Raw genomic sequence first — 115,343 nt, forward strand, 5'->3', positions numbered from 1 at the left:
AAGCCGGTACTTCAATACTTGCCCAGGCAAACGCAGCACCACAGGCAGCACTATCACTGCTCGGGTAATTACAAAGATTGATCGAAAAATAGAAAATTGATACTCCAGTAAAGTTGCGGAGCCTGCATTAGGCTCCGCAATATATATAATGAGGTAAAAGTATGGGTATATCTGTAGGTGGACTTGCTTCAGGAATAAATTTTAATGATATTATTAGTCAGCTTCAACAATATGAACAGAAACCTATCACTATACTTAACGAGAGAAAGCAAGGCTATCAGACAAAAATAGATGCTTTAAACACACTCAATACTAATCTTGCATCTTTATTAAGCGAGGGGCAATCTCTTAATAACATATCTCAGTTTAATATTAAGTCTGTATCAGTTAGCGATGCAGATTTACTTACAGCATCAGCATCAAGTACAGCTCAGACCGGAAATTATGCGGTCGAGATTATGCAAACTGCAACATCAAATAAAATTGCATGTCAGGGATGGGAAGATATTAATGTTACTCCTGTTAGTGCAATCTCGGGTAATTTTAGTTTTAAAGTTGGTTCAGGCTCTGTTACAACGATAAGTATTAATGATACTACAACTCTTCAACAGTTAAAAGATTCTATTAACAATAGTAATGCTGGTGTAAGTGCTAGCATAATTAATGATGGATCACCTTCAAAACCATATCGCCTTGTTCTTTCCACAAGTTCAACAGGTGCAGATAACAATATATCTATAACTGCTAATGATACAAATCTTGATTTTTCAAATAAAACAATAGGGAGTGCATATTCTAACCCTAGTAACTCTTTTAATGGAACTATAACATCTTCAGGAACATATACTGGTTCGGAAAGCAAACCATATCTTATTGAAATGACAACTCTTGGGGGAATAGGTACTGCTAAATTTAAAGTATCCACTGACGGTGGATTGACATGGACTGCGGATGATGCTTTTACTACTAGTGCTTCAGCTACCTCAATATATGATGCTTCTGATGAGGGTGTTGATATTTCCTTTGCCGCCGGGTCTTCTGATTTTTCTGTTGGAGACAGATTTGAAATAGATACTTATGATCCAACATTGCAAGAAGCAGCGGATGCCATTATTAAAGTTAATAACATTAACTTTAGAAAATCATCAAATATAATAGATGATATAATTCCAGGTGTAACAATCAACCTAAAGTCTGCGCAACAAAATACATCAGTAAACCTGGCAGTTTCGCAGGATAATGATACGGTTAAGAAAAATATTAATGATTTTATTTCAGCTTATAACAAAGTTGTCACTCTCATTAAAGATCAAACGGCATATGATCCGAGCAATGGGGTGAAGGGCCCTCTTCTTGGGAATTCTTCTGTAAATAATGCACAAACTATGCTTAAGCGAATTATAAGCAATATAGTGCCTGGTATCACTGATACATATACGACACTTTCACAAATCGGAATCTCCACAGGACAAGATGGGACTCTTTCTATAAATGATTCAAAACTGACTGATGCACTTAATGATCATTATGATAATGTTGCCAGGTTGTTTGTTAAATATGGAAGTACAACTAATAGTGAAATAGCTTATTCAATAAGTTCTGATAAAACAGATGGCGGTACATATGATGTAAATATAACTCAGGCTCCATTGCAGGCTATAGTAATTGGTAGCCAAACGATTCAGAGCGAGGGGTTAGCATCTGATGAAACACTTACTTTTGTATATAGCGGGAATAGCTATGATGTAAACCTTTCAGCAGGAGATAAGATCGATCAAGTTGTAAGTAAAATAAACTCTCAGCTTTCAAATCAGAGTGTCCTGATTTCAGCAGTTAATAATAATGGAGCTTTAAAGCTTTTTAGTCAGGATTATGGAACCGGTATTTCATTTTCAGTAAACTCAGATCAAGCTGATTCTGCAGAATCTACAGGCATTGGTATAACAGGAAAATCAGGTACAGGGCAAGATGTAGCTGGAACAATAAATGGACATAGTGCTACGGCAATAGGTAATAGTTTAACGGGTGCAGATGACTATGAAGAAGAAGGACTTCAAATTTTAATATATTCTTCGTCTACTGGAGCGAAAGGAAGTGTAACATTATCTATAGGTGTAGCTGAACAGATGGTAAATCAGTTAGATTTTATGACTGACTCTACAGATGGGACATTGCAGACTGGTATAAATGGATTGGAAGACTCAATTAAGAAAATTGATGAAAGTATAACACGTCAAACTAATAGCATTAATAAATATGTGGAGAGATTACAGGCGCAATTTGCTTCAATGGAAACTCTTATTTCAAGTTTAAACGCTCAAGATGCTGCTTTATCCAGTTTAATTTCAAGCTTTTAATGGAGGAATATTATAATGACTACCTTGGCAAATCAGAACAAATATAAATCAACACAGATTTCGACCGCTAGTAGCGTTAAAATAATCGTATTGTTATATGATGGCGCTATAAACTTTTTAGAACAGGGTAAAATAAAAATTAAAGAACGTGATTTTAAATTAAAGGGTGTGTATTTGTCCAAAGCTTCCAGAATAGTTGCAGAACTGAATAGTGCGTTAGATGAGAAGGTAGATAAAAAATTAGTTGAAAATCTTCAAAGCTTATATGAGTTTGTCAACTATCAGATTCTTCAAGCTAATTTAAAGAATGAAATCGTTTTTATTGATAATGCCATAAATATTTTAAAAACTATTAAAGAATCATGGGATAAGGTAATTGAACTTCAATTCACCGACAAGCAGATCATTGCAGAAAAAAGAGACAGTACAAAAATGATAACCTTAACTGTGTAAGGGTAAAAATATGGCACTTAAATTTAACCTTGTTCAGAATAAATTACAATTATATCAAAAAATTTATGATATTGCCTCAAAGGAAAGAGAAGCTGCTAATAAGAGTAACTACGGACAGATTCTCTTTTTGCAAGATTTAAGACAGAAAATATTTAATCAGATAGAGAAAATAGATGAGAGCATTAAGAATGAAAAGGTTTTTGTATCAAAACAAAATTACTTGGAAGAAAAAAGTCCCAGGGATGATGACTCCCAGACTAAAGTAATTGAAATTATTAAAAATATATTAAAGATAGATGAAGAAACTTTAAAAGTGGTCAATCAACAACGTGATGAAACATTAAGTAAGATTGAACAAGTTGGGAATGCTAAGAGACAGCTAAATGGTTATGGATTAAAAAAAAGTAAGGCATCAGGTTTTTTTGATGATTCGATTTAAAATTTTAAATAGGCAATAATTTCCCTCTATCAATTTGTTCATGGATCGTTCCGAATTTGTTTACCTATTTTCATTTCATATTTGTTTATATAAATCAACGCGTTAGTCAATTAACTCCATAATATTTTAGCAATAAATATTATGGCAGGAATATTGCATTAAGCAATGATGAAAAAAAACAATATGATTTGGAGAATTATGTGAAAATTTCAGTCTCTATTATTACATTAAATGAAATTGACTATATTAGAAATGCGATATCTTCATGTAGTTTTGCTGATGAAATTGTTGTGGTTGATGGTGGTAGTACTGATGGGACTCAAGACTTTTTAAAAAGCTTTGATAAGCGTATTAAATTGATTGAATCGTCGTGGGATAATGATTTTTCTAAACAGCGGCAAAAATCACTAGATGCTTGTACCGGAGATTGGGTTGTTAGAATAGATTCTGACGAAGTTTTTTCAGAAGTATTTGAGACTGAAATAAGAAGTTATCTCGAAAGTACAAACTCTAATGCAATTACGATAAGACAATGTAATCTCGTTGGAAACATTGATTATTATTCAAAGCGTTATGATAATTTTGAGTCTGTCCCAAGGATTTTCAAAAAAACACCTGCCATAAAATGGAAAAATAAAATTCATGAAATAATTACCGGAATAGAAGGAATAATAGATCAGTGGGACGTTTATGTTGTTCATTTTGGTTTTTTAGATAAAAAAAGATATTCTAAAAAAGGAGAATTCTATTCAACTATTCCCGGGAGTGGATTTCAGAAAAAAGAAGATTTGCTATACAGAGAGTATGATATTGTTTCAAGGCCTTTGCAATCTTATGAAAAAGAATCTCTTAGAAAATCATTAAGGAAGCAATTTATATCTCTTGCCAATAAAAAACCATCACTTGCTATAGTAAGAGGTCCAAACCTTAATGAATGGGAAATGAAGAATTATGAACTGTTAATGGACCGCTACGATATAACTGCATATACGACTGAAAAACATAATTTCTCCCTAGATAAAATAAAGATTCCCGTAATAAAACTACCTGCTCATCCTGAATCACCAATCTATATGCTCGGATTGGAATATGAATTATTTGATAAAGACATTATTTATACAGCAGACATTACCTGGCTTTTTTCACTTCAAGGTGCCGTAGCAAGAAAAAAATTTGGGAATAAACTTGTAGTGCTTGAATGGGAAAATATACCTTTAATTTATGATGATAATAAAAATTTATCTAACATAAAGCGTACAGTAACTGATTCAGCTGATGCTTTTATAGCAGTTACCGAGCGTGCTGCCGATGCATTGAGAATAGAAGGTGCTGATAGGGATAAAATCTATAAAATACCTATGGGAATCGATGTAGACTTTTTTACACCTGATAAAACTATAAGAAATAAGGCCAGGTCAGAACTAAAATTTAACAATGACGATCGAATTGTACTTTTTGTAGGAAGGTTTGTATTTGAAAAAGGAATTTACGATATTTTATTTGCTTCAAAATTATTATTCGATAAGAACCCAGATCTAAAAAAGACATTAAAGTTTTTGATGATAGGGAGAGGGCCAGAAAAAGATCGATTCACTGCCATGGTTAAAAGGCTTTCCCTTGAAGATAATTTCATAATTCTTCCACAATCTTCTTATCTTGAAATGAAGAACTATTACAACAGCGCGGATATTTTTATTCTTCCAAGCATACCAAAAGAAAACTGGAAAGAACAATTTGGCATGGCAATAGTTGAAGCTATGGCATGTGGCGTTCCAGTTATATCAACATACTCGGGCTCAATACCAGAAGTTATTGGAGAAGCAGGGTTACTCGTGCAGCCTAACGATCCTCAGTCAATATGCAATGGAATAATGAAACTTTTGAAGAATGAAACACTGAGGCAGGAATTTGGGAAACTCGCCAGGCAAAGGGCAGTTGAAATGTTTAGCTGCAAAGTAGTTTCAGAGCAAATTGATACGTTATTTAAAAAAATATTATTAGATAAATTTAGAACAACAGACTCTAACGAAACAATGCATCAATCCTGTATGTCAGAGAATAAAGGGATTTCTTATTACAGCCAGAAAAGAGAGGAAATAATCTCCTTAGTACCGGAATCAGCCAAGAAGATACTCGATATAGGGTGTGGAACTGGAGAGATGGGTGCAGCCCTGCAAAGTATTGGGAAATTTGTAACTGGTATTGAAAGAGAGGGAGATATTGCTTCTATCGCAAGTGGAAGACTATCAAATGTAATCAAAGGTGATATTGAGCAGATTGATCTGAATTCCATTGACGAGCAATATGATTGTATAGTTTTTGGAGACGTAATTGAACATTTAATTAATCCTGAAGAGACTTTCAATAAAGTTACAAAACTTTTGAGCAACAGCGGTTCTGTCATTGTCAGCGTTCCCAATGTAAGAAATATATCAATTATATCACAGTTAATAGATGGAAATTGGACGTACCAAAAAGCAGGGATATTGGATGAAACTCATTTAAGGTTTTTCACTTTTCGGGAAATAGAGAGGATGCTTTCAAGGAATGGTTTTAGGATAGATAGCATCAAGACTAACTGTGTGCTGCCAAAAGAACTTGCGAATTTAAATTATGATTCAAGGGGGCTGACAAGTATAAGGGTTGGCAGAACTACTATAAATGATCTCACAGAAGAAGATATCAAAGATTTTTTTACGATTCAATATATTGTTAGGGCATCAAAGGTTGCCACTAACGTAGTTCTTGAAGATGATATTAATAATCTTCTTAAGAATGCTTATAAGCTTGAAAATGAAGGTATCTTTGACGCAGCAATTGAAAGTTATGAACAAATCCTTGAGAAATATCCGCGCAACGGAGAATCAATTAATAGAATTGCAAGATGTTTGTTCACAATTGGGGATTACCAAAAGGCTGAAACTAAGCTAAATCAGATCTCCGATAATTACCCTATTAACGCCGCTTACATCAATACAGCCATATGCTACAAAAAACTAAAAAAATATGAAATGGCTCTTAATTATCTGAAAAAGGTAAATGACAAAGATGGGCAAACAATAAGCGAGTCTGATCTTTTTGAAACTTTTATTCAGACAGGAGACTGTCTTGCCAATTTAATGAAAGATGCAGAAGCAAAAGAAAATTACCTTGCAGCAGAAAAGATTAACCCGAAATCTGAAAAGCCACTTATTGGTCTCGGGAGTTTGGCTATTCTTAACGGGAATAATGAAATAGCCAGTAAATATTTCGAGAAGGTTATAGCAATCAACGCTAACAATTGTAGAGCCCTTACCGGGTTAGGCATTGCACTTTGGAACAACGGCAAGAAAAAAGAAGCACTGTCACTGTATTCTAAGACACTTGAGCTTAATATTGAGAATCCACAAGCAATTTACTTAATTGTTCAGGCTGCCTCCGAACTTGGGCAATTAGAAATTGCTGAACAATATCTTGAGAGATACGTCTGCCTGCACCCTGCAAACATAGATATGCTTTTTAGCTTAAGCGTAATTTACTTTAGAGTGGGAAAATATCAGAAGGCAATGGAACTTGCTGACAGGATAATGATATTCGCACCTGGCTATGATGGCATTAACGAGCTCATTGCAGAGATTGAAAAAATAACGAGTCCCTCAGGCAGCTATTGTAATGAAAAAAAGATTTCTAACTATGGTGCCTGAAATAATCCTGCCATATTCCTCAGTGAAACATAACAAATGAATAAAAAAAATAAGACGGCTGTTATTCAGCTTGCACGAATGGGAGATATAATACAGACAATCCCGCTTCTTAATTTATTAAATCAGTATTCTGAAACAATCCTTTTTATTGATACCCGTTTTGAGGAGGTAGCGAAGAGCTTATCTTGTGCGGATGATATAATCGCTATCGATGTCAGGAAGCTGACAACATTTGCCAATAGAGAAGATATTTCTTTGTCTGCTAAATATGAACTGATAATAAAAGAAATTGAATGCTTAAAAGCTATTAACTGCGACCAGGTAATAAATTTAAACTATTCTTTCCTCGCCGCATTAATTGCTGACAATATAGATTGTCGGGACAGAGCAGGATTTTATTTTCGCACTGGCATAAGAGATATCTATAGTGATCCATGGATGTCGTATCTTATTACCTCAACGTCTGCGAGACGTTATAGCCGCATAAATCTTTCTGATATATTTAAATTTGCAGGAATAAACGGTTTTGGCTACCAGGAAAACAAAAAACTCGAATCATCCGTTCCTCAGAACAATGATATTATTAGAATGAATGAGGGGACTGCAATTGCCTTTCAGGTAGGAGCCGGTAATAGTAAAAGGCTTTGGCCGGAAGAATATTTTTCTTCTCTCGCAAAAATGATAGTCAATAATCTCAAATCAGATGTTTTCCTTCTTGGCAATGACGCAGAAAAAGAAAGAGCTTCCAAAATAGAATCAGAGGTAAATTCATCCAGAGTATTTAATCTTGCAGGGGAAACCAATATTCATCAGTTGATAGAAACACTTAAAAAATGTCGCTTGCTGATAACCGGAGATACGGGAACAATGCATCTTGCAGTGCATTTGAAAGTCCCTGTTCTTGGAATTTTTTGGGGCTCTGCAAATTGCTTTGAGACAGGGCCTTATAATGAAGGGCATTATGTGTTGCAGTCGTTTGAAAGTTGCTCTCCATGCATGGAGTTTAAGGAATGCAATGAACGGAAGTGCGTTAGAAAACTTCGTCCGGAGGTTGTGTTTGCCGCTACAAATAACATATTGGGCGGCCTGGATAACGACAAGATAAAAGATGTAATTCCTGATGGGGTTTCCTTTTATAAAAGTACGTTGGATAATTATGGGGTTACGTACTTACCTGTTATTGAATCAGAACGGGAGCATAATAATTATTTTACTGAATCACTTCGCAGGTTTTGGTTTGGACTGTTATCTGGTTGTCAGGGAGGCAAAGAAGAAAACGATGTTTCTGAAAGAAATATAAAATTAAAATGCGAACACGCTACTATTACAGATGCAGCTAAATCAGTTTCCAGGCTCATCAATGCAAGGAAAAATGTAATTCTGTCTCTATCTAATTGGCACCAGGAAGAATTTGAAGTTAACGACATTGATGAGAAGATTAAATGGTTTTACCGTTTCCACCCTTTAAAACACGCATTAGAATTTTTCTTTTTTAATGAGGCATTGATTAAGAAAGCGAATAGAAAAGAAGAGTTGCTAATGATTCATGAAAAAATGGAGTCTTCATTAAATTGTTTTGGACTAATTCACTGTTAAGGAATTTTATATGAGTGTATTTGAAAATAATATTTCCATTCTGAAAGAGAAGAATCCGGTACTTGCGAGTGAAATAAATGCAATCATTTCAGGCGAACATATCGAAATTTTAGAATCGCGAAGACACACGCCAACTTTAAAAATATCAGGACAGCTATACCACAGCATTTACGATCCAAAACAGGAGTCAGCTTCACTGATTGAAAAGTTTTTATTGGAGAAAAATTTAGAATCATACAGCTCCATAGTCATATTTGGCATGGGGATTGGTTACCACGTTGAAGAATTGTTAAAAAGCAATAGTAATCTGCCTGTTATTGTAATTGAGCCTGATAAGGAAATATTGAGAGCCGCATTGGAAGCCAGAGATATAGGGGAACTTCTTTCTTCGATATTTATATTTTCTCCTGATAAGGGGAATGAAGATTTCTTCGTAAAAGACATAAAGGATAACGCAGGCCCGAACCCTTTAATATTCACTCATCCATCTTTTAAAAGGACAGTCCATAATTTTAATTACTCATCAATTTTAAACAAGCTCAGCAGTTTTAATCCTGAAGATTACAAGGGGCTTGGAGTAATGGTGGTTTATCCACTCTATGGCGGATCCTATCCAATAGCAGAATACACAAGTCTTGCTTTTGAAAAACTTGGATGCAGAGTTGAGCGCTTTGACATGAGCAGATTTTATGCCCTTTACAAAGAAATTGATAAAATAACTTACGATAAGACTAATGCTGCAAAGCTAAAAGGTCTTTTCCTTTCTCTCATCGGAGAAATGTTTGTTGCAAGAGTTCTTGAAACAAGACCGTCTATGATATTTGCCCTTGCGCAGTCTCCATTGAGCATGGATATAGTTAAAAGGATAAAGCCGCTGAAGATCCCCCTATGTTACTGGTTTGTCGAAGACTACAGGCTTATGCAGTACTGGAAAGATATAGTCCAGCACTATGACTATTTCTTTACAATACAAAAAGGGGAGTTTCATGAAGAGATTGGGAGGATGGGAATGAAAAATTATTTTTATCTTCCCGCTGCATGCCATCCCGATATTCACAAACCGCTGCCACTTGAGGAAGAAGAAATGGCAACGTTCAAAAGTGACGTATCTTTCATGGGTGCAGGCTATTATAACAGACGTTCCTTCTTTAAGATGCTGAGAGATTATGATTTTAAGATATGGGGAACTGACTGGCCCAATGATGATCCTTTCTTCAAAAATGCTGTGCAGCGTGACAGCGAAAGGATTTCAATTGAAGACACGGTAAAAATATTTAATTCTACAAAAATCAATCTCAATATGCATTCTTCTACCTACCATTCAGGCGTTAACCCCCATGGAGATTTTGTGAACCCCAGGACATTTGAGATAGCAGCATGCGGTGGGTTTCAGCTTGTTGATTACAGAAGTGACCTTGAGGGACTTTTTAAAGTCGGAGAAGAAATAGAAACTTTCAGCGATATTCAGGATCTTCGGAGAAAGATGTCCTATTATCTGGATCATCCTGAAGAGAGAAATAAAATATCAGAAAAAGCCCGCCAAAAAGTTCTTGCAGATCATACATATGAGAAAAGAATGACAGAGGTCCTTCGGGCAGTTACCTGTGGGGAAGGGACCGTAATTTCAAATCCTGTAAAAGACATAAACTCCTATAAAAACCTTATGAAACAAGCTTCCGGGAATAATGAACTGGAGGCGCTATTCTCGAAATTTGAAGGATATGACAGACTGACAATTTCAGAAGTTGCAGACAAAATAAGAAAGGGAGAAGGAACACTCACCCGCTCTGAGATGATTTTTTTAATGATGCGCGAGTTTGTGGCTGCCTGATATGAAGATTCTAGTTATAAATCTCACCCGCATGGGAGATCTCATACAATCTACCCCATTGTTGAAGAGTATCAAACAGGCAAATCCCGGCAGCGAAATAGTGCTGATGGTGAATTCAAGATTTTCAGCTATCTGCAGCAGGATGCCTTTTGTTGACAGGGTAATAAAGTTCGACGTTGAAAAAACCGGGAAGAATATTGTCGATGCACAGAAAAGCCTGATTGAAAGCTATCACGAAATAGAATCACTTGTGTGTTCATTGAACAACGAGAAGTTCAATAAAATATATAACCTGACGCACTCAAAGATGAGCGCGCTTTTAACTACGATGATTACTGTTGATGAGATTAATGGCATCTGCGTTGATTCAAAAGGATTCAGGGTAATAAAAAATCAATGGATGGTCTATTTCTTCAATGCTGCCATCAACCGGTATTTTAACCCTTTCAACCTTGTTGACATGTATCTTCTTTCCGGAAGGTCTGGCAATTCTGAACGGAAGCTTTCACTTGATATAACTGAAGATGACAGAAGAGATGCCCTTCTATTTTATGAGGAATCAGATCTTAAAAAAGATGACATCCTTATAGGAATGCAGCCAGGGGCAAGCAAATCCCATAAACAGTGGCCGGTTGAATTTTTCGCTTCGCTGGCGCGCATGTTTTCAGAAAAGCTTAATGTAAAGATAGCTCTCTTCGGTTCTGAACAGGAAAAACCTATTGGGGAAGAAATAGAGAATATCTCAGGCGTTAAAGTTATAAATACAATGGGTAAGACTACGGTTCAAAACCTTTCAGCCTTTGTTTCACGCTGTTCAGTTTTAATTACTAATGATACGGGAACTATGCATGTAGCAACAGCAGCCGGGGTTAAGGTAATAGAAATTTCTGTTGGTCCTGTAAATTTTTGGGAAACCGGACCATATGGTGATGGTCATGCGGTAATTCAGACCTCGATAGTCTGCGCCCCTTGTGGTTTTAATGTCAGCTGTCTAAATGAAATCTGCAAAAAAACCATTGTTCCTGAAGAAGTGTTTCTCCTGACAGAAGAAATGCTTGGTTTAAAGGGAATAAATGATGTCCGGGATTCAGGGAAGTTTTTAAATTCGAATGTATATAAAACCGTATTTGATGAATGCGGGTTTCTTGATTTTTATCCTCTGATTTACAGAAAAATCGATGAAAATATTTTCTGGCGGCAGATATACAGGGGGTTCTGGAAAAGCATTATAAAGGATGTTGCAGGTGAACAGGAAGGCAGGGAAGTATTTGAAAAAATATCGGGCAGATATGACGTGTCCGGAGTTGGCCACTTTTCCCATTCTTTAAAATCAACGGCTGATGCGATATCTAAAATAGAAATACTTGCCTCAGAAGGTGAGGGGCTCGTTAAAAAAATAGTAGATTTACTCAGTTCATCATCAACGGGAAAACACCATACACATATATCGGAGTTGGCCAGAAAGGTTTCTCTCATAGATGTCTCAATAGAAGAGATTGCAAGCATAACAAGGCAGTTATCACCTGTCTGCGATGTTTACCGCATGAAGAGGGAAAGCATAGATTCTGACGATCCTGCAAAAGTCGCTTGGACATATTTAGCTCTATATCGCGAACTACGGAAATACTGCCTTTCATTAAAAAATATTCTGCGGCCATTTATCGATTATCATGGGTGTATGTCATCAGGATTCAGTTGTTCTGGTTCTAATGGAGTTCTTCAAGATGTCGGAAAAATTTAAAAAAAATATTGAATGCCTGAAGAAATCGCATCCGGAAATATACAGTCATATTTCTGGTAAAACCCTTACTAATGACAGCGGAATTTCATTTAAACGGGAAGTCGCGAAAAACGGGGAAGAATTTATTGCAGTATCTAAAGAGGAAGGCTGCTGGATTAATATTTCAAGTTCCTATGCACCATCGCAGGAGGCGGAGCATCTGAGCAACAGGTTGATATCAGAATCACGTGGGAAAATCCTGATATTCCTGGGTGCAGGCTCAGGATATATTCTGAAAGAAATTTTTAAGAAGATCGAAAAGGAAAGTGAAATAATATGGGTTGAAAGAGAGCCGGCCCTCTTAAGAGAAACTTTATCCCTCATAGATCTTTCAGATGTTTTAAATTCCGGACAGCTCCAGATAATTTTAAATGATTCTCTCTCAAAAATAATTGATAAGATAACAGCGATAAGAGCTAGATCCGGTTTTAAGTCTTTGGCATCTGTGATAAATCCCGCTCAGGACAAAATATGGGATGGTTTTTATTCTTCCCTTCACTCTGCAATAGCCAATGTAAAGAACTCTCTTATACGGGAGAGAGCTGACTACAGGAAGTTCTCATCATCTGACTGCAAGGTAATGGTTTTTGATTCGAAGTATTTTATTGTAAAGGAATGCATAAAGGCATTTAACAATTTGGGACACATAGTCAGGACTGTTCCGCTTTCAGGGAGCGGTGATTTCATATCTCAGCTTTTAAATTCCATAATTGATTTTAAACCGGACTTTATCTTTACCGTAAATCATCTGGGATTTGACGAAGAAGGAAAGCTTTCGAGCCTTCTGTCATCCCTTAAAGTTCCTTTTGCTATATGGTACGTTGACAGTCCGGCGTTCGCATTAAAAGATAACACGTCAAATGTTTCAGAATTCTGCAGGTTATTCATGTGGGAAAAAACCTGTATGGAAAGTATGAGCCAGCGGGGTTACATTGATGTTACATATCTTCCTCTTGCGGCTGATTCTGAGATTTTCAAACCTATGGGTAATTCTGCAAGAGTAATGAAATATCGTACCGATGCCTCCTTTGTCGGAAATTCAATGTTCGATGCAGTTGATAAATGGAAGAAAAAAATCGCAGGGATAGCATCTCTTGATGTTATAGAAGCAGAAGCAGTTGCACGTCAGATGGCTGACCATAAGATCAAGATGTTATCGATAATAGATTCTCTTATTAGCTCAGACAAAATATCAGATGATTTGAGCCTTCAGAAAAAAATAGAGCTGGAGGCCTACCTTACCTGGAAAGCGACCATGCACTACCGTCATAATGTAGTCAAAGAAGGAATAAAAGAGGGAGCTCTGATATACGGAGACAAAGAATGGAGAAAGTTTATTCCCCAGGAATATCTAAAAGGGAATGTTGATTATTATTCAGAACTTCCTTTAGTTTACAATGCCTCTACTGTGAATATCAATTGCACGAGTTTTCAAATGAACACCGCTCTTAACCAAAGGGTTTTTGACTGCGCTGCCTGCGGGGCTTTTCTAATTACCGATTCCCAGCCCGACCTTTTTGAACTTTTTTCTGAGAAGGAGACTGTTTCGTATAAATCCCATGAAGAGATAGTGGAGCTTATCAAATTCTACAGAAAAAATGAGACGCAACGAAAAAGCATATCATCTAAAGCTTATCATCGCGTTATAGAGGAACACACATATGAAAAGCGGATAGAAAAGATTGTAAACCTTATGAGAGAAACATTCAGTGCTTCAGTATTTCGAAATAATAAATATGGAGGAGAAAACAATGAATACAGCACCAGCATATGAGGGAGAAAGTAATTCTGGAACAGAAGTAATAAACATATTAGCAAAGGCGGCCATTTCTTCTGCTAAAGAGTTTTTTATCGGTGTAAAAGACCAGATAGAAGAAATAGCCGGGCACTTCAGGATGGGCGAAGAGGGTCAGGGAAGTGAAAAACTGATTCTATTCATAGATGATTTGCAGACTATATCTCTTCTTCTTTCAGACTTGAAAATATTTGCTGAAGCAAGTCCTTTGCTGATTGATGATAAAAGACAAATAGAAGAAAACGAAAAAGTATTCTTTGATCTGTTGACTCAGATGATGGGTGCTCAAAGCAACAATGACTGGATACTGCTTGCCGACCTTCTTGAGTATGAAATTGTTCCTCTTGCCGGTACATTGAACGATTCACTCACAGAATTATCTGATAAGCTTTAATCCCGCAATATTAGATACAGGGGAGAGAGTTTCTCCTCCCCTGTATTGATCATTCAATAAATCCAAAAACCATTCTCTTTCAGTTTGACTTTTACATGCATTTCTTTTAATCAAAATTCCACTTTATATATTGAGGTCTGAATTTTGAAATTTACATATATCGCACCGCAGAGCATTGATGAAGTGCTTGATATTCTGTCAAAAGAAAAGGGGAAGGCTGCCCTTCTTGCCGGAGGGACCGACCTTCTGCTTTCCGTAAAAGACGGTGATAAACAGCCTGATTACATTGTTGACCTGAAAGCACTTAGACAATTCAATCAAATAAATGATAGCTCGGGCAGGCTGAGGATAGGCGCTTTGACTACGGTGCGCGATATAGAAAAATCATCTTTGATAGGAAATAAATATCCTTTTTTACAACAGGCAGCAGCAAGCTTAGGTTCTGTGCAGATAAGAAATCTTGCCACCATTGGAGGAAATATCTTCAATGCTTCTCCCTGTGCTGACCTAGCACTTCCCTTGCTTGCATTGGATGCAACGCTTACACTTCAGAAAAGCAGAGCATCGCGGAAGGTAAGTATCAATAGTTTCTTTGTTGATAACGGTGTTTCATGCGCCGCAGCAGATGAGGTTTTACTGGATATTGAAACTGAAGAAAAGGCCGGGAAGGGGATATTCATTAAACATTCAAAGCGCCGGGCAATGGATATTTCGGTAGTTGGCGTTTGCATAAGGCTTGAATTTTCATCTGATGGCAAAGTAGCTGACGCAAGAATAGCATTGGGCTCAGTCGCTCCTATTCCAATGCGTGCAATTGAGGCAGAGGAATCATTGACAGGGGAACTTCTCAATGAAAAAACCATAGCCGAATCCGCCAGGATCGCATCAGATGAGGCAAAGCCTATTACAGATGCAAGGGCATCTGCATGGTACAGGAAGGATATGGTTAATGCGCTGGTAAGAAGAGGATTAACAATACTTAAAAACGGCAGCGGCAGATAAATGAAAAAAATTCTTACATTCAATGTCAACGGCGAAGTAAGGGAAGTCCTTGTTGATGGGACAGAGACACTTCTTTTTGTCCTGAGAGAAGGGCTTAATCTAAAAGGGACAAAGGAAGGGTGCGGGAGAGGAGATTGCGGCGCATGCACGGTCTTACTTAACGGCAAACCTGTAAATTCCTGCCTCGTACTTGCAATGACTATTAATGGAATGGATATAACTACAATCGAAGGTCTTGAAAAGGATGGAGAGCTTCATCCAATCCAGAAAGCCTTTATTGATAATGGTGCAGTCCAGTGCGGATATTGTACTCCGGGGATGATATTAACGACGAAGTCTCTTCTTGAAGAGAATAGCAAACCTTCTGATGAAGAGATTAAGCATTATTTTGAGGGGAACCTCTGCCGCTGTACAGGCTATGCAAGTATAATGCGGGCAGTTAAATCGCTGATTTAAACATTGCCAAAAATGGATAAATAAAAGAAATGACTCTTATAGGAAAATCAATCCCGCGGATCGAGTCAAGGGATAAGGTGACCGGTAAAGCCCTTTTCACAGGGGATATAGTTCTTCCAGAGAAAATATTGATAGGAAAGATCTTATATAGTCCGGTTCCTCATGCAAAGATTTTAAGCATTGACTACTCGGAGGCGCTTAAAGTTGAAGGTGTAAAGGCAATAATCACATCCGAAGATTTCCCGCCAAAAAGAACAGGCCTTATGATCGAAGATGAGATGACCATTGCACGTGGCAAGGTAAGGTATATTGGTGACAGGGTTGCCGCAGTTGCCGCAGTAAGCGAAGATGCAGCACGGGAAGCGCTAAGAAAGATAAAGGTTGAATATGATGAGCTTCCTTCGGTTTTTGATCCTATCGAGGCTTTAAAAGAAGGTGCCCCACTTGTTCAGGATGATCTCATATCTGAAGGCACGGCAAAAAAATTGGGAATAGATGGGAATCTCTGTTCATCCATGGAGTTGATACAGGGGGATCTAGATAAAGGTTTTGCGGAAGCGGATGTAGTTCTCGAGGACACATTCAGGACACCAAAGATACACCATGCCTTTATAGAACCGCATGTTACCCTTGCGAACTGGGACCCTGAGAAGGGTGTGATGATCTGGACTTCATCGCAGGGTTATTTTGTAATACAGCAGAAGATTTCTGCCATATTTTCTCTACCCATAAGCAAGGTTAAGGTTTTTGCGATTGAAACAGGAGGCGGCTTCGGCGGAAAAATTCCCCTCTTTGCAGAACATCTGGCCTGCGCGCTTTCTAAAAAGGCCAAGGCTCCTGTGCGAATCTATATAGACAGGGATGAAGAGCTCCGTTTCGGCAAACCCAGATTTTCATCAGTAATAAATGTAAAGATAGGTGTTAAAAAGGACGGCACCATAACTGCACTTCATTCAAAGTTATATTATGAGCTTGGCGCATGGGCTGATTTTGGACCAATCCTCATGTATGCGGCAACCAATAATGGCTGCGGACCATACAAGATAGCGAACGCAAAGCTGGAAGGCAATGCTGTTTATACAAACAAGATAAGCGGAGCATCTTTCAGAGCGCCCGGCGTGCCCCAATACTGTTTTGCACTTGAATCAATGATAAACCGTGCCTCCGCAGCAGCAGGAGTGGATTCTCTTTTATTGAGGAAGAAAAACGCTGTCCGCGATGGAGATGTGAGGATTTCAGGGGAACCTGTACGCGGGGACTCATTTATAAAAGTCCTCGACAAGGCAGAAGAAATAATAAACAGCAAGCCCAACAAAGATGAAATCGGAATTGCCGCATGTATATGGGAAACGCGGGCAGCTCCCTCGTCAATTCTTCTTCGTTTGTGCGATGACGGAAGGGTAGCCGTCTATACCGGGATTTCTGATCTTACCGGTTCGCGGACAATATTTGCACAGATAGTATCAGATGTCTTAGATATTGACATGGAGAGTATAGAGATAATTTCACCTGATACATCTACAGCCCCGGTTACTCCGCCAACCTCAGGAAGCTCAATGGCTTTCAATGTCGGGTATGTTGTAAAGAGTGCGGCAGAAGCTCTAAAGGCTGACATAATTAAGATTGCTGCCGGACGTCTTGAGACTGAAGACGTGAGTAAAATAATTTTCGAAAAGGGGAAAGCTCTCAACCCTGAATCAGGAAAATCCATAAGCATTGCTGAAGTCGCTCAATATTCACGAAGAAAACTCGGGAAGGTCATGTTTGCCCAGAACAGCTCAGTTGCGCAAAACAGCGCTACGCTCTTCGGGCTTCAGCTTGCGGAAGTTGATGTTGACAGTGAAACCGGAAAGTTAGACGTAAAAAAGATTACTTCCATTCATGATATTGGGAAGGTGCTCAACCCGCTTTTACTTTACGGGCAGGTTGAAGGCGCTGTCATTCAGGGATTCGGCTTTGCAGTTTCCGAGGAGATCGTATTTGATGATAAAGGGCGCGTACTTACCGACAATTTTTCAGATTACGGCACTCCGACCATTAAGGATGTGCCCGAGATAGATGTTGTGATGATAGAGGGGGAACTTTCAAAGGACGGACCTTACGGAATAAAAGGTATCGGTGAGCCTCCGGTTGTTCCGACCGCTCCGGCAATAGCAGATGCAGTGCGCAAAAAAACAGGGGCAGTTGTAAACGAACTTCCTCTTTCCCCTGAGAGAGTTTTTAAAGCATTAAAAAATAAATCATACATCTAAAATGGTTTCTATCTGAAAATGGTTTCCGTTGTCCTTCTCTGTGCCGGAAAATCTCAGAGGATGGGAAGCTCAAAACTTCTTCTTCCTTTCAGGGGGAAAACAGTAATAGAGACAATCCTTGATACCCTGCTTTCATCTGATGTGAACAAAATAGTAACCGTCCTGCGCAAAGGTGATGAAGATATTTCAAGGCTTATCCCTCATAATAAAAAAATCATTAAGACATTTAACCCTGAGCCGGAAGGAGATATGTTTTCGTCGATTGTGTGCGGTGTGAAATCCCTTGGCGGTGAACCGGGGGGAGTCATGATATTCCTGGGCGAACATCCTTTAGTTGATTATGAAACAGTAAACAGGCTTGTGGAGACTTTTGACAGCTCAGACAAAAAAATAATAATCCCTGTTTATAATGGAGCTAAAGGGCATCCCGTTATCCTGCACAAATCCTTGAGGGAGGAAATATTGGGGGGTACTTTCAGGAACGGGCTCAAGGGTTTGATTGAAGCACATGAAAATGATATCCTTAAAATTACAGTTGATTGCAAGGGAACGGTCATTGACCTTGATACGCCGGAAGATTATAAAAAACTTTTGGAGGAATCGTAAAATGGATATCTTTGAAGAGATAGTTAAACTTAAAAATGAAGGAATCCCGGCTGCCCTTGTGACCATTATAAAGACTAAGGGCTCTACACCAAGGGAAGTCGGAGCAAAGATGATAGTAGCAGGGGATGGAACGGCACGCGGAACTATCGGAGGCGGCTGCGTTGAAGGACAGGTATGGGACGAGGCAAAGGAAGTGATAAAAAACGGGAAGGTAAAGATATTGGAATTTGACCTTCTCGATGATCCCCTTGAAGGCGAAGGGCAGGCGTGCGGCGGCTGGATGCAGGTTTTGATAGAACCTGTTGCTGTTCCTGATACAGCGATTATTTTAGGTGCAGGACATATCTCGCTTAATCTTGGAATATTACTCAATATGCTGGGTTTCCGTCTTATAATTGCAGACGACCGCGACGAGTATGCTTCGGCAGAAAGATTTCCGGAGGCTGATGAGATTATTGTAAGTGAATTTGAGAATCTCTTTGAAAAGCTCAAGATAACTGATAATACCTATATTGTCATAGTGACGCGGGGACACAAATATGACAGGATGATGCTTGAGAAAAGCCTAAGGACAAATGCCTGTTATGTGGGGATGATAGGGAGCAGGGCAAAGCTTAAGGCATTGTTCGACTCAATGAAATCTCAGGGCTTTGATGATAAGGATATAAAGAGGGTGCACTCTCCCATAGGAATTCCAATACATAGTGAAACTCCGGAGGAGATCGCAGTCAGCATAGCTGCCGAGATAATAAAGTTTAAAAAGGAACTTCATGGGAAAGCAAAGGGATGACATTTTCTGAAACTGATGGAAAAGCCAAGAAATATGCCTTTGAAGGACGCATATTAACAGTCACAACACTTGTAACAGAGACTGCTTTCCTTGTGTGGTTTCTTTTCTCCGGCGCATCCATACTTGTCCGTGATTACTGCTTGTTGTTGACAGCAAATTATTATGCCGCGGTCTTCGGTTATTTTCTTTTATTTTTTGGGATACTTGAAGCGCTTTCACTTCCTTTCAGTTTTGTATCAGGGTTCCTTGTTGAGCACCGTTACGGGCAGTCAAACCGCACTTTTGGAGGATGGTGCTGGGATGAAATTAAGGGCGTCGCTGTTTCCATTATATTGGGCGGAATTTCTGTTGAAGTCCTCTATCTAATAATAAAAAAAAGCTCTTCAGCCTGGTGGATAATCGCGTCATTGGTTTTCACCTTCTTCTCTGTAATACTTGCAAGACTTGCCCCTGTGCTACTTATGCCCCTTTTTTATAAGTTTACTCCCATAGAGGATGAATGTTTGAAAAACCGGCTTCTTGAACTTGCACGAAGAGGCGGCGCTGAAGTTAATGGGATTTTTTCCATGAACCTAAGCAAGACGACTAAAGCCGCAAACGCCGCATTAATGGGGCTTGGGAAAACGCGCAGAATCGTAATATCAGACACCATGCTTTCTTCATACACACCTGATGAAATAGAAGCCGTAATAGCCCATGAACTTGGGCATCAGAAGGGAAGGCATCTTCTAAAAATGCTGCTATGGCAGACAGTGTTGATATTTATAAGTTTCAAACTGATTGACGCAATCTTTGCGTCCGGTTCTTCTAAGTTCGGTTTTACCGGAATGTCCGATATTGCGTCACTGCCGCTTTTCATACTTATAGCGTCATTCGTGAGCCTTGTGACTTTGCCGGCAATCAACAGTTTTTCGCGAAGCCTCGAGAGATATTCAGACCGTTTTGCTTTTTCACTTACAGCGAATGCGGAAGCTTTCAGAATGCTTATGGAAAGGCTTGCAGAGCAGAATCTTGCGGATAAGAATCCTAATGGGCTGATAGAGTTTGCTTTCCACAGCCATCCATCGATTGCAAAAAGAATAGACTATGTTTCTAAGCTTTCAAAAGACAAGAAGGAATAGAATATAATTAATTCCGGCCGGAAACTTTTAAAAGAGGCAGGAGTTTCTTCAGGCTCTTTTTTATCAGGTCGTTTTCTTTGTTTATTGTCAGACCACGTTTCCACTTCTTGAAGGCTTCGTCGAATTTCCCTATTTCATAATAAACGGAACCAAGGTTGTAATAACCGTTATCGAACTTTGGATTAAGCGATATTGCCTTCTCATATTGTTCTATGGCTTTTGTATACAATCCTCTGTTCTTGTAGAAAACTCCGCGATTATTGTAGTGTAGATAGTTAAACTTTGGAGCACTTCCGTTACCACCTTCTTTTTTCATCTCTTGTTATTACCTCCCATAAGCAAAAAAAATTTCTCATAAAGATATTAGCATGTTTCATGCCAGACTCTTTTATTTCTGACATAGGAAAGATAGTGCTTTAAAATTCAATAAATTACTATAACTAATTCATTTTAGTAGAAAATAATTTGTGACATTTTAGTCCAGACTCTTTGACAAATATGGCAAAGGGAGGATGAAATAATAGTATAAGTTTGTTAACCAATTCGGAGGCAGGCAAATGAACGATACGATTTATAATATGAGCTCATATTTTTCAATTCTTCAGGGGAACAGGTGGACTTATTTCAATAAGTCTGACCGCGGAGAAAAAGAAGTAAGTTATAAGATTGAAGGTTCTGAAATATTTCACGGCGTGGAAGTTCCAAAGAAGGTGCAGGTTGATAATGAAGAGGAGTATTTCTGCACCCTTGTTGATCCTGTTTACGGTGTAAGGGATTACAAACATCATCTGGGAATGGCGCCAAACTATCTCATCTACACCCCGCCCACATTGGTTATTCCCGCAAAGATGCGCGCAGGCGATATTCATTACAACACCTGTCATCTTTTTAGGCACAACTCTGACGGGAGCATGCAGGATGAGGGGGAGTTTTATGATATTACAGTATTTGATGGGGTAGAAAATGTGACTGTCCCTGCAGGAAAGTTTGATGATTGCCTAAAGGTAACATTGACAAGGGATGATGTTTTTAGCGAGATAGTTATAAACGTAGTGCTCACAGAGTGGCTTGCAAAGGGAATAGGCATTGTGAAAAGCGATGCCAGGGTCAATATCTACAGCCCGCAGGGTGGAGAGCCATTTATAATGAATTCATCGGATCTGCTTATAAGCGCTGTGATAGGTGGAAAGAAGGTCGGGAAATAAAATAATCTCCATCAAAACAAAAATCCTTTGGCATTGAATTTAAAAAAGTGATTTAATGACAGAATATGGAAACTTATATCACCTCATTTAAGAAATGTCCCCTCTGTGAAGTTGTATGGGACAGCCGTGAAGAGTTCCTTAAAGATCCGCGTGTCAGCGTCATTGGGTATCAGACTAACTTCAAGAAACTTGGCGAAGGCTTTTTCCTCTTTAACCATGATTCCTGCGGCACATCATTAGCTATCATGGTTGATGCTTTTCATGACTTTTATAAAGGTCCTATTTACGAAGATCGTGCAACAGGAAGCGAAGATTGTCCCGGCTACTGTCTGCACCAATCTGAACTGCGCCGATGCCCTGCAAAATGCGAATGCGCTTATGTCCGCGAGATAATCCAGATTGTCAGCAACTGGACAAAGGACTGAAATTGTAATTTCCCTACCCTGTCCTGTTTGACAATGAATCATTAAAAAAATATCATCTCAGAACCTGATATAATAAAGAGGTTTATAAATAGGAATAAAATTTAAAGGGGAATATTTTTGTCTTTTGACTGCATAATTGTCGGCGGGGGACATGCGGGGTGCGAGGCAGCACTTGCAGTGTCCAGGATGGGGCTTAAAACCGCGCTCATCACATTCAGCATTGACCGCATTGCGCTGATGTCATGCAACCCGGCTATCGGCGGAGTTGCCAAGGGTCATATTGTCCGGGAGATTGACGCCCTTGGAGGTGAGATGGGCAAAGCCATTGATGACACCGGCATACAGTTCAGGATGTTGAACACAAAAAAAGGTCCTGCTGTATGGGGACCAAGGGCTCAGGCTGACAAATCTGCCTATTCAGCGAGAATGAAAGAGGTGCTCAGTAATGCTCCTAATCTCTCTCTGATTGAAGATGAAGCGATTTCTATAATAACCAGCCATGGAAAAGCTGCCGGCATAATCACTGCAAAGGGTGAAAGAATTGAAAGCAGGACAGTGATCCTTACAACAGGGACATTCCTTCGCGGTCTCATGCATACAGGGTTTAAAAAAAGCGATGGTGGAAGAGTGGGAGATCCGGCATCTTACGGGATTTCAGCGAGCCTCGAAAGCCTTGGCATAAAGCTTGGCAGATTAAAGACAGGGACTCCGCCCCGATTGCTGAAGAACAGCATTGACTTTAGCATTATGAAAGCTCAGTCCGGAGATGAACCTCCGCTTAACTTTTCGCATTTTACGGATAAAAAAACTGTTAACTTAGTTTCCTGTTATATCAGCCACACCAATGAGAAAGTCCATTCTGTAATCAAAAATAACATCGATAAATCCCCGCTCTATGCTGGGGTTATTATTGGTACTGGTCCACGCTATTGCCCTTCAATCGAGGACAAGATTGTAAAATTTGCGGATAAAACAAGCCATCAGATCTTCTTTGAACCTGAAGGGATTGAAACTGAGCTCATCTATCCCAATGGCGTTTCAACAAGTCTTCCTGAAGAAGTGCAGCTAGAGTTTCTGCACCACATTAAAGGGCTTGAGAAAGTTGAGATTTTAGTTCCGGGCTATGCTGTTGAATATGATTTTGTTTTTCCGACACAGCTTAAGCCCACGCTTGAGACAAAAGAGGTTGATAATTTATTTCATGCCGGGCAGATAAACGGAACATCAGGTTATGAAGAAGCGGCGGCTCAGGGATTGATGGCCGGGATAAATGCAGCACTCAAAATTAAAGGCGAAGAACCATTTGTTTTGAAAAGGTCTGAGGCTTATACTGGAGTTCTCATTGACGACCTCGTAACATTAGGGACAAAAGAACCTTACAGGATGTTTACTTCAAGGGCTGAATACAGGCTCCTTTTAAGACAGGATAATGCGGACATCCGCCTCATGGATTACGGCTTTAGGCTGGGTCTTGTATCTCACGAGATTTACGATATGTTTCAGGAAAAAAGAGAAACTATGAGGAGAAAGATATTCTCTCTCAGGAGTACCGTTGTAAACCCTGACAAGGAAATCAATGAATATTTGAATTCAATCGATTCCACTCCTCTTGCAGCATCGCAGACAGCAGAAGAGATTTTACGCCGTCCGGAAATAAGGTACTGCCATGTTTCGGGATTTATCGGCGACCATGAACCTATTCCGGACGACACGGCCCGTCAGATTGAGATGGAGGTAAAATACTCAGGATACATCAAGAGACAGGCTTCCATGGTGGAGCAGATGGAAAAACTTGAAAAGATAAAGATCCCTCAGGACATTAATTATTCCGAGGTCTCCGGGCTTTCAAGTGAAGTCAGGGAGAAGCTCGAAAAGATAAGGCCCATTACTTTAGGACAGGCTTCAAGGATTTCAGGAACCACTCCAGCGGCTATGTCAATTTTGATGGTTTACATAAAGAACAGAAACAGTGCTGGCAGAACGGCAGGTGTTTAAATGGCAAAAGAGACAGAGGGGATAGGAGAGCTAAGCGAAGAAGTTATTTTAGAGAGAATAAAGTATATCCTCCGCATGGCGCGGTTCATACAGGATGACAAAGCGACTGTAAAATTTGCATCCTATCTGGCGGAACTTTTCAAATGGAACAAAAAAATAAATCTCACTTCTATAGTAAGTCTTGATGAACTTATTGAGAAACAGCTTTTAGATTCCTTGATACCATTAAGGCTTGGCTCAGAGCTTATTCAGAACTATTCTGTACTTCTTGATATTGGCTCAGGAGGAGGGTTTCCTGCCCTGCCGTTAAAGATTGCCAAAGGAAACAACATAAGTGTGCACATGGTTGAAAGCCGTATCAAGAAAGTAAATTTTTTAAAGCATATTGTAAGGAAGCTGGAGCTTAATGATATCAATGCATGGTGCGGCAAGTTTCCTCTTGAATCGCATGAAGAAAATTTCTCCGAGCATTTTGATATAGTAACTACAAAAGCTGTAAAACCTGATGCCAGCATATGCAATGCCATTTGTAAGGTCTTAAAAGAGCAGGGGCAGGCAATCTTTTACAGATTATTTGAAGAGGATGATTATAAAATGATAAAAAGCTGCGGACTTATCGTCGCAGAGGAAATATCCTACATTCTCCCCATTTCAAGAGGGAAAAGGACGTTAACTGTTATTAGAAGAAAATCGTAACCTGTATAGTGTGATTCCGTCTTTCTGCCATTGTATGTCTGAATAATTGTTTGAAAAAATGGCAAAACGTTTTTTCATCTTCTCAAGTTCCTTTGTTCTTTCTTCAGTGTCAAAAGGAGTTGTTGAAAGAAACAGGTTTTCATCTATCAATATATGAGTGATTTGTTTTTCTTTTATGAATGAAAGAAGTTTGTCCAGAGTAGAATCGTCGCTTAATAATGATTCCATGGTAAAAGATTCAAAAATTGAATCACTGTAGTGTTCTCTTTCAAAGTAATATCCCTGGTTCTTCATCCATATGAGCCATACCTTTGAATCAGGAAGCAATTCCCGGTTAATGTATTCAATCGCAGGATAAGTTTCAGGAATTTTTTTCCTGAGATATTCAGCTCGTGTTTGCTTACCTCTAAGATATTCCCAGGACATAGTTTCACTGAAGAACTTTAGATTGTGATAAAGGTTAAACAAGATTGAGCCTGCGATGAATATGGAAAAGATTGTTTGTCGCCATTTTATGTCCCCTTTAAAGTTTTGGACGGCAATCATTATTATAAGAATTGCTGCAGGCAAAGCCGGCAGGAATAGCCGCGTTTGTGTTGAAGAGAAAAACCAGATGAAAAAGAAGAAAGAAAGAAAAATAAGAAAGTGACTTGTCACGGTTCTTGTTTGCCTGTTTGCTGCTAAATAGACTGCAGCAGGAATCATAAGAATAAGAAAAATTCCAGCAATCCCATCAAGCCCGAAATAGCCGGCTTCCTGAGGTTTCATCCCTATGGAAAAACTTACCGGGAAGAGCAAATAGTGAATCCAGCCGCTTCCTGTAAAGAAGCGGGATAGTCCTTCTATGTATATTGCTTCTCTGTAAGAATCCCATGCCTTGCCTCCAAATATGGAATAAAAAAAAGGATAAAAGGGATTCCCTGTGAATAAGTAATTCTTAAGGTACCAGGGAGATGCAATTGCAACAGAAGATAATGCGAAAACCCCTGAAGCAGCAAGGGACCTTGAAAATAAAAGTACGATTGTGATCATGATGAGAACTACCCACATCCCTGTATATTTTATTGCCATTGCAGAGCCTGCAAATATACCGGAAAAAATAAGGAGAGATATGTCACTCCTCTCCATCAACCAGAAATTTAAAAAGACAAATGACAAAAGAACATAGAATGCTAATGCCATATCTATATAAGCAGTGCCGGAGATGGAAAATACAACAGGTGATGAAGCAAGAAAGAGTGCCGTAATAAGTGAATATGTCTTTGACAGATATTGTCGTGCAAAAAAATAGAGTGTGATTGATGAGAGAATACAGAAATTTAGATGTAACAGCCTTGCAAGCGCCTCCTCCCCGATGGCAATGGGAATTATATAAAGCATTTCAGTAAACTCAGGGAAGGCTGCAAATACGTTCCCTTCTATATTGAATATCCTGTGATGCTGAAGATAAAGCTTTGGTGCGGCAAGATGATAGACAAGCTCATCACGGACAGTTGGCGGGAGAAGGCAAAGAAGGAACAATGGTATGAATAGAAAAAGAGAAACTATTGCCGGTGTTTTGAATATTGTTAAAGCAAAATTGTCGCGGAGCTCTTTTCCGAACTTAACAAACAGAAAAACAGAGATCAGGAATAAAATAATAAGCTCTGTGGCAATGAATCTGCTGTAAAAAAGTCCGCAAATCCCCTCAAAAAACATGATGAGAGACAGAAATAAAAATCCAACTCCGAAGGCGCTACAGGTTTTGATATTAAGGGGGATGGATTTTACATTTCTTAGTGCAAAGAGCCCGATTGAAAGCGCTATAAAATCTAAAAGTATGAGATAAAAAAGCGGCGGACTTGAGATATAAATAAAATTTAACATTAGCTCTATAAAATAACAGGTTTGCAAATCTGTTTCTACAAATTTGTAGAAGCGATATCTTCCTTTTTTATATGATTGCTGATATTATTTAGCACAATGAATTACCTTAATAATTAATTGACCAGATGCTTTATAAGCTCTACGACTTAACAGAAGAGTAAATCGCCATAGTTGAAGGGAAGAAATGAAATGTCAGTTATAACAACTACTGAATATAAGACATTTTTAAAAGAGATTAAGGAGCGCATATATAAAGCCCAGTATGACGCACTTAAAGCTGTAAACAAAGAGCTTATAAACCTGTATTGGGACATTGGGAAATCAATCGTGGCAAAGCAGGATAAGCTCGGCTGGGGCAAATCTGTAGTAGAAAATCTAGCTAAGGATTTGCAAAAAGAATTTTCTGGGATACAGGGATTTTCTGCTAGAAACCTCTGGAATATGCGGACATTTTATTTGACTTACAAAGAAGATCAAAAACTGCAGCCATTGGTTGCAGAAATTAGCTGGACCAAAAATGTCATTATTATGGAACGGTGCAAGGACGACATCCGGCGGGAATTCTACCTCAAGACAACAAAGAAGTTTGGCTGGACAAAAGATGTTCTGATTAACCAGCTTGAAGCAGGTGCATTTGAACGGTATATGACAAATCAGACAAACTTTGATAAAGCCGTGCCGGAAAAATACCGTCATCAGGCAAAGCTTGCAGTGAAAGATGAATATTCCTTCGACTTTCTGGAACTTGGCGAAGAACATTCGGAAAAAGAACTCGAACTGGCACTTTTAGAAAATGTGAGGAAGTTCCTGATTGAGATGGGTGGCTACTTTACCTTTGTGGGTAATCAGTACCGTTTGGAGATAGACAATCAGGAGTTTTTTATTGATTTGCTGTTATATCACCGGCAACTGAGGTGTCTTGTGGCAATAGAATTAAAGATCGGCGCATTCAAGCCTGAATATGCCGGCAAGATGCAGTTTTATCTTTCTGCCCTGAACGATAGAGCAAAGCTTCCTGATGAGAATCCATCTATAGGCATTATTTTGTGCAAAGACAAAAGCCGGACATTTGTTGAATATGCACTGAAGGATACTAAAAAAGCTATAGGCGTATCTACCTACAAACTGACTGGAAAACTTCCGCGCGAGCTAAAAAAATATCTACCGTCTCCTGAAGAGATGATTGAAAGAATAAAGTATCTGGAATAGCAAAGATACAAGTGATTAAACTAACACGCAAAACAGCTACACTTCATCTTGACACCACCTTAAAAAGAAATATGCTCGTGATGCTATAAGTTGTTAAACTTTTTTCAGGAGTTTTAAATGCTTCGAAACAAAATTTCGCTGGTTAAATCCTGCGCCTGCCTCTTACTGATAGTATTTCTTTCATCAGGCTGTTCTCTTTTCGGGTTGTGGGAGGAGCCGGGTGCAGATTCAAAGCAGTTATGGACATACATCCAAAAAAGGAAACCCTATATAGAATATCCTTTTATCCCCGGGGAAAACGGTTTGTATAAAGGACAAGATCCTCACGGATACTGGCTTCAGACATTTGTCAACGCAACAGCTCTTGAATCACTTGAAGATAAAAAAGGCATGTTTCCCCCGGGCTCGCTGATAGTCACAGAGAACTACTCTGAGGAAAAGGAGTTAAGGGAGCTGACAGTGATGTACAAAGTTGAAGGATACAATCCTAAAGCAGGAGACTGGTACTGGGTGACATATGATGTAAACGGAGAACCGCTCCACGAAGGAAGGGCAAAGGTCTGTATAAATTGCCATAGCGAAATGGTTGACAACGATTACGTTTTCAGCGGTAAAATAAAATAATAATGACAATTTCAGAGCTTCTTTAAACAATGTCTAAAGCCAAAGCCTCCGGAAATTACAGGTATGTAATACTTCTGACGCTCTGGCTCCTTTATTTCATAAACTACTGGGACAGAATAAGCGTCCTCACCCTCCTTCCGCTCATAAGAGAAGACCTTAATCTGACTCATGCTGAAGTGGGGCTTGCAGCATCGATATTTTTCTTTGCCTATGCGGTAGCACAGCTTTTTGCAGGCCACATGGCTGACCGCTTTGGAGCAAAAATAATGATGCGCATTGCCATAACGGTTTTTACTGCCATCACATTTGCTACCGGTCTTATTAAGAATTTTGTGCATTTCTTTATTGTCCGGGTTGCACTTGGTCTCGGCGAGGGACAACACTGGACGCCGAGCATGAAGGTCTGCGCAGACTGGTTTCCGGCAGGCGAGAAAGGAAGGGCAACAGGACTCTATACAACGTCTTTTACGATAGGTCCGGCAGTGGCTCCTATTGCTGCCACTTTTATTGCCGCCGCTCTTGGATGGCGTTCTGTTTTTTTTCTCCTCGTCATCCCCGGAATAATTGGGATCATCTGTCTCAACCGTTATATCATCAACAAGCCTTTCGAAGCTCTTGCTCTGGGGAAAATATCAAAAGGAGAATATGATTACATAGAGGCAGGAATGCCGCCTCCCATGGGACATCAGGAAAAAGGGGTTTATGGGAGGGTAGTCGCTGATCCTGTTTTCTGGTGTTATTCCCTAATATTCTTTTTTAATCTCGCTGTTTACTGGGGAAACACGACATGGATATCATCTTTTCTTTATGAACAGCACAAGCTTAAACTTTCCACGATGGGCATGGTCGCAGCAGTCCCTTTTATTGTCGGGGCGCTCTCGCAGTATCTTGGCGGGATTATGATGGATAAGTTTTTTAAAGGGCGCATCAAACCAATACTTCTCATATCATTTATTGGATGTCTTCCCTCTTATTATATAATGAGCATTATCCCGCAGGGGAACGTCCCTTTGCTTGTTACTTTCTTCATACTGATAGGTTTTTTTGCAAATTTGAACTGGGGACCCTTTGTTGCTTTCATCCAGATAAGATATCCGAGGGAGATTGTGGGGACAGCGGCAGGAATCAGCAATTTCATAGGCCAGTTCGGAGCATTCCTTTCCCCGGTGATAGCCGGGTTTTTGATTCTAAAGACAGAATCCGGAAGTGATTATTCAAATGTTTTTATTTTCTTCACCCTCTGTTCGCTGACTGCGGCAATCGCCACTTTGTTTTTAAATGAACAGCCATTGACTGAGAAAATGAGTGAAAAATGAGCGAGAAAAAATAAGCTAAAAAATTATTGACAACTTCCGGGCTTTAGTTTACACAGTTTTCACTTTTTGAAGGAACATAATTACTACTCCGAATTCTGTTACCTAATGTGCGATGGCGTGATGGGGCAGAATCGAAAGGGTAATGCTGGAAACGGCATTGCCTCCCGAATGGGAAAGGAGAGAGAATGTTTTCCCCAAGTTAGCCGGTACCAGTAAATGGTAACCGGTTTTTCTTTTTTATACGGCCTATCAGGATAACAAACCATTAAAATACTATTGGAGAAGAGAATGAAGAAGTTTTTCATAATAGTTTCAGTTTTATTCATTTTCGCAGCAACAACAACTGTAAACTCCCATGCAGAGACACGTCTCCGAATGAGTACGACAACAAGCACTGAAAATTCCGGACTGCTGCCGGTCATTATAACCCCCTTTGAGAAGGCTAATGATGTCAAAATAGATGTCATAGCCGTAGGGACAGGAGCAGCGCTGAAACTTGGCGAGAACGGAGATGTTGATCTGGTCTTTGTTCATTCGCGCCCTGATGAAGATAAATTCGTGGCTTCGGGTTTTGGTATTGACCGGCGCGATGTCATGCATAATGATTTTGTAATTCTGGGACCTAAAAATGATCCTGAAAATTTAAAAGGCGCAGGCTCAGCTCTCGAAGCTTTTAAAAGACTTGGTGCAGGGAAATGTGAGTTCATTTCACGCGGCGACAACTCAGGGACACACATAAAAGAAAAGGAATTGTGGAAGCTGGCAGGTGTTTCACCCTCAGGCAGTCCGCTTGCCAAATGGTATGTTGAGACAGGACAGGGAATGGGTGCCGTGCTTCAGATAGCAAATGACAAGCAGGCTTATACGCTTGCCGACCGGGGGACCTACATTGCCTATGAAAAGAAGGTTGACCTTGTAATTCTCTATGAAGGGGACAAGACCTTATACAATCCGTACGGCATCATTGCTGTTAACCCGGCTAAATTTCCACATGTAAAATATGACCTCGCGAAGAAGTTCATTGAATACATCACAAGCTCTGAAGGGCAGAAGATTATTGCTGATTTCAAAGTGAACGGCAAAGAACTTTTTTTCCCTGATGCGATTAAAAACTAAGAAATGAAAAATATATTTTTTATCATAATATTGGCGGCTAACATTGTTTTATTGTCTGCTTCCCTGCAAAATGCGGGATGGTGGGGAGACGAGGAAATAACTTTGGAGAAAGCATCTTTAAATGACGGCACAACGCTTCTCGTATCACCAAATCCGGACAATAACAGGAATGTTCTGGTCAACTCTACTATTAAGCTCGAATTCAGCAGGAAGATTACAGACACAACTGTCAGCATAATCACTAACCAGCCCAATAAAACGCTCTTTATATTGACAAAAGCACTGACAAAAGCCGGTGGTGCCGTTGTGCCTGTAACTGTTACGGCAAACAAATCTCCGGTAACCGTTAAACCTATCAGCGATTTAGAACCTCAAACGAAATATATCCTTACCGTCAAGGCAGGTATTACATCGAATAACAGAGCTTACTGGACTAAGACTGATATAGTCATAGCATTCACTACGAAAAGCCAGAAAGCGGAACAACATAAATAAGCGATTAACAAAAGTTTTTCTGGCAAAAAGGCAGTAAAAAATATTCAGTGCAATTCTTTTAATCCTGTGTAAAACATTACAAATGGACTATCTTATTGATTCCTTCTACTCTGCTGGCGGACTCATCTTCGGTTTTGATCCAGAGGTTTATTTCATTGTCTGGACATCGGTGCGCATTTCGCTTATTGCCACCATTCTTGCCGCGGTTCTGGGAATTCCTCTGGGAGTATTGATTTCGCTTAACCGGTTTAGAGGTAAAGGCGCAGCAATCCTGATACTAAATACATTGATGGCGCTTCCTACAGTTGTCGTCGGGCTTTTCTTCTACGCACTTTTAAGCCGACGGGGGGTTTTGGGAGATTTTGGCCTACTTTACACCCCCTGGGGAGTGATAATCGGTGAGCTGTTCCTCGCTCTTCCTATTGTTGTAAATTACACCATCTCAGCAGTACAGGGAATAGACAAAAGGCTTCTTCTTACATGTAAATCACTTGGGGCATCACCGGTCCAGGAGGCATCAATAATATTGAAAGAGGCAAGATTTGCAGTGATGGCTGCTGTAGTTGCAGGATTCGGAAGGATCATCGCAGAGGTCGGAGTTGCCATGATGCTTGGTGGTAACATAAGGGGTTTCACCCGCACCATGACAACAGCAATTGCGCTTGAAACAAGCAAGGGGGAGTTTGAGCTTGGGCTTGCTCTCGGCATACTTCTGCTCGCTGTAGCCTTTGCCGTAAATGGCGCGCTTTATAAGATTCAGAAGGGGAAATAAAGTGAAAATGAAGAGAAAATAATGAGCATTGCATACAGACTGGAAAACATTTCTTTCGGATATGGTTCGCGCACTGTACTTAATATCCCTGAGCTTGAAATTGAAGCAGGAAGAATCACTGCACTTGTCGGCCCCAATGGCTCAGGCAAGACTACTCTTTTAAATATGCTTTCTTTTATCGAGATTCCGGGAAAAGGAGAGATTTCCTTTTTCAACGAGAAGGTGAAAGACGGGGATGTACTTGCCTTTCGCAGGCGAGTGGGACTTCTGCTTCAAAATCCATATCTCTTCCATTCCTCTGTGATATCTAATGTAGAGGCAGGGCTTAAGATCCGGGGGATATCTCCCCATGAAAGGCACAGCATATCTGCGGATGCACTGGCAAAAGTCGGACTTTTCGGTTTCGAGGGGAGAAAGGCGACATCTCTTTCAGGAGGCGAGGCGCAGAGGGTTGCCCTTGCACGGGTGCTTGCCCTTCAACCTCAGGTCATATTACTCGATGAGCCGGCAACCTATATGGATGCAGAAAGTGAAAGACGCACGGAAGAGGTTATCCTTGAGCTTAACAGGGAGAAGGGCGTTACAGTTATATTTACGACACAGGATATTCTGCGTGCACAGGCTCTCGCAGACAGGGTGCTCAGCATCTTCAGGGGAAGCATTGTCTCAGCATCGCTTGTAAATCTTTTCCGCGGGAAAGTCTCTGAAGACGGAAAACAATTCCATACAGAGAAAATTGTCATTTTTATTTCCGGCGGGAGCGGCAACGAAACTCATATCTCTGTTGACCCTTCTGATATAGTTCTTTCCAAAGAATCACTCCATTCAAGCATGAGAAACTCTTTCAAGGGGCGGATAGTCGCGATTTTCGAAGAGAATGGAAAGGTGCGCATCGAAGTTGAAGCAGGAGAACGCTTCCAGTCCCTTATCACGCGCGACTCTCTAAAAGAAATGGGTCTTCATATCGGCGACGATGTCTGGCTCTCCTTCAAGTCAACTGCCGTGAAGGTGTTTTAGGTGTTTTTCATTCAGAAATTTATTGACTTGAAAATAGTTTTGTTAGAAAAGCGCAAACAGATTTTATAAATTCCATTATTTACAAAGAAGATGGTAATTTAGATAATCGTTTGGGCAGTGGTTAGTCGTAGAGAATTGAAACTATTCTAGACCCGGAGGGAAGTAATGATGAAGATGATGAGAGGCGAATTAACCAAGCATCTTAGCAGTGCATTGTCAGACCTGAAGAACATTAAACTCACGAAGTTCCTGCAAATCGCTATTTTCGGGTTCACTCTGATATTTTTTACAGAGTTACCGGTAAACGCCACAATTATTGGCGGAAATGTGACAGGTGGGGCAGCTTATCTTCTTGGAGGCACCTTTGAAAAGCTCACTGTTCCGCTTGCAAATCCATATGGTCCTCCAAACAGCGTTGGAGAAAACAATTTTGAGTCCTTGAACCTATTGGGATTCGATGAGAATCAGAATATCCTGATTACCTCTCCTCTTGTGTTGGATGTAGGAGGCAGTCCTTTGCCTGCGGGAACTGTCGTGGCAAGCCATTACGTCTTTTTTGACCCGACATCTTATACGACTTTAATTGGAACAGTAGATTTTGACTCTAATGTTCTTGGAATAATTTTCAATACTGACAGTCTGGCAAACAGCGATTTTCTTGCCCAAACCGGAGTAAATTATCTTAGTCCGTTCAGGAGAGGACTTGAGCTTACTTCAGGAGATTTAGTTACTATCAGCGGTCCGCGCCAGATTCAATTCACTGTAACAGCGGGAAACCCCGGTGATTATGTTCGCGTGCTTACTGAATATTCTCCCGGAGGTGCACCTGTCCCTGAACCAGCAAGCATATTACTATTAATGACAGGCTTGGCAGGTTTTGGTCTATTGCGCTGGCACAGCCGGAAACAGGGATAAGATAATTCAGTAAAACTGAAATTACTATTGAAGCTCCCCAGGCAGGAGTTAGAACTTGGGGGAGTTTCTATTTTATTATTCCAATTGTTTTTTAAGTTCTTCTTTGCTCGGAAGGTATAGCTGGTACTGCCGGGCAAAAATATGCTCATTATCCTCGGGCAAGGTGAATTCAACAACTGCCTTCTTAGCTTCTTTGCATAAAATTATTCCAATGGTGCTGTTTTCATCCGGGCATTTCATCATGCGGTCATAGTAGTTCACATACATTTGCATCTGCCCTATATCCTGATGCTTTAGTTTCCCTATTTTCAAGTCTATTAGAACAAAACACTTTAGCAGGCGATTATAAAACACAAGGTCCACAAAGAAGTGTTCTTCATCAAATGTAAAGCGCTTCTGTCTGCCTACGAAGAGAAAACCTTTTCCAAGCTCAAGGAGAAAGTGCTCGATCTTATTGATAATAGCTGTTTCAAGATCGCTTTCCGTATAGCTGGCGTCTTCTTTCAATCCGAGAAATTCCAGTACATAAGGTTCTTTGATTGCATCCTGCGGGGTCGTTAGGACATGCCCTTTTTGACTTAATTCTTTCACTCGGTGTTTATCACGGCTAAGTGCAAGCCGTTCATAAAGAGATGAATTAAACTGACGTTCAAGTTCCCGGAGTGACCAGTTTTGTTTTGCAGCTTCTATCTCATAAAAACTACGTTCTGCATCAGAAAGCCTTATGAGAAAGACATAATGAGACCAGCTCAGAGGAAAGGTTGTCTGAGAAATACGCGACGCTGTCTCGGATTTCGCAGACATTGTCTGCGAAATTTTTGCGGAGTATAGCAGGAAGAACTTCCGCATGTTTTCAAGGTTTCTCTCGGAATAGCCCTTGCCGAATTCTTTTGTCAGATCAAGACTCAGGTTTTTCAAAGTTTCCTCGGCATAGCCCGCCCGCTTTTTCCCCTGCTGCTCATCTACCACGATCATCCTGCCTATTTCAAAATAGGTCATCACCATAGCAGTGTTGATGTTCCTTGCTACAGCATTTCTCGCTTCGCGCAGGAGAGTTTTTATATTTTCAAATAATTTTTGATGCGATAGTTTCTTTTCTATTTTATCCATTACTTAATATCCTTAAAATAAGCTAAGTTTTGTTTAGACAATACCAAAAGATGATATTCTTATACAATATTATTTAAGTGTTTAATGCTGGATTGTTGGATGAAAAAACAGGGAAAGTAACTTTTTACTTATAATCTGTTAATTTCGCTTGATAAAAATATTCTTTGATATTAAAAGTTCAAGGAATTTTCGAGGGAGTGCTCGGTTGAAAAAGAAAGAGAAAAAAAGCTTGAATGGTGTGCCTGTAACCCTTGATTTTAAAAGCAATGAGGATTTTCGCAGGGAAAGGCCAAGCGTTGACAGGGATAAATGCATAAAGTGCGGAGTCTGTTATCTTTACTGCCCTGACAGCGCAATCAGAAGTGTTGACGAAGGATACTTCGAGGCAGACCTTGAACTTTGCAAAGGGTGCAGTCTCTGCAAAAAGCAGTGCGTCACAGGCTGTATCTCCATGCTTCCCGAAACATTACCTTTAAGGCATCCGCTCTACTGATATGGAAAAATTTTCTGTCTATGTACCTAAGCTCCTGCCAAAGCAGGAGAATTTTATTGTCGGCAGACGTTCCTGCCGGGGATGCGGCAAGGCTCTGGCAATAAGATTTGCCGCAAAGGCAATGGCTGAATGCGGGGCATTGATAAAGACTGATAATAAACCGCAGGCAACCGGCTATGCATGGGATGATATGGAGTTCCCGTCTCTCGTTGGCTCAGTTGTAAACAGCGTAAGAAAGAGCGTTAAAGGCTCATCTTATAAAAAACCAGCCATAGCGATAGACATGAAAGCATTTGACGGCAGCCTTGTTGCATTGCAGTCAATGCTTGAAAAGGCTGAAGATATCCTTGTCATCCTCTATGACAATGAAAAATATATGGACACCATAATAATGGAGACCAAGCCTCTCCCGTTTGGTATTGAATATCATCATCATGCGCCGGGAGCCAGGGAAGTGCGATTCGCCCTTGAATCGCGCAACCTCTTTAATTTTGCAGAAAAGTTATCACTCTCTTATGCGGCTTCTTCATCAATTGCATATCCATTCGATCTTGTTGATAAAGTAAAAAGAGGACTCAAAATAAAAGGGACAGCAGTTGTCCATGTGAATTCACCATGCCCCACAGGCTGGATGTTTGCACCAGCCGACACCGTGAAGCTCGGCGCACTTGCAGTTGAATCAGGGTTTAATCCGGTTTGGGAATATAAAGATGAAAAATTTGCGCTTAACATGGCGGCAAGAAAATCTGAATCAGTCAAAGAATATGTAAGGGCGCAGAAAAGATACAGATATATGAGCGATGCCTTCATAGAAACTTTAAATGAAGCTGTCAGCATTGAGTTTGAAAAGCTTCAAAAACTTTGCGGGAAATAAAATGCAGGAAGTTGATATAATAATAGATAAAGTCGTTGAAAGACATAAGGGGAAGGATAACGCACTTATCCCTATGCTCCATGAAATACAGGGAGAATTTAATTATCTTCCCCGCGAAGCGCTGGATTATCTTTCAGCGAAGATAAGCGTTCCTGTTTCAAAGATATTTTCCGTGGCAACATTTTATAAAGCATTCAGCCTTGAGCCAAGAGGCAAGACAAAGATTGACGTCTGCATGGGCACTGCCTGTTACGTCAAGAATTCCGAGAACCTTCTCAATCGTTTTGCAGGTGAGTTAAAACTGGACGGGGAAGGTACTACATCTGACCTTGCCTTTACTCTTTCACAGGTGCGCTGTCTTGGCTGCTGCAGCCTTGCTCCGGTGGTGAATATAAACGGGAAAGTCTACGGGAATCTAAGCTCTGATAAAGTTAAACAATTGACCGAGCAGTACAAGGCTTGAATATGGTTAAGGTAAAAGGGAAAAGGGAACTTGATAAGCTGGGAAAAGAAGGAATCGCTTCCCTTTATCCTAAAAATATAAAAATCACTGTTGGAGTTGCTTCCTGCGGACTTGCCTCAGGCGCTGCCGCTGTCTTTGATGCATTCAATGAGAAGATTTCAAAAAAAGACGGCGTTATTTTAAGTCATGCGGGCTGTGTCGGGATGTGCCACAATGAGCCTGTAGTTGAAGTCCAGATGCCGGGTATCGGCAGGATGACCTACGGGAAGGTGACTCCTGCTGATGTTGATAAGATAGTTGAATCAGTAAAATCAGGGAAAGTTCCTCCAAAATTTCTTTCATCGGTTAACGTTGATCTCTTTCCTTTGACCGGTGAGAAGAAACAGATCTCCGGCAAGAAATCCCAGGCTGTAAAGGCGAAGCCTCTCCGCTTCTATAATAAGCAGAAGAGAGTTGCCATGAGAAACTGCGGGGTGATAAATCCTGAAAGCCTCGAAGAGTATATAGCGCGCGGCGGATACTATGCACTCTTAAATGCGCTTTCCAATAAATCCCCTGAAGCTGTAATAGATGAGATAGACAAATCCGGTCTTCGCGGGCGCGGCGGCGCAGGATTTCCGACAGGACGCAAATGGAACGTTGCAAGAGCTGCGGCAGGAAAGACAAAATACATAGTCTGCAATGCCGACGAGGGAGACCCGGGTGCATACATGGACAGGGCGATCCTTGAAGGAGACCCTCATTCAGTAATCGAAGGGATGATAATCGCAGCCTATGCCATTGGTTCATCAAAAGGATATATTTATGTCCGTTCTGAATATCCGCTTGCAGTATTGAGGCTTGAAAAAGCACTCATGCTGGCAAGGAAAGCAGGGATTCTCGGGAAATCAGTGATGGGGAAGAAATTCTCTTTTGATATAGAGATTTATCAGGGAGCAGGCGCTTTTGTCTGCGGCGAGGAAACAGCGCTGATTAAATCAATAGAAGGAACATGGGGGGAACCTCAGGGACGTCCTCCGTATCCGGCAGTGAGCGGATTGTTCGGCTGTCCCACTGTGATTAACAATGTTGAGACGCTTGCCAATGTATCTGCCGTGATGTTCAAAGGCGCAAAATGGTATTCTTCAATCGGTTGCAAGGAAAGCAAGGGGACAAAGGTTTTCTCCCTTGTTGGAAAAGTAAAAAATGTTGGACTCGTCGAAGTTCCGATGGGGACAACTCTTAAAGAAATAATATATGACATAGGCGGCGGCGTAAGCGGCAAAGGGAAAGCAAAGGCTGTCCAGACCGGAGGCCCTTCAGGCGGCTGTATACCTGCAAGTCTTTTCAAGCTTCCCGTTGATTATGTGGAACTCTATCGCGCAGGCTCCATAATGGGGTCGGGCGGCATGGTTGTCATGGACGATGCAACGTGCATGGTTGACGTAGCAAAGTATTTCCTCACGTTCCTTGAAGATGAGTCCTGCGGCAAGTGTGTTCCATGCAGGGTTGGGGTCAGAAAAATGCGCGAGATAGTTGAAGACATATCAAAAGGAAAAGGAAGGGAAGGAGACATTGCACTTTTAGAAGAAATGGCAGGTGCCATAAAAGACGGCTCATTCTGCAATTTCGGGGCGACATCGCCAAATCCTGTTCTTTCCACGATACGTTATTTCAGGGATGAATACGAAGCGCACATCAATAATAAAAAATGCCCGGCCGGGGTTTGCTCTGAGCTTATTGAGTTCACCGTGATAAAAGAGAAATGCATAAGCTGCAGCAAATGCAAAAAGGCCTGCCCTGCCGACGCAGTGTGGGGAGCGGTGGGCTCCAAGTACAAGATCGTAAAAGATAAATGCATAAAGTGCAGGGCTTGCATTGAAGTCTGTCCTGTAGAAGCTATAGAGGTTAAGTGATATATGCCAAAGATAAAAATAAACGGCAAAGAGGTTGAGGTAAAAGAAGGAAGCACAATCCTCGATGTTGCAAAAAGCGAGGGGATTGACATTCCAACACTTTGCCACCACGAGGCATTAAAGCCATACGGCGGATGCCGCCTCTGCGTTGTTGAGGCAGGTGACGGGAATTCATCGAGAGTTGTTTCATCATGCCAGTATGTTGTGCACGATGGACTTAATGTCCAGACGGAGACTCCTCGGGTACAGTCAGTAAGAAAGCTTGTAATAGGGCTTCTTCTTATTGATGCAAGCGATATCCCCGCAGTTAAGGAAAAGGCCGAGGAACTTGGAGTAAAGAGAAACACAAGGTTTGTCCCTGACAATGAGCCTTGCATACTCTGTGGCAGATGTATAAGGGCATGCAGGGAGATAGTCGGAGTCTCGGCGATAGATTATGCGGGACGCGGTTACGGCAGAAAGGTTGCGGCTCCATACTTTAAAAAATCAGAAGCCTGTATCGGCTGCGGCACATGCTTTTATGTATGTCCTACGGGAGCGGTAGTGATGCATGAAGTTCCCGAAGGAGCGAAGATGAAAGTGCCGGAAGGAGATGAGATAACAGGACCTGCGAGGATAATGGAAAACTGGAAAGCAGGATTTAATATGCAGATTTGCAAGAAGTGCGGAAGGACTGTTGAGCCTTCAGGTGTTGCTGCCCATATAAACAAGACAGCCGGCAAAGACAAGCCTGTTGAAGATATTTGTTTTATGTGCAGAGAGTAAAAAGGAAAGAGAGGTTAGAAAATAAATGAGAATTGACAGAGCGGTTTGCGTAGGCTGCGGAGGATGCGTCAATCAGTGCCCCAGGCTTGCGATCAGGTTTATAGACAATAAGTCATATATCGATCAGATGGCATGCGTCGAATGCGGAACGTGCAGGGCTGTTTGCGGTGTTGATGCCATATACAGCGACTGCCGTTTTACGGATATTGTGGTCATGAATTACGAGAGCAATCCTTTCTGTGATGACATCGAGGATTTCTTCGAGGTTGATATTAATTTCGTTTCTGAAAAAGAACATTGATCTATGATTAAAAACAAATACGACATGGTTGTTGTGGGCGCAGGGCCCGGCGGATTAATGGCTGCAAAGACTGCGGCAGAAGATGGATTATCAGTGCTTCTTCTCGACATGAAACGTGACATTCCGCGCGTTGACCGCTCATGCTGTACCATGCTTATCAATGAGCCGAGCACTCATGGCGAGAACTGCTCCATCGTTAACAACAACATCAAGTACGAAAAGCTCGGATTAGAGGTAAAATACAAAGGGCAATGGGCAAAGCTCGAGCAGTCTATAAGGATCGCTCCTAACGGAAAAAAGATTGTTATTGCCAATCCCGGCGGAGTTTCCATAGCTTATAATAAAGAAGTCCTCCTTGACGGACTCCTTACAGAAGCCATTGCTCTTGGAGTGGATGTATTGCCTGAGACATTCGTGCTTCGCGCAGAGAATATAAAAAAGGATGAGGCCCGTGTATTCTTCAGAGGATGCCATTCAAGGGCTATCAAAGAAGTCCGCGCCAAGACAGTGATTGCAGCAGACGGCGTAAACTCCCAGATAGTTATGGGCCTTGAGATGGCCAAAGCAAGAAAGTTCTATGTCACATTCCATGTTGGTTCCTATTTTCTTGCAGGGACAAAGATTCCATTCCCGCCTTCTTTCATAACATTCATCGGCAAGGGTCATACTCCTGAGGGAGGTGGACAGCTTTATCTGCTTTATAAACACCTTCGCGACGCAAAGCCCGGAGACGAGCCTATCGTTGACATTATGTTTGCCTCGACCATTGGCGGCTCGACAAAGAGAAGACTTGATTGGTTTATGAAGAACGGGCCATTCAAGCATTGGTTTGAGGGCTCAGAGGTTGTCCACACTGCGGCTGCAACATTGAATTTCTATACCTGTCTTGTTCCTCCTGTTGAGGGGAATATAATTGCAGTTGGAGATTCGGCATCATTTATCGAGACCTACTGCCAGGGTGCCATGATGTATGGCTACAAGGCGGCAAAGGCTGCGGCAAAGCATCAGTCAACAGGCTGCGGCTATGATGAATATTCAAAATTCTGGTATGACACATTCGAATACTGCTGGCCCGGAGAGATAGACAAAGCCTTAAAGGGTTATGCAATCGGTGCACTTGGCAACGATGAAGTCAACTATCTTTTCTCGCTTACGGATAATGAAGTATACGATGGCTATGTGAGCGAGAACACTGCGCCTGCCGTAATGAAGAACGCAATCATGTCGAAGATGGACCAGATAAAAAGAGAACGCCCCGACATTGCCGAGAAACTCCTCACCTACTACGGCAAGGCTAAGGTCGAAGAAGTAGTGGATTAATTCTTCTGTTTCTTGCTGAGTTCCAGAATCTGAATATCTGCATCATTTGATATAGCAAATATTTTGCCGTCGGCACCAAAATCAAAGAAGAAACTATTCCTTGTATTAAAGGAATCAGTGCATTTGGGATATTTTGGATTGCCGAAGTCTATAATGTCGAGGTAAGAACTATAATTTCCATGGTCTTTGTAATAGGAAATATAGAGATTGTTGTCTAATGACTTGATACACCTAACAATTAAGTTATTTCCGATTTTGTATTCGCCAATCTTTTTTGGCTTTGAAGGTTTGCTCACATCTATAACAGTAATAGCGCTATATTTTTTCCCCCTATGAGCATCACTATCCGAAATCTCAAATAGGTATTGAATAAACGCTTTTTCTCCAAAAACAATGAGGTTTTCAATTTCTCTGTTAGGAGGTAAAGAATAGGTTCCAAGCAGCTTGGGTTTTGAAGGATTACCAATATCTACAATTTGCATCTTGTTTAATGAACAAGCATAAGCTTTATTGCCTGTTGCAAAAAGTTTAACTATTTCTACGTCAGTTTCAAAGGAACTAAGCAATGCTGGAGAAGAAGGATTTGAATAATCTATTATATCAAATCCCGAAGGCCATTTTGGCACATATGCTTTGTGGTCAGAAATAAATAAACCTCTTGTTTCATTATCCTCAAATGAACTTAAAAGTGTTGGTGTTAAAGGATTGCTTACATCTATTGCAACAAGAGTATCAGTCCAATTTTCATTATCATAATTTATTCCATAAATTATATTGTCTGATATGGAAATATTATCAATATAACTGTTTACATCCGCAGCATATTTCCCAATTGTTGAAGTATTAGCAGGATTTGAAACATCCATTATGGTTATTCCGTCACCATTGTTAAAATAAATAAACGGTTCTGATACACATATCATATATGGACTTTCTGGTGCATTGTAAGTGCCTAAAAGTTGCGGTGTTGAAGGATCAGATATATTTATTATGTCAAGCTTGCCATTATTGAAGTTATCACCATAAGTGCTAACAATGTATGCTGTACTTTCTGAAACTGAAAAACCGGACTGCGAACTATTGTTCTCATATGTACCAAGACATGTCGGTGCGATGGGATCGGTAATATCTAGTATTTGAAGTGCATTTGAAGTTTGTAAATATATTTTATTTTCTGATAATTGAATTTTTCTTATGAAATCTGCGTAGTAAGTATTAATTGAGTAGATATAAGAAAGATCTGATAAATCTGATATCAACAATTCATCCTCAGTAACTATATATGCTATATCATTCGAAACTATAAGTCCCTTAAAAGAAAGATAAGTTTCGTGGTATTTACTTTTTAATTTTGGTTTTCCCAAATTGCTTACATCAACAATTTGAAGCCCTTTTTTACCATCGGCGACATATACGGTATTTTCCACTACATATAACCCAAGAGCATTAAAGGTTTTGTAAGAACTTATAAGCTTTGGCGCTTCCGGAGTAGTTACATCAATTATCTTAATCCCGGCTTTTCCTGTGGCAATATAGGCTGTGTTGCCATCAACGAAAACATCCTTTGCATAACCGGATATTTTGAGTGAGCCTAGTAATTGCGGTGACGAAGGAGCGCTGATATCAACAATCACAAGACCTTTGCTGTTTGCTGCGATGTACGCTTTGTCGCCTGCTATAAAAACTGCTTTTGCTTTATCCTGAGTCGGAAATGTTGTAATCAGCTCCGGAGATGATGAGTCCGACACATCAAAAATCGAAAGCCCGTTTATCCCTGCCACATAGGCGTAATTGCCGGAGACCTTGATGTCATAGAACTCGCCGCCGTAACTGCCAATGAGCTTAAGCTCCTGCGCGCTTGATTTAAAAGTGAGAAGGAAAGGAATAAAAAACAACAGAAAGATAAGTTTTTTAAATTGCATGGACTGCATTATAGAAAAAGATATTTATTTGTAAATATATTTAATGCTGATGTTTTATTCTATTATCTGCAATCCTGCTTCTTTAGTAGCAACGTAGACTTTATTTCCACTCAAACAAATTTCACTTGGAATACTTAGCAAATCAAAGGTGGTAGTTTTTTTGGCGGATGATGGATCGTTGAAATTTATGACTGCAAGGCGGGGTTTTTTCGTTCCCGATTTATTGTAAAATGCAACATAGGCTTTACTGCCGGTAATCCTAAAATCAGAAACTATTATATTTTTCCCAATCTTATATTTGCCAAGGGTTTTTGGGGATGACGGACTGCTTACATCTACTACTTTAATGTAGCTATTGGTGGATTTCCCGCCTGCGGATTTCTTATACAGCAAATATACATATTCATCGCTTTCTGAAAAACGTATCTGCTGGACATCTTCATTCTTAGATAATTCATAAGAGCCAAGTGATTGAGGCGCAGATGGATCGCTTATATCGAGGATTATAAATCCATTTACCTTAAAAGGCGTAGTTAAATTATATGCAATGTAAGCTGTGTCTCCGGATACGGCAATCCCTCCTGCAGATCCACTGTCTTCATATGTTCCGGAAAGTTCCGGGGATGTGCGGTAGGTAACATCAATAATGCTGAGGTCAGTTTTGTCAGAAGTTATGAAAGCATTATCATCCGATATTGCAAAGCCCCCGAAAGAGTTTATGCCGTCGATACGATATGTGTTTAAAGTCTCAGGAGACTCCGGATTAGTCACGTCAATTGTCACAAGATCAACTTTGTATTTTTTTGATTCCTTGTACCGCTTCAGGGCATAAACAGTGTTTATTGAAACGAAGAACTCGCTTTTATAATCACCTGAAAGAGAGCCAAGCTTTGATGCTTTTGCAGAATCTGTAACATCCAGAATTGTGAGCCCTTTGTTTTTTACATTTATATATGCCGTGTCACCTGACACAACGACGTGATTTATTTCATTATCTGCCTTGTATGAGCCCTGCAACTCAGGGTTTGAAGTATCTGTTGTGTCTATTATTTTAAGTGCAGAGTTCTTGTAAACAATATATGCTTTACCGCTTGAAGCATAAACTCCTGAAGGTGTGGAATTTTCATCATAAGAGTCAGCAAGGGCAGGCACAGAGGGATCGGTAACATCGACAATCATCAGCCCGTTCCCATTTAGCACAATATAGGCTGTATTCCCATTAACATAAATCTTTCTGGGAGAGCCGGATAATTCGGAGACAGAAAGTAACACAGGTGAAGAAGGATCTGAAACATCAACAATGGTGAGATAATCTCCGGTGTCGGTAATAAAGGCAGTGTCACCGGAAACAAATATGTCGTACGCAGATTTAACTGATGTGACATAGGAGATTAATACAGGATTATCTTTTGCACTTACATCGATGATCATAAGCCCTGATTTTCCATCTGCAACATAAGCAGTGCTGCCTGACACATAAACGCTGTTTGCATCGGTTGTATCTATTGAACCAATGGTTTCCGGTGATGAAGTGTCTGTTACGTCAATTATTATAAGCCCTGATTTTCCTGCGGCTATGTATGCGGTTTTTCCCGAGACAAAGACACCATTGGCATAGCCCGGTGTTATTAACTGTGAGAGATAAGACGGCGTTGCCGGATCACTTACATCGGCGATTAAAAGACCGGCTTTCCCTGCTGCAATATAGGCAATGCCGCCGGAAACAGAAACTCTCTCTGCCTTGTCCGGTGTGGATAGCACATAGAGAAACTCAGGCGCGGACTCGTCTGATACATCAAAAATGGAAAGCCCGTTTATCCCGACAGCATAGGCATGGCTGCCGTTTACTTTGACATCGTAGAACTCTCCGCCATAACTTCCAACAAGTGAAAGCGCTGCATTGCTCTGTGCGGCAGCAAACAGGAACAAGATGAAAAGTGACAGAAAGACAAGTTTTCTAAATTTCATGTTTTTGATTATAAGCGCAGAAAGTTATTTGTAAACGATTATGATTGTCATGCTGTTGCATAACATCAGCACTGTGCTCATTTCAGGAATACAATACTGACTCAATATCCTCTTTCTTGCTGTTAAAAAGTTTGAGGAATAATTTATAGCCGTTTTCGCCTATTTCTTTTCCTAGTTTCGGGTGCTTCAGGAGAGTTGTAACTTTGCCGGCAAAATCATCTGGATTATCTGCCGCCATCAGCTCCTTATCAGGAATTCCGCCTATCCCCTCATTCCCCAATGAAGTGGTCACTACCGGTTTTGCAGCGGCAAGTGAATTTATTATTTTAAATTTTATACCGCCTCCTCCCATTATAGGGGCAACTACTACTGAGCAGGCATTGTAAAGCTCATCGATATCATCCACAAAGCTTTTGATTATGACATTGCTGTTAGGTGAAATGCCGGAGATTTTATTTGTCCCGTGTTCGCCCACGACATAGAACAGGGTTTGAGGGAGTTTACTTAATATCTTTGGAAAAATTTCATTGCAAAAGTACTTCACGGCGTCAATGTTGTCCTTCCGTTCCATGTTTCCGTTAAATAGCAGATAACCTCCATTTCCCCGGGTGATGTTTTCCCTGGAAACAAAGAGCTCTTTCCAGAAAGGGAAAACTGAGAACTTTTTATGGGGAAGTTTTTTTGAAAGAACTTCAGTGTCTTTTTTTGACATGGTTATAATCCTGTCGAACTTTTCTAAAATCTTCAGTTCGTAACTTTCAGCCTTTTTGCAGGAAATGTATTTGCGGCTCATTCCCAAAAAACTGCCGTCCATCACAGAATCATTCCGGGAAAGGTCGCTTAGAATATCGTGGAGTATCATCACCTTTTTTGGGACCGATGCATAATCAGCGTATTGAGCCATTGGGCAGTGCTCTATTTGCAGGATATCGAATTTGTTGTTCTTTGTTATTTCTGCCACTTGTTGTTTCATTTCCCGGCAGCTATAGTAGGAGACCTGCGAGGGAGCGGTGTTAAGAAAGTATGTACCTCTTGAAGCAAGATTTAATTTCCTGTCAAAAGGCACGGTATATACATTCCTGCAATATTGCTCAATGTCTCTGATAAGATTTTCTTCTCCACGCTTTATAAATGAAAGCAGGGATATTTCATGTCTTTTTGAAAGCTCTGCTATTGTGTTATAAAGCATTACTCCCGCGGCAAAATGAACCTTTGCATGGGGAATGTCAGGAGAGATGATTAGTATCTTCACTGCAGTTTCGTTTTCTTACTCGATATTGCGTTGTCATATATCAATGACAATTTATTGTAGTAGCTTTCGTGAGAATAATGTGTCTCTGCTTTTTCCCTTGCTTGCCTCCCAAATTCTGCTGCCATGCCAGGGTTCTGAGCCAATATGTTTATTTTGTCTGCAAGGTCATCTGCGTTTCCGGCTTCGAATAAGAATCCGTTTTTTCCATCATCAATCAGCTCTGGGATTCCCCCGATTCTTGCCCCGACTACAGGCTTGCCTGTTGCGAATGATTCTATCACTGCAAAGGGAAAGACATCATAACATTCCGATGGGACAACGGAAAAAGATGCATTTCTAAAAAGCTGAAAGAGCTCATCACCGAATTTAAGACCCACATATTCAACATTGGGATATTTTCTGCGGTCTTTTACCTCCGCTGCAATGGCTGCGTCAGATTCAAAGCCAGCAATAATAAGCTTTTTATTTCTGACACGATTTGATGCTTCAAGAAGGGTCATTATTCCTTTTTCTTTAATCAATCTTCCTGCATAAATGTAATACTCTCCGGGATCAAAGCAGGGTTTATGCCCCTTCACATCAAAAGGGTGGTTTACGGTGATTATTTTTTCTTCAGGGAATCCCCCTTTTATAAGCATTTCTTCCATGAATCTGCTTGGAGTAATAAATACATCAATGTTGTCTTTATAGATTTTCAATAAATTGTGGATATACATTTCTGCTGTAGCTAACAAGCTCGAACTGCGGGAGTCTTTAAAGCATTTTTCCATGAGACAGTGATAAAAATGTCCTCCTACACATTTCTCGCATGTTTCACCTTTAACCGGGTTATAAAGATAATAATTTGGACATACCAGTTTGCAGTCGTTTGCGTTGATGATTATTGGGATATTATGTTTCTTCAGAGAATATAGGATGGACGGGGATATATGGTGGTATATGAGGTTAAGATGAGCTATGTCCGGTTCCGTGTCGTTAATCAGTGATTCAATTTTGTTCCTTGCATTTTTTGAATAAATTATGCGTCCTACTATTTTAAATATATTTTTAAGCTTATAGGTTGTTGAGTTATTCTGGTAATCAAGGTTGCTTACAAAATATTTTGCATACTGTGTTTCTCGGTTTTTCACGTCTTCCATTGAAAAGATGATTGTCTCATGCTTTTTTCTTTTAAGGATATCTATGAGTTCGAATAAGAATCTTTCAGCTCCACCTCTTTCATAGAAATATTTATGGCATAAAAGTATCTTCATGCAGGCGAAGGTTGATTATTTTTAAACCATTCGATGGTATGCATTAATCCTTTTTCTAAGGAAACATCTGCTTTAAACACGAGTTTGTCCATTGCTTTGCTTGTATCAAGTTCGCGTTTAACTATATCTTCAAATCCTGTTCCAAGCTCGCGTGGCTCAATGAATATTATTTCTGATTTTGAACCTGTGAGATTTTTTATCAGCTTTGCGGCTTGCTCTATGCTTGTTGAACCGGATGTTGATATATTAAAAATTTCTCCTGCGCCGTTTTTGCTTTTCATGGCACTTATAATTCCGCTGACAGTATCGTCCACATATGTGAAGGGTCTTGTTTGGTTGCCTTTGCCGTAAATTGGGATTGGTTCGTTGTTCAGGGCATTTATGATAAATTTAGCTATGACGCTTGTCATTCCATTGGGATTCAATCTTGGCCCATAGCAGCTTGCGAACCTTAGTATTGTAATATCAAGCCCCCTTCCATGCAAAGCCTGACCAAGATGTTCGGCAAAGTATTTTGAAGCTGCATATGACCATCTTGAAGTAGCGGAAGAACCCAAGACTACGCTGCTTTCTTCAGAAAAGGGAGTCTCATTGTTGCAACCGTAAACTTCGGAGCTGGATGCAAATATCAGTTTTTTGCGATAATCCAATGCAAGCTGAAAAACTTTTTGATCCCCTGAAGTGTTGTTGAGCAAAGTCATAACCGGATTTCGCAAGACGTAAGGGACTCCGACAATGGCGGCAAGATGGAAAATTATGTCAGATTCTCTTATTAATGTACTTAGAAGCTCTGTATCTAAAACACAGCCGAAAACGAATCTGAATTTTTTATTGCTGAAGTTGTGTTCAATGTTTTTCAATCTTCCGGTGTAAAGGTTGTCTAAAACCGTAACTTCATGCCCTTCTCCGAGAAGCCTGTCTGCCAAATTGGAACCGATATATCCTGCTCCTCCTGTAACAAGGCATTTCATGGGGCTTATTCCTTTATTGCCGTAAGAGTCCAAAACCAGCATAGGTTACTGCACAGGGGTATTTTGAGGAAAAGATTATCAGCTTTGATAATAATATTTTCCACTTTCCTGTTGATTTGCAGGTTTTCTCTGCCGGGAAATAACTTCTGTAACAGGTCAAGAATGGTTTGTGTGAATCCGCTTAAAAACCACTGCGGATTTATATCTATGGGTTTTAGGGAAGCTTTTTTAGCAAGAGCTAAAATTTGTTTCTTTGAAAAACCCAATCTCTCATCAGGAGAAGCCGGAATGGAGGATGTTTTTTTGACAAATACATTTTTAATTGACCTTAGTGTTTCCAGAAATCCTGTGACGAAAAAATTTGTCATCAGGTTGGGTTCCACAGCAAGAATAAAAGTTCCTTTTGGTTTAAGACAGCGCCGGATTTCGGAGAACACTTTTAAAGGGAACTTGCAGTGATGCAGGCATGACACCATGTAGATCAGCTCAAATGATTCATCTGCGAAGGGAAGGTAATGCGCATCAATAAGGCAAAAATACGCTTCCTCAGAGATTTCTCTTTTTTCAAGAATTGCTTTAGTCCGGCTGGTTATTTCCATGCTGACATCGCTTACGACTACGCGGTATCCCTTTTTAAGCAGGTTGTATGCGTCTTCACCTCTCCCGCTTCCTATTTCAAGAAATATCGAATCCTCCGGCTGGCTGTTAACACGGCTTAGAAAGTCATTATGCATTAAAGAGTCAGCTGCTGAATTGAACACCCGCCTCTGGAAGAGAAACTCGAGTTCATTTCCTGAAAGAGTCCCGGATGCACTGCCTCTGTTATTTGAATTCACAGGAAGCAGGTTTGTTATTCCATCTCTTGCCTCATAGGAACTTGAACATGCGCTGCAAAAAAGATTTCTTCCATCGATAGATAATTTTCCCTTGCATTCCGGACACGCCAGAATGTTGTCAATGTGGCTTTTGAAATTTTCTTTAGTTTTCATTTACTGAATGAAAATAACCTTATGATTTTTTTAAACCCTTTTGTTCTGTCTGAGATTAATATTGTAGAATATTTTCTAATCCATTGGAGTATTATAAATGGATTATTAAATATATATTTTAATTTATTTTTAATTCTATATCTGTGCTGAAATTTTGTAAAATCAATAATTATTTTTTCAAATTTCTTCTGCTCTAATCCCGTGAGATTTATATCCGGGTTATGCGGATAAAAGGCATACCATCTGAGTCCTTGAGGAATCATGTTTTTCATCTTCATATTATCATAAAACTCGGTTCTAGGGTAAGGGGTGGTAATGCTCATGTCGGGAGTGTAGATTCCGGTTTTTTTTACGAATTTCTTGAGCTTCTTTATGTCCTCCTGTGTTTCGCCGGGGAAGCCAAGCATTACGAAGCCATTGATTTTAATCCCATGATTGTGAACCAGTTTAATCCGTTTTGCTATTTCTGAAGTGTCGATTCCTTTTCCGGTATTTTTGAGAGTGCTGTCATTGCAGGTTTCTATTCCAACCGATACCATCTCACATCCTGATTGTTCCATTTTTTTAAGCAACATTTCATCAAGGGCATCGAGCCTTGTGTAGCAGCACCATGATATATTGAGCCCGTCATCTAAGATCATATCGCAGATTTTCCCGACTCTTTTTTTATCAATTGTAAAGGTGTCATCAAAGAAACAGAAATCTCTGATATTAAATTTTCCCATCCTATCTTTTAATTCTGAGATGACATTCTCCGGAGACCTTAATCTGACTTTCCTCGTCCATATGGTATTTGACGCACAGTAGGAGCAATTATAAGGACAGCCTCTTGACGTAAAAATATAACCTAAACCCCTCTTTGGAAAGTCTTCCAGGTTTAATAGGTTTTCAATCTGCGGGTAAGGAATGGAATCTATGTTTTCAATTAGCTCTCTTTCCGGCGTCTCAGATATATTGTTCCCCTCCTTGTAAACCAGCCCCCTTATTTCCCTGAATACGTTTCCATGTTCCAAAGCGTCAATGAGTTCTCCAAAGGTTTTTTCTCCTTCACCCTTTACGACAAAATCAACGTTGTCATTCTTAATGACATCAAGAGGGTATGCTGTTGGATGGATACCGCCAAATATGATTTTTGATGCAGGGTTTATTTCTCTGGTAAGCCGGGCAATATTAAGTGCGGAATCATATGTGGAGGAAACGCAGGTTAAGCCTACAATGTCAGGGTTAATTTCCGCGATGCGGGATTTTATTTCCTGCCAGACCGGTGCCTGAATATTATTTATCGTTTCATAACATGTATGTCTGTTTTTAACATAAAGGAGATTGAAGTTTCTCAGGCCAAGGGATAATAATTCTTTGTCTAACTCTGTGCAGAAAATGCTTATATCTCGTCCGTTTTTTTTGATTGAAGATGAAAGGTAACATAAGCCCCATGGAATGATGTTTTCCAATGTGAAATCAAACAAACGATAATGAGGAGGGGATATTAATAATATTTTCATAGTTTGAAACTGAAAACACTTCTCCTGTTCAATTAACTATGTTGTGTATACTTTTTAAAATCCTTTTCTGTTTCTATGTCAATATTATTATTTATATCTAACTGGATTCCCTCTTGCGAGGGAATGACAGAACTTTTTTTGGCAAATGCGAGATTTGAGAGTCAGGCGAGGAAGCGGAAGGTGAGCATACCGGAGCATACTTCTAGTATGTGAGGATTGCGAACCTGACGCTGACAAAGCATCACTCCAAAGCTTGCATTTGCTCTACAACAGACCTTCTTCTCGAAAACTGAAATACCCCTTCTCACTTATGATGATATGATCAAGCAGTTTTATATCCAAAGGCGACAATGCCTCTTGCAGAAGTCGTGTGATGTTTTTATCATCCTCCGACGGGCGAAGGCTCCCGCCCGGATGGTTATGCGCTACAATGATTGCAGTGGAATGATGCTTTAAGGCCTTTTCCACGACCTTGCGCGGATATAATGGCGCACGGTCAACTGTACCTTCCTGCACTGTCTCGGTATGGACAGGTCTATTCCCTTTGTTCAAAAATAAGACGACTATCTTTTCGTTTTTTTCCCCTTTAAGCTCTGCCATGAGATAGTCGCAGGCAGACTTTGGCGAAGTCACGAGTGCCTTATCATCAAGACGTTTCTGAAGGTAAATTTTCTGGATGTCCTTGATGATGCTTAATAGAGCTATGCAGTTTTCGCCTATGCCTTTAATGGATTTAAGCTCCGAAGCTTCTGCATCAAGCACGCCATTGAGAGAGCCGAATTTTTCAACCAGGGATTTTGCGATAGGTTTTATATCCCGCCGTGGTATGGCATAGGTAAGGAGAAGTTCGAGTAACTCGTAATCATGCCATCCTGCACAGCCACCTGAAATATATTTTTCCCTTATTCTTTTTCTATGGCCTTCAGAGGAAAAAATGTCCGCTTTATCTTTCAATCCTTCTCCATTGGTTTAATATTTTATAATTATCTAAAAAGATTTAAAATTAGCAACTTAAATTAAAAAATCAGATTGCTTTGTCGCTTTTGCTCCTCGCAATGACGTGCTTTTGATGGGTTTTTCTGCAGCCTCAATTTGTTTGACTCTTATTTTTTTAAATATATTCTGTATGAAAAAATAAATTTAACAGGAGATTTTTTTATGAGGAAAATGACTGAAAATGAAATGAGGGATTTTATCGAAGAATGGACATGGGGGACAATAATCGCAACTGATGAGAACAACAAGCCCTACGCTGTTGAAGTTTCCTATGGCTCGGACGGAAAAAATATTTACTGCGGCACAAGGCCGGGCGGCAAGATGTCAAAGTGTATAAGGAAAAACCCTGACATTATTTTCAAGATCTGCGATGCTGACAAGCACTACATAGACTTCCGCGGAGTATCTGTCTTTGCAAAGGTAGAGATTATGAGTAAAGGGGAAGATATAATGTACGGGATACAACAGATCGCTCACAAAGTAATAAATGTCGCACAAAGAAAGAGCATGTCAGCGGAAGATTTTGAGAAAATAGGTGAAAGAATGGCAGCTCATCCCGAAAAATCAAACGCCCTTCGCATTCCCATAGAGAATCTTACCGGAGTAATACGCGACTTAGGGTAAATATTATGCAGGGACCGTTCACTGAACGGTCCCTGCTGCAATACTAATCTTTCAGTATTTCCCTTGCTATCACTATGCGCTGGATCTGGTTGGTGCCGGCGAATATCTGGGTTATCTTGGCATCGCGCATCATACGCTCGACCGGATATTCCCTTGTGCAGCCATAACCGCCGAGTATCTGCACCGCATCAACGGTGACCTTCATTGCAGTGTCTGATACAAAGGTCTTGCACATGGATGAGTAAAGCGTCGCATCCGGTGTGTGGTTCCATGCTTTTATGCAGGCAGTGTAGAGAAGAAGCTTTGACGCCTCTATCTGCATTTTCATGTCTGCAAGCATGAACTGTATTGCCTGGAAATCTGCGATGGGACGACCAAACTGGACCCTCTGCTTCGCATAGTCGCGGGCATATTCATATGCACCTTCTGCCACGCCCATTGCCATTGATGCTGCAACAGGGCGTTCCATGTTAAGGCTCTTCATTGCCGTAACAAAACCTTCTCCTTCAGGTCCCATCATCATGCTCTTATGGCATCTGTATCCGTCAAGGACTATGTCTCCTGTCACCGAGCCGCGTGCTCCAAGCTTGTCCTCTTTTCTGCCAAGAGAAAAACCGGGCTGGTCTTTTTCCACTATAAAAGTACTTATCCCTTTTGCTTTCTTTGCTTCATCTGATGTGCGTGCAAAGAAGGAATAAAAATCAGCGACCCCTGCATTGGTTATCCATCTCTTCTCACCGGTGATCACATAGTAATCGCCGTCCTTCACAGCGCGCGCCTTTAAGTTTGCAAGGTCTGAGCCTGCCTCTGGTTCGCTCATTGCAACTGCGCCCAAAATCTCACCTGCCGCTATCCGGGGGAAATATTTTTTCTTCTGCTCGTCGTTAGCCATGTGAAACATTGGGAATATGGCAAGACAGTTGGTGGCAAGTATCATGGCGCATGACATGTCAGCCTTTGCAATCTCTGTAAGGACCATGCAGACAGTGAGAAGGTCTGCCCCCAGCCCGTCATACTCAATAGGTATAGGGAGTGCCAGTAGCCCTTCACGTGCGAATACCTCTTTTACGTCCCACGGGTATTTCCCTTCCTTGTCTATCTCTTCTGCCCTCGGGATAATGATATCTTTGCAAATCTTTTTTACGGTTTGCAGAATAGATTTCTGGTCTTCTGTAAGTTCAAAATCAAGTTTCAGCTCGCTCATCTTTACTCTCCTGCGTAGAATCGTTTTATTCTTGACAAATCAAGGGGTTGCTTTTATACAAAGCCTTTACTTATAGATTCCTGATTTTATTTGTCAAGCCTAAAGTGGGCCTGCAGTGGACATGAAACAGAGAGAGGGATGAGATGGAAGGACAGTTCTTAGATTATTTGTTTAATCCGCAGTCAATTGCCCTTGTTGGTGCCTCGGGCAAGGAGGGGAAGCTGGGTTATTTTTATCTTAAAAATCTTCTTGAATATAAAGGGAAGGTTTATCCGGTTAATCCCAATGAGGAAGAGGTGCTTGGTGTAAAATGTTACAAGAGTGTAAGTGCCATCGGGGCGCCAGTTGACCTTGTAGTGGTCGTTGTGGCATCGAAGTTCGTCCTAGATGTTATTAAAGAGTGCGCTGAAACAGGGGTGAAGGTCGTCCTTGTGACTACGGCAGGATTCAGTGAAGCGGGCCCTGATGGAAAAGCCCTCGAAGAAGAGATGCTAAGAATCGCGCGTAATGCAAAGATGAGGATAGTGGGGCCAAACTGCTTTGGCATAAGGAACTGCAATGCACAGCTAAATGCAACATTCTCATTTGAAGCATCAAAAGAGCCGGGAACGATCTCATTCCTTACCCAGAGCGGCGGCGGCGGTGAGGTTATCTATATTCAGGGGAAAGACGAGGGGCTGAAATTCTCCAAATTCATGGTCTGCGGCAACAAAAGCGATTTGGACGACTATGAGGTGATAGATTACTTTGGCGATGATCCGGAAACAAAGATAATCTGCCTTTTCCTTGAATCCATAAAGGAAGGAAGGAAGTTCTTTGAATCTACTAAAAAAGTCACTGCCAAAAAACCTGTTGTTGTCTGCAAGGTAGGAAGGACAGAAGGCGCGGCACGTGCAGCATCATCACATACAGCCGCCATTGCAGGAAACTTCACTGCATATGAAACTGCCTTTAAGCAGGCAGGGCTTATAACAACGCGCAATGCTCAGGAAATGCTTGATGTAATAAAAGCAGTTGACTGGCAGCCTTTGCCGCAGGGTCCAAAGCTTGGAATAATAACAGCTTCAGGCGGTCTTGGCGTTGAACTCACAGATCTCTCAGAGGAAGCGGGACTAAGCGTTATCGAGCTTGAGCAGCATATTCAGGATCGCATAAAGCCGCTTATCCCTGATTTTGCATGTGCAAAGAACCCGGTGGACATGACTCCGATCTGGGGACAGTTCAGCGAGGTTATGAAAAAAACAATTGAGGCTTTCTACGATAGCGCCAATGTTGATATAATAGTTCCAATAATCGTACTTCGTGCAACGAGGATGATTGATGTTTTGGAATCAGTGCGGGATGCAATTCTTTCCTGCCAGGCAAACAGCAAAGTTAAGAAACCTACCTATATATGCTGGGTGAGCTTAAAGGATTCACTTAAGAACAAAGAGATATTTGAAAAGGCGAAGATACCATGTTTTGAATGGACCGGACGTGTTGCAAGGACTTCTTCTCTTGTTTATGGCTATGCCCAGTACTTAAAAAAATTGAGAGGTGAATAAAGAAATGCGTGGAGAAGAGAGAGCGAGACGGATATTTTCAACAGCGCGTGAAGAGAAACGCTCATATGTACTTGAGTATGAGGTAAAAGAGATTCTCAAGGGATATGATATAGATGTAACGAAAGAAGTTGTCTGCAAGACAGTGGACGAAGCCGTACAGGTGGCGAAGAACATAGGGTTTCCCATCGTGCTTAAAATAGTTTCCACCGAGGTTGTGCATAAGAGCGATTCCGGCGGAGTTAAACTTGGGATAAAGAGCGAAGAAGAGCTCAAAGCTGAATTCGATAAAATGCTAGCACTTTACAGCGGAAAGTTTTCAGCCGAGGCGCTAAAGGGTATCTCAGTTCAGGAAATGGTTTCAGGAGAAGAGGTAATAATTGGAGTGCTAAAAGATTCGCAGTTCGGCCACATGATGATGGTAGGTATGGGAGGAGTTTTCGTAGAAGTGTTTAAGGATGTGGCATACAGGCTTGCCCCGATCACCGAGGCAGAAGCAATGGAAATGTTAAAAGAGCTTAAGGGATTCAGGCTCCTTGACGGATACAGGGGGAGAAAACCTGCAAATGTTAAGAGTCTCTGCGAGACGCTCTCTCGCGTATCAACAGCGCTTGAAGAACTCCCTGAAATAAAGGAGATGGATTTAAATCCTGTTTTTGTCAATGACAAAAGGGCAGTGATAGCTGACGGCCGCATTTTTATCTGACCTTAATCATTAGGTTTTTATTTTAATCAAGTGGAGAACAGAATGAGCACTTATAATGATCTCAGAGATTTTATAAAAATTCTGGAAGAGAAGGATGAGCTTAAGCACATAACAAAAGAAGTGAGCTGGGACGAAGAAGCCGCCGCGGTTTTTATAAAATCAGCAAAGAAGAATAACAGGGCCCTCATATTTGATAAAGTAAAAGACTCAAAGTTTCCTCTCATCATAGGCACGCTTGCATCGCCTGAAAGGATAAAGCTTGCAATCGGAAAAAGCGGAGAGGGCTTTGATGATTTTGTGGATAAAGTTCTAAATACCAAGAGAGATGACTTCCCTGCAACAACTGTCGCAAGCGCGCCTTGCCAGGAGGTTGTTATCACTGGTGATGATGTTGATCTCCTCTCGCTTCCTATTCCTAAGTTTAACGAGAAGGAAGGGGGGCGCTATATCACGGCAGGCGTTTCGATAAGCTATGATCCTGAGACCGGCGCACGTAATGCCGGCGTTTACCGCATGATGGCAAGAGATAAGAACGAGCTCAATGTCAATTTCGGATTCCCCAACAGGCATCTTCTTATGCATGCCAAGAAAAGCCAGAAGATGGGAAAGCCCCTTCAGGTTGCCATTGCATTAGGGTGTGATCCGGCTGTCTGGCTTTGTGCTGCAATGCCGCTTCCTGCAAGCTATGACGAGGTCAATCAGGCAGGCGCGATAAAAGGAAAAGGCATTGAGATGGTAAAGGGGAAGACTATTGATATCAATGTCCCAGCCACTGCGGAAATTATCCTTGAATGCGAGATGGACATCTCTGTCATGAAGCCTGAAGGTCCTTACAATGATTTTCAGGGCTATTACACAAGAGTAAAAGATAACTATGTCATCAAAGTTAAAGCTATTACACACCGCAAGGGCGCGATTTTTGAAACAAGCATGACAGGTGCAGTCCCTGAAGGCGAGATGGAAGTTTACCGCCATTTGCTTTTAAGCCAACAGAAAGTACAGTTGAAAAAAGTGATACCGCAGGTCGAGGCAATGACATTCGATGCGGCGAGCATGGGGCATATTTATATAGTTTCAGTGCGCAACAAAAGACCATTCATGGCTAACCAGATAGGCAGTGCCATCCTTTCGTTCCCGTGGAGCAACATGGTTAAGATGGTGATCGTTGTTGACAATGACATAGATATCTTTGACCCTGCCCAGGTCATGTGGGCGATTGCCACAAGGGTTGATTTTGAAAAGGATGTCACACTTCTTCCCAATATGCCGGGTGCAAGCTTTGATGTCGGCACAGGCGGAAGAAAAGGCGTAAGCAAGATGATACTTGATGCCACCATGAAGCTTGAAGATGAAGGCTATCCGGGCAAATTCCCCGAGGCAGGAAGACAGTCAGCGAAGATAGTGCAATTCGTAAGAGATAACTGGAAGTCCTACGGTCTGGATTGAGGGCAAACGTAAGATTTAGCAGCATACTTTGTCAGCAGCCAGCTCGCAAATCCTCATGTACAGAAAAGTACACTCCGGTATTGCTCGCCGTCCGCTTTCGCGTCTGCTATCTAAATCTTACGTTTGCAAAAAAATATATTCAGCTTCCTCGTCTTCCACGCAAAACTTGAATTTGCAAAAAAATGTATTCAGCTTTTCTCTGTCATTCCCGTGAAAACGGGAATCCAGTGATTTTTTGTTTATTCCTTTTTTTGTATGCCATTCTGAGTCCTTCGCTTGTCATTCTGAGCGTAGCGAAGAATCTCATGTTTCGGCTCAGGATAAACTCCGCGAAGAATCTCGTTTTTTTCTGTTACTTTTACTCGCTCATCTATAATTTTCAATGGGGGTTTTAAAAAGTAGTAGCAATCTCAAACCTATTTATGCCACTTTATTGTCAGCTTTAATCAAGTTTAAGTTACTATTTTAGACTTTTAATCTTGACTGGCTATCTGCGAGAAATGTATAGAGTAAGAAAATAGAAGACGTATAAAAAGAATGTTGGGCATAAAATGCAATGGATCAGAATATGAAAATTTATCCGTTCAACGATGGAGATATATTTGCCACATTTCGTAATATCGTAGACAAGGTAACACAAGAGATTCAGGCATTAGAAAACGAATATGTGCTTAAAGCGTCACTTGCTGAGCTTGAAAATTACTATATCGAAAAGGTCTTTATTCATCCACTTGTCCTACACACAGATCATTATTACATTGAGAATCAATCAGGCACGCAGATAGATATTAGTCATGATTTCCGCAGAGCCGTATTTCCTGGACAGCGTGCTGTTGTCAGAGGGACCTGTTTAGATATAGCCATTCCATACGATGGGGATTCTATTCTTTGGAGAATTCAAGCTTCCACGTTTAGCTTAAGTGGCTTTCCTGAGATAGAAATACGTGATGATACGATAGTTCTAACTGTTAGTTTCCCAGATGACATGGCAAACCCTGACCAACTTAAGGTAGATATAGATAGGAGCATTAGGTCATTAACTGATGCAGTAAAAAATCTAAGTACTGACGTAGAAAAACATAACAATTCAGTGCCGCAAATTATTAAGGCTACCTTACAGCGCAAGAGAATGTTAGCCGAATCTACCATTGGTACTGTGTCATCTCTTGGAATTCCAATAAAACGGCGCGACAAGCCATTAACATTCACAGCACCTATGAAACGACGAGAGTCTCCCATACCTAAGCCAAAAGTTCAAATCGAAGCATATAAACTTGAACCAGTCTTATCAGAAGAAGAGTACCAACATATACTGGAAATTATGCGAAGCATGTCTTTAGTAATTGAAAGGAATCCAGCCGTTTTTTCTTCTCTGGATGAGGAGGCTATTCGAACCCACTTTCTCTTACAGTTAAATGGCCACTATAATGGAAGCGCTACAGGCGAAACCTTTAACGCTTCAGGCAAAACAGACATTCTCATTAGAGTTGAAAATAGAAACATATTTATCGCTGAATGCAAGTTCTGGAGAGGTTCTTCGGGATTTAATGAAGCTATTAATCAGCTCCTTGGTTATTTATCCTGGCGGGACACTAAGTGCGCATTGCTAATATTTAATAAAACTAAAGATTCCTCTGGTGTTTGTCAAAAAATGCATGAAACAATGAACTCTCGTCCAGAACATAAAAGAACAATCACATTTAATCCTAATAGTGATGCAAGATACATTTTCGTAAAAGAAACAGATCCAGGTCGTGAAATTATAATTACAACACAATTGTATGACTTGCCCATTATTTAGGATAATTGCAGATGGCTAACAAAACGCTAAAGAGGGACGAGGATTAGCCGTCTTTTTTTCATTTCGGACTCTGTGCACCCGCGCCCTTCATGTTGGGTGTTAGGCAAGATAGTACATTAGGAAAAAATAAAGAGATGATTATCGTTAGACAATTGATGACGATGATTCCCAAATATGAGGTGTAAATGAGAGGACGTAAGAATTTAATAGATGAATTAAGCCCCATTCTCTTGGTGTTGGGGGTTGTGGCAAATTTAGCTGCTATAGTGACGCCACTTTTGCCATCCGCAGCACCATGGATGTCTTTATTGTTCCTTGTGTTCGCAGTTTTGTTTTGGCTGTTTATTTTGTACAAAAGAATAAATACACCACATAAAGCACGCACTGCACCTGTTCACCTTCACTCTGATTGGGACGCAACTGCACTTGTGTCCAGTTTATCAAATGCTAAAATTTCGGTGATTAAGCCATCTTTGAAGATTCTTGAGTCACTTTCATTGCATCTTATAATAGCCGACAGGCTCGATACAGGAGGATGGTCAAAAACGCAGACTTGGCGTTTTGTTCGAGTTAAAAAACCTCTTTCTCCTGTTGGAACTCTAACAGGCACATACTTCGCATTCGAGGCGCTTAGGCCTTATGGTTATCTGCATTCCTCAGAAGCAAATCATCTTAAAAGTAAACTGTCTGAAATAGTAATGCCAGATGGACGAGTTAAGCGACAAGTTCAACTTACGGGCACTGGCATAACAGAAATAGTTTCGGAAAACCTGCGGCACTCTTCTGCGTGGTTTCTTCTTCGTGCATCAACAGGTGATCATCCTACACCCGCCGATAGAAATTGCGCACTACGAATTGCTGCTGACCTTGCTGGTAGGCTCGAGGTGGCAGAGAGTTTAAAAGGTTTAAAAGAAGATAAAGATATGATGGGCACTGCATTTGCAACTGTTGCACTCATTGCTGAAGAGCCATGGTTCCAAAACAGAAAACCAGAGCATCAAGAACTGGTTCGATTGTCAATCAAGGCGTTCTGTAAGTCAAATGAGTTAAGTACTCCGGGTCATCCCTCTTGGGGTGCTGAAGGAGGTGGCTCAGCTGCTGCAGAAACTGCTGCACAGTGGTGTACAGTATGGCTCTTATGTTCTATTGCTGACTGGCATGGCTTGGATAGCAGTTTGAAATATGCTTTGTCTGATCAATTACTTGACCTCATTGAGGCAAACATTGCCGCAGCGACCACTAAGGACATTTTATTGCCATACGCTTTCACTCGTGACGCATCGCGAACGCCAATAGGAGAGTCACTTTTGGCGACGGCAATAGCATGCTATGCTTCTATGATACTTTTGGGCATTCAAACCCAGCGAGCAGACACAGAAAGAGTGGAAAGAGCAATTCATGATCTTCTGCATCGAATTATAGACCGAGGTATTAAATACTCAACAATTGATTCTTTAGTAGAGCCTTACGAAGGGTACCTGTCATGGGCTGCCTTGCTTTTTGCACTGAGACCAATTCTTCATCCTGTTGCTTTAAAAGCGACAAATTTTATTTCTGAAATATTGTCAGACACTGCAATTAATTTAGGATCTAATGACTTAATGTTAGCCCATGAAAAAATTAACTTCTTGTATAACGAAGCTGGAATTACTCTGCACCCTAATGGTCTAATGCAGGATTTGTAGAGAAAACGACATTTATGAGTCTATAGGTATCAAATGAATAATGAACGAATATAAATTCCTAACAACCGCATCAAGGCCGACGCCGAGAAATGCGGCGGCGCCACTGGTGAGGCCGTTAGCCCCGAAAGGATTTAACATGAGACGAGAAGAAAGAACAATCCCATCAGAAGAGATCCTACTGAAAGCAATGGAGCTTGCATGGAAAGACCATCATCACGCGCGAGACCAAACATGGAAGACAGTACAGATGGTTGCGGTATTAGGCGCGGGTCTATTGACTATAGATCTCCAATACAAGAGTTTGCTGGCAACCGCACTAGCAGCCCTTCTCGTGGTCCTTGCTTCGGCCGTTGGTGTTGGGATCACCTGGAATCATAGGAAGTTAGAAAGGAGAAAATTTATACATTTGATGAATTGTGAAGAACTTCTCGGACTACACCGCGACGATATCATTCCTCTTGCCTGCAATGATGACTCGATGAAGAACAAAAGTGATCTTGTAAAAGACAGCGCAGTCAGCGTTCCGAAGAAATACAAGTTCATCGACGTTATCAATCCTTTCAAGCAAAATACTTCACTTTTCATCCTTCGAATTCACCTTGCTATCATGGTGTTTGCATTACTCATCATATTCCTAAGGTGGCGTATCACATGAGTAAAAATAAGGAGAGCGCCTGTTTTTTATGGAATCTATAAAGGCGGAATTTTAAATCTTATTCTTCTGGTCACTGCCGTAACAATCTGATACCCATTTATGCCAATTTATTGTCAACTTTGATCAAGTTTAAGTTACTATTTTAAACTTTCCTTCTTGACTGACTATCTGCGAGAGAGATATATAAGTATATGAAGTACAATATATATAAAAAAGAATATTACGTTTACCAATTTTATCCAAATTAGTATCTAAGTTCAAAGCTTACAAGATAGAAGATTTTGAATAATTCTCCAACAAATATGTGGATTGTAATTGATGAAATGCCCCCCGGCTCAATGAATTTTGAGAAAATTGGTGGTATAAAGATTTTTCGCCCTCGAGCATCTAATGAGGTAGCACTTTGTGTTGAGGCTGAAAATAATCTTCGATCTGAATTTGAGGTTGGAAAATATACTGATAGGGAAACTATAAACAGGATTCTAAAACATCAGTTTAGTTTTTTTATTAATTTACTTAACCAGTTATTGCCCACCTTAGCATCTTTAGATTTTTTGAGATTTCTTCTGACCGAATATGATAAGACCTCAGAAATTGATCGCTTGTATAAAAACAATCAGCTTAATGATGATAAGGAAAAATGGGCTGATTTAGGCCCAACTATACGGCGAGCAATAAAATATCTCGCAGAGCGAGTAATTCTGTTTCGACCAGTAGAACTGCCTGATGTGTCAGATGAAATAATAATAGAAGCTACAGAAAAAATATGGATTTGTGCAGAAGAATTGGTGAAGCACTACATTTTAAGCGACCAGACGTTTATGATCTTTCCTGATGATACAATTTTTGAAGTCAATCCAGTAGGTAATCACAACTATTGGACGCTTAAGATAAATAATAATTATGCCACAGAAGTGCGAGAACGTATAAGAATTGATACAATGAATCGGGATAAATTTATACATTCCCCGTCATTTGACCTGCAATCCAGTGAGCATGAAAAAATATTGGGGGATGCATTCAAAAATACTATGAGTTTATCATATCTGGAAGTTTTAGGGACTTTACGAACTTTCATTGATTTAGCTCAACCACCTCAAGAGGGTTTTCCTATTCCGTTTGTACACCGAGAACAAACTCTCAACTTGCTAGCAAGCTACTTAAACTTCCCGCAACCAGCTATTGAGCAGGTTATTGCCGGTTTCTCCATTTCCCAATCCAATTTAGAAACCGAAGGTCGTGAGATATGGAAACCGAAACAGGAGTATAGGGCTTTCAGAAGGGGTATTTTTGAAGCCCCTCATTCTACAGGAACTCATCTAATTTTTTCCAAAGCAATGGCAGAAGAGAGCGCACTTCAGCTTGTAGGGGGAATAGTATTTAAAGACATTCCACCAGAATGGCGCAGTGATGAAGTAAATGTGGCTCTGGAAACTTTGTCAAACGAAGCTGGAAAGTGGTTTGAGCAAGTAGTTTTAAAAAATTTTGAAATGGTTGGCGTTTTTGGCATAAAATCTATGAAGAATGGGATTGGACAGCAAAATAAGAGAATTACAATTCCTCCAGATGTTGGCGAGATTGATTATCTTGGATATTCTCCATGTGAAAATCTATTGGTTTTGTGTGAGTGTAAAATGGTCAGAGCAGGCTTTGAACCAAAATATTTCCGCGATGAGATATATGAATTTGTGGGCAGCAACACATCTTATTTTAAGAAGTTTCAAAGGAAAATTGATTGGGTACGTCAGAACGTAAATGATATATGTGATGCTCTATCATCTGTTCGGGTACATGATGTACCCATTACACCGACCCGTATTGCAACAGTAATTGTCACACTCTATCCGTCTATCGTTTCTTGTTTTACTACTGATTTTCCATGCGTCTCTATCACCGAAATCATGATGGGATACAAACAGAATGGGAATTGGCCCTATAAATTGGGAGTACTTATTTGCTGAGATTGAAGGTAAACCTAACAAGCGTTTGCAGCCACTATGTTTTTCAGCTTTGTTTTGTCAGCCAAGTTGTCGTAAACTGAAACTGCTTATCTTGCCCCGCAAAGGTTCAAAAGGGGTTAGGTCTTGAAAGATAAGTTTTGTTATGTAATCTGAAGACTGTAAAGCTTGGACATACAATGAAACAAATTGCTTCATATTTACAAGTCCATTCTACAGATGCAAGCAAGTTAATAATACGTTAGAAAAAAAGTGATAATTCAAGAAATGGCCCCTCTAATTTCCCTGCTTTTTGACTTACTATTCAAACGAACTTGACACGGGATTTTCTGATGGATATTCTTTGGATATACGCAGGAGGTAGCGTTAATGGTTACGAAAATTCAAAAATGGGGAAACAGCCAGGGGCTGCGTATTGCCAGACAGGTTCTTGAGGACGCGCACATTTCGGTGGGCGACGAGGTTGACGTGACAATAAGGAAAGGCATGCTTATCATTGCTCCGATAAAATGCATTCGTGGTCTCAGGAGTCTGGAAGAACTGGTCTCACGCATACCCAAGAGCTACAAGCCCAAAGAGACTGATTGGGGCAAACCAGTGGGTAAAGAGGTCTGGTAGGTGAAAGAAGATATTCCTGAAAAGGGCGATTTTATTGCAGTCACATTCAATCCCCAGTCCGGGCATGAACAGAAAGGCCGCCGCGCGCGTGGGACCTGCGCATTATAAAAGATACACCCCCGAAGTTAATCCTGCGACGAAAAAAGAGATTTTCACCATCTAAATTAACATAGTATGTCGAAAAAATGTCGACATACTATGCTCAAATGTGCTATTTTATAGTATGGGATGTTTCAAGGAGACGGTAGAGTGACAATAAACATACTTCGTAAAAAGGTAAAGGGTGAGGAGTTTGATTATCAGATCCTCCTTGACTGTCTAAAGGGAGTGAAATGCCCGCGCGACAAGATTACAAACATGCTCAAGCGTGGTATGATAATTCGTATTAAGAAGGGCATCTATGTCTTTGGCAAGGATTATGCCCGAAGTCCTTTCTCAAGGGAAGTGCTTGCTAATATGATTTATGGACCTTCCTATATATCGCTTGAATATGCCCTTCATTATTATGGGTTTATTCCTGAGCGCGTCGAGGCATTGACATCAAGTACATGCGGACGCGGGCGGAAATTTTCAACGCCTGCCGGATTGTTTATTTATTGTTCGATACCGCGAAAGGCTTACAGCAAAGGGATAGACAGAGTAGAAATCTCGGGTGGAAGCTCCTTTCTGATAGCTGTACCGGAGAAGGCGCTTGCAGACAAGGTATTCCTTGACAGGGGGACAGGCATAAAGACACAAAGAGAAATGGAAAGATATCTGAGCGAGAACCTTCGTATTGACTTTAGTCAACTGGAACGTCTTAACCATAATTTGATTTGTGAGCTTGCATCTTGCTATGGCTCAAGGAAGATAAGGCTGTTAAGCGAGCTCATCCATAAGTCAGCAAAATAAAAAAATGAATGATATATGAATGAAGTAATTTCAAAAATGATTTCTGCCTATGAGTGCAGGACGCTCGACGACTATGTAAAGGCACTTCGCGAGATTATGCAGGAAGTTGCCCTCCTCGGACTTTGGAGAAGCAAATTTTTCGAGCATTCTGCTTTTTACGGCGGAACAGCGCTGCGGCTTCTTTACGGATTGGACCGCTATTCGGAGGATCTTGATTTCTCGCTTCTTAAAGCTAACCCGGATTTTAACATTTCGCGGTATCTTAATGTCCTGAGAAATGAGCTGGTGTCATATGGCTTTGATGTAAGCCTTGAGAAAAAGAAGAAAGGAGAAGGCACTGCAATCCAATCTGCTTTTCTAAAGGCTGATACATTGAAGCAGCTTATCGTAGTTGAAGCTCAGAAAAATATAGTAGCAGAACTGCCGCGAGGAAGAATAATAAAAATTAAACTCGAAATCGATACAAATCCACCGGCAGGATTTGAAACTGAAACAAAGTTCCTGCTTCAGCCTATCCCTTTTTCAGTCAAAGTCTTTTCATTGCCTGATCTTTTTGCGGGAAAGATGCACGCACTTCTCTGCAGAAACTGGAAAAGCAGGGTTAAGGGACGTGACTGGTATGACTTTGTCTGGTATGTTTCAAATCATCCGAATTTAAGGCTTTCACATCTTGAAAAAAGAATGCAGCAGAGTGGACATATAAGGGAAGAAGAACATCTTGAAGAAGATGAATTCCGCTCAATGTTGAGGGAAAAAATAAAAGCGGTTGACGTAGTACAAATTAAAAAAGAGGTAACTCCATTCCTAAAAAATCCGGATATGATTGCAATATGGTCTGAAAAGTTTTTCCTGAGCCTGATAGAGAAAATTAAAATTGTATAGAGAAGAAAAACATTTCTTATCCTAAACAGGCTTTTTTTATGCGACTATAAGTTCAACAGGGAAAGGCTGGTCAATGCCGACGGTTTTGCTGACATAAAGTTTTTCAATCCCTATTACTTTGCCATTCTTATCTTTTTTAAGAATAACACCTTCCCCTACCTCTTCGCATAGAACCTCATCCTCGGGATTCCCAAACCAGATATCCATTGTGTCCGATTTCTTGTGATAATAAACAATTACCTTGTCCATATCACATCTCCTTCCTTTACTTTCTCTGTTGGATAAGCTGTAATTATAAAACCTTTCATTCCCGAATTCTTAACTACTACACAATATAGTCTATCAATCAGTTTGTAGTAAAGGAAAACATTCCTGTCTGTCCTGCTCTGTTTGATTTCATCAGGAAATTTCAAAGTATTTTTTACAGCTTCTTTCTTCCCCTTCATAATCGGGTGCTTTATTGTGGTGATATAAAGCCAATAGTTTTTTGTTGTTCTTACCTCAATATTAAGAGGTGTCATTATTGAAAAAAATATTTTTTCCTCAAAATACATAAGATGTTCTCAGACTTTATACTTAGCTTTTCCTGAAACGGTAGCTTAGGAATACCATTGCAAGACCTGCCGGAAATAGAAGGCCAGAGCTTGGTTCAGGCACCGGATTGACACATATCTGCTGGCCGTTGTTAAGTTTGCCCGGATTGCCGAAACCTGTTCCCCAGGGGCTTATGGCTGATGCTGCAAATGATGATAAAAGGGTTTCGTCAGATGACGTTATAAAGAGTTTGTAGATTGAGTTGTTAATGGCAATATCTGGGAAAATAAAATCCTGAAGCAATATGTCATTTCCGTTTCCTGCAATTCCGTCAATGCTGTCAATGAGCGAGATTTCCTCGCCGGTGTTAAGCAGGCTCATTGCCGAGGAAGTGACTCCTGCATAAATTGACGAATCCGTATAGAGGGAAGAAAAACTCACAGCGCCTGCCGGCTCGCTTATAACAGCAAATGTGCCGTCGGGTATTGAATGTATGTCAGCATATCCGGAAAGCTGTATGATGGATTTGTAGCTTGCCCCGCCATTGTCGCTAAACATGAGTCTTGAAAGGTTAAGGATATTTCCGGTGCCATTGTATATCTCGATCCATTCTCCGCCGGTATCAGAAACCGGATGGTCATACATTAGTTCGCTTATCTCAATACCGTCGCTGATATTAATTGGCGAAGCTACGGAGACAGAGGTGAGAGTGATGAGGCATACAAAAGATAAAACAGCACAGCAGATAAAACCAAAGTTACATTTTTTCATATTATCCTCCTTGTTTGTTAAAATAATATAAAATAAACAAAAAAGAGCAAATAATGTCAATAGAAAAGTTTGTGGAAATTTTAAGGTTAAAAAGCAGAAGTTGAAAAAAGAGGTGAAGCTATTAGTAGTTTTAGCTTCTAAGCGCTGTCACTATATTAGTTCTTGAGGCTTTGAATGCAGGGAGCACGCCTCCGATAAAGCCCATGATAACGGCAAAGAGCATGGACTGAAAAGCAATGCGCGGGGAAAGTTCGAACTTGAAGGCTATTTCCGAGAAGGTCTGAAAATTCATTGTAGAGACTGTTATAAGCTGCATGAAAGATGCAGCGGCAAGACCGATTATTCCACCTGATAATGATAAGAAAAGGCATTCAATCATAAATGCCATCAGTATGCTTCTCCTTCTAAACCCTATGGCGCGCAATGTCCCGATCTCTCCGGTCCTTGCACCTACCGATGCATACATCGTTATCATTGCTCCTATTGTGGCGCCAAGGCTGAAGATAATAGTGATGGTAAGCCCCAGAAATTTTATGAATGTAGAGAATACTTCAGATTGTTCCGCGTAGTATACTCTTTCCCTCTTAATCTCTGCTGTGAGCCTCTGATCAGCCTCAATCCGTTCCTTTAGCGCTTCAAAATCTGAAACGGCTCTAAGTCTCATGGTGACAGATGAATAGACAGGTCTTCTGAAAGCGCTCATAATCTGTTCCGAATCACCCCAAATCTCGGAATCAAAGCCGCTGTTCTGTGCATCGAAGATACCAACAACCTTCCAATCCTGCCCTGAAAATCTTATTGTCGCCCCGAGCTCAACTCCGAGGAAATTCTTGTGTATAGAGCTTCCCACAATTATTTCGCGAAGCCCTTTCTGCCATGCTCTTCCTGACTTTATCTTTACCTGTGGACGGAGGGACATACCGTTTTCTCCTGTCCCTCTTACGGTTACATTTGACATTGCCCCTGTTGACTTCTTGGGAAGAGTTATGAGGATGACTGTTTCTTTAGCTACCATAGGTTCGCCGCCTCTGCTAACTGCAATCTCAGGATTGTTTATAATCAGGTTTGCCTGTTCACGGGTAAGACTGCTCTGGATTTCTGTTTGTGATGACTTCCTGATGACAATTACATTATCATCTGAGCCTGTATCCACTAATGTTTTTTCAAGTCCATGCGAAAGCATGAGCACGTCTGCGAAGACAAACACTACCAGCGCTATTCCAAGCGCAGTAAGAGTGCTTGTAAACCTCCTGGCAAGCACATTCTTGATATTGTAGCTGATGGGTATCATAATCCTGTCTTCATCCTATTTTTCTCAAGCTTGTAGCTATTGGCGTATTGATTGCTCTCCATGCAGGAAAGAGTGATGCAAGAATACCTACTGCGAATGCAATCAGGAGTCCCATCCATATGGTATCGTTTGATACGCTGATTACAGGAAGGTATGTTTCAATAGCCTTGCCGAATATTTTTACCAGCGGGAATGTAAGCGGGATCCCGATAGCTGCTCCGCCTGCGGCAATGGTGAGCGATTCCCCCAATATAAGCGAAAAGAGTTTTCTTCCGCCGAATCCCATCGCTTTTAAGGTTGCATATTCCGGTATTCTTTCTCTTGCCGCCATTGCCATGGTGTTTAAAAGTATGACGAGTATTATGACTATTATTATGGCTGAGACAATTCTAAGAGCCTTTACAATCGCCTCCACCATGGAAAGAAAGCCAAGCTGGAAGGCCTTTTCAGTCTCGGTGATTGTCTCTGATGAGGAGTTCTTGAACATAGCGTCAATCTCGTTGCTTATTTTTGCCGCATCATCAGGGTTCTCTATCCAGAAGAGAAACCATCCCACATGATCTACTTCTGAGGGCATAATGATTTTTTTTCTCTCATTGAGATAATCCCATCTGAAGAAGAACATGGTCTCATCCACGGATTTTTTCGATGCCTTGTAAAGACCTTCAATTACAAAATCCCATTCCCCGGCAAATATGTTCCCCGTAATTCTTACGGTGTCCCCTTTTTTCCAGCCGAACCGGGCAGCAAGTTTTTTCCCCACTATGCAGCCATTGCGGTGAATCTCAAAGTTTCTTCTTTCCTCAGGGGTGATCAGTATTTCCGGATAGAGCTTGAGATAGTTGGTGTCTATGGCAAAATTGGACATGAAGTTTTTTTCATCCTTGTAATAACCTCCAAACCAGTTTCCATAGCCTATGTTTTTTATTCCCTTAATCTTGGCAATTTTTTCTTTATAGGAAAGCGGGATCGGAGTGATTATAGAAATGGAATTTCTTGTCACCATGCGGTTATCCGATGCCATCTCGACTCCAAAGTACCATGCAGAGATTACCGTCCTTATAAGGATGAAAGACATTATTGCTATGGCAAGTCCAAGGATGGTAAGCGCAGAGCGGAGCTTGTGCCGGGTAACGTTTCTTATCGCAAGTTTTGCAAGGTTCATATTTATTTAAAGATGCTAAACCAAAACACCTTTATCCAGATGCCTTATGGTGTGTGCTTTTTCAGATGCACGCGGATCATGGGTGACCATGATTATGGTTTTTTTAAAGTCCTGGTTCATTTGACCAAGCAGTGCGAGGACCTCTTCTGCAGAGCGCTTGTCAAGTTCACCGGTCGGCTCATCTGCCACTATCAGGTTTGGATCGGCGACTATTGCACGCGCTATGGCAACCCTCTGTTCCTGCCCCCCAGAAAGCTGGCGTGGATAATGATCCATCCTGTTTGCAAGCCCCACCAGGTTTAACGCAGTGATGACATGTTCTTCCCGTTCCTTCTTTGAAAGGTTTGTAAGGAGCAAAGGGACCTCCACGTTGTCAAAAGCAGTGAGTACCGGGATTAAATTATATGACTGAAAGACAAAGCCCACGTTTCTTGCCCTCCATCTGGCAAGGTCCGTTTCATTGAGCGTGGTTATGTCAACACCGTCAATTATGATAGAGCCTCTGTCTGCTCTGTCTATGCCAGCTATGAGATTTAAAAGAGTAGTCTTTCCAGACCCTGATGGTCCCATGAGGGTAAGGAATTCTCCCTCCGGGATTGAAAGTGAGATATCTTCAAGCACTGGAATCTCTAAACTTTCCCTCCAGTATGACTTGAAAACATCTTTGATCTCTACAAGAACCGCACTCATTTTTCCGCTACCTCTATTTTAGCTCCGGATTTGAGAGAATCAGATGGATTAAGTACGAGCTTCTCTCCGGGGTTTACACCGCTTTTTATTTCAACGAGGTCTCCAAGTTGTCCACCAGTCTCAATCTGTTTTTCCGTTACGGTAGAGTCGGTTACAACGAATACGACTTTCCTGCCGTCCCTTGTCGCGATTGCAGTTGAGGTAATGGCTGTTCGGGGATTTGATAACATGTCATCAGTTGCTTCTTCCGAAAGGAATGATATCCTTGAGCTCATCTCAGGGAGGACCTTTGAATCAATGTCCGTGAATTTTACCTTGGTCATTATAGTCGCCTTGGCTCGCTCTGCGGTTGGTACTATCATGTGGACCTTACCGCGGTATCTTTTGTCAGGATATGCATCGAGAGTAATGATGCAGGGCTGTCCTATTTTTACGAGATTTATATTTGACTCTGAAACATCAGCCTCTACAAGAAGCGATGACATATCAGCCATAGTGACAACTGCGGCACGCGAATTTACAGAAGATGCAAATGGAGCGACAATCTCGCCTACGTCTGCATTTTTTGTAAGAATCGTGCCGTCAAATGGAGCCCGGATGTATGTATAATCAAGCCCGACCCTTGCCTCAGAAACGCTTGCCTTTGCTGACAAAGCTAAAGCTTCCGCAGAGTCAAAACCTGCAACCGCTTTTTTGTATCTAGCCTCGGCAATATCGAAAGATGATTTTGATACCGTGCCGCTGTCTACGAGTTTCTTTTTCCGGTCGAGGTCAAGCTTGGAATCATCAAGCTCTGCCTTAGCCTGTTTGTGAAGGAAAAGGGCAGAATCAAGGTTAGCCTCGGCTCTCTTTAAAGCTGCTTCCGTATCCCTGTTTTCAAGCCTGCCGATTATTTCTCCCTTTTTTACCTGGTCACCCTCTTCAACGTTAAGGACCTCAAGTCGCCCTGTGCCTTTGGAAGCCACTGCGGCTTTGCGTTCAGCAACCACATATCCTGTGGCGTTGAGAGTTGTTTTTGCCTGGAATGGATATACGGAACTCACAGTAGTTATCTCGACTTTTGCAGTTGGCGTGAATACTCCTTTTTGGTAAAGAAGAAAGGCGAGAAATATTAATACTACTGCTGTTATGGAACGCGTTATGTATCTGCGCCGTTTCTGTTTAGCATAAAACTGATTTTCTGATGTCCTGTTAATCTTTAATTTGTCAATTTCCATAAGTTCCCTCGCTGGCAGCAGTGAAATTTCTCTTCTCTTAAAATATCCTTCTTTATATGAAATAAAAGAGTTTTTCAATAAGTATGGGTTTCTGAAAAAGAATTTACATAAGCTGTAAATAAATGTTGATTAATATGTAAAACTCTTTAATATTGCTTCTTAACAAAAAAACAAGTACTCGAACACTGATCCTGCGAAGTACGATTCCCCATCCACAATACCTGATCCAAAAGCCGATAGTCGCAATATTTTTTTTCTGGCTCTGATTTAGACTGACATTTTGGAAAAGAGAATTGTCTTTATTTCTAACTTTAAAACGGGGTATAGCTCTAAATTAACACTATGAAAGATGATTCATTTACATTAAATGACGGCTCCAATATAGCTGTAATCGGAAGCGGTCCGGCAGGTTCTTTTTTCAGCATCTTTGCCTTAAAGATGGCTAAGCTTGTTGGAAAAGAAATCAATATCACCATATTCGAGCCTAAAGACTTCCAGAAGAAAGGACCCAGAGGATGCAACCATTGCGGCGGTGTCATTTCTGAGCGCTTAATCCAGATGCTTGCCGTTGAAGGAATAAATGTTCCACCTGAAGTAGTGCAGAGAGGAATAGATTCATATTATTTTTATACCAACTCCGGCGATGTCCATATTAAAACTCCTTCGGACGAGAAAAGAATAGCAGCCGTTTATCGCGGCATAGGACCAATAGATACTGAAGAGAGCATAAAAAGTTTTGATCAGTTCCTGCTTGATATCGCAATTGAAGAAGGAGCTGTACATCAGCCTGTAAAGGTAGACCATGTTATTTGCGGAAAGAAGCCCATGCTTTTTTCAAAGCTTGATAAACTTATGGAGGCTGATCTTGTTGTGGGAGCTTTTGGAGTGAACAGCGTGTCATCGGCAATTTTTGAATCCGCCGGGTTCGGCTATAAAAAGCCTGAAACAACTACTGCATCTATTTCGGAATTCCATCTTGGCAAAGAAAAGGTGAGGGAGTATTTTGGAAGTTCAATACATCTCTTTTTATTGCCTATCAAGGATATAAAATTTGCAGCTATTATTCCCAAGGTGGAACATGTGACGGTCTGCATACTTGGCAGGGAAGTGAATAAGGAAACAGTTCAAAACTTTCTAAGCCATCCATCGGTAAAAAAGGTGCTCCATGAAGAAGTGCTGACAGAGCAGTCGTGCATGTGTTTTCCCAAGATGAATGTAAGCGCCGCGAAGAATCCTTTTACCGACAGGGTAGTCGTGATAGGGGATTCAGGGTCTGCAAGATTGTATAAGGATGGTATCGGGGCTGCATATACCACGGGGAAAGCAGCGGCAAAAACTGCTATCCTTTACGGAGTGGGTAGGAATGATTTCAGGAAATATTTTTCTTCTGCCTGCAAAGGTATAAATACTGATAATCTGTATGGGAAATTCCTCTTTGGAGTGACGGATACTTTAAGGGAAAGATTAATTCTCTGCGAAGGAGTTATGGAAACACTCAGAAAAGAACAAGCTTTTAATGGTGAACCAAAAAGATTGAGTTCAATTTTATGGGATATGTTTACAGGGAACGAGCTTTATAAGAATATCTTTTTCAATTCTCTTCATCCTAAAATGAATGTAAGATTGTTATCAGATTTTGCAACTACGGTGTGGAGGAGACTCAAATGAAAGATGGGGAACTTGGCAGAGTTTATAAGAATGATGAAATAATCTTCAGGGAGGGAGATCCGGGAGATGTGATGTTTATTGTCCAAACTGGGAAGGTGAGGATTTCTAAGCAGACTCAGTCGGGGGATATTGACCTTGTGACACTCGGAAATGGAGAGATTTTCGGAGAGATGGCGCTTTTCGACCATCTTCCCCGTTCTGCAACAGCCAGGGTGGTTGGAGAAGCACGGATTATCAGCGTAGATAAGAAAAGTTTTTTTGCCCGCGCTGGTAAAGACCCTACTCTGGTTTTTAAGATACTTCAATCCATGAGCGAGAGAATGAGGAAGATGAATGAGGAATTATCAAAATTAAAAAAAGTTGAAAGGAATTTTCTTAATTCTTTTATAGATTCCGGAGAGATATGCCGGATTGTTTTAGAGGAGGCAAGGAATAACATTAAATCGGATAATGCTTCAATAATGCTTCTCGATGAGAATGAAAAGACTCTTTCCATAATATCAGCGTTTGGTATTGAAGTTAACCCAAAAGTGAAACTCTCTGCTGGCAAAGGAATAGCAGGAAGTGTGCTGAACAGCGGCAAGGCAGAACTGGTAAATAATGTTTCCATAGATAACAGATTCGTTGCCGGTGGCACCAATATCAAGTCAATGCTTTGTGCTCCTCTTAAATTGAAGGGGCGCGTATTCGGAGTTATAAATTTAAGCAGCAGTACAGAACAGCTTTTCACACTCGATGACCTGAAGCGTCTCCATCTTTTATCTATCTATGCATCCATTGCAATTCAAAATGCCATCGAATGTTCTTCTGTAAAAAATGCGGTAGGAGATATCATAGAAAATGCAACCCTCATGGATGAGTGGTGAGCTGTTCAAACATTTATCATACCCGCTGTTTGAAAGAGAACAAATTGATCATCTTTTAAAAACACACCTCAGCCTATCAAGGCGTATCATTCTGATTATCAAGCCTTTTCAACATTAAAGCTGTTTTTTAAAATTCTGGCACATTGTTTGCACTGCTTATTGGTGTAAACAATTTGGAGGATAAAATATGTTAAACTCCTGCGATACAGCTTTTGTGTTAATTTGTTCGGCTCTGGTTTTTATAATGACGCCGGGACTTGCCTTTTTTTACGGGGGGCTGGTGCGCAATAAGAATGTGCTTTCTTTAATGATGCAGAATTTTATCGCCATGGGGATGGTGACGGTCATATGGGCTGTCATAGGATTCTCTCTTATCTTCGGGCATGATGTTGACGGCATAATTGGCGGGCTCGATTATCTGCTGATGAATAACATAGGAATCAATTCGATTTATCCCGGAACAGGAATCCCTGTCTGGACATTCTTTATATTCCAGCTGATGTTTGCGGTTATCACACCCGGTCTTATAACCGGCGCATTCGTTGACCGCTTCAAGTTCTCAAGCTACCTTATTTTTATGAGCCTCTGGAGCGTGCTTGTCTATTCAGTCATTGCGCATTGGATCTGGGGGGGAGGAATTCTTGCAAAGTTAGGTGCAATAGATTTTGCGGGTGGTACGGCAGTGCATATAAGCGCCGGCATGGCGGCACTCGCAACTGCAATGTTCATCGGCAAAAGACGTCTTGGCGAAGCCCAGCCTCACAATATCACCTACGTCGCCCTTGGAGCAGGACTCTTGTGGTTTGGATGGTTTGGATTTAACGGCGGAAGCGCATTGTCCGCAAACTTCATCGCAAGCATCGCCTTTGTGAATACAACGCTTGCCGCCTCTGTGGCCATGCTTGTCTGGCTCTTTATCTCATGGACTCAAAAAGGAAAACCAAGCCTTATCGGTGCCTTAACTGGCGCTATTGCAGGGCTTGTGGCTATAACACCTGCCGCCGGATACGTTACTCCTAAAGCGGCCATGATAATAGGAATTGTTGCAGGAGTGGTCTGCTATTTTGCAATGGTGTTCAAGATTAAAAGGGAGTGGGATGATGCGCTCGATGTATGGGCATGTCACGGGGTAGGAGGAATTGTGGGCTCCATTCTTACCGGCGTCTTTGCATCGCCTGAAGTCAACTCATATACAGGACTGGTCTTTGGAGGCTACGAGCTTTTCAAGGCGAATCTCATTGCCACTGTTGTTGCCGCCGGATACAGCTTCGGAGTCACCTATCTTATCCTGTTTGTTCTTTCAAAATTCATGGATATAAGGGTTGAAAAGGAAGTAGAAGAACAGGGACTTGATTTTCATCTCCACGGTGAGCAGGCATATAATCTGGATTGGTAGTTTCTAATCATCTGAAAATTTCGTTACACGCCGCGCGCGCTTCAATTCGCCGCGGCGTTTTTTTTCTTCAAGCCTTTTCTCTTTTAATATCCGTGGCGGTCTGGTTTTTCTCCTGATTACAGGCTTTACTGCGGCTTTGCGGATAAGTTCAATGAGACGGGCTAAAGCGTCTTCACGGTTTTTTTCCTGAGTCCTGTATCGGCGGGCATCGATTACAAGAATGCCTTCAGATGTGATTCTCTTGCCGCACAGTTTAACAAGGCGTTCACGCACATCGCCGGGGAGCGAAGGAGAGCCTGCGGCATCAAAACGGAGTTTCACGGCTGTCGAGACTTTGTTGACATTCTGTCCGCCTGCCCCTGATGCGCGGACAAACTCCATCTCTATCTCTGCTTCGCTTATTGCTATTTCATCAGTTATCTTTATCATTATTTTTTTGGTTCTAATGTTTGGTCTGGCAGTTCCCTACCTCTTCCTTTTTGTTGTGTTGAGAGCGTTAGTAATTGGTTTGGCAGTTCCGCGGCAGGCGCCTGAATTTTGAAGCCTAAGCGGGACTGCCAAACCAATTTGTAGCTTAATAATTATTATTGTCTCACCCTTACCCTGTATATCAGTTTTGCCTCACCATCATTCGGGACATTGATGTTAAACTCAGCAGTTGAAGCATCAGGTTTCTTGTACTCATGGGAAGACAGGATTATTGTCCAGTCCCCCGGAATTGGCTCGGTTACTTTGACTGTAATGTCCTCTTTCTTGTGATTTCTTAATGTTATCTCATAAGCTGACTCATATGTATCATTTGCGAGCTTCCTCCAGTCTGTCTGTTTTCTTTCACCTACGACATCAAAAGCCTCGCCGATCTTTATGGTTATCTTTTCATTTTCAGGGGTGTGATTTATGGAATCCTCGCCAATAAATTGCAGGCTTCCTTCAGTATCGCCTTTGTATGTCCTTATTATTCCTTTTGGCAATGGGATGCCGAGATTGTTTTCTTTCCTGTTTGCTATTTCAATGAATACTTTTACTTTCTGCTCCCCTCCAAATCCGGGGTCACTGTCAAAGTAATTATAGTTGTTGGAAGAGAAACGGAATTCCTTTTTAACTTTTATTCCTTCGGCGGTAATAAGGTTTATCTGTTTTGTCTGATTGTCTTTTACTGTTGCAGGTCTCTGGAGTGTATAAATGTGATATTCGAAAAAACCCTCTTCTTTAAACTGCGGAGCAGCCTCTGCAATATCGGCTGCCATAAATACAGCGCCTTTCCTTCTTACTTTTCTTTCAACCTTGTTCACATCCCCTGCGACAAGCTTTAATTTCGCATTTTTATATGTCGTGCCGCTTTTGTTATCAATTGTAACCCAGCCGGAAAGGTCTGCTGCATCATCTTTCTCATTCAATATGAGCACATAGTCAGACTGCCAGTTAATCCCTTCCGTTAAATATGAGACTTCGACCTTTTGCTCATCTCTAAGGTTATTCTCTGCAAGCCAGACAAGTGTGGGCTTTGAGATTAGATTCTCCGGCACACTTGGGAAGATTATTCTTCCCGGATGATTGAAGGTAATCTCATTGCCAATCTGAAATACGGGTTTCTCATTATTTGCAAGCAGGGTCGCAGTTACAACTTCTTCCCTCTCTGTGTAAGGGTTCTTCTGATAGAGTTTGATCTCCTTGCCCACAAATTTGTCCAGAAGCTTTCCGGGACTTAGTAGGTCATACTCATAGTTTTGTTCCAGAATATTGAGGCTATCAGGTTTAACGATGGATTTAATACTGACGCTTGCCGGTATTATATCTGCTGCCACGTCCATGAACCTTATCTCCCCGATACCTTTCGGGATGCTCATACTCCTCTGGTCTTTAACAAGTCCCAGATTGTTGTTGTAAACAGTTAAGGCGATTCCTGTCTGAGTCTCATCTTCGCAGGTTATAAGCCAGTTTTTACCATCTTCTTTTTCGGCTGCTGCTATACTGGATAGCTGAAACAGGAAAATCATGAATAGAGCGAAATAAAGATATTTTCCTTTTTTCATTTAATGCCTCCTTTAATTTGAATAGAATAAATAAAAAAATTGCTTATTAATAAAATAAGCTTAGCACAGCTTTTGGGAAGTGAAATTTAAAAATTACTAAGGGATTTTTTTTATGCTTGAAATAAGCATCTGCAATTCACTTGAAAGACTTATTCAGTTAGAGCGCGAATGGAATTCTCTGGAGACAGAGCAGAAGGGTTTCAATGTATTCATGTCATTCCCCTGGATTGCAGGATGGTTTAGGCATATCGGGAATGATGCAGTTCCTTTAATTATTACAGCCAGATGCGATGGAAAGCTTGCAGGCCTTATCCCCCTTGCAGTAAAAACTGGAATGGTCATCCCTGCCGGTTATCCAGAGTCTGACTTTATTGATGTCCTTTGCGAAGATGAAGTCCGGGAGGAATTCCTGAGCGAGATATTTAAATTTCTATTTGCGAACTTTTCAACATCAAAACTGGTCTATATAAAATCTGTGCCGGAAGAATCAGGATTATACAAATGCTTTAGCAGGTTTCCTGCACCTTCAGGATTTGGCAGTTCTCTCACATATCTTTCATCATGCAATACGTCGGACATAAGTTCAGGATGGGAGGATTATTTTAAGAGCTTTTCCACAAAGGTATGTGCTGATTTTCGCAGGCGCTGGAAAATCGCATCAGGTTACGGAGAGGTAGGATTTCATGTTATTGCCGGAGACGAGATAACGGAAGAGGTAATCAATGATGCAGTATCAATCAATCTGGCAGGGAGAAAGGCTTTAAAAAAGACCGCATTTTTTCAGGATAACCGCCGCATTGAATTTTTCAAAGACCTTGTAAAGAGCAGTGTGATTAAGAAACAAATGCTCGTTGCATTCCTTAAAATTGGAGACAAGCCCGCTGCCTACAAGATATGTTTCATTAACGGCGATGAAGTCTGGGAATACAATACTGCATTCAGAGAAGAATACGCGAGCTGCTCTCCCGGAAAACTCCTTACTCTGCGGCTTTTGGAATATTTGGCTCAAAAAGGCTTTAAATCATACAATTTTTTAAAAGGGGATGAGCCTTACAAAAAAGATTTCGCAGTTCCAGGCAGAAGGTTGTTCATCATCTCTCTCTACAGGAAAAATCTTATCTCCATGCTTTCCTATTTCTATATGGTAAGGGGGAGAGAGATATTGAGAAGGTCGAAATTTATCACAGACATCTATGACAGGTTTTTTTCATAGAAGAAGATTATATAGGAACTGAGAAGAGCATGGCTTTTGAACGGAAAAAAATAATAAAGGAAAGCGGTCTCATACTTTCTGCAAACGGGGTAAAACTTTTCTCAGGTTTTATCACCTTCATGATTTTTTCCCGTACTCTTGGGAGCGAGGCGCTCGGGATTTTTGCGGTCACTGTCTCCTTTGCAGAAATAGTAAATGAACTATTCGAGTTTGGCTTTGATACTGCCTCGGTTTCAGTGGGGGCAAAATATGATGCCCCTAATAATAAAATTGATAACAGTAATAAACTTTCATCAATAGTCAGTACAAATCTTATACTCAAGCTGATCACAGGGGTGGCATTGTTTGCTTTAGGAGGAGTCCTTTCAAGACCTTTTGCAGAACTTATATTCCAGAATCCTGAGATGAGCTCTTACCTCTTCATAGGTTTTTGCGCAATACCGGGACTGCTGATATTTGATGTGGCACTTTCTGTTTTCAGGATGGAACAGTCTTTCACAGCATATGCGATTTTAAGGGGAGGTGGTGCAATTCTCACCCTTTCCGTTTCAGCAGTTCTTGCATTTTACGGAATACTCACCCTTAAGTCAGCTCTCATAGTTTATCTTGTCGCCATTCCTGTTGTTACGGGATTTGCAGGGATAGCATATGGTTACAGAAGGTACAGGCTTTCAGCCCCGGATATAAAAACAACATCTGCCGAGCTTTTCAGGTTCGGAAGATGGATTTATCTTGCCAATATAACAGAGGCATTAAGGCTTAAGATGAATAATTTCCTTCTCGTAAAGTACTCGTCTCCAAAAAGTGCAGGGCTTTATTATACAGCGGACAGATTATCAGAGGCGCTGGTTCTTATTTCTTCAACTATATCTACACTGCTTTTGCCAAAGGCTTCATCAATGACAGAAAAAGCGGAGCTTCGTTCTTTTACCATAAAAAGCGTAAAGGTGATTTCTCTTATCTCCATTCCTGTTCTCATTGTGATCCCTTTTTCAGGGGATATTATCTCTCTTCTTTTCGGGGAAGGCTTTAAGGGTGCGGCTGCGGCGTTTATCCTGATCTTTCTAAGCCTGCTGGTTGAGATTATATGCAAGCCTTTCCTTTTTGCCCTCTTTTCTCTTGGCGATTCAAAGGTCATCTTCAGACAGAATGTTATAATCCTTCCGGTCCTTCTTTTAGCGGCTTATTTTATGATACCGGCATATGCTGAGAAAGGCGCAGCTCTCGCACTTTTAATTGCAAGATTTTTCGGAAATCTCTATCTCCTTCGCGAAGGGTATGTGAAGATTATTAAATAAAAGATTATTAAATAAACGTTTGACCCTGATTTCAGAAAACCTATAATCAGACAAATATAAAAAAAGGTATTTAAAAATTAAGGAGGGGCTAACATGACTATTAGCAAAGAAGATCTGGAAAAGAAAATAATAGATTTCCTTGATGGGGGCGGCTATCTTGCCCTTGGTACCTGCAAAGACAATATCCCGCGCGTGACTCCAGTGGCTTTCGAAGCAGATGGGATGACTATTTGGATAGTGGCAGATCCGGGCGGGAAGATGGAGAATATGAGGGCCAACCCAAATATTGCATGTGCAGTTTATTCAAGGATTGAAGATGATGTGGAGAATATAAGCCTTCAGATTCAGGCGAAAGCCAAGCTAATAACCTATGATTCTGACAAAGACCAGTTCATGAAAATGGCGGAAAAAAGGGGTATGATTGGAAGGATTGAATCGCGGAAGAACAAGGAAACAGGCCTCATATATTCCCCCTTTCTCAAGAAAGAAGTTGCGATGGAAGATATCCTGAGAAGGATTACTTTTCTTAGAATCGATCCTGATGAAGTCACTTATCTGAGTCTTGGCGGGGCTCAGGGGGGATTTAAAGCTAAATGGAAAAGGAACGAATAAAACCGGAGGATATCTGATGAGAAAACAATCTCTCGGCGGATACGGAAAAGTTTGGAACGAGGAGGTTGACGGCTACGAACAGTTTCAGAGCATTGTTATCCCTAAAAAAGATGAGATGCTTGCTACCATTGTTGAAATGGTTCCATTCGAAAGCGAAAGTCACATTCGCATCCTTGAAATAGGCGGTGGGAAAGGGGCTCTCACGGAAAAGACACTTGCGGCATTCCCGAAATCATCTTATGTTTTCTCTGATGCTTCGGAAGGGATGGTGAAGGCATCGGTAGAGAAATTTTCTGGAAGAAGTTATGATATCCACTTTGAAGAGGCTGACTTTAATAAACCGGGGTGGAACAAACCATTAGGAAATAAAAAGTTCGATCTCATTTTATCTTCCCTTTGTTTTCATTACATAGCTACTAAACGCAGGGCTCCATTTTTTAAAGAGCTTGGCACAATGCTCAAAAAGGTCGGAGTTCTTATGTATTCTACTGCTGTTCAGTCACCGTACGAGATAATCCAGAAAAAAATAGAGCGCAATCATAGAGCATATCTGAAACATCGGTTCGCTGAAGTTATGGGCTTGGAAGTAACTGATGAAGACATGGACAAGATGTATAAAGAAAAACGAGGAAGGCTTGGCGTGAATTCCATGACTGTCAGTGAGCACCTTGGCTATCTGAAGAAATCCGGGTTTGCAAGATATGAGCTTATATGGCGCTACAGGCACTATGCAATATTCATGGCAGTGAAGTGAAATAACTCTGCTGACTTAAGCAACCCAGTAGGCATGCGTGAAGAGCAATGTGAAAAAGGTGAGCAGTACGATAGACAAGTAAACTGCTGTCTTGAACCATATTTCTTTTTTAAGCATCAGGGCAAATGAAATAAAGAGCGGGAAGATTGTGGATGTATATCTTCCCATGCTTTTCCATCCCATAAAGGATAACAATACCATCAATATTGCCCACGAAGCATAGGCTATGCCAAGTTTTTTCCACGAGATAATGCAAAAGATAAGGCAAAGAAAGAAAAGCAGGATGTAGAATAACCTAAGCACCGGATAAAATCGCTCTACAAGAGTGCTTGCTGAAAGAAAAACACTGATGCTTTCCCTCGCTGTTTCAAGGGGAGTCCCGGCATTCCAGCCATGGGCAGTCTGATTTGTGGCAAATAGAAGCGGATTCCCGAATGTAATTGAGAGGTAGAGCATATAACTTCCAACTCCCAGTCCGGCAAGTGCTATCCATAGTATATCAGGGCGTATTTTTTTTCTGTCCCATCCGGACTTATCGAGATAGAGGACTAAGAGACCGGCAATCGTTAAAAATCCTACGATACGGGTTGCACCCGCTCCGGCAGCCATGATTGAGGCGAAAATCCACTTTTTCTTTTCGCCAAAATAAAAGGCGGAAACCACAAGGAGAATGAATAGGGATTCAGTGTACATTGCCCTATAAAAAAGAGAAAAAGGATAAACCGAAATAAGTATGATCGCCTGTTTTGCAACCTTGATATCGTAGTTCATTCTTATGATGCGGAATAGCAGGATGAGGGCAGCGAGGAATGAAATGTTGGATATAAGAACTCCACAGAAATATACATTGGGAATGATTTTATTAAGCGCTCTTATGAACAGAGGATATAATGGGAAAAAAGCGGTATCTTTTTGACCTTCAATATTCTTTGCTATATTCGTATAGCCGGACTCTGCGATTCCCAGGTACCACCCTGCATCCCATCTCACCCAGCCTTCAAGGAAAATGTTTTGTGGGAAAATGCACCAGTTAAGGCTTGCGGCCCTCATGGGAAATAAATAAAGCATGGTGCATGACAGAAGATTGAGCCATAGCCATGTTAGGGAAAAAACGATAACAGGGAAGTTATTGTCATTCCACCATTGCCGCAAATATGAAGTTTTTTCGCTATAGTTCACAATTCACCTAATTTTCTTGACATTATACTACAACCCCAATACATATAAAACCTTCATCTTAAACCCTTTGTTACATATTTTCCCATTTAAGGAGGTTTTGAATGTATCAATTAACAGAAGAACAGAAGATGATAAAAACTCTGGCAAGGAAGATTGCCGATGAAAAAATACTGCCCATAAGAGCAAAGCTCGATGAGTCGGAGGAATTTCCGCACGATGTATTGAAGGCTCTTACAGAGGCTGGTCTTACCGGGCTTTATATCGACGAGGAATTCGGCGGCGCGGGGATGGGAACTTTCGAGATGTCTCTTGTCATGGAGGAATTATCAAGAGCCTGTGCAGGTATAGCCATATCATACGGAGCCTGTGGTCTTGGCGCCTATCCTTTGATACTTTTTGGAAGCAAGGAACAGAACAAAAAATACCTTTCCAGGATTGCATCTGGTGAATGTTATGCAGCCTTCGCTCTTACAGAGGCAGAGGCAGGAAGCGATGCCGGAAACGTAAAGACCCGCGCAGAGAAGAAAGGCAACAAATATATCCTCAACGGGACCAAGCAGTGGATAACCAATGGAAGCGTTGCAGAGATATATACGGTCATTGCCTCGACTAACCGCGCAAGGGGAGCGCGAGGGCTTTCAGCTTTTGTAGTTGAAAAGGGGACTCCGGGTTTCACATTCGGCAACAAGGCTGAAAAGATGGGAATAAGGGCATCGGTTACATCAGAGCTTATTTTCGAGGACTGCGAAATACCTGCTGAAAACCTCATATATAAAGAAGGCGCGGGGTTTGCAGTTACTATGAAAACCCTCGACAGAGCGCGTCCCGGAGTTGCAGCACAGGCTTTAGGGATTGCACAGGGTGCATTTGATGAGGCGCTCCAGTATTCAAAGATAAGGGAGCAGTTCGGAAAACCCATATCAGCGAACCAGACCATACAGAACATGCTTGCCGACATGGCTACGGAGATAGAAGCGGCACGCTCTCTTCTTTATAATGTTGCAAAATACGTTGATTCAGGAGCTGCCGATATTTCCAAGGAATCTGCAATGTGCAAGCTTTACGCATCTGACGTTGCAATGAAGGTGACTGTTGATGCTGTCCAGATACTTGGCGGCTACGGCTACATGAGGGATTATCCTGTTGAGAAGATGATGCGTGATGCCAAGATTACGCAGATATACGAAGGCACAAACCAGATCCAGCGGCTCGTAATTGCAAACAAACTGCTGAAGTAAATTTTAATTTTATGGCAGCCGCCGGATTTAGTCTGCGGCTGCCTTTTTAATTTAATTCCGTCTATGCCCGACATCTTTCCTTTTTTTTAACCATTGAAGTCTATTATAATATAAAAAATGGAAAGCATGGAAAACAGAGAGAGCCTTACCGGCAGAATATCAGAGAAGATAATCGGCAATACCATCTTCAACTATCTTGGCAACATCTGGCAGATTCTCATAAGCTTTTTTCTTACTCCCTATATTTTAAGACAACTTGGCATGGAGCGCTTTGGGATCTGGGCTGTAACCTTTGCAATTACAAGCTACTTTTCTCTTCTTGACCTTGGAGTCGGCGGGTCTTTTACAAAATTTATTGCCGAGTATGATGCTAAAAAAGATGTGCGGAGAATTAATAATGTCATAAGTCATGGTTTTCTTTTCTATCTCCCGCTTGGGGCATTGCAGTTTGCCATTGGGTTCCTGATCATTGAGCACATCACGGATTTTATTAATATCAGTGCAGAGCTGCGCACCGAAGCTAAAGATGTTTTTCTTCTTGGTCTGATCGCATTCACTATCCAGAATATCGGAATACCGCTTCGCTCTCTTTTCGAGGGTTTTCAGAAGATGGGGTTGTTAAACTGGATAAGGGCTTTAAGCACTATACCGAGGATAGCCGGTACTGTTTTTTTCCTTCAAATGGGATACGGCATTATAGGGCTTGCCATCAATGAGATAATCCTTGCGGTTATTATAAATTTTATATCTCTTTTTTATTCCTACAGGATATTCCCGCAGATGAAGATGGTACCCAGAGAGCTTGACAGGGAGATTCTAAAGAATGTCTTTACTTTTGGCTATAAACTGCAGGTTAGCAAGATAGCCTACCTTATAAATTTTCAGACAGACAAGTTTATCATTGGCTATTTTCTCAATACTGTAATGGTTGGTTTCTACGACATAGGGGCGCGTGTGGCTTCACTTGTACGCTCATTTCCGGTTCTCATGGTTTCTGCCATTACTCCTGCCGCCTCTGAGCTTGATTCGAAAGGTTCTTCCGAGATGGTATGGAAACTTTATATCAAGTCTTCCCGCTATCTTCTGCTCTTTACAACACCGCTCTTTGTTTTCACTCTTTTTAATTCAAGTATAATCCTTGAGGTCTGGCTTGGCGCTGTTTATGCGCCTGCAGTTTTAGTCCTTCAGATACTCTGTGTGGCTTATTTTTTTAACCTCATATCAGGTGCGGCAAATGTGATTGCCATAGGTATAGGAAAGCCTGAGTTTGAAATGGAAACAAGCATCTATGCGTCGATCATTAACATAGGGTTAAGCATTCTCCTCATCATGAAATACGGGCTTACGGGATGCGTTGGCGCTACTGCCGTATCTTTTGTTTTTTATTCATTCTATCTTATATATAAATTTCATTCTTATTACGGAAAATCTCTAAGCATTTTTTTGAGGCTTATGGCTCTTCCCTTATTATCATCTCTTGTTTCGGCTTCATTGGCATTAGGATTTCAGCAACTGTTCATAAGCCAGTCTTATTTGATGAAGGTGATGGTCTTTGGAGGAGAATCCCTGATATTTGTAATCGTCTATGGCGCACTTATCTATTTACTAAAATTGGTTGGAAGCGAGGAGATGGAAATAGCACGCAACATGATAAAGAGATTTAACTATGGTAAGGACATATAAGGAGGAATAAGCAATAAAGATAAGTATAATCTGCTATCTCGATGTTGTGACGCTTAACGCCGAGAGCATACAGGTGATAAACTTCGCAAAGGGGTTTAAAGAGCTGGGGCATGACGTAGAGATAATTGCGCCTTTTATTAGGAGTGCTATTAGACATGACAAATCCATAAAACAGAGCAAATACAAAGAGGGAATAAATATTAATTTTGTCCCGGTAATTAATCTCAAATATCTAAGGCCGCTCAGTTTTCTTTTTCTTTCCCCCATATACATCCTTTTTTATCTCTTTAAAAAAAGAACTGATGTTGTCATCTGTTTTGACCTTTGCAATGCGCCTTTTATTGTTCCCGTAGTGAAGGCCGCAGGCTTTCCTGTACTTTTGTATCTTAACAGCATTATTTCAGAGGACATGGAGATCGCGGGGAGAAACAGGCTTCTAATATGGCTTGTTGAACGCTGCTACAGGATGAATGTGCGGATCAGTAATTTAGTTGCTGTCGTGGCAGTGCCTATAAGGGAGTATATCATAGAGAAAAAATGTAAAACTCCGGATAAAGTGGAAGTCATAAGAGATGCTGTTGATACAGAGCATTTCAAAGTAATGGATAAAGAGATAGCCTGCCGCGAGCTTGGACTGTCCCCCTCATTCATTTATATAGGTTTCGTAGGAAGCCTCTGCCCCTGGCATGGTGTTGACTATCTTATAAAAGCCGCGCCACTTATTTTGAAAGAAGACGAGCGTGTAAGGTTCATTATCGTAGGCGATGGAAGGATGAGAAAAGAGCTTTCCGAAATGGCAGATAAGCGTGCCATATCGGATAAGATTATATGGACCGGCTTTGTACCATACGAAAAAGTTCCGCTATATATCGCAGCCTTTAATGCTGCCGTAGTATTTTTTAAGCCGCTGCGGAGAAACTATGGTTCTCCAATGAAGATATTTGAATACCTTGCATGCGGCAGAGCTGTCATTGCAAGCCCCGGACCGGAGTACGGGGATTTTGTGGAAGAGTTAGGGGCTGGTCTGTCAATAGACCCGGAGAATAGTGAAGACTTTGCGAAAAAAGTTATAAGTCTGATTAAAGACAAAGAAAGATTAAGGCAGATGGGAAACAATGGAAGAGAGGAAATGGTTAAAAAACATACATGGAAGACAAGAGCAAAAGAGATAGAAGAATTGTTAAAATAACACATATCATCTCTGCCGGTGGAGTTGGCGGCGGCGAAAGACAGCTCCTTATTTTCGCAAAGGGCTTTGCAAGAGATAGATACGAACTTGGCTTTATAGTTCCTGAAAGAGGTGCGCTTTCCTCTAAGCTCGAAGCTCTTGGGTTTAAGCCGGAGGTGATTGATATAAACAGAAGCCTTTTAAGCATTCCTGTTATGCATAAACTTATAAAATATCTAATGGAAACAAGACCGGATATTGTCCACACCCATGGTGCAAGGGCGAACTTTTACGGAAGGATCGCAGCTTCACTTGCCGGCGTGCCTTTCTCTGTATCAACTATACATAATTCAATCTCTGATTATCCTGTAAGCAGTTTCAAAAAAAGGATTTACATAACAGCCGAGAAATTAACGGTACGAAAAGCCGCAAAGATTGTGACAGTTTCTAATTATCTTAAAAATGAACTTGTAAGTGAATATGGGATTTCTTCAAAAAAAATCATTACCATATATCCGGCAATTGATGAAATCGCTTTACAGGTGACAGATGACCGCTTTGCAACAAGAAAAAAACTCGGCGTAAATGATTCAGAACTTCTTATTTCCCAGATGGGGAGGATGACCCCTCAGAAGGGTTTCCATTATTTTATAGAGGCGGCAGGACTCCTCTCGAAAAAGCATGGCAATCTTAAATGGCTTTTTGTCGGAGATGGTCCTTTGCGCGGGGAGCTTGAAGCTCTATGCAGTAAAAAAGGAATAAGTGAGAGATGCATATTCACAGGCTTTAGAGAGGATGTTGGAAATCTTATCTCAGCCTCAGATATCTTTGTCTCTTCCTCACTCTCCGAAGGTTTCCCAATTACGTTAATAGAAGCCTCTTACATGGGAAAGCCTGTTGTGGCAACGCGTGTGTCCGGCGTGCCGGAGTTTATAGAAGACAGTGTGAATGGGATTCTCGTCAAGCCGCAAAACAGTGAAGCTCTTGCTTTGGCAATAGAAAGATTGATAGTTAGCTCATTTCTTCGCGAACAACTTGGCAATTCTGCGAAACAAAGCGTTTCAGAAAAATTCTCAGCAGAATATATGATTGGTAAGTTTAGCGACCTATACGAAACATTGCTTTTAAAACACACAATGATTAGTAGTTTTTAGTAATGTGCTACAGAATGTTCTCTTGAAAATGGTTGAGCTTCAGGATATTTTAAATTTTATAATAAGGTAATTGTTGCTACAGCAAATTGAGGCAGCTTATGGGATTTAAGCCAAAATACATTATAATTCCGAAGATTAATAAGTCGCTTGTAGAGATTGAACGGGTACGGGGCTTTTTAGATGCGGTTAAGCTAAAGGATGATTGGATTGCCGACATGCAGGAAAAGGCGCTTATCCTTGAGTCGCATCATTCCACGCATATCGAAGGTACGGCTCTAAGCCTTGAACAGGCAAAGAGCATCTTAGAAGGCAAAAAGGTTAAGGGTATCAACCGTGATGATGAAAAAGAGCTTTTAAATTATAAGAAGGCGATGGATTTTCTTTCAAGGTACCTTGGGAAGGACGATCCTGTTACTGAAGGTGTCATCCGCGAGCTACATAAGATCATTGTTAAAAATGTCCGTGGTGGTCAGGCAGATCCGGGGAGTTACCGTAAGATTCAAAACTTTGTCGTTAATTCCCGCACGAGAGAAGTTATTTATACACCACCGACACCCATAGAGGTTCCGCACCTTATGCGTCAGCTTGTGGAATGGATAAATTCGGCTGAAGATGTGTCTCCTATAATTGTGGCTGGCATAGCGCAGTTTCAGTTTGTGCATGTTCACCCCTTTATTGACGGTAATGGCAGGACGGCACGGCTTCTTTCAACACTTATCCTCTACAAGACCGGTTATGATTTTAAACGGCTTTTTACGATATCGGAGTATTACGACAAGAACCGTTCCGCCTATTATCAGGCAATACAATCTGTGAGAAACAGCAATATGGACATGACGGTGTGGCTTTCCTATTTCATCGATGGGCTGCAGTCACAGATGAAAGAAATCCAGCAAAAGGGAGAACAATTAATTAAGCAGGATTCAATGTTGCAGAAGATTAAGAAAGTTGGCATAAGCACGCGGCAGGAAATGGCGCTTAAATACCTTTTAAGAAACGGCACTATCAGCGTGAATGAATACCAGTCTGTCATTTCCTGTATCAGACGTACTGCACAGAGGGATTTGGAAGACTTGGTTGAGAAAGGAATCATAAAAGCCGTGTCAAAAAGTGCTACCGATCCTACCAAACACTATCTTTTACTGTGACAGGTTACTGTGACATACTGTGACAGGTTACTGTGACAGGGTTAGCTGAAACTATAAGGGATTTAGTAGAAAACAATATATGTTCAATTTTGCCTCAAAACAATCCTTCTCATTTTCCATACAGTATGACTCGCTTTATCCTCCGAGTTTGTGAGCTTAAAGAGAGCATTTGATATATTCTCGATTTCAGGGGGACTTAAACGTTTCTGTACAAACTCGCTTTGCCTCCAGGTTGTAGTAGTATTTGGTAAAAACCATGTCGCAGCCTGGCTGTCCGCAACCGGTAGAATAGCGCAATCATCGATAAGAATCTCTGCATCGTAATTTTTTCCCGCCAATTCCTGACCGACAAAAAGATGAGCGCCTTGCGTTGCCACGAGGGCTTCATTGGTAGAAAGATATAGCTTGAATACTTCGATTTCAGTTTCAATAGCCTCAACTTCCTCGATCACTATGGTGCCGCCTGTCTTCAGTTGAGTGACCCAATTTTTAATAACTTCTACAGGGTTTGGCAGATGGGATAAGATAAATCGCGCATACATGACATCCCCCATTACCGGGAAAGGTGCTACAGTGATATCATGCTCTATGAAATGGCAATGCGGGAACCTGCTCTTAGCTATGTCAAGAAAGACGGGTGAATTGTCCAGTCCATAAATCTCGTGCGGTTTTATGGCTTGATAAAGCATATCTGTCGTAAAGCCCGGACCGCATCCTATATCAAAAGCTATGGCGGGAGATTTTTTAATGTACTGTGTGAGCAGCGCAGAAGCCAGGGGATTGAAGAATTTAGAGATTTCTTCCAGCCTGGAGGCAGCTTCGTTTCCTGTTCCGAATGTGTACTTCATATAATATAGCTACTCTCCGGAAGGCGACCGGTCAAGAAGATTGTCTAAAGCAATCTTCTTCTAAAAGGACGCTAAGTCAAAATGGGATTATTGTTTTAATGTAGAGAGTTTACGTATTCTTCTGGTGGTTAAGAAAATTACAAGCATTTAATACTAAACTCTTATCAGTTAATCTTGTGGGATCTTGTGGATTTTCGTGGATGTCGCTTAAGTCGGTTGGAAGGCGGTGGTTCAATTTCTCTAACATCTTCCTCTTTGCTGGTAGTTTGCTCAAGTACAAAAGGTTCTCCGTAGCATTGTTGATACACTTCGGGGAATTCTTTCTGTTGTCTTAATTCCTTGAAGATTGGCCATTGCTTATAGTAGGCTTGGTGAAATTCTGCATCATGCTTAAGCTTACCCATCAGCTTGTATGCTTTTAGATAGTCTCCTTTAAGTACAGCTACTGCCAACTTAAATTTATCTTCGCATGCACTCCAATCTTCCAAAGATATAATTTGCTCACATTGCTTATTGTCGCCAAGCCATTTATATGCTTGGGCTCTATTTAATATCATCATTCTTTTACTTGTCTCATCCGAATGCTTCATTTGGTCTTGTGTAAATAAATCTAATATCCGAATTGCTAATGAATACTCTCCTTTGCGGATGAGTTCATATGTTATATCCACTATATTTGTATCTGAGTCTTCGAGACGGTCTGGACAAAGACGTCTCCAAATGACATGAGCTAACTTAACGCCAATTTCATAAATGCAATTATACGCTTCGGCGAAATATGAAATTGGTGCTTCTAGTTGATCACCGATTTTGCACTGATCCGGGAGTGGACATTTGTGTTCAGAACAGACTCTCAGGTACTGAGAACATATTTTTCCGTCACAATGTACAAATAAATTGCGTCTTTCTGTTAGTTCGATAAAAGTTGGCCAGCTTAATAGTTCCTTATTGAAGGAGGTCTTAAGTTTCTCCTTGAGCCATGCAAACTGATCAACATGACTCCTTCTAATAATTGATTCTACCTCTTTTTCAATAATATACTCCTTTACCGCTTCGATATTTTGAAATCGTATGAGGTCAGTGTACGGTATTGCCTTCTCTGAAGCATTCAGCATTTCCGGCTTTACAGCGAAGATAAACCTTATAACTTGCCCCAGAAAAGAGTCATATTGGGATACTAGAGAAATAACAAAATGGCGAGGAACTAGCCGACATGCAGTTCTTAAATTTCCATACTCTCTTTCTAACTGTGCTAACGGGCCAGAATGACCAGCGTCGACAGAATATATAAATATTTTTCCTTCTTTCTTAATTTCGATGTGGTGCTTCTCTATATATAAATTCTTTTTTTTTCTAGCCTCGCTAAGAACATAGCCAGTGACATTTGTTAATAATGGAAGAGTAGTCCACAGGCTCTCAATATCTTGGGTGAACTTACCAATTTCTCCGGCAAGAATTTCGGTAGGATGTTTACCTGTTGAGGTTTCTGAGTCCACATGTTTCCTCATCTGGTGGTTGAGCAATCAATATATTAAGCTACTTTTGTAGTCTTATTATATTCTAAAATAATTTTATATAATTTTTAAAGGTATCTGGTCAAGATAATTACCTAAGACAAAAAGTAAATGGTAAAATATTTAGCTCTTTCTTTATTTCGTTTCCTTACAATTAACGCTATGTTAATAAGTTATTAATAGAAGAGCAGAGAATTACCAAATAGAATCAAATTATTTGTAAAGCCTATTTCTAAAAAGCATACTATCCATTTTATATAATTCTGCAAAACTCCTGGTCAAGAAGATTGTCTTATTGAAAGGGCACTTTTCTCTTGAATTTTGTTCGTCAATGTGTCTTTAGATTTTATAATTGGAAGATGAGCTATGAGCTTTTAGCTGTTTAACTTCTCTTTGAGGGGGGATCCTGATGGAAACGCTCAATATTGCAAGGCCGGATTACAACCCAAAAGTATCAAAAATCCCGGAGTTAATAGGCAGGCACCCAGGAACGATTGCACCTGTTATCAAATGCAGGCCGCAGGCTGTACAGATCGTAACACCTGTAAGCGGCTCCCGCGTTTCAGGAAAAATTGAGATTAAAGTGAGAATCAGGGATGGTTATCCTGAGGTCTCCGACAACCTTAAGAAAATAGCCGTCACAGTGAACGGGGAGAAATTTGAGTTCAATCAATCACCCTGTTCTGTTTTTTATGACACGGCACCGCTCGGTTTCCGCATTATGAAAATAAAAGCAGAGGCCATAGGGAAGGGTGAAGAAGGGGAAAACGATGTCCTTTCATCATACTACATAAATGTTGCCGCAGAGAACGGCGCATTTGACAGGACAAAGCCCCTTATCCTTTTTACAGGCGTCATAGAGCCAAAGCTCACCAACATAGACAAGCCGTGGACTTCTCAAATGTACAAGGACTGTTATCTTTTTTCTAAGAACATAATGGACCATCTCATGCATTATGGGTTTGTTCCATCATTTTTAAAAGAGGTCGATCAGTTGAGCGTGCTTATCGATCCCACTCAGCCTAAAAAAGGTTTTGAGGAATACACGCCTGTTAAACTTATTGATGTGCTTGGAAGGGAAAAGGGACCAGGACAGGAAAAGACATACACGGAGATGATTCCAGACTGTGTCTGGATGGAGCCTACCAAGACAAGGCTAGGAACTGTGCTTCGCGGCTATCATACTCCGAACTCCTTTACACCGAATGATATGGCGGATATTTACGAAGTCTTTGCCGCAAGGGTGTGCACATACTACAATCAATTTGAAAAGTTTTCCGGAATGAGGGGATGGGACCAGACCCAGATGCTTTTTAACGACGTAATGGAGAGGCTCGAAAAGGCGGGTTATAATTATCCCTGGGAACCATATTCACTTCTCATTGGTGAAAAGCCGCATACCCTGAAGGAAAAGATAAAAAAACATGTTCTTCAAAACAACATCTCAAGCGTTCTTCTTTCAGACTATCTCACAGACCTTTCAGATTTTGAAGATGCCAAGTGCCTCTGGGAGGAAGCGCAGGAGGCTGTTGATCTTGTGGCGCAGGAAACTGGCAGGAAGCTTCAGCTCGCAGTCCTCTGGTCAACCGGGGGAAGACTGATGGGAATCCATCCGGGTTTTGCGGAGGCGGCGTTAAAAGTCACGCAAAATGAGATAGAGTCATCTGGCATCCCTGAAAATGCAAAAATTGGTATGATCCTTGGCGAGCATGGCTATCCTCCGGGCAATGGCGACGAGGACGTGATCGGGATCAACATGGAGCGGGTTAGACAGAACATGAGAAGCCATTATGACAGGAAGCTTAAAGGGCTGAGAAAAGGATATACAGAGTACCATCTTGGCATGAATGAATTTAACAACAATCCGGAATCATACCAGATTGGCTCAATGGAATGGATGGTTGACTATCTCCACAGGGGCTTTGACTGTATCATCTTCCAGCCCTACTACTTTACGAACGAGACCATAGACCTCTTTGAACATCTGCGCCACTGGGCATTTGAAGTGGATGGCGTTGATGGCCATGAATTCCACGGCGGCCATGAGGTGCTTGACAATTACAGGAGCGATTTCAATTTCAGAGGGACAAGGATAATAATCACCGGCTCTATCGTCGGCAGGTATGAAAAAGACGGCGCAAAATCGCCGCTCCTAAAGGAAGGCTATAATCTTTTCACAGGAGCGATTGCAGAGCAGATCGGGGAAAGGATAGAAGAGCTCGGTGTTCCTTCAATATGATGGATAAAGCAACTTTCAGGTACACGGTTTTCTTTATGATCCTTGCTGTCCTGCTGATGGTTTCCATTCTCTTTGGATATTCATTCTGGAAACCGGGGTTAGATGTCACAGACGGAAGATATGATGTAGGGAAAAACGGCATCTGGATCCAGCACGGCTGGATTGGCGGCGACGAATGGTTTGTTGAAAACGATAAAAAAGACAGGATCATTGATTTCAGGAATGCCGAACGGGTTAAAGCGCTTGCAACGCAATTGAGGGAACACAATATCACATATGTGTTCCCTCACCTTTGTCCCACTTCTGTAAACGGTGTAATCCCGAACGTTGATTCTGAACAGACCAAACTCTTTCTTAAGACTTTTGAAGGTTTAAATGTCATGCCCTGGGTTGGCGGAGTCAGAGGCATTCAGGCTTTCCCTGAAAAACCTGAATGGAGGAAAAACTTTGCCGGGTCTATCCGCAATCTGCTTACAACTTATCCGGAATTTTCAGGCATCCATATCAATATTGAACCATCCCCTGTTAGCTCAAGGGAATTCCTTGTTTTGCTCGATGAAGTGAAAAGTGCGTTTCCGGAAGATGGAAAAAAGAGGATACTGTCTGTTGCAATATCCTCGCCTCCAATGCTTTCGAATCCATTCTCCAAAGCAAACAGGAAGAAGGATTACTACCGCGAAGTTGCAAAGCATTGCGACCAGATGGTGGTCATGATGTATGATACGTCTATCCAGTTTGAGAAGGTATATCAATATTTAATGGCTAAATGGACGCAGGAGATAATCTCCTGGTCAGGCGAGAGAGACGTTCTTCTGGGGATTCCTGCCTACAAGGACGAAGGAGTTTATTATCATAATCCAAGGGTTGAGAACATTGAGAATGCACTTCTTGGAATTAATGCAGGGCTTAGCCATTACGCTACGCTTCCCAAAAACTATCAGGGAATATCTATATATTGCGAATGGGAGATGGAACCCGACGAATGGAAGTTATTGGAGGAGCACTTCCAGCAGTTAAAGTAAACTATCCATATTTGTGAAGCTGGTTGAGTTTTAAACTTTATTGACTCAGCTTAGTGCTGGTAAGACGATTAAGGCTGACTCCTGCCTCAGCAGCCTGGATTGCAAGCTTCTGATGGACTTGCGGAGGAACGCGCACCATAAATTTACCGCTGTAATGTCTTGATGCAATTGGTTCTGGCACATCTTCTCCTTCGTTACGCATGTCTTTTACCACTTTTTCAACTAATTTACGGATTCCTTTTAATGCCCCCTCAGGAGTCTTTGCCAGCCAGCTTAGACTGTGGAATTCAGCGCACAACCCAGCATATTCATTGTCGTCCTCGGACCATGTTATCCGGTACGTGTACTTATCTTTTTTCATAGTCATGATATACCTCCAATCGTTCAAGAGCGAGAAGCACCTACTTTACCTGATATACTTTTGCCTTTCCCTTGTTATTCTGAATATTTATTCTTGGGTATCCTTGCCATGGGGTTTTGTAAATTCGATGACTGCTCCCATGTTGACGAGGGGAAGTTGTTAGAAAATCATTTTGTGCGGGGAAAATAAAATCACCAGTTCAATAATGAAGTGCAACACTTGGGAAAGCAGAAAGGAAGATGCTATCCTAAGTTGCTATGTCAAAAGAATACATTCATTTAAGTATATTTGAAAGAGATAAAATTACTATTATGCTTTCAGAGAAGAAAACACTTGGAGAGATAGGAAAAGAGCTTGGGCGAAGTAAAAGCACTATCTCGCGGGAGTTAAAGCGCAATTCTTCTCCAGAGTATAAGCTCTACTTGTCACACAGAGCTCATACTCGTTCTGTTTTGAGACGAGAGGCGGCAAGTTCACGCGCGAGGCTTAAAGACAAGCACATCAAGTTATATGTGCGCGACAAGCTCAAGGAAGGCTGGTCGCCTGAGCAGATATCAGGAAGAATAGGCATTGATTTTCCATGCCTCTCAATAAGCCATGAGGCGATTTATCAGTATGTTTACAGCTCTGAAACAGAGGGACGTCAGGATTTGATTCAGTGCCTGAGACGGTCACATCGTAAGCGCAAAAGCAAGGGGATCTCGAGGAAAGTGCGTAAAACAAAGATACCCAACAGGATATCTATAGAGCAAAGACCGGCAGCAGTGGAAGCACGTCTTGAGGCTGGACACTGGGAATCAGACAGCCTGGTATCCAGAAAAAGCCATGTTGCCCTTAACTCGCTGGTAGAACGAAAGAGCCGGTTGCTGAGGCTCACGAAACTGAACCGAAAAACAGCCGCATCTACATACGAGGTTATTGTTGAAAGGTTAAAAGACCTTCCTATTGAGGCGAGAAGGACGCTAACCATGGATAACGGCACTGAAAATGCAGAGCATCAGGAGATTACTGCTGCCATTGGAATAAAATGTTATTTTGCTCATCCATACGCCTCATGGGAGCGCGGAACTAATGAAAATATCAATGGTCTCATAAGGTGGTACTTACCAAAAGGTACTGACTTTAATACCATAACCAACGAACAAATAGCTCGCATCGAATCATTGATTAACAATAGGCCAAAAAAGTGCCTTGACTATAAAACACCATTAGAAGTAGCTTCTCAATTTGTTGCACTTCGAGGTTGAATGTAGGAATATATGTCTGTACCCAACGAAAAAAATTGCTGAAAAAAAATTATTTTTTTCTTGGAGGCCATAGGGCTTCTTTTATTAATCTTTTTTCAATAACTTGTTCAGAAACTCCAAAATATCGCGCTATCCCCGGTGAAATGTATTCTCGTGTAGATTCACCTGACGAGTCCCATGTATCAAAGCCTTTAGTTTGCGCTATTGATACAGAGTGATCGAGCCTTTCAACTAGTTTTTCTCTTGGGACAAGCAACCTCCCTGCAAATTCATAGGCATGTTGTTCAATCCATGTATATTCATCATCTGGTATTTCTTGAAAAAAATCTATCCATTCTTCAACTGAGGAATACTGAATTTTTGAAAAGATATCGGGATGAAGTACAAAGTGGCCTACTTCATGAGCCATGGAGAATCTCAATCTGTTTTCTGCGCGTTCATTTAAGAAGTCTTTTTGATCAACGACAATTGTTTTAAGATCTCCAAGCAGAAGGGCATCAACATCACCAGCTTCTCGCAAATTATTAATCGGGCGTATTTCTATTTCTAATTCAAATTCAATAAGCTCAAAAATATCAATAGGGATAATATTGGAAGGCCAATACTTGGAGCGAAATGCATCAGCTTTAGCTCTTATATCATCAATCTTTATAAAAGGTGCTTTAAATTTTTTTGGCTCTAACACGGAAGATTAACTTTTCTTAATTTTATCTGCTAATTTACGCATTTCTTCTTTGGTTGGTTTTTGTCCTCGCAATGTTCGAAAAAACACCGGGAGCAAATTGACGACTTCTGCATCAGATATAAGGTCCTTAGGTATAATTCCCCGCGCTATGGAAGCAAGATCAACAAATGTGTACCAGTCATCACTGCCAACATCAATTCCAAGAGCTTTAGCGTACCTTTCGAGAATATCCGGGTCCTGAGGAGGCGGCATAGTGTCGCGTTCAAGCCGGCTGATATTGGCTGGGTCTGCCAATGCCTTCAAACAAAATTCTCTTAAAGTTATCCTCTTTTTCTTGCGGAGACTCTTAAGGAATTCTCCAAAAGACTTATATTGGTTAGCCATAACCTGCCCTCTTTTTGAATTTGTATTTATTGTACAAATAATACAACATATTTTGTTGATGTCAAATGATTTATAATTGTAAATTGTTGTAGTCTGGTCTTCAGCTATCAAATATTTATTTCAAACCGTTTTTATTTTCTTAAATTTTTCCATTTCTGGCAACAAGCCGTGAAGTTTACCCCCATCTCTTTTTAAATTGTCATTATTAATACATGGTGTCGGATTTCAGGACATTTTATTTCTTTTTGAAAAAACAGAAAACCATCTGGGAATCTGTTATTGCAAAATATTATCTAAATATTTCAATTAGTAGCAGTTATCTTCAATAAATTATCAAATAAGTGGCATGTGTCTTGCTATATTTTTCTTTGAAATGTGAAAACGGGGGGTATGTCATGAAGAAGTCTATTTCCTTTTCAATAATAGCATGTCTTTTTTTATGTTTATGCGCTCTCACAGAAGTGAACGCAATACAGGTTCCGGTTACACTTACAATAGATGAAATATTAACTGAAAGTAACCCTTATGAGGTAAACGTTGGAGATACATTTGACTGGCTTGTAAAATATGATGAAACTCAAATAGTCACATACGGTACAGATGAATGGCTGTTTCCCTATCTGGACCCTACGTTTGACATAAATGGCGCAGTTGGAACATTCTCATTTGATATTAATGACGTCTTTGCCATGACTTTAATGTATCCTCTGCATTTCACCGGCGGGTCTCTTGACGGATTTTATATGCTCTATATTCTTGATCTGCCATCATACGTTAATTATGCAGGCGGCATGAATCAGTATCTATTGATGAATGCTGATGGTAACGAGCTTTATAGAGGATCATTTGTTTTTGGAGCAGTATCACCTGTCCCTGAACCATCCACCTTTATTCTTCTCCTTGCAGGCTTGGCAGGTATTGCCGGCTTTAAGATTATGAGAAGAAGATAGTTAAGCGGTATAGCAAAGCCAATATCGCGCTCAACATAACCTGTCACAATATTACATGTCGTGTTGCTTTTTGCCCCTATGTGAAGAAATAATTTGAACACACTATTTAGTGTTTCAATTCCTCTCCCTCAGGAAAACATATATCTCCGTAAAAAGAATATTCCTTCTGATTATGGTGAGAAGACTGCTTGCGAACGCACGTGGTGTTTTGAATGTGAGAAGGTGCGGGAGCTGAATTGTTAACGGCACTTTTACTTCTTCCATCCCTGCTGCTTCAGCCATCTTGAGGACTGAGTTCCGTGTGAAACAGTTGATGTGCTCGAGAGGGCTTACTGGGTTGAGAGAGTTCTTAGTTCCCTTTGGTGCCTGCCAGTTTTCAATGCGGAGTCTTCTTTTTATGTCAGAACCATCAGGAACGCTGATTTTTATGAGGCCAGCCTCTCTCAGACCTTTTTTTAGATATTTCAAAGTCTCAAGTGGATTGGAGATATGCTCAAAGACCTGCTCTGTGGTTATAAAATCAAAATTGCCGCCGGGAATTTCATCCCATGAAATTGTTTTAACTCCCTGCGATTTTGCATGAGAAATTCTTTCTTCTGAGAGTTCGGTGCCAAAACAATCACAGCCGGCTTTATTTGCCTCAATGCACCAGAGCCCCCATCCCATACCAAAATCAAGCATCTTAATGTCAGATGGGTTTTCTCCCATAAAAGAGATAATCATCTCTATTTCACGCGCATATTTATAGGCAAAACTCTCTCCCTTTTCTTCCACCTCGGTTTTTCGCGCAAGCTCAGGGGATATCCATTCACAATAAATTTTTTTAGAAAGAAGATCATTGGGGACTTCTTTCTGATAGATGTTCCCGCAGAGAGTGCACTCCTCAAGTTGAAAAAGTGCATCTTCAAGATATTCGAATTCTATTTTCCCCTGAGGCGTGTAGAAAGATTGAAGGAATTCTTTTATTGGAGAGCTTAGATAGTTTTTAGAATATATTGTTTTCGAACTGCTGTTCCCGCATGCAGGGCAGGATTGCCTAAGAGAGAAGTATTTCCCGCTCATCTTTAATCGTTATTTTCCGGATGTCTGTTTTTTTGTGACTCTCCATTCAGTCTTATTTTATTCCCGATCCTTTCAAGGATTGTCACGATTGTAAGAAAAACCACTGACTGCACTACAAGGATAATCGAGTCTACTGTGTCAGCATTTCGAAGTGCAAGGGCGGAACAGCCCAACCCTATATTTAGAAGAAAAATGAAATGAACGGTTTTTCTTTTTCCGTGAAGGAGAGCATCGAGTCTGTGATGGAGATGGTCGCGCCCGGTGTATTCAACCCATTCTGTGAAATTATGTATTTTTCCGGTCATGTACCTGTCTATGGTTATATAGAACATGTCATATATGAGGACGCTGAATATGAGTACAGGGGCAAGGGCTGAGACCACGATACTGTTTTCAGACCAGTCCCCGTTTATTGCCATGCAGGCAAGGACAAAGCCCAAGAAATTCGAGCCGCTGTCTCCAAGAAAGATTGAAGCATCGCCCTTTAATTTCAGATTGTATGGAAGAAAGCCAAGGCATCCTCCTACAATTGCTATGGCGGTCCAGCCGAGAAAGGGCTGATGGTTCTGATAGGCAAGGATGCCTATAAATGTTGAGATTATCACAGAGATTCCCGCAGCAAGCCCGTCCATCCCATCAAAGAAATTCATCGCATTTGTAAGCCCAAGTATCCAGAGGAACGTAAACGGAATATTGAGATACCAGAGCGGAGTATGGGAAGGAAAGATGGTGAGCACAGTTCCTGTGTATATAACGATTGCAGTAGCAGCTATCTGAACTAAAAGTCTGTATGCAGCCCTGAGATGGAATTTAACGTCCAGCAGTCCAATAATAATTATGAGAGAAACGGCTATTAATATCCCTACAAGCTCTTTTGAAAAAATATAATTCACAGCAAGTGAAACAATGAATGATACAAATATGGAAAGCCCTCCCAAAAGCGGAGTTCCTTTCATGTGGAGCTTGCGCGCGTGGTCTGGCAGATCAAGGAACATCTCTTTTATAGCAACCAACTGTGCCAGAGGGACAAGGAGATAAGTCAGCAGTGATGAAAAAAGGAGAACATAAACCCACCTGTGCCCAACGCTGTTAAACCAGAATTTTGTTGCCGGCAATACAAGGATCAGGAAGGCGATTAAAGCCGGGATATATAGTGGATATGTTATATCTATCTGGCGGCTCTTCTTATCCAATAATTATCTCCTTTGCCGAGCTTGCGACCTTATTCATTTCTATCTTTTTAAGAGCCGGATAGATGGGAATTGATAAAGCCTCGCGGTAAAGCTTTTCTGCTCCGAGGTAATTTTTATTGTCCAGTCCGAGGTATCTATGTAAAGGAAGATAAAGCGGAAGCTCAGTGTTTACACCCAATCTCTTAAACCGTGCAACAGTATTGATAGCGGTCATCTTGTTAAGCCTTATCACGTATCTGAAGAATACATGTCTTGTCCCGGATTTTTCTGCCGGATGGAATAAGTTATCAGATTTAATTTTTTGTCTGTAATAGTCTGCGATTGCTCTTCTGCTTTTTATAAAAGACTCTATTTTTAGAAGTTGGCATCTCCCTATTGCTGCGGCAATGTCAGTCATCTTATAATTAAAGCGTACTTTGTAGTCGTCCCTGTGATCATAGGAGCGAAGGTCATTTACTTTATCTATTAATTTTCTGTCATTGGAGAGGACCATTCCCCCTTCTGCGGTTGTCATCATCTTTGTTGCATAAAAAGAGAAGATTGATATTTGCCCAATTCCCCCTGCCTTGCGGTTGCTCTGCTCAGCTCCTATAGCCTGTGCGCAGTCTTCAATCACAGGGACTCCCAATGATGCGATGCCCTTTATATCAGCAGGCGAGCCGAACATGTGCGGCACGATTATCGCCTTTGTCCTTCTTGTCAGTTTCTTTTTTACATCCTGAAGCATGATATTCCCATCATCGGGAGAAACATCTGCTATGACCGGCGTTGCCCCTGTGTAGTTAACTGCATTTAAAAGTGCAGTGCATACAAATGTCGGGATTATCACCTCGTCTCCTGCTTTGATGTTGAGAGCAAGCAGGGCGAGATGCAATGCCGAAGTCCCGCTGTTTACAGCAGATGCATATTTTACGCTTATGTATTTTTTGAATTCGCTTTCGAATTTTTGAACTTCTTCCCCTGAAGATAACATTCCGCTTTTTATTACACGGATTGCGGCAGATATCTCATCCTTCCCTAAACAGGGCTTTGAATGAGGAATGGGATTTTTAATTGTCATCGCTACTCGGTTATGTTTATGAACATCCTTACAGGTACAAAAGCTTCAGCATTTTTTACTCGTCCCTGAACTCCCCTGAAGTTTGCAGATGAAAGGACTATGTCAACTATTGAGAGCCCTGATATGTTTGTCCTTTCAACCTGCGATGCGTGGGCTTTTACAAGTGCTACCTTCTCTTCCAGCACTTCATTTATATCTATGAATATCGTTGGCTGGAAGCCGTGTGTTGTCGGACCTTCGTAGAAAAGGACATTCTTGGTATAGCGGGCGGCAGATGTCACGGCACTGCTTAAATGCCTGTGGTCCTGATGAGTGTCATCAGGGTAATGTGTAAAAATAAAAACAGGATTTATGGTTTTAATTATTTTTTCTATTGTCTGAATAGTTTCAAGGTTTGCATGAATCTCTGTGTCCTTTGATTTTCCCCAGAACAGTTTTTTTGCTTTAACCAGTTTTGCGGCTTTTTCCTGCTCGGTTTTCCTCAGTTTTTCCGTACCTCCCTGTTCTCCTTCGGTCATTACAAGAAGGTATATCTCATGTCCTTCTTTCGAGTATTTTGTAAGTGTGCCGCCGCATCCGACTTCAATGTCATCCGGATGCGACCCGATAGCAAGGATTCTCATTTATTTCCTCCTGTCAGAATTGAAAGGCTTTCGCTGCCGCAGTTGAAGAGAAGGTCAACGGCTGAAAGATGGGAAAGAAAATCATCAAACTTCTGCTTGTAAACAGGGTGCCTGTATTCCTGAAAAATGACTTTTATTCCTGCGTCGCTGTATTTATTCAGGTCCATATAATTTTTCCCGCCTTCACCGGCAAGGTATGTGTCTGCTTCATACATCCTGCATAAGCTTATAAGCCTTTCATCCGGGTCTTCGGGAAACTCTCCAATTTTTGATGCTATCATAGTTCTTTTGAATATGCCAAGACAGCTCATCAGCTCTTCTATTAAAGCGATATTGAGAGCGCTTAAATATCCCCACCGGCTTTTTATTATTTTCTGTATGGAGGCAAAGTATTTTTTAAAAAATGATGTGTTTGAATAGTTAAGTTCCAAAGATGCGATATGTTTTTTCTGCCAATGAGAATTTTCATCAATTGTTACTTCCATAATCTTCTGGGGGAACCTGTAATGCACCGGCACTGTGAGCCATGCAGGACCGGTGTCTGTCTTTATGCGGTTGCGGTTTTGCCATTCATTTTTTTTATACTGGACATTGTCAAGAAAAACGAAGATGTCGCTTCTGTAAATCTTTTCAAAATAACCAAGCCAGGGGAGGTACTGAGGCTGGTGTGCTGCAAGTATCATCAATTACCTCCGGTTGACCGGGCATAATCAAAAAAAATCGGATTAGACACAATATGGTCACCTTTCCCAGTTTTAATAATGAGCCTGTAATATCCCTTTTCTTTTTTGTCGGGTTCGTCTGTAAATTTCTCTGAATATGGCGCCTCTCCTTTGATTTCCCTGATGCGTCTGCCGTTTCTAATCAGCTCAAGGTTAAACGGGAAAGTGTGCCCGCTTTTTTCGCCTATTTTTATTGATAGCTCGGGATTGCCGGTGAGTTTAACAAGCTCTCCCATCCCGTACCGGGTTTCGCTCTCCGTATTCCCGATAGTGAAATCTTGAAGGATAACCTTATTCTCCTTTCCATTTCTCCTTGCATAACAATGTCCTTTTCTTATGGCATCAAGGACTGCGTTTTTGTTCAGAGTGTCCGCGGTATCAATGAGTAATACGGTTTCTACCTCGTCTATCCTTTCATCGCCATTGGCATGGTAGTCAATTCCCCCCACCCCCCAGACCGGATTTTTTCTTTCACCATTGCAATACTGAAGCAGTATTGTGTCCCATTCTTTTCCTGATTCTATCATTTTTGATTTGTCGCGGTAAAGCGCTTCAAATCCTGTGTAATCCTGAGATCTTACAAGATCTTCTGCATGCGACGGAGTGTAAATGTTAATGGAGTCAATTTTCCTTTCCTCATAATTTGACTCCGGATGCGCCCAGATTGATAGAGCGCCGCTTTTCTCTGCATAATCTATAAGCTCCTGATATGGAAAGAGCTCCGCATCACTGTCATACTGGGAAAACATGGAGCTTTTGAAAGGATGATAATTTATAGCAAAGAGGATAGAGATAATCATAAAGGCTAATGCAATTTTTCTGAGAGTTCCCTCTCCTTTTAAATATAGTACGAACGAAAGTATGAATGCAGCAATGAATGGGAGAAAGCCGGGAAGAAGTTCTTTTATGTAGGATGTTGAGAAACCGTTGTGTATGACCGGCAGTGCTGTATATTTTTCCAGTGTGTCAAGTCCAATGATGGTTATATGTTTATGCCAGTTATTTGAGACAAGGGTATCGTTAAAAAAACTTCCGGTCCAGAAATAGTGAGCTGTTGATTCAACCCCAGGAATGATAATCATGTCATCGTACTTTGAATTTACTCTTTTTATCTCAGAGAGATATTTTGCAGGTCCAATGCTGTTTACGCTTTTTTGCTCTACGGTTTTTTTAAGTATGTTTCTAAAGGGGGGGATACCGTATTCCATTCTTATAACATCATGGTCGGTAAGGAAGAGAATCTTGTCTCCGGTGTTTCTTGCTTTTGCAACTACTTCTTCAACTGTTCCATTGCCTGATGAATATACTGTGTGCAGATGAAGAAGGCTGTCAGCCTGAAACTTCTCTGCTGTTCCTACAGGTGGAAATACGAAAAAAAACAGGATAATAAGAACAACACTGATTAAAGGCTTGGCTGTTCCCTCGGCAGGCACCTGCTGTTCAGTGCCCCCTAGTGAAATATAGAGGGACTGCCAAGCCTTTAATAATCTATTGTAATTTTTTTTCTTTGAGCACTTCTTCATATAACGATTCAACCTTTCTTACCATGGAATGTGTGTCGTATAGCGCTGCTCTTTCTCTTCCCCTTTCTCCCATAGATGAGCGGAGATTTTTATCAAGATAAAGCCTTTCTATCCTGTCAGCTATTGCTTCTGCGTTTCCGGGAGGTACTATAAATCCGGTTTCACCCTCAACTACTATTTCACTTATTCCTCCAACATCGGTGCCAACCACGGGAAGGCCTGCTGCCATGGCTTCCACTATGGCTTTTCCCATTCCTTCATTAAGGGAAGAAAGAACAAAGATGTCTGCACCATTAAGAAAATTTCCTATATCTTCACGCCATCCTGCAAATTTAAATCTTTCAGCAGCTCCGGCATTTTTTATTATTTGTTCCAGATTTTCTCTCAGTTCCCCTTCTCCTGCAATAGCGAAGTAGATATCATCATATTTTTTAGAAAGTATAATACCTGCTTTTATGAAATATTCATAACCTTTAACTCTGCTTAACCTTCCCATACTTGCCGCAACTATTGCGCCAGCAGGCATGGAAAGTGTTTCTCTCAATGATATATGGGATTTTGGGCATTGGCTGGTTTTATCAGCATCAGTTCTCTGTATTAATCCAATATCCACACCGCTGTGGATCGGTATGAATTTATCAGGCTTGGCGACGCCGAAGCGGATATGTTCTTTTTTCCCCCGTTCTGTAAGTGTGATGATCCTGTCTGTGATAAGAGCTGATATCTTTTCAGCCCATACGAACAACTTTGATACAAGAGGTACGTAATATCCATAAAAAACATGGCCGTGCGGTGTGTGAACTATAACTGGTACCCCAGCCAGCCAGCCAGCCCATCTCCCCAGTATCCCTGCCTTTGAGCTGTGAGTGTGAAGAATCTGGTAGTTCCCCTTTTTTATGAATGAGTAAATCTGATAAAAAGCTTTTAAATCATGGAGAGGACTTATCTTTCTTACCAGATCCGGGATACATGAAAATTCCGATGCTGACTCCTTTGCCTTTTCAAAGTATTTAACGTCAGGAGAGAGCGTAAGCCCATAGAGAAGTGATGGGGTGTATTTACCCCTGTCAAGGTTCATGACCGTGATTAGCGTGTTCTCTGCTGAGCCTCCCCTGTCAAGCCTTGTTATGACATGAAGGACTTTTACCGGTTTCATAAAAGCTCTCTATAAAGGTCTTCTAGCTCTGCGGCAGTGTTATCCCAGCTATATTTTTCTTCCACCAGTTTTCTTCCCCGCTTTGCTGTTTCATCATAAACTGCTTTTTCATTTTTAAATATCGAGATCCATTTTACTATTCCCTTTGCCATATCAATACTTCCGGCTGATTCTAAAATAAGGTCATGGCTTAACTGTCCGAGGATCTCAGGTGTAGCGCCAACTGGAGTTCCGATGACGGGGGTGCCGCATGCGAGTGATTCAACGGTTACAAGACCGAAGCCTTCTTCAGATTTTGTGGGGAGGATGAAGAAATCAGATCCCCTGTAAAAGTCGGCAAGCGCTTCTTCTTTTACAAACCCTGTAAATCTGACATTTGAGGAGATCCCTTCCCCGATTGCTATTTTTTCAAGCTTTTCCCTTAATGGTCCTTCTCCGCCGATTACAAGGAGGGTATCATTGTGGGTTTTCAATATCTCCTTCATGGAGTAAAGGAGGTTTTCAAGCCCCATCCGCGGTTCCATATTTCTCAGGGTTGATATTATTACTTTGTTTTCAGGACAGGAGAATTTCTTTCTAATCTCTTTTTTATCTCCGGCGGGATTAAACCTTAAAGTGTCAACTCCTCCCGGCACTATTTTTATTTTAGTTTCTGAGATTTTGCAGAAATCTCTTATAAGCTTTGATGTATAGGAGCTTAAGGTCCTGACCCTGTCACATCGCAAAAAGTTGAATATCTCAATAAACTTTATAAAAGGAATTGTGACCGCTCTGTCTGATAATGAGAGGGGTTTATTGGATATGGTTTGGCGTGTCGCATATTCCATATGTCCCAAAGAAAGGCATGTATAAATTTTTGGTATTTTTTTTGCTGCTTGAAAAATGTTAAGCGCAAATGCAGAAAAAGGCTGATGGAAGTTTATTATGTCCACATCTTTTTTGATTTTGCTAAAGATATCACGCGGTCCTGAAATGGTTCTGTAAAGGAAATCTAATGGAGAAGCAGGGTCTGCATAAAAGGTCCGGATTGCAATATCTTTCAGCTTGAATTTTTCTCCGGATTCTTTTTCTTTTCTTCTCGCAATAAGGGATATCTGGTTTCCTCTTCTTGCAAGGGCCTGTAGCTCTTCGAAGAGGACCCGTTCAGCGCCGCTAAAATGAAAGTCCGCGGAATTGTTTTCTAAAGACGGAATGTTTACATCTGAAACTATAAGGATATGCATTTATTATATTTCCAAGTACTCACATTATCCTGGTGTCTTCAGGAAGTTTGTTTTCTGTCTTTATGTGCCCGAGCGATATTATAAGACCTGTCACAAGCCAGAATGGCTCCATTATTCTGATTATTATGAAGGTGTTCGCCCCGATGCTGTGGACTGTGAGTGCAGTCAATCCCGCGATATAGCCCAGCGTAAGTCCTTTATAGCTGTTTGAAGGAAGATTCCTGTATATCCTTATGCTTTCCCTGAAAAGATTGAAAAGAAGATTAATGAAAGCTGCGAGACCTATAAGACCTGTTTCGAGCAATGCCCTCACATACTGGGCATCCCTGAATTTATAGCCTGTAATCCCAAAGCCAAGAAGAGGATGTTTGAGAAAATCGTCAGTGCTTTCTATCCATGTTTTAAGTCTTTCAGATGTCGAAGTATCAAGTTTAATGTTGCCTATCTTGTATTGTCCATGCTCCGGTTTCTGGTGAAAAGTGTATTCCAGCCTTTCTGTGACAGGTGTTGGAAGAAAGTAAGGGGTAACAATAATAACAAGAAGAACTGCTATGAGTACTATTACTCTTTTTCTTATGGAAATTATGAAAACTATCGCAGCCGGGATAAATGCAAGATAAGAAGTTCTCGAGAGAGTAAACAGAAATGGGAATACTATTATCAGTAAAAGACCGGCAGCAAGCACTCTCTCTCTCCTGTATCTTGAAAATAGAAAAACTCCTGCAGACAGAAAAAACATGATTAAAAGATAACCGCCAAGGGTATTGGGTTCACCGGTTTCACCTTCAAAGGGGGCACTGACTCTCTTCCCTCCCGGTATCTGGTATATTCCGTAAATGCATATAACGGCGCATGTGATGAAAACAGCGTGTATGATATGGTTTATATGTTTTGGTTCGTCTATGTTGTTGACCACTATGAAATAGAGAACAAAATATTCGAAATATTTCAGAACATAGAATACTCCGGTTAGAAACTTCACATCACCTGCAAAGACTCCAAAAAGAGTAGAAATGAAGCAGACGCCGATATAAATAAAAATAGGTTTATTCAAAGGTGTCCTTGTGATGAGCCCGAGTTCTTTGTGGATTGCAGTCTTGGTAAACCAGATGAGCCCCAGGAGAATAAGCAATATGTCTTCAGCCCTGATGGTTATGCTTCTGGCTGATTCGGTCTGCGGGCCAAGGGTTCCAAGTGTTATTTCAGGAGACAGTAACATTGAAAATATAACGAGTATAAGTGCGACTTCGTTGCTGATAAAAGAAACAACAGCTATCAGGATTATCATGGCTATCAAAAAGGATTTTACCGGCACAAGGACAGATATGCCTATGGCTGCGATGAGCGATATGGCTATTGTAAATGCTAATGTTATATTAGTGGAACTTATTGCCCGGTTCATATTTTGAGCAAAGGATTTAATCTGTTAAACAGCATTTCTTTTATTTTTGCTGTTGTTGGAGGTATTCGTAAACCTTCCCCTTCGTCCGCACTGATGCACTGCTTATACCGCATCCTTTAAACTGCCAGAACCACCCGAATAGAAGGGAGAATATGATGAGAGCGAGAATAACGGACTTCCATAAATTTTTCCCGCTTAACTGAACTTTAAGTTTTGTCAGTCCATCTTTTGAGAAAAGATTTTCAACCTTGCGGGAAAGGTTTTCAAGTCTTGTTTGAAATCCCTTTCCATCTTTTTTATCTTTGTCCTCGGAATACGTCCTGTAACCGAATTTAAAATACTCAGGGTTGATTTCCGGACGAAGCCCAAGAAGTACTATGCCTATGACGTTTGCCTTTACATTGTCCAGAATTGATTTTGCTCTCTTAAGCCCTGATCTTGCTATTTTCCCGGCACGGTAAACAAGGAGAACTGAATCTGCCTTTGACCCTAGGATTACTGCGTCAGTTACGGGAAGGACCGGAGGAACGTCGATTATTATAAGATCATAGTATTCTTTGACCTCCTTCAATAATTCTTCCAGCTTTTTGGAATTTAAAAACTCCGACGGATTCGGCGGAAGGCTTCCGCAGGTTATTATAGACAGGTTGTCCAGTCCCGGTGTCTTGAGAAGCTGTTCGAATTCAAGACTGCCGAGCATCATATCAGTCACTGTTTTTACCACGCTCTTCCATGGGCTGTTTCCTATTATTATCTCAGTAAGTCCCGGTTCCCTTTCGAGCCCGAACATATGATGAAGTCTGGGCTTTCTTAAATCACCTTCTATGAGTAGTATCTTTTTTCCGAGCTGTGCCAGAGTTATCGAGAGATTGATAGCTACAGATGTTTTCCCCTCGCCCAGCGAGGCGCTTGTGACTACGATATTCTTATACTCTTTTTCGAGCAGGAGGAACTGTATGTTTGTCCTCATTGCCCGGTAGCTTTCAGCCAATATTGAATTTGGTACAAAATGGGATATGAGTTTTGAATATAAGTCCGCCGCTTCCTCGTCCACTGTCCCGCGTTTTACTCCGGCTTCAACTATCTCATCGATTATTGCCTCGTTTTTGACATCCGGTATAAGACCCATTACAGGGACATTGACATAATGCTCAAGGTCTTCAATGGTTCCTATTGATGTATCAAGAGTTTCAATAACAAGTGCAGCTACAAATCCAAGTGCAATCCCTATAAGTATTCCGACAAAGGTTTTTTGAAGTATATTAGACGGATTAATCTCTTCCGGTTCTTCATAGGCAGGCTTGACTATTGAGACCTCATCTACCTTTTCAGCCTCTTTGATCAACGCTTCCTGATGTTTGGTATTGAGCAGTGTGTAAAGTTCGGTGTTTACATCTACCTCTCTTTTTGCCCTCTGCACCTGCAGGATATCATCCGGTTTCCTCTGAAGAGACTCTGAAAGGACTTCCGTTCCGCTGAGAAGGACTTTTTTCTTTTCCTGCAGGGTGTATATTTTCTGCTTTATCTGTTTTTTCATCTCCATTATGATGCCGGTAAGCTGGGATTTTACCTCCATTACCGCAGGATAATCAGGATTGAACTGCTCTTTAAGGGATTTATATTTCAGGATTGTGGTAAGTAATTCTCTGTTAAGTTCATAGAGATGAGAATAGTAATCCGGCGTGTACACCCTTCCCAGTTCATCTTCTCCGCCGCCGCTCTTTTCAAGTATGGAAAGCTGGTTCCTGGAATCAGCAAGATCAGCATCAATCTTCTGTATCTCTTCATTGAAAAGGTATTTTTCTTTTACTATGTTATCAAATGAAGTTGCGCCTTCATTTAAGATGCCGGTTTGCTGTTGAAGCCCTTTTAAGTTTTCCTCGGAGTCATGCAGTTTCTTCTCAACTATCTCTAGCTGGGATTCTATGAATTTCCTGGTCTCAATTACCTGAGAGTTCCTTTCCTTGCTGCTTTCTTCCCTGTAAACCTGCACAATAGTATTGGCTAAAAGTGTTGCCTCGGCAGGATCTATAGACTTCACAGATACATTGATGATGTTCGTGTCTTCACTCTGTTTTGCCTCTACGTTTTTCTGAAGTTCTGAAATGATGTTAACAAGTTTTGGGTTATTCCTTATCTGCTCGGAGTTTAAATTTTCAGGAATGCGGTTAAGCCTTTGCATTGTTTTTTCCATTATGGGATAACTCGTGATGACCACTGACTGGGTTGCAATGTTGTCCCATGTTGACCATGAAACTACTTCGGTTAAAAGTCCGGTGAGGCTTGTTGACCTTTCGACTTTAACGCTTGCAACCGCCTTGTAGACCGGCGCCGGTTTCTGGATAAGGCTTATAAGAAATGTGAATATGGTTACAATGATTGCAATCGATGCGATTACGAATCTTCTTTTTCTTATGACACGCCAGTAATCTCTAAGATCAAGTTCGTACTGAGGCATTAAGTTTCCCTGTTATTTGATGTTCTGGAAGAGTTTGTAGATATAGAAAGGCTGCAACCCTTCATTGATAGTCCTGAGTACGGGTGCAATCTTTTCAAGGATTTTATCAACTCTTCCAATTGCTGTGTCAGGAACATAAACAATATCGCCTGGCTCTAATTCCACATTCTTGATCTCTAAGTTTTCTTCTACGTTCCTGAGATTTGACAGGTTTGCTGTTATTACCTCCGGGTTGCTAACTGCGCCTCTCAGAATCTTTATATTGTCCTTGACTGCAAAGATAGTGAAGTCTCCTGAGGATGCTATTGCAGATATAAGATTAATCCTGTCATTAGTCATTTTTACTGCTCCGGGAGTTTTTACTTCTCCCAGAACATAGACTATCTTTTCATCCTTTTTGGGTATGAATATGAAGTCGTTCGTTGTTATCTCAATATTCATCCCCGTTGCTCCATTGTTTAAGAGCTTTTCAAAATCAACGGGGAGTATCTTGTTGTCCCTTATCACATAGGCTTTTTTAAGGTCAGATGTCTGTGTGATACCTCCTGCTATTGATATAGCCTGAAGCAGAGAAACTGGGTGTTTTATTTCATAAGTTCCGGAATTTTTCACTTCACCGAGAATATAGAAGTATTTGCTTCCATAATTCTGGATGCTTACTATTACCTGCGGATTCTTTACATATTTTGCATAAGCTCTTGTTACAACTTCCCTTGCCTCTCCGAGTGTAAGGCCTGCAACTTTTATTTCTCCAACAACGGGAAGAAATATGACTCCATTGTCTTCAACAGGCGTACCTCCTTTGTCAGCAAGAACTGCCGGGGTTCCCAGTTCAGGATGCTCCCACAGGGATATGAACATTCTGTCTCCTGCTCCGATCCGGTAATTTGTGTCTTTTACAAGCAACTCTGAGAGGTCATTGTCCGACTCAGGAGCAGCATTTTGGATTGAAGAAGATTCAGCAGTGTTTCCGGTAGCTTTCGCATTAACGGCAATATCCGGATTTGAAGTTCCGCACCCCGCCATGAATACAACTATTGCTGTGGCAAAATACATTAAGAATTTCATTTTCCGTAAAATAAACATCAGTGAAGATCCTCATAAAAAACTGGGCCTGTTATATTAAGCAGTGTATCCCTGTTAAGGTCAACTATCTCTTTTTTGGAAAGCTTCTCGCCGGAAGAATCGTATAGGATCTCAATTTTCGGTTTCAATGGACTTAACGGATTGATCTCAATTACCCTTCCTACCTTATTTGAATTTAAAAGTACGTAACTGCCGACCGGGAAAGCTGAAAGTTCGCTTACCAGGGCTTTAAGTATCTCTCTCGGGAATGCTTTTTTAAAAGATGTGATTATTATCTTAACCGCATCAAAAGGTGTCATCCTCCCTCTCTGGGGTCTTGGATGGGTAAGCGCTTCATATATATCACAGATGCCTATAATCTTTGCAAGCATATCAATCTTATTTCCTTGAAGCCCGAAAGGATATCCGCTTCCATCTTCTTTCTCATGTTCTCCGCACACAAGTGAAGAAAGCCATGCATATTTATCACCGAGGGCATTCTGAATGATATCGCGGCTGATAAGAGGATGTTTTTTAATCTCTGTTTTTTCTTCGTTAGTCAAGTCGCCTGTTTTTGTGATGATAGACTCCGGTATTTTTAAAAACCCTATGTCATGAAGAAGCGCTCCCATAATAAGCTTCTTTAGCCTGCCCTCATCGATTCCAAGGGACATCCCTATCTTAAGACAGAACACGGCAACATCAACCTGATGCTGAATAAGGTTAAATTTTGCAGACATGAAAAAAAGTGCATTTACGAAAAGCGAGTTGTCTTCCCTGATACCCCTGATAAAATCATCAGCAATGGATGCAATTCCATCAATATCTATTTTCCCGCTGGTCATATAGAGATTTAACGATGAACCAAGAACATCCATTGCCCTGTTATATAGATCATCGTTGCTCGCAGGTTCCTTTTTTATTTTTTCAAGGTCGGACATTTCTATGGAGTGGGTATTAAGGTGAACTTCATCGATGTTAGACTGGTCGGGATGGCCAGCAGGCTCCGTTGATTTTAGTTTTTTTATCACTAAAGGGTTTTCTTTTATCTTCGGAGGTGAGGCGGGGACTCTGTCGCATGATAAAAAAGAAGTATATTTACTCTCTATATCAGTCAAAGAGAGTTCTTTTTCTTCTTTTTTATCAATTTCTTTTTTGTTTGTTTTATCTGTGCTTATAAGGTCGCTTATTCTAACCATTTGACCTTCCCGGTTCTACAAATTAAGAATCTCGTTAATAATTGAGGAGCCAATTGTTTCCACCTTTTTTTCATAGCCCACCAGAAGAGCAAGATCGCAGATATTGTTTATGAGCCGTGGCACGCCGCAGCTTCTTTCATAGATAATGTCAATTGCCTCTTCTGTAAAAATGCCTCGTTGGGCGCCGCTCTTTTTCAGCCTGTATGAAACATATGCTATTGCCTCTTCCTCTGTCAGAGGTTTAAGCTCGCATTTTATTGAAATTCTCTGATCAAGCTGCCAAATATTTTTTATCTTCTCCTTAAGCTCCGGCTGTCCCAGAAGAATAATGGTAAGGAGAAATCTTTCATTTAGCTGGAAGTTTAATAATAACCTTATTTCTTCGAATATGACAGAATCTTTTACTACATGTGCTTCATCAATGAATACAATCGTATCCTTTCCCATTTTGAAATTTTCGAGGAGATAATCATTGAGTGTGTGCAATATATCAAGTTTATTATCCGGTACATCATTTATCCCGAGCTGGTATAAAATCTCCCTGTGGAGCTCAACTCCTTCAAGCAAAGGATTGTTCACCATTCCTATTTCATATTTTCCCCTGTCCAGAGCCTGTATTATTGTTCTTGCAAGGAGTGTTTTCCCGCAGCCAGGTTCGCCGGTAAGCATCGCAGCTCCCTTATGGCTTTCTATTGCATAAAGAATCCGCTTGGCAGCTTCTTCATGGCCGGGCAATGGGAAATAATAATAAGGGTCAGGCACATTATCAAAGGGTGTATTCTTAAGATGGAAGTATTGTTCGTACAAGAGCCCAATCCTCTTTTAAATATTTATCACGTATATTCTATTGTACTTTTTAAAATAAATTTTTTTGCTTTCCCGTATCTTAAGTTACTAAGGCATTTGTTTGGCTTAAATCGTTTTATTTTTCAAAATGTTGATTACTTATGGCATTGATATCTCATTTATTGGTTGCCTCATAAATTGGATTATACCGTTTAATGATTTTCACATGCAACATTTGTTTAAAAAATGAACATTTCAATTAATGTTGACTATCTCTGAGATTATTTCTAGATTTGCTTATTCGAAAAATGTTTTTTAATGGTGCTAATTATGATTTCCGTAGAAGAAGCATTAAATCAGGTACTTGAGGAAGCACTGCCTCTTCCTTCAGAAGAAGTTTCACTTATGGAATCTCTTGGAAGGGTTTGCGCAGAAGATGTTGTGGCGTCGATAACCGTTCCTCCATGGGATAATTCAGCAATGGATGGTTTTGCAGTTCATTTGTCTGATGTCCTGTCAGCCTCAGAGAAAGGTCCGGTAAAACTTAAAGTCATTGCGGATATTCCTGCAGGGAAACTCTACGGCGGTGCAGTAAAAGAGGGAGAATGCGTCCGTATTATGACAGGGGCGCCGGTACCTTCCGATTGCGATACAGTTATAATGAGAGAAGTAGCGGATGACAAAGGCGAATTTGTATTTATAAGGGAAACAGCGGAGAAAGGTGAGAATATAAGGGAGAAGGGTGAGGATATTAATGTCGGCGACATAGTTGTGCATTCTGGAAAAAGGATTGAGCCTGCTGATATAGGGGTTATGGCTTCTGTTCAGGTCGTTCGCGTCAAAGTTTACCGGCAGCCTGTTGTGGCAATTCTTTCAACCGGGGATGAACTGGTAGATATTAATGAGAAGATAACTCCGGGGAAAATTGTGACAAGCAATAACTATGCGCTTGAAGCACAGGTTTTAGAATCAGGGGCAGTCCCATTACAGATTGGCATAGTAAAAGACAAGAAAGATGACATTGAATCTGCCCTTAAAAAAGCAATGGAGGCTGATATTATTTTAACTACCGGTGGTGTCTCAGTCGGCGATTACGACTTTGTGAAGGAGGTTCTTGACCGCCTTGGGTTTAAAAAGAAATTCTGGCAGGTGGCCATGAAGCCCGGAAAACCGCTCACCTTTGGAACTCTCGGGAAATCAATAGTCTTTGGTCTGCCGGGAAATCCTACGGCCACTATGCTATGCTTTGATC

102 protein-coding genes and 1 riboswitch (1 of these 103 running past the window's edge) are annotated in these 115,343 nt (G+C 41.0%); of the genes, 62 read left to right on the forward strand and 40 right to left on the reverse strand.

Annotated features, from left to right (window positions below; translation table 11 throughout):
* The first annotated feature begins 161 nt into the window (after positions 1-161).
* The 15 genes from fliD (at position 162) to HZA77_00950 (ending at position 20,555) form a co-directional block, all read left to right on the forward strand.
* On the forward strand, positions 162-2,357 hold the full coding sequence (gene fliD / locus HZA77_00880; GenBank protein MBI5373959.1) for a flagellar filament capping protein FliD: 2,196 nt from the start codon (positions 162-164) through the stop codon (positions 2,355-2,357).
* 15 nt (positions 2,358-2,372) lie between these two features.
* Positions 2,373-2,810: a flagellar export chaperone FliS gene (fliS, locus tag HZA77_00885; protein ID MBI5373960.1), complete on the forward strand. Its 438-nt coding sequence runs from the start codon at positions 2,373-2,375 to the stop codon at positions 2,808-2,810.
* A gap of 10 nt (positions 2,811-2,820) precedes the next feature.
* The gene (locus HZA77_00890) at positions 2,821-3,249 is read left to right on the forward strand and encodes a flagellar protein FliT (protein ID MBI5373961.1); all 429 of its coding nucleotides are present in this window, start codon (positions 2,821-2,823) and stop codon (positions 3,247-3,249) included.
* A 200-nt stretch (positions 3,250-3,449) separates the two neighbouring features.
* Entirely contained in the window at positions 3,450-6,932 is a 3,483-nt protein-coding gene (locus HZA77_00895; GenBank protein MBI5373962.1) for a glycosyltransferase, read from the forward strand.
* A 36-nt stretch (positions 6,933-6,968) separates the two neighbouring features.
* On the forward strand, positions 6,969-8,528 hold the full coding sequence (locus HZA77_00900) for a glycosyltransferase family 9 protein (GenBank protein ID MBI5373963.1): 1,560 nt from the start codon (positions 6,969-6,971) through the stop codon (positions 8,526-8,528).
* 10 nt (positions 8,529-8,538) lie between these two features.
* Entirely contained in the window at positions 8,539-10,359 is a 1,821-nt protein-coding gene (locus HZA77_00905; protein MBI5373964.1) for a glycosyltransferase, read from the forward strand.
* Between the two features lies 1 nt (position 10,360).
* The gene (locus tag HZA77_00910; protein ID MBI5373965.1) at positions 10,361-12,100 is read left to right on the forward strand and encodes a glycosyltransferase family 9 protein; all 1,740 of its coding nucleotides are present in this window, start codon (positions 10,361-10,363) and stop codon (positions 12,098-12,100) included.
* Entirely contained in the window at positions 12,084-13,913 is a 1,830-nt protein-coding gene (locus tag HZA77_00915; protein ID MBI5373966.1) for a glycosyltransferase, read from the forward strand. Before HZA77_00910 ends, HZA77_00915 begins: the two co-directional genes overlap by 17 nt.
* Positions 13,891-14,328, forward strand: coding sequence for a hypothetical protein (locus tag HZA77_00920; GenBank protein MBI5373967.1), 438 nt, complete (start codon positions 13,891-13,893; stop codon positions 14,326-14,328). Before HZA77_00915 ends, HZA77_00920 begins: the two co-directional genes overlap by 23 nt.
* Before the next feature lie 144 nt (positions 14,329-14,472).
* Positions 14,473-15,330: an FAD binding domain-containing protein gene (locus tag HZA77_00925; protein MBI5373968.1), complete on the forward strand. Its 858-nt coding sequence runs from the start codon at positions 14,473-14,475 to the stop codon at positions 15,328-15,330.
* On the forward strand, positions 15,331-15,786 hold the full coding sequence (locus HZA77_00930) for a (2Fe-2S)-binding protein (protein ID MBI5373969.1): 456 nt from the start codon (positions 15,331-15,333) through the stop codon (positions 15,784-15,786).
* 29 nt (positions 15,787-15,815) lie between these two features.
* Positions 15,816-18,038 (forward strand): xanthine dehydrogenase family protein molybdopterin-binding subunit, encoded by a 2,223-nt coding sequence (locus HZA77_00935; protein MBI5373970.1) that lies wholly within the window; start codon positions 15,816-15,818, stop codon positions 18,036-18,038.
* Between the two features lie 18 nt (positions 18,039-18,056).
* Entirely contained in the window at positions 18,057-18,644 is a 588-nt protein-coding gene (locus tag HZA77_00940) for a nucleotidyltransferase family protein (protein ID MBI5373971.1), read from the forward strand.
* 1 nt (position 18,645) lies between these two features.
* The gene (locus HZA77_00945) at positions 18,646-19,434 is read left to right on the forward strand and encodes an XdhC family protein (GenBank protein MBI5373972.1); all 789 of its coding nucleotides are present in this window, start codon (positions 18,646-18,648) and stop codon (positions 19,432-19,434) included.
* Positions 19,431-20,555 carry a M48 family metallopeptidase gene (locus HZA77_00950; protein ID MBI5373973.1) on the forward strand — a complete coding sequence of 375 codons (1,125 nt, stop codon included), beginning with the start codon at positions 19,431-19,433 and terminating at the stop codon, positions 20,553-20,555. The genes HZA77_00945 and HZA77_00950 overlap by 4 nt, the downstream gene beginning before the upstream one ends.
* Before the next feature lie 7 nt (positions 20,556-20,562).
* Here the strand turns inward: HZA77_00950 and HZA77_00955 are convergent, their stop codons facing one another.
* Positions 20,563-20,871, reverse strand: coding sequence for a tetratricopeptide repeat protein (locus HZA77_00955; protein ID MBI5373974.1), 309 nt, complete (start codon positions 20,869-20,871; stop codon positions 20,563-20,565).
* A 241-nt stretch (positions 20,872-21,112) separates the two neighbouring features.
* Between HZA77_00955 and HZA77_00960 the strand changes: the two genes are divergently transcribed.
* The 4 genes from HZA77_00960 (at position 21,113) to rsmG (ending at position 24,876) form a co-directional block, all read left to right on the forward strand.
* Positions 21,113-21,760 carry a hypothetical protein gene (locus HZA77_00960; GenBank protein MBI5373975.1) on the forward strand — a complete coding sequence of 216 codons (648 nt, stop codon included), beginning with the start codon at positions 21,113-21,115 and terminating at the stop codon, positions 21,758-21,760.
* Between the two features lie 65 nt (positions 21,761-21,825).
* Positions 21,826-22,185 carry a hypothetical protein gene (locus tag HZA77_00965; protein ID MBI5373976.1) on the forward strand — a complete coding sequence of 120 codons (360 nt, stop codon included), beginning with the start codon at positions 21,826-21,828 and terminating at the stop codon, positions 22,183-22,185.
* Positions 22,186-22,296: 111 nt separating this feature from the next.
* Positions 22,297-24,180: a tRNA uridine-5-carboxymethylaminomethyl(34) synthesis enzyme MnmG gene (gene mnmG, locus HZA77_00970; GenBank protein MBI5373977.1), complete on the forward strand. Its 1,884-nt coding sequence runs from the start codon at positions 22,297-22,299 to the stop codon at positions 24,178-24,180.
* Positions 24,181-24,876, forward strand: coding sequence for a 16S rRNA (guanine(527)-N(7))-methyltransferase RsmG (gene rsmG / locus HZA77_00975; GenBank protein ID MBI5373978.1), 696 nt, complete (start codon positions 24,181-24,183; stop codon positions 24,874-24,876). It begins immediately after the preceding gene.
* Here rsmG and HZA77_00980 read toward each other — a convergent pair.
* Complete coding sequence (locus HZA77_00980) at positions 24,850-26,742, reverse strand: glycosyltransferase family 39 protein (GenBank protein MBI5373979.1); 1,893 nt, start codon at positions 26,740-26,742, stop codon at positions 24,850-24,852. The two genes, rsmG and HZA77_00980, sit on opposite strands and share 27 nt — an antisense overlap.
* Positions 26,743-26,931: 189 nt before the next feature.
* On the opposite strand from HZA77_00980, the gene HZA77_00985 reads away from it, so the two are divergent.
* The 8 genes from HZA77_00985 (at position 26,932) to HZA77_01020 (ending at position 34,206) form a co-directional block, all read left to right on the forward strand.
* Positions 26,932-27,951 (forward strand): DUF1016 domain-containing protein, encoded by a 1,020-nt coding sequence (locus HZA77_00985; protein ID MBI5373980.1) that lies wholly within the window; start codon positions 26,932-26,934, stop codon positions 27,949-27,951.
* Between the two features lie 117 nt (positions 27,952-28,068).
* A complete protein-coding gene (locus HZA77_00990; protein MBI5373981.1) occupies positions 28,069-28,575 on the forward strand; it encodes a cytochrome P460 family protein in 507 nt (168 codons plus the stop codon).
* Positions 28,576-28,604: 29 nt separating this feature from the next.
* Positions 28,605-29,891 (forward strand): MFS transporter, encoded by a 1,287-nt coding sequence (locus HZA77_00995; GenBank protein MBI5373982.1) that lies wholly within the window; start codon positions 28,605-28,607, stop codon positions 29,889-29,891.
* Between the two features lie 74 nt (positions 29,892-29,965).
* A riboswitch (molybdenum cofactor riboswitch) is annotated at positions 29,966-30,087 on the forward strand.
* 92 nt (positions 30,088-30,179) lie between these two features.
* Entirely contained in the window at positions 30,180-31,007 is an 828-nt protein-coding gene (locus HZA77_01000) for a substrate-binding domain-containing protein (protein MBI5373983.1), read from the forward strand.
* A gap of 3 nt (positions 31,008-31,010) precedes the next feature.
* The gene (locus tag HZA77_01005; protein ID MBI5373984.1) at positions 31,011-31,502 is read left to right on the forward strand and encodes an Ig-like domain-containing protein; all 492 of its coding nucleotides are present in this window, start codon (positions 31,011-31,013) and stop codon (positions 31,500-31,502) included.
* An 82-nt stretch (positions 31,503-31,584) separates the two neighbouring features.
* Entirely contained in the window at positions 31,585-32,274 is a 690-nt protein-coding gene (locus tag HZA77_01010) for an ABC transporter permease (protein MBI5373985.1), read from the forward strand.
* 21 nt (positions 32,275-32,295) lie between these two features.
* Positions 32,296-33,291 (forward strand): ATP-binding cassette domain-containing protein, encoded by a 996-nt coding sequence (locus tag HZA77_01015; GenBank protein ID MBI5373986.1) that lies wholly within the window; start codon positions 32,296-32,298, stop codon positions 33,289-33,291.
* Positions 33,292-33,456: 165 nt separating this feature from the next.
* Positions 33,457-34,206: a PEP-CTERM sorting domain-containing protein gene (locus tag HZA77_01020; protein ID MBI5373987.1), complete on the forward strand. Its 750-nt coding sequence runs from the start codon at positions 33,457-33,459 to the stop codon at positions 34,204-34,206.
* A gap of 75 nt (positions 34,207-34,281) precedes the next feature.
* Here the strand turns inward: HZA77_01020 and HZA77_01025 are convergent, their stop codons facing one another.
* On the reverse strand, positions 34,282-35,316 hold the full coding sequence (locus HZA77_01025; GenBank protein MBI5373988.1) for a DUF1016 domain-containing protein: 1,035 nt from the start codon (positions 35,314-35,316) through the stop codon (positions 34,282-34,284).
* Between the two features lie 229 nt (positions 35,317-35,545).
* Here HZA77_01025 and HZA77_01030 point away from each other — a divergent pair, with 229 nt between their 5' ends.
* From HZA77_01030 to HZA77_01060, 7 genes are read left to right on the forward strand one after another with little or no spacing between them, the layout of a single operon-like run.
* Positions 35,546-35,809 carry a 4Fe-4S binding protein gene (locus HZA77_01030; protein MBI5373989.1) on the forward strand — a complete coding sequence of 88 codons (264 nt, stop codon included), beginning with the start codon at positions 35,546-35,548 and terminating at the stop codon, positions 35,807-35,809.
* 1 nt (position 35,810) lies between these two features.
* Positions 35,811-36,683 carry a hypothetical protein gene (locus tag HZA77_01035; GenBank protein ID MBI5373990.1) on the forward strand — a complete coding sequence of 291 codons (873 nt, stop codon included), beginning with the start codon at positions 35,811-35,813 and terminating at the stop codon, positions 36,681-36,683.
* A gap of 1 nt (position 36,684) precedes the next feature.
* Positions 36,685-37,146: an NAD(P)H-dependent oxidoreductase subunit E gene (locus HZA77_01040; GenBank protein ID MBI5373991.1), complete on the forward strand. Its 462-nt coding sequence runs from the start codon at positions 36,685-36,687 to the stop codon at positions 37,144-37,146.
* 2 nt (positions 37,147-37,148) lie between these two features.
* Positions 37,149-39,041 (forward strand): NADH-quinone oxidoreductase subunit NuoF, encoded by a 1,893-nt coding sequence (locus tag HZA77_01045; GenBank protein ID MBI5373992.1) that lies wholly within the window; start codon positions 37,149-37,151, stop codon positions 39,039-39,041.
* Positions 39,042-39,044: 3 nt separating this feature from the next.
* Positions 39,045-39,806, forward strand: a complete 762-nt coding sequence (locus HZA77_01050; protein MBI5373993.1) for a (2Fe-2S)-binding protein — start codon at positions 39,045-39,047, stop codon at positions 39,804-39,806.
* A 25-nt stretch (positions 39,807-39,831) separates the two neighbouring features.
* Positions 39,832-40,107 carry a 4Fe-4S binding protein gene (locus HZA77_01055; protein MBI5373994.1) on the forward strand — a complete coding sequence of 92 codons (276 nt, stop codon included), beginning with the start codon at positions 39,832-39,834 and terminating at the stop codon, positions 40,105-40,107.
* Between the two features lie 3 nt (positions 40,108-40,110).
* Entirely contained in the window at positions 40,111-41,427 is a 1,317-nt protein-coding gene (locus HZA77_01060; GenBank protein ID MBI5373995.1) for an NAD(P)/FAD-dependent oxidoreductase, read from the forward strand.
* On the opposite strand, the gene HZA77_01065 is transcribed toward HZA77_01060, so the two are convergent.
* From HZA77_01065 to radC, 8 genes are all read right to left on the reverse strand, one after another.
* Positions 41,424-43,349, reverse strand: a complete 1,926-nt coding sequence (locus HZA77_01065; GenBank protein MBI5373996.1) for a hypothetical protein — start codon at positions 43,347-43,349, stop codon at positions 41,424-41,426. The two genes, HZA77_01060 and HZA77_01065, sit on opposite strands and share 4 nt — an antisense overlap.
* A 54-nt stretch (positions 43,350-43,403) precedes the next feature.
* Positions 43,404-45,317 carry a hypothetical protein gene (locus tag HZA77_01070; GenBank protein ID MBI5373997.1) on the reverse strand — a complete coding sequence of 638 codons (1,914 nt, stop codon included), beginning with the start codon at positions 45,315-45,317 and terminating at the stop codon, positions 43,404-43,406.
* An 82-nt stretch (positions 45,318-45,399) separates the two neighbouring features.
* A complete protein-coding gene (locus tag HZA77_01075; GenBank protein ID MBI5373998.1) occupies positions 45,400-46,569 on the reverse strand; it encodes a glycosyltransferase in 1,170 nt (389 codons plus the stop codon).
* Positions 46,566-47,822 carry a glycosyltransferase family 4 protein gene (locus HZA77_01080; protein ID MBI5373999.1) on the reverse strand — a complete coding sequence of 419 codons (1,257 nt, stop codon included), beginning with the start codon at positions 47,820-47,822 and terminating at the stop codon, positions 46,566-46,568. The genes HZA77_01075 and HZA77_01080 overlap by 4 nt, the downstream gene beginning before the upstream one ends.
* Positions 47,819-48,835: an NAD-dependent epimerase/dehydratase family protein gene (locus HZA77_01085; GenBank protein ID MBI5374000.1), complete on the reverse strand. Its 1,017-nt coding sequence runs from the start codon at positions 48,833-48,835 to the stop codon at positions 47,819-47,821. Before HZA77_01085 ends, HZA77_01080 begins: the two co-directional genes overlap by 4 nt.
* Positions 48,799-49,782, reverse strand: a complete 984-nt coding sequence (locus tag HZA77_01090; protein ID MBI5374001.1) for a methyltransferase domain-containing protein — start codon at positions 49,780-49,782, stop codon at positions 48,799-48,801. The genes HZA77_01085 and HZA77_01090 overlap by 37 nt, the downstream gene beginning before the upstream one ends.
* On the reverse strand, positions 49,779-51,284 hold the full coding sequence (locus HZA77_01095; GenBank protein ID MBI5374002.1) for a radical SAM protein: 1,506 nt from the start codon (positions 51,282-51,284) through the stop codon (positions 49,779-49,781). Before HZA77_01095 ends, HZA77_01090 begins: the two co-directional genes overlap by 4 nt.
* Before the next feature lie 264 nt (positions 51,285-51,548).
* Positions 51,549-52,238: a DNA repair protein RadC gene (gene radC, locus HZA77_01100; GenBank protein MBI5374003.1), complete on the reverse strand. Its 690-nt coding sequence runs from the start codon at positions 52,236-52,238 to the stop codon at positions 51,549-51,551.
* A gap of 204 nt (positions 52,239-52,442) precedes the next feature.
* Here radC and HZA77_01105 point away from each other — a divergent pair, with 204 nt between their 5' ends.
* Positions 52,443-52,904: a pyridoxamine 5'-phosphate oxidase family protein gene (locus tag HZA77_01105; GenBank protein MBI5374004.1), complete on the forward strand. Its 462-nt coding sequence runs from the start codon at positions 52,443-52,445 to the stop codon at positions 52,902-52,904.
* A gap of 43 nt (positions 52,905-52,947) precedes the next feature.
* Here HZA77_01105 and HZA77_01110 read toward each other — a convergent pair whose 3' ends face one another.
* Complete coding sequence (locus HZA77_01110) at positions 52,948-54,108, reverse strand: acyl-CoA dehydrogenase family protein (GenBank protein MBI5374005.1); 1,161 nt, start codon at positions 54,106-54,108, stop codon at positions 52,948-52,950.
* Positions 54,109-54,251: 143 nt separating this feature from the next.
* On the opposite strand from HZA77_01110, the gene HZA77_01115 reads away from it, so the two are divergent.
* From HZA77_01115 to HZA77_01160, 10 genes are all read left to right on the forward strand, one after another.
* Positions 54,252-55,652, forward strand: coding sequence for a CoA-binding protein (locus tag HZA77_01115; protein MBI5374006.1), 1,401 nt, complete (start codon positions 54,252-54,254; stop codon positions 55,650-55,652).
* Between the two features lie 4 nt (positions 55,653-55,656).
* Positions 55,657-56,355 (forward strand): acetate--CoA ligase family protein, encoded by a 699-nt coding sequence (locus HZA77_01120; GenBank protein MBI5374007.1) that lies wholly within the window; start codon positions 55,657-55,659, stop codon positions 56,353-56,355.
* A 42-nt stretch (positions 56,356-56,397) separates the two neighbouring features.
* Entirely contained in the window at positions 56,398-57,801 is a 1,404-nt protein-coding gene (locus HZA77_01125; GenBank protein MBI5374008.1) for a UbiD family decarboxylase, read from the forward strand.
* 574 nt (positions 57,802-58,375) lie between these two features.
* The gene (locus tag HZA77_01130) at positions 58,376-59,602 is read left to right on the forward strand and encodes a hypothetical protein (protein ID MBI5374009.1); all 1,227 of its coding nucleotides are present in this window, start codon (positions 58,376-58,378) and stop codon (positions 59,600-59,602) included.
* 185 nt (positions 59,603-59,787) lie between these two features.
* Positions 59,788-61,287 carry a hypothetical protein gene (locus tag HZA77_01135; protein ID MBI5374010.1) on the forward strand — a complete coding sequence of 500 codons (1,500 nt, stop codon included), beginning with the start codon at positions 59,788-59,790 and terminating at the stop codon, positions 61,285-61,287.
* 40 nt (positions 61,288-61,327) lie between these two features.
* Complete coding sequence (locus HZA77_01140) at positions 61,328-61,942, forward strand: hypothetical protein (GenBank protein MBI5374011.1); 615 nt, start codon at positions 61,328-61,330, stop codon at positions 61,940-61,942.
* Between the two features lie 281 nt (positions 61,943-62,223).
* The gene (locus HZA77_01145; protein ID MBI5374012.1) at positions 62,224-63,903 is read left to right on the forward strand and encodes a hypothetical protein; all 1,680 of its coding nucleotides are present in this window, start codon (positions 62,224-62,226) and stop codon (positions 63,901-63,903) included.
* A gap of 366 nt (positions 63,904-64,269) precedes the next feature.
* Positions 64,270-64,518 (forward strand): AbrB/MazE/SpoVT family DNA-binding domain-containing protein, encoded by a 249-nt coding sequence (locus HZA77_01150; GenBank protein MBI5374013.1) that lies wholly within the window; start codon positions 64,270-64,272, stop codon positions 64,516-64,518.
* Positions 64,519-64,767: 249 nt separating this feature from the next.
* A complete protein-coding gene (locus tag HZA77_01155) occupies positions 64,768-65,409 on the forward strand; it encodes a hypothetical protein (GenBank protein MBI5374014.1) in 642 nt (213 codons plus the stop codon).
* A gap of 15 nt (positions 65,410-65,424) precedes the next feature.
* Positions 65,425-66,291, forward strand: coding sequence for a nucleotidyl transferase AbiEii/AbiGii toxin family protein (locus HZA77_01160; protein MBI5374015.1), 867 nt, complete (start codon positions 65,425-65,427; stop codon positions 66,289-66,291).
* 36 nt (positions 66,292-66,327) lie between these two features.
* Here HZA77_01160 and HZA77_01165 read toward each other — a convergent pair whose 3' ends face one another.
* The 7 genes from HZA77_01165 to HZA77_01195 form a co-directional block, all read right to left on the reverse strand.
* Positions 66,328-66,540: a DUF2283 domain-containing protein gene (locus HZA77_01165; protein MBI5374016.1), complete on the reverse strand. Its 213-nt coding sequence runs from the start codon at positions 66,538-66,540 to the stop codon at positions 66,328-66,330.
* Positions 66,528-66,845 carry a DUF4258 domain-containing protein gene (locus tag HZA77_01170; protein ID MBI5374017.1) on the reverse strand — a complete coding sequence of 106 codons (318 nt, stop codon included), beginning with the start codon at positions 66,843-66,845 and terminating at the stop codon, positions 66,528-66,530. The genes HZA77_01165 and HZA77_01170 overlap by 13 nt, the downstream gene beginning before the upstream one ends.
* A gap of 22 nt (positions 66,846-66,867) precedes the next feature.
* Positions 66,868-67,596: a lamin tail domain-containing protein gene (locus HZA77_01175; GenBank protein ID MBI5374018.1), complete on the reverse strand. Its 729-nt coding sequence runs from the start codon at positions 67,594-67,596 to the stop codon at positions 66,868-66,870.
* Positions 67,597-67,726: 130 nt separating this feature from the next.
* Complete coding sequence (locus HZA77_01180; GenBank protein MBI5374019.1) at positions 67,727-68,890, reverse strand: ABC transporter permease; 1,164 nt, start codon at positions 68,888-68,890, stop codon at positions 67,727-67,729.
* A gap of 7 nt (positions 68,891-68,897) precedes the next feature.
* Positions 68,898-70,052, reverse strand: coding sequence for an FtsX-like permease family protein (locus HZA77_01185; protein ID MBI5374020.1), 1,155 nt, complete (start codon positions 70,050-70,052; stop codon positions 68,898-68,900).
* 15 nt (positions 70,053-70,067) lie between these two features.
* The gene (locus HZA77_01190; protein ID MBI5374021.1) at positions 70,068-70,742 is read right to left on the reverse strand and encodes an ABC transporter ATP-binding protein; all 675 of its coding nucleotides are present in this window, start codon (positions 70,740-70,742) and stop codon (positions 70,068-70,070) included.
* Positions 70,739-71,959: an efflux RND transporter periplasmic adaptor subunit gene (locus HZA77_01195; GenBank protein MBI5374022.1), complete on the reverse strand. Its 1,221-nt coding sequence runs from the start codon at positions 71,957-71,959 to the stop codon at positions 70,739-70,741. Before HZA77_01195 ends, HZA77_01190 begins: the two co-directional genes overlap by 4 nt.
* A 342-nt stretch (positions 71,960-72,301) precedes the next feature.
* Between HZA77_01195 and HZA77_01200 the strand changes: the two genes are divergently transcribed.
* The 3 genes from HZA77_01200 to HZA77_01210 all read left to right on the forward strand — a co-directional run bounded on the left by HZA77_01200 (position 72,302) and on the right by HZA77_01210 (position 75,889).
* Positions 72,302-73,627 carry a hypothetical protein gene (locus tag HZA77_01200; protein MBI5374023.1) on the forward strand — a complete coding sequence of 442 codons (1,326 nt, stop codon included), beginning with the start codon at positions 72,302-72,304 and terminating at the stop codon, positions 73,625-73,627.
* The gene (locus HZA77_01205) at positions 73,624-74,493 is read left to right on the forward strand and encodes a cyclic nucleotide-binding domain-containing protein (GenBank protein MBI5374024.1); all 870 of its coding nucleotides are present in this window, start codon (positions 73,624-73,626) and stop codon (positions 74,491-74,493) included. Before HZA77_01200 ends, HZA77_01205 begins: the two co-directional genes overlap by 4 nt.
* Before the next feature lie 187 nt (positions 74,494-74,680).
* Positions 74,681-75,889, forward strand: coding sequence for an ammonium transporter (locus HZA77_01210; protein MBI5374025.1), 1,209 nt, complete (start codon positions 74,681-74,683; stop codon positions 75,887-75,889).
* A 3-nt stretch (positions 75,890-75,892) separates the two neighbouring features.
* Here HZA77_01210 and arfB read toward each other — a convergent pair whose 3' ends face one another.
* Together arfB and HZA77_01220 are read right to left on the reverse strand one after the other, a co-directional pair.
* Positions 75,893-76,318, reverse strand: coding sequence for an aminoacyl-tRNA hydrolase (arfB, locus tag HZA77_01215; protein ID MBI5374026.1), 426 nt, complete (start codon positions 76,316-76,318; stop codon positions 75,893-75,895).
* A gap of 155 nt (positions 76,319-76,473) precedes the next feature.
* A complete protein-coding gene (locus HZA77_01220) occupies positions 76,474-77,886 on the reverse strand; it encodes a DUF4139 domain-containing protein (GenBank protein MBI5374027.1) in 1,413 nt (470 codons plus the stop codon).
* 148 nt (positions 77,887-78,034) lie between these two features.
* On the opposite strand from HZA77_01220, the gene HZA77_01225 reads away from it, so the two are divergent.
* The 4 genes from HZA77_01225 to HZA77_01240 all read left to right on the forward strand — a co-directional run bounded on the left by HZA77_01225 (position 78,035) and on the right by HZA77_01240 (position 81,799).
* On the forward strand, positions 78,035-79,135 hold the full coding sequence (locus tag HZA77_01225; protein MBI5374028.1) for a GNAT family N-acetyltransferase: 1,101 nt from the start codon (positions 78,035-78,037) through the stop codon (positions 79,133-79,135).
* Positions 79,136-79,164: 29 nt separating this feature from the next.
* Positions 79,165-80,433: an oligosaccharide flippase family protein gene (locus HZA77_01230; GenBank protein ID MBI5374029.1), complete on the forward strand. Its 1,269-nt coding sequence runs from the start codon at positions 79,165-79,167 to the stop codon at positions 80,431-80,433.
* Positions 80,434-80,526: 93 nt separating this feature from the next.
* Positions 80,527-81,045 carry a pyridoxamine 5'-phosphate oxidase family protein gene (locus HZA77_01235; protein ID MBI5374030.1) on the forward strand — a complete coding sequence of 173 codons (519 nt, stop codon included), beginning with the start codon at positions 80,527-80,529 and terminating at the stop codon, positions 81,043-81,045.
* A gap of 16 nt (positions 81,046-81,061) precedes the next feature.
* Positions 81,062-81,799 carry a class I SAM-dependent methyltransferase gene (locus HZA77_01240; protein MBI5374031.1) on the forward strand — a complete coding sequence of 246 codons (738 nt, stop codon included), beginning with the start codon at positions 81,062-81,064 and terminating at the stop codon, positions 81,797-81,799.
* A gap of 15 nt (positions 81,800-81,814) precedes the next feature.
* Here HZA77_01240 and HZA77_01245 read toward each other — a convergent pair whose 3' ends face one another.
* Positions 81,815-82,978: a hypothetical protein gene (locus HZA77_01245; GenBank protein MBI5374032.1), complete on the reverse strand. Its 1,164-nt coding sequence runs from the start codon at positions 82,976-82,978 to the stop codon at positions 81,815-81,817.
* A 101-nt stretch (positions 82,979-83,079) separates the two neighbouring features.
* Between HZA77_01245 and HZA77_01250 the strand changes: the two genes are divergently transcribed.
* The 5 genes from HZA77_01250 to HZA77_01270 all read left to right on the forward strand — a co-directional run bounded on the left by HZA77_01250 (position 83,080) and on the right by HZA77_01270 (position 89,369).
* Positions 83,080-84,216 (forward strand): acyl-CoA dehydrogenase family protein, encoded by a 1,137-nt coding sequence (locus HZA77_01250; GenBank protein MBI5374033.1) that lies wholly within the window; start codon positions 83,080-83,082, stop codon positions 84,214-84,216.
* A 126-nt stretch (positions 84,217-84,342) separates the two neighbouring features.
* A complete protein-coding gene (locus HZA77_01255) occupies positions 84,343-85,899 on the forward strand; it encodes a flippase (protein ID MBI5374034.1) in 1,557 nt (518 codons plus the stop codon).
* 73 nt (positions 85,900-85,972) lie between these two features.
* Complete coding sequence (locus HZA77_01260) at positions 85,973-87,088, forward strand: glycosyltransferase family 4 protein (GenBank protein ID MBI5374035.1); 1,116 nt, start codon at positions 85,973-85,975, stop codon at positions 87,086-87,088.
* Positions 87,046-88,221, forward strand: coding sequence for a glycosyltransferase family 4 protein (locus HZA77_01265; GenBank protein ID MBI5374036.1), 1,176 nt, complete (start codon positions 87,046-87,048; stop codon positions 88,219-88,221). Before HZA77_01260 ends, HZA77_01265 begins: the two co-directional genes overlap by 43 nt.
* A gap of 98 nt (positions 88,222-88,319) precedes the next feature.
* Positions 88,320-89,369, forward strand: a complete 1,050-nt coding sequence (locus tag HZA77_01270; protein ID MBI5374037.1) for a Fic family protein — start codon at positions 88,320-88,322, stop codon at positions 89,367-89,369.
* Positions 89,370-89,452: 83 nt separating this feature from the next.
* On the opposite strand, the gene HZA77_01275 is transcribed toward HZA77_01270, so the two are convergent.
* Positions 89,453-90,217 (reverse strand): methyltransferase domain-containing protein, encoded by a 765-nt coding sequence (locus HZA77_01275; GenBank protein ID MBI5374038.1) that lies wholly within the window; start codon positions 90,215-90,217, stop codon positions 89,453-89,455.
* A gap of 164 nt (positions 90,218-90,381) precedes the next feature.
* On the reverse strand, positions 90,382-91,713 hold the full coding sequence (locus tag HZA77_01280; GenBank protein ID MBI5374039.1) for a hypothetical protein: 1,332 nt from the start codon (positions 91,711-91,713) through the stop codon (positions 90,382-90,384).
* Positions 91,714-92,140: 427 nt separating this feature from the next.
* Between HZA77_01280 and HZA77_01285 the strand changes: the two genes are divergently transcribed.
* Together HZA77_01285 and HZA77_01290 are read left to right on the forward strand one after the other, a co-directional pair.
* A complete protein-coding gene (locus tag HZA77_01285) occupies positions 92,141-93,970 on the forward strand; it encodes a hypothetical protein (GenBank protein MBI5374040.1) in 1,830 nt (609 codons plus the stop codon).
* Positions 93,967-94,992, forward strand: a complete 1,026-nt coding sequence (locus HZA77_01290) for a glycoside hydrolase family 18 protein (GenBank protein MBI5374041.1) — start codon at positions 93,967-93,969, stop codon at positions 94,990-94,992. Before HZA77_01285 ends, HZA77_01290 begins: the two co-directional genes overlap by 4 nt.
* Before the next feature lie 37 nt (positions 94,993-95,029).
* Here the strand turns inward: HZA77_01290 and HZA77_01295 are convergent, their stop codons facing one another.
* Positions 95,030-95,359: a type II toxin-antitoxin system HicB family antitoxin gene (locus tag HZA77_01295; GenBank protein ID MBI5374042.1), complete on the reverse strand. Its 330-nt coding sequence runs from the start codon at positions 95,357-95,359 to the stop codon at positions 95,030-95,032.
* 305 nt (positions 95,360-95,664) lie between these two features.
* Between HZA77_01295 and HZA77_01300 the strand changes: the two genes are divergently transcribed.
* Complete coding sequence (locus HZA77_01300; protein ID MBI5374043.1) at positions 95,665-96,600, forward strand: IS30 family transposase; 936 nt, start codon at positions 95,665-95,667, stop codon at positions 96,598-96,600.
* A 49-nt stretch (positions 96,601-96,649) separates the two neighbouring features.
* Here HZA77_01300 and HZA77_01305 read toward each other — a convergent pair whose 3' ends face one another.
* Both HZA77_01305 and HZA77_01310 read right to left on the reverse strand, forming a co-directional pair.
* Positions 96,650-97,285: an ImmA/IrrE family metallo-endopeptidase gene (locus HZA77_01305; protein MBI5374044.1), complete on the reverse strand. Its 636-nt coding sequence runs from the start codon at positions 97,283-97,285 to the stop codon at positions 96,650-96,652.
* Positions 97,286-97,291: 6 nt separating this feature from the next.
* Positions 97,292-97,669 (reverse strand): helix-turn-helix transcriptional regulator, encoded by a 378-nt coding sequence (locus tag HZA77_01310; GenBank protein ID MBI5374045.1) that lies wholly within the window; start codon positions 97,667-97,669, stop codon positions 97,292-97,294.
* Between the two features lie 395 nt (positions 97,670-98,064).
* On the opposite strand from HZA77_01310, the gene HZA77_01315 reads away from it, so the two are divergent.
* On the forward strand, positions 98,065-98,619 hold the full coding sequence (locus tag HZA77_01315) for a PEP-CTERM sorting domain-containing protein (protein ID MBI5374046.1): 555 nt from the start codon (positions 98,065-98,067) through the stop codon (positions 98,617-98,619).
* Between the two features lie 114 nt (positions 98,620-98,733).
* Here the strand turns inward: HZA77_01315 and HZA77_01320 are convergent, their stop codons facing one another.
* From HZA77_01320 to HZA77_01380, 13 genes are read right to left on the reverse strand one after another with little or no spacing between them, the layout of a single operon-like run.
* Complete coding sequence (locus HZA77_01320; protein MBI5374047.1) at positions 98,734-99,681, reverse strand: class I SAM-dependent methyltransferase; 948 nt, start codon at positions 99,679-99,681, stop codon at positions 98,734-98,736.
* 2 nt (positions 99,682-99,683) lie between these two features.
* The gene (locus tag HZA77_01325) at positions 99,684-100,874 is read right to left on the reverse strand and encodes an undecaprenyl/decaprenyl-phosphate alpha-N-acetylglucosaminyl 1-phosphate transferase (GenBank protein MBI5374048.1); all 1,191 of its coding nucleotides are present in this window, start codon (positions 100,872-100,874) and stop codon (positions 99,684-99,686) included.
* Positions 100,867-101,934, reverse strand: coding sequence for a DegT/DnrJ/EryC1/StrS aminotransferase family protein (locus HZA77_01330; GenBank protein ID MBI5374049.1), 1,068 nt, complete (start codon positions 101,932-101,934; stop codon positions 100,867-100,869). Before HZA77_01330 ends, HZA77_01325 begins: the two co-directional genes overlap by 8 nt.
* A 2-nt stretch (positions 101,935-101,936) precedes the next feature.
* Positions 101,937-102,557 carry a PIG-L family deacetylase gene (locus tag HZA77_01335; protein ID MBI5374050.1) on the reverse strand — a complete coding sequence of 207 codons (621 nt, stop codon included), beginning with the start codon at positions 102,555-102,557 and terminating at the stop codon, positions 101,937-101,939.
* On the reverse strand, positions 102,554-103,240 hold the full coding sequence (locus HZA77_01340; GenBank protein ID MBI5374051.1) for a WbqC family protein: 687 nt from the start codon (positions 103,238-103,240) through the stop codon (positions 102,554-102,556). Before HZA77_01340 ends, HZA77_01335 begins: the two co-directional genes overlap by 4 nt.
* Entirely contained in the window at positions 103,240-104,802 is a 1,563-nt protein-coding gene (locus HZA77_01345) for a PHP domain-containing protein (GenBank protein MBI5374052.1), read from the reverse strand. Before HZA77_01345 ends, HZA77_01340 begins: the two co-directional genes overlap by 1 nt.
* A complete protein-coding gene (locus HZA77_01350; protein MBI5374053.1) occupies positions 104,768-105,958 on the reverse strand; it encodes a glycosyltransferase family 4 protein in 1,191 nt (396 codons plus the stop codon). Before HZA77_01350 ends, HZA77_01345 begins: the two co-directional genes overlap by 35 nt.
* Positions 105,955-107,181, reverse strand: coding sequence for a glycosyltransferase family 4 protein (locus tag HZA77_01355; GenBank protein ID MBI5374054.1), 1,227 nt, complete (start codon positions 107,179-107,181; stop codon positions 105,955-105,957). The genes HZA77_01350 and HZA77_01355 overlap by 4 nt, the downstream gene beginning before the upstream one ends.
* 19 nt (positions 107,182-107,200) lie before the next feature.
* Positions 107,201-108,583: an O-antigen ligase family protein gene (locus HZA77_01360; GenBank protein ID MBI5374055.1), complete on the reverse strand. Its 1,383-nt coding sequence runs from the start codon at positions 108,581-108,583 to the stop codon at positions 107,201-107,203.
* Between the two features lie 40 nt (positions 108,584-108,623).
* Positions 108,624-111,041, reverse strand: a complete 2,418-nt coding sequence (locus HZA77_01365) for a polysaccharide biosynthesis tyrosine autokinase (GenBank protein MBI5374056.1) — start codon at positions 111,039-111,041, stop codon at positions 108,624-108,626.
* Between the two features lie 12 nt (positions 111,042-111,053).
* Positions 111,054-112,097 (reverse strand): polysaccharide biosynthesis/export family protein, encoded by a 1,044-nt coding sequence (locus tag HZA77_01370; GenBank protein MBI5374057.1) that lies wholly within the window; start codon positions 112,095-112,097, stop codon positions 111,054-111,056.
* A gap of 29 nt (positions 112,098-112,126) precedes the next feature.
* Positions 112,127-113,305, reverse strand: coding sequence for an HD-GYP domain-containing protein (locus HZA77_01375; GenBank protein ID MBI5374058.1), 1,179 nt, complete (start codon positions 113,303-113,305; stop codon positions 112,127-112,129).
* 15 nt (positions 113,306-113,320) lie between these two features.
* Positions 113,321-114,112: an AAA family ATPase gene (locus tag HZA77_01380; protein MBI5374059.1), complete on the reverse strand. Its 792-nt coding sequence runs from the start codon at positions 114,110-114,112 to the stop codon at positions 113,321-113,323.
* Positions 114,113-114,421: 309 nt separating this feature from the next.
* Here HZA77_01380 and HZA77_01385 point away from each other — a divergent pair, with 309 nt between their 5' ends.
* Positions 114,422-115,343, forward strand: partial view of a molybdopterin molybdotransferase MoeA gene (locus HZA77_01385; GenBank protein MBI5374060.1) — the 5' portion only. It continues 293 nt past the right edge of the window; only the first 922 of its 1,215 coding nucleotides appear in the window; the start codon lies at positions 114,422-114,424; its stop codon lies beyond the right edge, outside the window.

The sequence above is a fragment of the Candidatus Schekmanbacteria bacterium genome, assembly GCA_016219965.1.
Classification (GTDB): Bacteria; Schekmanbacteria; GWA2-38-11; order GWA2-38-11; family J061; genus JACRJM01.

Bases quoted from the DNA above. Each gene is read 5' to 3' on its own strand.
- fliD (MBI5373959.1), top strand. From the start codon at position 162: ATGGGTATATCTGTAGGTGGACTTGCTTCAGGAATAAATTTTAATGAT.
- fliS (MBI5373960.1), top strand. From the start codon at position 2,373: ATGACTACCTTGGCAAATCAGAACAAATATAAATCAACACAGATTTCG.
- HZA77_00890 (MBI5373961.1), top strand. From the start codon at position 2,821: ATGGCACTTAAATTTAACCTTGTTCAGAATAAATTACAATTATATCAA.
- HZA77_00900 (MBI5373963.1), top strand. From the start codon at position 6,969: ATGAATAAAAAAAATAAGACGGCTGTTATTCAGCTTGCACGAATGGGA.
- HZA77_00905 (MBI5373964.1), top strand. From the start codon at position 8,539: ATGAGTGTATTTGAAAATAATATTTCCATTCTGAAAGAGAAGAATCCG.
- HZA77_00910 (MBI5373965.1), top strand. From the start codon at position 10,361: ATGAAGATTCTAGTTATAAATCTCACCCGCATGGGAGATCTCATACAA.
- HZA77_00915 (MBI5373966.1), top strand. From the start codon at position 12,084: ATGTCGGAAAAATTTAAAAAAAATATTGAATGCCTGAAGAAATCGCAT.
- HZA77_00920 (MBI5373967.1), top strand. From the start codon at position 13,891: ATGAATACAGCACCAGCATATGAGGGAGAAAGTAATTCTGGAACAGAA.
- HZA77_00930 (MBI5373969.1), top strand. From the start codon at position 15,331: ATGAAAAAAATTCTTACATTCAATGTCAACGGCGAAGTAAGGGAAGTC.
- HZA77_00935 (MBI5373970.1), top strand. From the start codon at position 15,816: ATGACTCTTATAGGAAAATCAATCCCGCGGATCGAGTCAAGGGATAAG.
- HZA77_00940 (MBI5373971.1), top strand. From the start codon at position 18,057: ATGGTTTCCGTTGTCCTTCTCTGTGCCGGAAAATCTCAGAGGATGGGA.
- HZA77_00945 (MBI5373972.1), top strand. From the start codon at position 18,646: ATGGATATCTTTGAAGAGATAGTTAAACTTAAAAATGAAGGAATCCCG.
- HZA77_00950 (MBI5373973.1), top strand. From the start codon at position 19,431: ATGACATTTTCTGAAACTGATGGAAAAGCCAAGAAATATGCCTTTGAA.
- HZA77_00955 (MBI5373974.1), bottom strand. From the start codon at position 20,871: ATGAAAAAAGAAGGTGGTAACGGAAGTGCTCCAAAGTTTAACTATCTA.
- HZA77_00960 (MBI5373975.1), top strand. From the start codon at position 21,113: ATGAACGATACGATTTATAATATGAGCTCATATTTTTCAATTCTTCAG.
- HZA77_00965 (MBI5373976.1), top strand. From the start codon at position 21,826: ATGGAAACTTATATCACCTCATTTAAGAAATGTCCCCTCTGTGAAGTT.
- rsmG (MBI5373978.1), top strand. From the start codon at position 24,181: ATGGCAAAAGAGACAGAGGGGATAGGAGAGCTAAGCGAAGAAGTTATT.
- HZA77_00980 (MBI5373979.1), bottom strand. From the start codon at position 26,742: ATGTTAAATTTTATTTATATCTCAAGTCCGCCGCTTTTTTATCTCATA.
- HZA77_00985 (MBI5373980.1), top strand. From the start codon at position 26,932: ATGTCAGTTATAACAACTACTGAATATAAGACATTTTTAAAAGAGATT.
- HZA77_00990 (MBI5373981.1), top strand. From the start codon at position 28,069: ATGCTTCGAAACAAAATTTCGCTGGTTAAATCCTGCGCCTGCCTCTTA.
- HZA77_00995 (MBI5373982.1), top strand. From the start codon at position 28,605: ATGTCTAAAGCCAAAGCCTCCGGAAATTACAGGTATGTAATACTTCTG.
- HZA77_01000 (MBI5373983.1), top strand. From the start codon at position 30,180: ATGAAGAAGTTTTTCATAATAGTTTCAGTTTTATTCATTTTCGCAGCA.
- HZA77_01005 (MBI5373984.1), top strand. From the start codon at position 31,011: ATGAAAAATATATTTTTTATCATAATATTGGCGGCTAACATTGTTTTA.
- HZA77_01010 (MBI5373985.1), top strand. From the start codon at position 31,585: ATGGACTATCTTATTGATTCCTTCTACTCTGCTGGCGGACTCATCTTC.
- HZA77_01015 (MBI5373986.1), top strand. From the start codon at position 32,296: ATGAGCATTGCATACAGACTGGAAAACATTTCTTTCGGATATGGTTCG.
- HZA77_01020 (MBI5373987.1), top strand. From the start codon at position 33,457: ATGATGAAGATGATGAGAGGCGAATTAACCAAGCATCTTAGCAGTGCA.
- HZA77_01025 (MBI5373988.1), bottom strand. From the start codon at position 35,316: ATGGATAAAATAGAAAAGAAACTATCGCATCAAAAATTATTTGAAAAT.
- HZA77_01035 (MBI5373990.1), top strand. From the start codon at position 35,811: ATGGAAAAATTTTCTGTCTATGTACCTAAGCTCCTGCCAAAGCAGGAG.
- HZA77_01040 (MBI5373991.1), top strand. From the start codon at position 36,685: ATGCAGGAAGTTGATATAATAATAGATAAAGTCGTTGAAAGACATAAG.
- HZA77_01045 (MBI5373992.1), top strand. From the start codon at position 37,149: ATGGTTAAGGTAAAAGGGAAAAGGGAACTTGATAAGCTGGGAAAAGAA.
- HZA77_01050 (MBI5373993.1), top strand. From the start codon at position 39,045: ATGCCAAAGATAAAAATAAACGGCAAAGAGGTTGAGGTAAAAGAAGGA.
- HZA77_01055 (MBI5373994.1), top strand. From the start codon at position 39,832: ATGAGAATTGACAGAGCGGTTTGCGTAGGCTGCGGAGGATGCGTCAAT.
- HZA77_01060 (MBI5373995.1), top strand. From the start codon at position 40,111: ATGATTAAAAACAAATACGACATGGTTGTTGTGGGCGCAGGGCCCGGC.
- HZA77_01065 (MBI5373996.1), bottom strand. From the start codon at position 43,349: ATGCAATTTAAAAAACTTATCTTTCTGTTGTTTTTTATTCCTTTCCTT.
- HZA77_01070 (MBI5373997.1), bottom strand. From the start codon at position 45,317: ATGAAATTTAGAAAACTTGTCTTTCTGTCACTTTTCATCTTGTTCCTG.
- HZA77_01080 (MBI5373999.1), bottom strand. From the start codon at position 47,822: ATGAAGATACTTTTATGCCATAAATATTTCTATGAAAGAGGTGGAGCT.
- HZA77_01085 (MBI5374000.1), bottom strand. From the start codon at position 48,835: ATGCTGGTTTTGGACTCTTACGGCAATAAAGGAATAAGCCCCATGAAA.
- HZA77_01090 (MBI5374001.1), bottom strand. From the start codon at position 49,782: ATGAAAACTAAAGAAAATTTCAAAAGCCACATTGACAACATTCTGGCG.
- HZA77_01095 (MBI5374002.1), bottom strand. From the start codon at position 51,284: ATGAAAATATTATTAATATCCCCTCCTCATTATCGTTTGTTTGATTTC.
- HZA77_01105 (MBI5374004.1), top strand. From the start codon at position 52,443: ATGAGGAAAATGACTGAAAATGAAATGAGGGATTTTATCGAAGAATGG.
- HZA77_01110 (MBI5374005.1), bottom strand. From the start codon at position 54,108: ATGAGCGAGCTGAAACTTGATTTTGAACTTACAGAAGACCAGAAATCT.
- HZA77_01115 (MBI5374006.1), top strand. From the start codon at position 54,252: ATGGAAGGACAGTTCTTAGATTATTTGTTTAATCCGCAGTCAATTGCC.
- HZA77_01120 (MBI5374007.1), top strand. From the start codon at position 55,657: ATGCGTGGAGAAGAGAGAGCGAGACGGATATTTTCAACAGCGCGTGAA.
- HZA77_01125 (MBI5374008.1), top strand. From the start codon at position 56,398: ATGAGCACTTATAATGATCTCAGAGATTTTATAAAAATTCTGGAAGAG.
- HZA77_01135 (MBI5374010.1), top strand. From the start codon at position 59,788: ATGAGAGGACGTAAGAATTTAATAGATGAATTAAGCCCCATTCTCTTG.
- HZA77_01140 (MBI5374011.1), top strand. From the start codon at position 61,328: ATGAACGAATATAAATTCCTAACAACCGCATCAAGGCCGACGCCGAGA.
- HZA77_01150 (MBI5374013.1), top strand. From the start codon at position 64,270: ATGGTTACGAAAATTCAAAAATGGGGAAACAGCCAGGGGCTGCGTATT.
- HZA77_01160 (MBI5374015.1), top strand. From the start codon at position 65,425: ATGAATGAAGTAATTTCAAAAATGATTTCTGCCTATGAGTGCAGGACG.
- HZA77_01165 (MBI5374016.1), bottom strand. From the start codon at position 66,540: ATGGACAAGGTAATTGTTTATTATCACAAGAAATCGGACACAATGGAT.
- HZA77_01170 (MBI5374017.1), bottom strand. From the start codon at position 66,845: ATGTATTTTGAGGAAAAAATATTTTTTTCAATAATGACACCTCTTAAT.
- HZA77_01175 (MBI5374018.1), bottom strand. From the start codon at position 67,596: ATGAAAAAATGTAACTTTGGTTTTATCTGCTGTGCTGTTTTATCTTTT.
- HZA77_01185 (MBI5374020.1), bottom strand. From the start codon at position 70,052: ATGAACCTTGCAAAACTTGCGATAAGAAACGTTACCCGGCACAAGCTC.
- HZA77_01190 (MBI5374021.1), bottom strand. From the start codon at position 70,742: ATGAGTGCGGTTCTTGTAGAGATCAAAGATGTTTTCAAGTCATACTGG.
- HZA77_01195 (MBI5374022.1), bottom strand. From the start codon at position 71,959: ATGGAAATTGACAAATTAAAGATTAACAGGACATCAGAAAATCAGTTT.
- HZA77_01200 (MBI5374023.1), top strand. From the start codon at position 72,302: ATGAAAGATGATTCATTTACATTAAATGACGGCTCCAATATAGCTGTA.
- HZA77_01205 (MBI5374024.1), top strand. From the start codon at position 73,624: ATGAAAGATGGGGAACTTGGCAGAGTTTATAAGAATGATGAAATAATC.
- HZA77_01210 (MBI5374025.1), top strand. From the start codon at position 74,681: ATGTTAAACTCCTGCGATACAGCTTTTGTGTTAATTTGTTCGGCTCTG.
- arfB (MBI5374026.1), bottom strand. From the start codon at position 76,318: ATGATAAAGATAACTGATGAAATAGCAATAAGCGAAGCAGAGATAGAG.
- HZA77_01220 (MBI5374027.1), bottom strand. From the start codon at position 77,886: ATGATTTTCCTGTTTCAGCTATCCAGTATAGCAGCAGCCGAAAAAGAA.
- HZA77_01225 (MBI5374028.1), top strand. From the start codon at position 78,035: ATGCTTGAAATAAGCATCTGCAATTCACTTGAAAGACTTATTCAGTTA.
- HZA77_01230 (MBI5374029.1), top strand. From the start codon at position 79,165: ATGGCTTTTGAACGGAAAAAAATAATAAAGGAAAGCGGTCTCATACTT.
- HZA77_01235 (MBI5374030.1), top strand. From the start codon at position 80,527: ATGACTATTAGCAAAGAAGATCTGGAAAAGAAAATAATAGATTTCCTT.
- HZA77_01240 (MBI5374031.1), top strand. From the start codon at position 81,062: ATGAGAAAACAATCTCTCGGCGGATACGGAAAAGTTTGGAACGAGGAG.
- HZA77_01250 (MBI5374033.1), top strand. From the start codon at position 83,080: ATGTATCAATTAACAGAAGAACAGAAGATGATAAAAACTCTGGCAAGG.
- HZA77_01255 (MBI5374034.1), top strand. From the start codon at position 84,343: ATGGAAAACAGAGAGAGCCTTACCGGCAGAATATCAGAGAAGATAATC.
- HZA77_01265 (MBI5374036.1), top strand. From the start codon at position 87,046: ATGGAAGACAAGAGCAAAAGAGATAGAAGAATTGTTAAAATAACACAT.
- HZA77_01270 (MBI5374037.1), top strand. From the start codon at position 88,320: ATGGGATTTAAGCCAAAATACATTATAATTCCGAAGATTAATAAGTCG.
- HZA77_01275 (MBI5374038.1), bottom strand. From the start codon at position 90,217: ATGAAGTACACATTCGGAACAGGAAACGAAGCTGCCTCCAGGCTGGAA.
- HZA77_01285 (MBI5374040.1), top strand. From the start codon at position 92,141: ATGGAAACGCTCAATATTGCAAGGCCGGATTACAACCCAAAAGTATCA.
- HZA77_01290 (MBI5374041.1), top strand. From the start codon at position 93,967: ATGATGGATAAAGCAACTTTCAGGTACACGGTTTTCTTTATGATCCTT.
- HZA77_01295 (MBI5374042.1), bottom strand. From the start codon at position 95,359: ATGACTATGAAAAAAGATAAGTACACGTACCGGATAACATGGTCCGAG.
- HZA77_01300 (MBI5374043.1), top strand. From the start codon at position 95,665: ATGCTTTCAGAGAAGAAAACACTTGGAGAGATAGGAAAAGAGCTTGGG.
- HZA77_01310 (MBI5374045.1), bottom strand. From the start codon at position 97,669: ATGGCTAACCAATATAAGTCTTTTGGAGAATTCCTTAAGAGTCTCCGC.
- HZA77_01315 (MBI5374046.1), top strand. From the start codon at position 98,065: ATGAAGAAGTCTATTTCCTTTTCAATAATAGCATGTCTTTTTTTATGT.
- HZA77_01320 (MBI5374047.1), bottom strand. From the start codon at position 99,681: ATGAGCGGGAAATACTTCTCTCTTAGGCAATCCTGCCCTGCATGCGGG.
- HZA77_01330 (MBI5374049.1), bottom strand. From the start codon at position 101,934: ATGACAATTAAAAATCCCATTCCTCATTCAAAGCCCTGTTTAGGGAAG.
- HZA77_01335 (MBI5374050.1), bottom strand. From the start codon at position 102,557: ATGAGAATCCTTGCTATCGGGTCGCATCCGGATGACATTGAAGTCGGA.
- HZA77_01340 (MBI5374051.1), bottom strand. From the start codon at position 103,240: ATGATACTTGCAGCACACCAGCCTCAGTACCTCCCCTGGCTTGGTTAT.
- HZA77_01345 (MBI5374052.1), bottom strand. From the start codon at position 104,802: ATGAAGAAGTGCTCAAAGAAAAAAAATTACAATAGATTATTAAAGGCT.
- HZA77_01350 (MBI5374053.1), bottom strand. From the start codon at position 105,958: ATGAAACCGGTAAAAGTCCTTCATGTCATAACAAGGCTTGACAGGGGA.
- HZA77_01355 (MBI5374054.1), bottom strand. From the start codon at position 107,181: ATGCATATCCTTATAGTTTCAGATGTAAACATTCCGTCTTTAGAAAAC.
- HZA77_01360 (MBI5374055.1), bottom strand. From the start codon at position 108,583: ATGAACCGGGCAATAAGTTCCACTAATATAACATTAGCATTTACAATA.
- HZA77_01365 (MBI5374056.1), bottom strand. From the start codon at position 111,041: ATGCCTCAGTACGAACTTGATCTTAGAGATTACTGGCGTGTCATAAGA.
- HZA77_01370 (MBI5374057.1), bottom strand. From the start codon at position 112,097: ATGTATTTTGCCACAGCAATAGTTGTATTCATGGCGGGGTGCGGAACT.
- HZA77_01375 (MBI5374058.1), bottom strand. From the start codon at position 113,305: ATGGTTAGAATAAGCGACCTTATAAGCACAGATAAAACAAACAAAAAA.